At 62.0% G+C, this 113916-nt stretch carries 106 protein-coding genes, 1 tRNA gene and 3 rRNA genes (2 of these 110 running past the window's edge); 47 read left to right on the top strand and 63 right to left on the bottom strand.

Annotation, left to right across the window (positions count from 1 at the left end; genetic code table 11):
- The 3 genes in view from rplD to rpsJ are tightly spaced (at most 22 nt apart) and all read right to left on the bottom strand, a layout consistent with a single transcriptional unit that may run on beyond the window.
- Positions 1 to 77, bottom strand: partial view of a 50S ribosomal protein L4 gene (gene rplD, locus I6L32_RS08500; RefSeq protein WP_005340616.1) — the beginning only. Its footprint begins 529 nt before the window's first position; only the first 77 of its 606 coding nucleotides appear in the window; the start codon lies at positions 75 to 77; its stop codon lies off the left edge, out of view.
- 17 nt (positions 78 to 94) lie between these two features.
- A complete protein-coding gene (gene rplC, locus I6L32_RS08495; protein ID WP_010672559.1) occupies positions 95 to 727 on the bottom strand; it encodes a 50S ribosomal protein L3 in 633 nt (210 codons plus the stop codon).
- Between the two features lie 22 nt (positions 728 to 749).
- Positions 750 to 1061, bottom strand: coding sequence for a 30S ribosomal protein S10 (rpsJ, locus tag I6L32_RS08490; RefSeq protein ID WP_005307944.1), 312 nt, complete (start codon positions 1059 to 1061; stop codon positions 750 to 752).
- 354 nt (positions 1062 to 1415) lie between these two features.
- On the opposite strand from rpsJ, the gene I6L32_RS08485 reads away from it, so the two are divergent.
- Positions 1416 to 2330, top strand: a complete 915-nt coding sequence (locus tag I6L32_RS08485; RefSeq protein WP_216944945.1) for a DMT family transporter — start codon at positions 1416 to 1418, stop codon at positions 2328 to 2330.
- Between the two features lie 36 nt (positions 2331 to 2366).
- Here I6L32_RS08485 and envZ read toward each other — a convergent pair whose 3' ends face one another.
- Both envZ and ompR read right to left on the bottom strand, forming a co-directional pair.
- Positions 2367 to 3677, bottom strand: coding sequence for a two-component system sensor histidine kinase EnvZ (envZ, locus tag I6L32_RS08480; protein ID WP_010672557.1), 1311 nt, complete (start codon positions 3675 to 3677; stop codon positions 2367 to 2369).
- Positions 3674 to 4393: a two-component system response regulator OmpR gene (gene ompR / locus I6L32_RS08475; protein WP_010672556.1), complete on the bottom strand. Its 720-nt coding sequence runs from the start codon at positions 4391 to 4393 to the stop codon at positions 3674 to 3676. Before ompR ends, envZ begins: the two co-directional genes overlap by 4 nt.
- Before the next feature lie 202 nt (positions 4394 to 4595).
- On the opposite strand from ompR, the gene greB reads away from it, so the two are divergent.
- Together greB and I6L32_RS08465 are read left to right on the top strand one after the other, a co-directional pair.
- Positions 4596 to 5069, top strand: coding sequence for a transcription elongation factor GreB (gene greB / locus I6L32_RS08470; protein WP_104455104.1), 474 nt, complete (start codon positions 4596 to 4598; stop codon positions 5067 to 5069).
- A gap of 267 nt (positions 5070 to 5336) precedes the next feature.
- Positions 5337 to 7643: a Tex family protein gene (locus tag I6L32_RS08465; protein WP_216944944.1), complete on the top strand. Its 2307-nt coding sequence runs from the start codon at positions 5337 to 5339 to the stop codon at positions 7641 to 7643.
- 58 nt (positions 7644 to 7701) lie between these two features.
- Here I6L32_RS08465 and I6L32_RS08460 read toward each other — a convergent pair whose 3' ends face one another.
- The 3 genes from I6L32_RS08460 to bioH form a co-directional block, all read right to left on the bottom strand.
- On the bottom strand, positions 7702 to 8463 hold the full coding sequence (locus I6L32_RS08460; protein WP_043153510.1) for a putative metalloprotease CJM1_0395 family protein: 762 nt from the start codon (positions 8461 to 8463) through the stop codon (positions 7702 to 7704).
- 1 nt (position 8464) lies between these two features.
- Entirely contained in the window at positions 8465 to 8698 is a 234-nt protein-coding gene (locus I6L32_RS08455) for a hypothetical protein (RefSeq protein WP_010672552.1), read from the bottom strand.
- A gap of 72 nt (positions 8699 to 8770) precedes the next feature.
- The gene (gene bioH, locus I6L32_RS08450; RefSeq protein ID WP_216944943.1) at positions 8771 to 9535 is read right to left on the bottom strand and encodes a pimeloyl-ACP methyl ester esterase BioH; all 765 of its coding nucleotides are present in this window, start codon (positions 9533 to 9535) and stop codon (positions 8771 to 8773) included.
- A gap of 38 nt (positions 9536 to 9573) precedes the next feature.
- Here bioH and I6L32_RS08445 point away from each other — a divergent pair, with 38 nt between their 5' ends.
- Together I6L32_RS08445 and nfuA are read left to right on the top strand one after the other, a co-directional pair.
- The gene (locus tag I6L32_RS08445; RefSeq protein ID WP_216944942.1) at positions 9574 to 10302 is read left to right on the top strand and encodes a ComF family protein; all 729 of its coding nucleotides are present in this window, start codon (positions 9574 to 9576) and stop codon (positions 10300 to 10302) included.
- Positions 10303 to 10450: 148 nt separating this feature from the next.
- Positions 10451 to 11029 carry a Fe-S biogenesis protein NfuA gene (gene nfuA / locus I6L32_RS08440; RefSeq protein WP_010672549.1) on the top strand — a complete coding sequence of 193 codons (579 nt, stop codon included), beginning with the start codon at positions 10451 to 10453 and terminating at the stop codon, positions 11027 to 11029.
- Between the two features lie 69 nt (positions 11030 to 11098).
- On the opposite strand, the gene gpsA is transcribed toward nfuA, so the two are convergent.
- Genes gpsA through I6L32_RS08425 form a run of 3 tightly spaced genes read right to left on the bottom strand, consistent with a single transcriptional unit; the run spans position 11099 to position 13055 of the window.
- Positions 11099 to 12103 (bottom strand): NAD(P)H-dependent glycerol-3-phosphate dehydrogenase, encoded by a 1005-nt coding sequence (gpsA, locus tag I6L32_RS08435; protein ID WP_010672548.1) that lies wholly within the window; start codon positions 12101 to 12103, stop codon positions 11099 to 11101.
- A gap of 2 nt (positions 12104 to 12105) precedes the next feature.
- Positions 12106 to 12576 (bottom strand): protein-export chaperone SecB, encoded by a 471-nt coding sequence (gene secB, locus I6L32_RS08430; protein WP_010672547.1) that lies wholly within the window; start codon positions 12574 to 12576, stop codon positions 12106 to 12108.
- 47 nt (positions 12577 to 12623) lie between these two features.
- The gene (locus tag I6L32_RS08425; protein WP_010672546.1) at positions 12624 to 13055 is read right to left on the bottom strand and encodes a rhodanese-like domain-containing protein; all 432 of its coding nucleotides are present in this window, start codon (positions 13053 to 13055) and stop codon (positions 12624 to 12626) included.
- Positions 13056 to 13403: 348 nt separating this feature from the next.
- Here I6L32_RS08425 and gpmM point away from each other — a divergent pair, with 348 nt between their 5' ends.
- Positions 13404 to 14933: a 2,3-bisphosphoglycerate-independent phosphoglycerate mutase gene (gpmM, locus tag I6L32_RS08420; RefSeq protein ID WP_052816405.1), complete on the top strand. Its 1530-nt coding sequence runs from the start codon at positions 13404 to 13406 to the stop codon at positions 14931 to 14933.
- A gap of 9 nt (positions 14934 to 14942) precedes the next feature.
- Positions 14943 to 16346, top strand: a complete 1404-nt coding sequence (locus I6L32_RS08415; RefSeq protein WP_039039497.1) for a peptidoglycan DD-metalloendopeptidase family protein — start codon at positions 14943 to 14945, stop codon at positions 16344 to 16346.
- 206 nt (positions 16347 to 16552) lie between these two features.
- Here I6L32_RS08415 and I6L32_RS08410 read toward each other — a convergent pair whose 3' ends face one another.
- Positions 16553 to 17203, bottom strand: a complete 651-nt coding sequence (locus I6L32_RS08410; protein WP_216944941.1) for a Qnr family pentapeptide repeat protein — start codon at positions 17201 to 17203, stop codon at positions 16553 to 16555.
- Positions 17204 to 17291: 88 nt separating this feature from the next.
- Between I6L32_RS08410 and I6L32_RS08405 the strand changes: the two genes are divergently transcribed.
- The gene (locus tag I6L32_RS08405) at positions 17292 to 18299 is read left to right on the top strand and encodes a substrate-binding domain-containing protein (protein WP_039039499.1); all 1008 of its coding nucleotides are present in this window, start codon (positions 17292 to 17294) and stop codon (positions 18297 to 18299) included.
- 110 nt (positions 18300 to 18409) lie between these two features.
- A complete protein-coding gene (locus tag I6L32_RS08400) occupies positions 18410 to 18799 on the top strand; it encodes a nuclear transport factor 2 family protein (protein ID WP_041214080.1) in 390 nt (129 codons plus the stop codon).
- A 55-nt stretch (positions 18800 to 18854) separates the two neighbouring features.
- Here the strand turns inward: I6L32_RS08400 and I6L32_RS08395 are convergent, their stop codons facing one another.
- The 4 genes from I6L32_RS08395 to I6L32_RS08380 all read right to left on the bottom strand — a co-directional run bounded on the left by I6L32_RS08395 (position 18855) and on the right by I6L32_RS08380 (position 22703).
- A complete protein-coding gene (locus I6L32_RS08395) occupies positions 18855 to 19547 on the bottom strand; it encodes an AraC family transcriptional regulator (protein ID WP_151027772.1) in 693 nt (230 codons plus the stop codon).
- A 138-nt stretch (positions 19548 to 19685) separates the two neighbouring features.
- Complete coding sequence (locus I6L32_RS08390) at positions 19686 to 20327, bottom strand: bifunctional 4-hydroxy-2-oxoglutarate aldolase/2-dehydro-3-deoxy-phosphogluconate aldolase (RefSeq protein ID WP_039039502.1); 642 nt, start codon at positions 20325 to 20327, stop codon at positions 19686 to 19688.
- A 9-nt stretch (positions 20328 to 20336) separates the two neighbouring features.
- Complete coding sequence (gene edd, locus I6L32_RS08385; protein ID WP_039039503.1) at positions 20337 to 22133, bottom strand: phosphogluconate dehydratase; 1797 nt, start codon at positions 22131 to 22133, stop codon at positions 20337 to 20339.
- Between the two features lie 60 nt (positions 22134 to 22193).
- Complete coding sequence (locus tag I6L32_RS08380; RefSeq protein WP_039039504.1) at positions 22194 to 22703, bottom strand: gluconokinase; 510 nt, start codon at positions 22701 to 22703, stop codon at positions 22194 to 22196.
- A 165-nt stretch (positions 22704 to 22868) separates the two neighbouring features.
- Between I6L32_RS08380 and I6L32_RS08375 the strand changes: the two genes are divergently transcribed.
- From I6L32_RS08375 to I6L32_RS08360, 4 genes are all read left to right on the top strand, one after another.
- On the top strand, positions 22869 to 24230 hold the full coding sequence (locus tag I6L32_RS08375; RefSeq protein WP_223931884.1) for a GntP family permease: 1362 nt from the start codon (positions 22869 to 22871) through the stop codon (positions 24228 to 24230).
- Between the two features lie 152 nt (positions 24231 to 24382).
- On the top strand, positions 24383 to 25732 hold the full coding sequence (gene pssA / locus I6L32_RS08370; RefSeq protein ID WP_216944940.1) for a CDP-diacylglycerol--serine O-phosphatidyltransferase: 1350 nt from the start codon (positions 24383 to 24385) through the stop codon (positions 25730 to 25732).
- 176 nt (positions 25733 to 25908) lie between these two features.
- Positions 25909 to 27978, top strand: a complete 2070-nt coding sequence (gene recG / locus I6L32_RS08365; RefSeq protein ID WP_216944939.1) for an ATP-dependent DNA helicase RecG — start codon at positions 25909 to 25911, stop codon at positions 27976 to 27978.
- A 254-nt stretch (positions 27979 to 28232) separates the two neighbouring features.
- Positions 28233 to 30293: an AsmA-like C-terminal region-containing protein gene (locus I6L32_RS08360; protein WP_216944938.1), complete on the top strand. Its 2061-nt coding sequence runs from the start codon at positions 28233 to 28235 to the stop codon at positions 30291 to 30293.
- Positions 30294 to 30339: 46 nt separating this feature from the next.
- Here the strand turns inward: I6L32_RS08360 and I6L32_RS08355 are convergent, their stop codons facing one another.
- Positions 30340 to 31248: a bifunctional GNAT family N-acetyltransferase/hotdog fold thioesterase gene (locus I6L32_RS08355; protein WP_010672532.1), complete on the bottom strand. Its 909-nt coding sequence runs from the start codon at positions 31246 to 31248 to the stop codon at positions 30340 to 30342.
- A gap of 173 nt (positions 31249 to 31421) precedes the next feature.
- On the opposite strand from I6L32_RS08355, the gene I6L32_RS08350 reads away from it, so the two are divergent.
- Entirely contained in the window at positions 31422 to 32102 is a 681-nt protein-coding gene (locus I6L32_RS08350) for a methyltransferase domain-containing protein (RefSeq protein WP_042865392.1), read from the top strand.
- Between the two features lie 65 nt (positions 32103 to 32167).
- On the opposite strand, the gene dtd is transcribed toward I6L32_RS08350, so the two are convergent.
- The 3 genes from dtd to typA form a co-directional block, all read right to left on the bottom strand.
- Complete coding sequence (gene dtd, locus I6L32_RS08345; RefSeq protein WP_010672529.1) at positions 32168 to 32605, bottom strand: D-aminoacyl-tRNA deacylase; 438 nt, start codon at positions 32603 to 32605, stop codon at positions 32168 to 32170.
- 126 nt (positions 32606 to 32731) lie between these two features.
- The gene (locus tag I6L32_RS08340) at positions 32732 to 33604 is read right to left on the bottom strand and encodes a virulence factor BrkB family protein (RefSeq protein ID WP_039039511.1); all 873 of its coding nucleotides are present in this window, start codon (positions 33602 to 33604) and stop codon (positions 32732 to 32734) included.
- Between the two features lie 164 nt (positions 33605 to 33768).
- Complete coding sequence (gene typA / locus I6L32_RS08335; RefSeq protein ID WP_039039512.1) at positions 33769 to 35580, bottom strand: translational GTPase TypA; 1812 nt, start codon at positions 35578 to 35580, stop codon at positions 33769 to 33771.
- A gap of 350 nt (positions 35581 to 35930) precedes the next feature.
- Between typA and glnA the strand changes: the two genes are divergently transcribed.
- The 5 genes from glnA (at position 35931) to add (ending at position 41814) form a co-directional block, all read left to right on the top strand.
- Entirely contained in the window at positions 35931 to 37340 is a 1410-nt protein-coding gene (gene glnA / locus I6L32_RS08330; RefSeq protein ID WP_010672526.1) for a glutamate--ammonia ligase, read from the top strand.
- 191 nt (positions 37341 to 37531) lie between these two features.
- On the top strand, positions 37532 to 38101 hold the full coding sequence (locus I6L32_RS08325; protein ID WP_216944937.1) for a DUF4124 domain-containing protein: 570 nt from the start codon (positions 37532 to 37534) through the stop codon (positions 38099 to 38101).
- 86 nt (positions 38102 to 38187) lie between these two features.
- Positions 38188 to 39243 carry a nitrogen regulation protein NR(II) gene (glnL, locus tag I6L32_RS08320; protein ID WP_010672524.1) on the top strand — a complete coding sequence of 352 codons (1056 nt, stop codon included), beginning with the start codon at positions 38188 to 38190 and terminating at the stop codon, positions 39241 to 39243.
- A gap of 9 nt (positions 39244 to 39252) precedes the next feature.
- Positions 39253 to 40671 carry a nitrogen regulation protein NR(I) gene (gene glnG / locus I6L32_RS08315; RefSeq protein ID WP_010672523.1) on the top strand — a complete coding sequence of 473 codons (1419 nt, stop codon included), beginning with the start codon at positions 39253 to 39255 and terminating at the stop codon, positions 40669 to 40671.
- A 141-nt stretch (positions 40672 to 40812) separates the two neighbouring features.
- Complete coding sequence (add, locus tag I6L32_RS08310; RefSeq protein WP_216944936.1) at positions 40813 to 41814, top strand: adenosine deaminase; 1002 nt, start codon at positions 40813 to 40815, stop codon at positions 41812 to 41814.
- Between the two features lie 67 nt (positions 41815 to 41881).
- Here the strand turns inward: add and hemN are convergent, their stop codons facing one another.
- The 4 genes from hemN to I6L32_RS08290 form a co-directional block, all read right to left on the bottom strand.
- On the bottom strand, positions 41882 to 43255 hold the full coding sequence (hemN, locus tag I6L32_RS08305) for an oxygen-independent coproporphyrinogen III oxidase (protein WP_216945137.1): 1374 nt from the start codon (positions 43253 to 43255) through the stop codon (positions 41882 to 41884).
- Positions 43256 to 43283: 28 nt separating this feature from the next.
- Positions 43284 to 43724, bottom strand: a complete 441-nt coding sequence (locus tag I6L32_RS08300; RefSeq protein WP_039039514.1) for a DUF2489 domain-containing protein — start codon at positions 43722 to 43724, stop codon at positions 43284 to 43286.
- An 11-nt stretch (positions 43725 to 43735) separates the two neighbouring features.
- Positions 43736 to 44317 carry a Der GTPase-activating protein YihI gene (gene yihI, locus I6L32_RS08295; protein WP_216944935.1) on the bottom strand — a complete coding sequence of 194 codons (582 nt, stop codon included), beginning with the start codon at positions 44315 to 44317 and terminating at the stop codon, positions 43736 to 43738.
- An 800-nt stretch (positions 44318 to 45117) separates the two neighbouring features.
- Entirely contained in the window at positions 45118 to 45735 is a 618-nt protein-coding gene (locus I6L32_RS08290) for a cytochrome c (protein ID WP_010672518.1), read from the bottom strand.
- A 143-nt stretch (positions 45736 to 45878) separates the two neighbouring features.
- Here I6L32_RS08290 and yihA point away from each other — a divergent pair, with 143 nt between their 5' ends.
- Positions 45879 to 46532 (top strand): ribosome biogenesis GTP-binding protein YihA/YsxC, encoded by a 654-nt coding sequence (gene yihA, locus I6L32_RS08285; protein ID WP_216944934.1) that lies wholly within the window; start codon positions 45879 to 45881, stop codon positions 46530 to 46532.
- A gap of 982 nt (positions 46533 to 47514) precedes the next feature.
- On the opposite strand, the gene aroE is transcribed toward yihA, so the two are convergent.
- From aroE to I6L32_RS08250, 7 genes are all read right to left on the bottom strand, one after another.
- Positions 47515 to 48336, bottom strand: a complete 822-nt coding sequence (gene aroE, locus I6L32_RS08280) for a shikimate dehydrogenase (RefSeq protein ID WP_216944933.1) — start codon at positions 48334 to 48336, stop codon at positions 47515 to 47517.
- Positions 48337 to 48439: 103 nt separating this feature from the next.
- Positions 48440 to 49348 (bottom strand): oxygen-dependent coproporphyrinogen oxidase, encoded by a 909-nt coding sequence (hemF, locus tag I6L32_RS08275; protein WP_049636715.1) that lies wholly within the window; start codon positions 49346 to 49348, stop codon positions 48440 to 48442.
- 100 nt (positions 49349 to 49448) lie between these two features.
- Positions 49449 to 50009 (bottom strand): Sua5/YciO/YrdC/YwlC family protein, encoded by a 561-nt coding sequence (locus I6L32_RS08270; protein WP_049636716.1) that lies wholly within the window; start codon positions 50007 to 50009, stop codon positions 49449 to 49451.
- Between the two features lie 278 nt (positions 50010 to 50287).
- Positions 50288 to 50845 (bottom strand): type I DNA topoisomerase, encoded by a 558-nt coding sequence (locus I6L32_RS08265; protein WP_049636717.1) that lies wholly within the window; start codon positions 50843 to 50845, stop codon positions 50288 to 50290.
- A gap of 55 nt (positions 50846 to 50900) precedes the next feature.
- Complete coding sequence (locus I6L32_RS08260; RefSeq protein ID WP_216944932.1) at positions 50901 to 51374, bottom strand: DUF494 family protein; 474 nt, start codon at positions 51372 to 51374, stop codon at positions 50901 to 50903.
- Positions 51367 to 52482: a DNA-processing protein DprA gene (dprA, locus tag I6L32_RS08255; RefSeq protein WP_043153552.1), complete on the bottom strand. Its 1116-nt coding sequence runs from the start codon at positions 52480 to 52482 to the stop codon at positions 51367 to 51369. Before dprA ends, I6L32_RS08260 begins: the two co-directional genes overlap by 8 nt.
- 1 nt (position 52483) lies before the next feature.
- Entirely contained in the window at positions 52484 to 53572 is a 1089-nt protein-coding gene (locus I6L32_RS08250; protein ID WP_216944931.1) for a LysM peptidoglycan-binding domain-containing protein, read from the bottom strand.
- A 108-nt stretch (positions 53573 to 53680) separates the two neighbouring features.
- On the opposite strand from I6L32_RS08250, the gene def reads away from it, so the two are divergent.
- The 5 genes from def (at position 53681) to I6L32_RS08225 (ending at position 59490) form a co-directional block, all read left to right on the top strand.
- Positions 53681 to 54193, top strand: coding sequence for a peptide deformylase (def, locus tag I6L32_RS08245; protein WP_010672507.1), 513 nt, complete (start codon positions 53681 to 53683; stop codon positions 54191 to 54193).
- A gap of 12 nt (positions 54194 to 54205) precedes the next feature.
- On the top strand, positions 54206 to 55150 hold the full coding sequence (fmt, locus tag I6L32_RS08240) for a methionyl-tRNA formyltransferase (protein WP_042015233.1): 945 nt from the start codon (positions 54206 to 54208) through the stop codon (positions 55148 to 55150).
- Positions 55151 to 55210: 60 nt separating this feature from the next.
- Positions 55211 to 56503, top strand: coding sequence for a 16S rRNA (cytosine(967)-C(5))-methyltransferase RsmB (gene rsmB, locus I6L32_RS08235; protein WP_216944930.1), 1293 nt, complete (start codon positions 55211 to 55213; stop codon positions 56501 to 56503).
- A gap of 74 nt (positions 56504 to 56577) precedes the next feature.
- Positions 56578 to 57954, top strand: coding sequence for a Trk system potassium transporter TrkA (gene trkA / locus I6L32_RS08230; protein ID WP_010672504.1), 1377 nt, complete (start codon positions 56578 to 56580; stop codon positions 57952 to 57954).
- 93 nt (positions 57955 to 58047) lie between these two features.
- Positions 58048 to 59490 carry a TrkH family potassium uptake protein gene (locus I6L32_RS08225; RefSeq protein WP_010672503.1) on the top strand — a complete coding sequence of 481 codons (1443 nt, stop codon included), beginning with the start codon at positions 58048 to 58050 and terminating at the stop codon, positions 59488 to 59490.
- 82 nt (positions 59491 to 59572) lie between these two features.
- Here I6L32_RS08225 and rmuC read toward each other — a convergent pair whose 3' ends face one another.
- A complete protein-coding gene (gene rmuC / locus I6L32_RS08220) occupies positions 59573 to 60904 on the bottom strand; it encodes a DNA recombination protein RmuC (protein WP_049636719.1) in 1332 nt (443 codons plus the stop codon).
- Positions 60901 to 61116 carry a hypothetical protein gene (locus tag I6L32_RS08215; RefSeq protein WP_010672501.1) on the bottom strand — a complete coding sequence of 72 codons (216 nt, stop codon included), beginning with the start codon at positions 61114 to 61116 and terminating at the stop codon, positions 60901 to 60903. Before I6L32_RS08215 ends, rmuC begins: the two co-directional genes overlap by 4 nt.
- Positions 61117 to 61253: 137 nt before the next feature.
- Here I6L32_RS08215 and I6L32_RS08210 point away from each other — a divergent pair, with 137 nt between their 5' ends.
- Positions 61254 to 61766 (top strand): ferredoxin-type protein NapF, encoded by a 513-nt coding sequence (locus I6L32_RS08210; RefSeq protein ID WP_010672500.1) that lies wholly within the window; start codon positions 61254 to 61256, stop codon positions 61764 to 61766.
- A gap of 52 nt (positions 61767 to 61818) precedes the next feature.
- Here I6L32_RS08210 and I6L32_RS08205 read toward each other — a convergent pair whose 3' ends face one another.
- From I6L32_RS08205 to I6L32_RS08180, 6 genes are all read right to left on the bottom strand, one after another.
- Positions 61819 to 62271, bottom strand: a complete 453-nt coding sequence (locus I6L32_RS08205; protein WP_010672499.1) for an Rrf2 family transcriptional regulator — start codon at positions 62269 to 62271, stop codon at positions 61819 to 61821.
- 275 nt (positions 62272 to 62546) lie between these two features.
- Positions 62547 to 63386: a PfkB family carbohydrate kinase gene (locus tag I6L32_RS08200; protein ID WP_010672498.1), complete on the bottom strand. Its 840-nt coding sequence runs from the start codon at positions 63384 to 63386 to the stop codon at positions 62547 to 62549.
- Positions 63387 to 63446: 60 nt separating this feature from the next.
- Entirely contained in the window at positions 63447 to 64418 is a 972-nt protein-coding gene (locus I6L32_RS08195) for a LysR substrate-binding domain-containing protein (RefSeq protein ID WP_041212153.1), read from the bottom strand.
- 153 nt (positions 64419 to 64571) lie between these two features.
- The gene (locus I6L32_RS08190; RefSeq protein WP_010672496.1) at positions 64572 to 65300 is read right to left on the bottom strand and encodes a glutamine amidotransferase; all 729 of its coding nucleotides are present in this window, start codon (positions 65298 to 65300) and stop codon (positions 64572 to 64574) included.
- An 83-nt stretch (positions 65301 to 65383) separates the two neighbouring features.
- Positions 65384 to 66880 carry a CoA-acylating methylmalonate-semialdehyde dehydrogenase gene (locus tag I6L32_RS08185; RefSeq protein WP_041212151.1) on the bottom strand — a complete coding sequence of 499 codons (1497 nt, stop codon included), beginning with the start codon at positions 66878 to 66880 and terminating at the stop codon, positions 65384 to 65386.
- Positions 66881 to 66977: 97 nt separating this feature from the next.
- Positions 66978 to 68306 (bottom strand): aspartate aminotransferase family protein, encoded by a 1329-nt coding sequence (locus I6L32_RS08180; RefSeq protein ID WP_039039525.1) that lies wholly within the window; start codon positions 68304 to 68306, stop codon positions 66978 to 66980.
- Between the two features lie 171 nt (positions 68307 to 68477).
- Between I6L32_RS08180 and I6L32_RS08175 the strand changes: the two genes are divergently transcribed.
- From I6L32_RS08175 to I6L32_RS08150, 6 genes are all read left to right on the top strand, one after another.
- On the top strand, positions 68478 to 69020 hold the full coding sequence (locus I6L32_RS08175; protein ID WP_010672493.1) for a cupin domain-containing protein: 543 nt from the start codon (positions 68478 to 68480) through the stop codon (positions 69018 to 69020).
- Between the two features lie 250 nt (positions 69021 to 69270).
- On the top strand, positions 69271 to 70767 hold the full coding sequence (locus tag I6L32_RS08170) for an aldehyde dehydrogenase (protein ID WP_182935651.1): 1497 nt from the start codon (positions 69271 to 69273) through the stop codon (positions 70765 to 70767).
- A gap of 124 nt (positions 70768 to 70891) precedes the next feature.
- The gene (locus tag I6L32_RS08165; RefSeq protein WP_010672491.1) at positions 70892 to 71065 is read left to right on the top strand and encodes a hypothetical protein; all 174 of its coding nucleotides are present in this window, start codon (positions 70892 to 70894) and stop codon (positions 71063 to 71065) included.
- A 122-nt stretch (positions 71066 to 71187) separates the two neighbouring features.
- The gene (gene rarD, locus I6L32_RS08160) at positions 71188 to 72084 is read left to right on the top strand and encodes an EamA family transporter RarD (protein WP_041214098.1); all 897 of its coding nucleotides are present in this window, start codon (positions 71188 to 71190) and stop codon (positions 72082 to 72084) included.
- Positions 72085 to 72140: 56 nt separating this feature from the next.
- Entirely contained in the window at positions 72141 to 72944 is an 804-nt protein-coding gene (locus I6L32_RS08155; RefSeq protein ID WP_201872912.1) for an AraC family transcriptional regulator, read from the top strand.
- A gap of 85 nt (positions 72945 to 73029) precedes the next feature.
- On the top strand, positions 73030 to 73668 hold the full coding sequence (locus I6L32_RS08150) for a LysE family translocator (RefSeq protein ID WP_216944929.1): 639 nt from the start codon (positions 73030 to 73032) through the stop codon (positions 73666 to 73668).
- Positions 73669 to 73721: 53 nt separating this feature from the next.
- On the opposite strand, the gene I6L32_RS08145 is transcribed toward I6L32_RS08150, so the two are convergent.
- Together I6L32_RS08145 and eamB are read right to left on the bottom strand one after the other, a co-directional pair.
- On the bottom strand, positions 73722 to 74387 hold the full coding sequence (locus I6L32_RS08145; RefSeq protein ID WP_216944928.1) for a chromophore lyase CpcT/CpeT: 666 nt from the start codon (positions 74385 to 74387) through the stop codon (positions 73722 to 73724).
- A 143-nt stretch (positions 74388 to 74530) separates the two neighbouring features.
- On the bottom strand, positions 74531 to 75118 hold the full coding sequence (gene eamB, locus I6L32_RS08140) for a cysteine/O-acetylserine transporter (protein WP_216944927.1): 588 nt from the start codon (positions 75116 to 75118) through the stop codon (positions 74531 to 74533).
- Positions 75119 to 75222: 104 nt separating this feature from the next.
- Between eamB and I6L32_RS08135 the strand changes: the two genes are divergently transcribed.
- The 3 genes from I6L32_RS08135 (at position 75223) to I6L32_RS08125 (ending at position 77496) form a co-directional block, all read left to right on the top strand.
- A complete protein-coding gene (locus tag I6L32_RS08135; RefSeq protein WP_201895202.1) occupies positions 75223 to 76170 on the top strand; it encodes a LysR family transcriptional regulator in 948 nt (315 codons plus the stop codon).
- 92 nt (positions 76171 to 76262) lie between these two features.
- Positions 76263 to 76712 (top strand): SRPBCC family protein, encoded by a 450-nt coding sequence (locus tag I6L32_RS08130; protein WP_216944926.1) that lies wholly within the window; start codon positions 76263 to 76265, stop codon positions 76710 to 76712.
- A 127-nt stretch (positions 76713 to 76839) separates the two neighbouring features.
- Positions 76840 to 77496, top strand: a complete 657-nt coding sequence (locus tag I6L32_RS08125; RefSeq protein WP_216944925.1) for a DUF3313 domain-containing protein — start codon at positions 76840 to 76842, stop codon at positions 77494 to 77496.
- 60 nt (positions 77497 to 77556) lie between these two features.
- Here I6L32_RS08125 and I6L32_RS08120 read toward each other — a convergent pair whose 3' ends face one another.
- Positions 77557 to 78057: a DUF1993 domain-containing protein gene (locus tag I6L32_RS08120; RefSeq protein ID WP_041212145.1), complete on the bottom strand. Its 501-nt coding sequence runs from the start codon at positions 78055 to 78057 to the stop codon at positions 77557 to 77559.
- Between the two features lie 290 nt (positions 78058 to 78347).
- On the opposite strand from I6L32_RS08120, the gene ydfZ reads away from it, so the two are divergent.
- Positions 78348 to 78545, top strand: a complete 198-nt coding sequence (gene ydfZ / locus I6L32_RS08115; RefSeq protein WP_039039534.1) for a putative selenium delivery protein YdfZ — start codon at positions 78348 to 78350, stop codon at positions 78543 to 78545.
- Between the two features lie 385 nt (positions 78546 to 78930).
- Here ydfZ and I6L32_RS08110 read toward each other — a convergent pair whose 3' ends face one another.
- Entirely contained in the window at positions 78931 to 79713 is a 783-nt protein-coding gene (locus I6L32_RS08110) for an SDR family oxidoreductase (RefSeq protein WP_216944924.1), read from the bottom strand.
- Entirely contained in the window at positions 79710 to 80036 is a 327-nt protein-coding gene (locus I6L32_RS08105) for a nuclear transport factor 2 family protein (protein WP_216944923.1), read from the bottom strand. The genes I6L32_RS08110 and I6L32_RS08105 overlap by 4 nt, the downstream gene beginning before the upstream one ends.
- A gap of 93 nt (positions 80037 to 80129) precedes the next feature.
- Between I6L32_RS08105 and I6L32_RS08100 the strand changes: the two genes are divergently transcribed.
- Complete coding sequence (locus I6L32_RS08100) at positions 80130 to 80495, top strand: helix-turn-helix domain-containing protein (protein ID WP_103244058.1); 366 nt, start codon at positions 80130 to 80132, stop codon at positions 80493 to 80495.
- 128 nt (positions 80496 to 80623) lie between these two features.
- Here the strand turns inward: I6L32_RS08100 and I6L32_RS08095 are convergent, their stop codons facing one another.
- Entirely contained in the window at positions 80624 to 80965 is a 342-nt protein-coding gene (locus I6L32_RS08095; RefSeq protein ID WP_216944922.1) for an SH3 domain-containing protein, read from the bottom strand.
- A 237-nt stretch (positions 80966 to 81202) separates the two neighbouring features.
- Here I6L32_RS08095 and I6L32_RS08090 point away from each other — a divergent pair, with 237 nt between their 5' ends.
- Positions 81203 to 81991: a hypothetical protein gene (locus I6L32_RS08090; RefSeq protein ID WP_216944921.1), complete on the top strand. Its 789-nt coding sequence runs from the start codon at positions 81203 to 81205 to the stop codon at positions 81989 to 81991.
- A 278-nt stretch (positions 81992 to 82269) separates the two neighbouring features.
- A complete protein-coding gene (locus I6L32_RS08085; RefSeq protein ID WP_216944920.1) occupies positions 82270 to 83163 on the top strand; it encodes a LysR family transcriptional regulator in 894 nt (297 codons plus the stop codon).
- Positions 83164 to 83333: 170 nt separating this feature from the next.
- Here the strand turns inward: I6L32_RS08085 and I6L32_RS08080 are convergent, their stop codons facing one another.
- From I6L32_RS08080 to I6L32_RS08060, 5 genes are all read right to left on the bottom strand, one after another.
- Positions 83334 to 84149, bottom strand: coding sequence for a DUF3226 domain-containing protein (locus I6L32_RS08080; RefSeq protein WP_216944919.1), 816 nt, complete (start codon positions 84147 to 84149; stop codon positions 83334 to 83336).
- Positions 84146 to 85219 (bottom strand): AAA family ATPase, encoded by a 1074-nt coding sequence (locus tag I6L32_RS08075; RefSeq protein ID WP_216944918.1) that lies wholly within the window; start codon positions 85217 to 85219, stop codon positions 84146 to 84148. The genes I6L32_RS08080 and I6L32_RS08075 overlap by 4 nt, the downstream gene beginning before the upstream one ends.
- Before the next feature lie 152 nt (positions 85220 to 85371).
- Positions 85372 to 87543, bottom strand: a complete 2172-nt coding sequence (gene uvrD, locus I6L32_RS08070; protein ID WP_216944917.1) for a DNA helicase II — start codon at positions 87541 to 87543, stop codon at positions 85372 to 85374.
- A gap of 68 nt (positions 87544 to 87611) precedes the next feature.
- A complete protein-coding gene (locus I6L32_RS08065; RefSeq protein WP_124244684.1) occupies positions 87612 to 88073 on the bottom strand; it encodes a hypothetical protein in 462 nt (153 codons plus the stop codon).
- Positions 88074 to 88077: 4 nt separating this feature from the next.
- On the bottom strand, positions 88078 to 89985 hold the full coding sequence (locus I6L32_RS08060) for a hypothetical protein (RefSeq protein WP_128297287.1): 1908 nt from the start codon (positions 89983 to 89985) through the stop codon (positions 88078 to 88080).
- Between the two features lie 588 nt (positions 89986 to 90573).
- Here I6L32_RS08060 and I6L32_RS08055 point away from each other — a divergent pair.
- The 4 genes from I6L32_RS08055 to I6L32_RS08040 all read left to right on the top strand — a co-directional run bounded on the left by I6L32_RS08055 (position 90574) and on the right by I6L32_RS08040 (position 95529).
- A complete protein-coding gene (locus I6L32_RS08055) occupies positions 90574 to 91572 on the top strand; it encodes a BMP family protein (protein WP_041212138.1) in 999 nt (332 codons plus the stop codon).
- Between the two features lie 101 nt (positions 91573 to 91673).
- A complete protein-coding gene (locus I6L32_RS08050; protein WP_216944916.1) occupies positions 91674 to 93251 on the top strand; it encodes an ABC transporter ATP-binding protein in 1578 nt (525 codons plus the stop codon).
- A gap of 79 nt (positions 93252 to 93330) precedes the next feature.
- Entirely contained in the window at positions 93331 to 94449 is a 1119-nt protein-coding gene (locus I6L32_RS08045) for an ABC transporter permease (RefSeq protein WP_010672473.1), read from the top strand.
- Between the two features lie 114 nt (positions 94450 to 94563).
- Positions 94564 to 95529, top strand: coding sequence for an ABC transporter permease (locus tag I6L32_RS08040; RefSeq protein ID WP_010672471.1), 966 nt, complete (start codon positions 94564 to 94566; stop codon positions 95527 to 95529).
- A 63-nt stretch (positions 95530 to 95592) separates the two neighbouring features.
- Here the strand turns inward: I6L32_RS08040 and I6L32_RS08035 are convergent, their stop codons facing one another.
- On the bottom strand, positions 95593 to 96498 hold the full coding sequence (locus I6L32_RS08035) for a LysR substrate-binding domain-containing protein (protein ID WP_039039541.1): 906 nt from the start codon (positions 96496 to 96498) through the stop codon (positions 95593 to 95595).
- A gap of 118 nt (positions 96499 to 96616) precedes the next feature.
- Between I6L32_RS08035 and I6L32_RS08030 the strand changes: the two genes are divergently transcribed.
- From I6L32_RS08030 to I6L32_RS08020, 3 genes are all read left to right on the top strand, one after another.
- Positions 96617 to 97744, top strand: a complete 1128-nt coding sequence (locus I6L32_RS08030; RefSeq protein ID WP_010672469.1) for an S-(hydroxymethyl)glutathione dehydrogenase/class III alcohol dehydrogenase — start codon at positions 96617 to 96619, stop codon at positions 97742 to 97744.
- A gap of 48 nt (positions 97745 to 97792) precedes the next feature.
- Positions 97793 to 98641 carry an S-formylglutathione hydrolase gene (gene fghA, locus I6L32_RS08025; RefSeq protein ID WP_039039543.1) on the top strand — a complete coding sequence of 283 codons (849 nt, stop codon included), beginning with the start codon at positions 97793 to 97795 and terminating at the stop codon, positions 98639 to 98641.
- Between the two features lie 63 nt (positions 98642 to 98704).
- Positions 98705 to 99211 carry a DinB family protein gene (locus tag I6L32_RS08020; protein WP_216944915.1) on the top strand — a complete coding sequence of 169 codons (507 nt, stop codon included), beginning with the start codon at positions 98705 to 98707 and terminating at the stop codon, positions 99209 to 99211.
- A gap of 72 nt (positions 99212 to 99283) precedes the next feature.
- Here the strand turns inward: I6L32_RS08020 and I6L32_RS08015 are convergent, their stop codons facing one another.
- Positions 99284 to 100006: a DUF2807 domain-containing protein gene (locus I6L32_RS08015; protein ID WP_045522461.1), complete on the bottom strand. Its 723-nt coding sequence runs from the start codon at positions 100004 to 100006 to the stop codon at positions 99284 to 99286.
- A 298-nt stretch (positions 100007 to 100304) separates the two neighbouring features.
- Between I6L32_RS08015 and ovoA the strand changes: the two genes are divergently transcribed.
- Positions 100305 to 102452 carry a 5-histidylcysteine sulfoxide synthase gene (gene ovoA / locus I6L32_RS08010; RefSeq protein WP_216944914.1) on the top strand — a complete coding sequence of 716 codons (2148 nt, stop codon included), beginning with the start codon at positions 100305 to 100307 and terminating at the stop codon, positions 102450 to 102452.
- Between the two features lie 58 nt (positions 102453 to 102510).
- Here ovoA and I6L32_RS08005 read toward each other — a convergent pair whose 3' ends face one another.
- The 11 genes from I6L32_RS08005 to I6L32_RS07955 form a co-directional block, all read right to left on the bottom strand.
- Complete coding sequence (locus I6L32_RS08005) at positions 102511 to 103482, bottom strand: bile acid:sodium symporter family protein (RefSeq protein WP_216944913.1); 972 nt, start codon at positions 103480 to 103482, stop codon at positions 102511 to 102513.
- Positions 103483 to 103755: 273 nt separating this feature from the next.
- Positions 103756 to 105201 (bottom strand): amino acid permease, encoded by a 1446-nt coding sequence (locus I6L32_RS08000; protein ID WP_216944912.1) that lies wholly within the window; start codon positions 105199 to 105201, stop codon positions 103756 to 103758.
- A gap of 166 nt (positions 105202 to 105367) precedes the next feature.
- Positions 105368 to 105706, bottom strand: a complete 339-nt coding sequence (locus tag I6L32_RS07995) for a tRNA-binding protein (protein WP_026080427.1) — start codon at positions 105704 to 105706, stop codon at positions 105368 to 105370.
- Positions 105707 to 105768: 62 nt separating this feature from the next.
- Positions 105769 to 107214, bottom strand: coding sequence for an amino acid permease (locus tag I6L32_RS07990; RefSeq protein ID WP_216944911.1), 1446 nt, complete (start codon positions 107212 to 107214; stop codon positions 105769 to 105771).
- 101 nt (positions 107215 to 107315) lie between these two features.
- Entirely contained in the window at positions 107316 to 107771 is a 456-nt protein-coding gene (locus I6L32_RS07985) for a beta-galactosidase subunit beta (RefSeq protein ID WP_216944910.1), read from the bottom strand.
- Complete coding sequence (gene ebgA / locus I6L32_RS07980; protein WP_216944909.1) at positions 107768 to 110854, bottom strand: beta-galactosidase subunit alpha; 3087 nt, start codon at positions 110852 to 110854, stop codon at positions 107768 to 107770. The genes I6L32_RS07985 and ebgA overlap by 4 nt, the downstream gene beginning before the upstream one ends.
- A 321-nt stretch (positions 110855 to 111175) precedes the next feature.
- Positions 111176 to 112141: a transcriptional regulator EbgR gene (ebgR, locus tag I6L32_RS07975; protein ID WP_049637047.1), complete on the bottom strand. Its 966-nt coding sequence runs from the start codon at positions 112139 to 112141 to the stop codon at positions 111176 to 111178.
- Positions 112142 to 112305: 164 nt separating this feature from the next.
- Positions 112306 to 112420: ribosomal RNA gene (gene rrf / locus I6L32_RS07970) — 5S ribosomal RNA — on the bottom strand.
- Between the two features lie 22 nt (positions 112421 to 112442).
- Positions 112443 to 112518 (bottom strand) — tRNA-Thr (locus I6L32_RS07965).
- Positions 112519 to 112565: 47 nt separating this feature from the next.
- Positions 112566 to 112680 (bottom strand): 5S ribosomal RNA (rrf, locus tag I6L32_RS07960).
- Positions 112681 to 112802: 122 nt separating this feature from the next.
- Positions 112803 to 113916, bottom strand: a 23S ribosomal RNA gene (locus I6L32_RS07955); it runs 1775 nt beyond the window's last position.

Genomic DNA, 113916 nt, shown 5'->3' with positions numbered 1-113916 from the left:
GCTTCGTTGAATTCGCGCCCGAAGGTAGTCTCGGAAACTTCAAGAGCGCTCTTGGCGTCTTTCATTACCAATTCCATTACTATCTCCTCAGACGTTACGCTTTGACGGCAGGTTTGACGATCACGTTGCCGTTGGTTGCACCCGGTACTGCGCCTTTGATGAGCAGCAGGTTGCGTTCAGCGTCAACACGAACCAGTTCCAGGTTCTGAGTCGTTACACGCTCAGCACCCATGTGACCAGCCATCTTCTTGCCCTTGAATACACGGCCCGGGGTCTGGTTTTGACCGATGGAGCCAGGTACACGGTGGGACAGGGAGTTACCGTGGGTCATATCCTGGGTACGGAAGTTCCAGCGCTTAACAGTACCGGCAAAACCTTTACCCTTGGATGTGCCGGTAACGTCTACCAGCTTAACGTCAGCGAGAAGATCTACTTTCAGCTCGCTACCAACAGTGAAAGTTTCACCGTTGTTCAGGCGGAATTCCCACAGACCGCGACCGGCTTCTACACCAGCTTTGGCGAAGTGGCCAGCTTCCGGCTTGGTTACGCGGCTGGCTTTCTTGGCGCCAGTGGTAACCTGAATAGCGTTGTAGCCGTCGGTTTCTACAGATTTGACCTGAGTTACACGGTTAGCTTCAACTTCGATAACAGTCACCGGGATAGAAACGCCATCTTCAGTGAAGATGCGAGTCATACCCACTTTGCGACCTACAAGACCGATTGTCATTGTTATCAACCTCTTTCCGTAATTAACCCAGGCTGATCTGGACGTCTACACCAGCTGCCAGATCCAGACGCATCAGAGCGTCAACGGTCTTGTCAGTCGGTTCAACGATGTCTACCAGACGCTTGTGAGTGCGGATCTCGTACTGATCACGCGCGTCTTTGTTGACGTGCGGTGAGATCAGAACGGTGAAACGCTCTTTGCGAGTCGGCAGCGGGATAGGACCGCGAACCTGCGCGCCAGTGCGCTTAGCAGTTTCAACGATTTCCGCAGTGGATTGATCGATCAGGCGATGATCAAAAGCCTTCAGGCGGATACGGATTCTTTGGTTCTGCATTGACAGAGCTCCAATAGATAAAAGAACATAAATCAACACCGCCCGACCGGGATTACTCCCGCCAGAGGTGTGATTTTTCACGTTTCCTCCCATATCGGGAGGACTGTATGGCTGGCAACTCGTAAACGGGAAGCTCAGCAAGCAGACATATCGTCTGGCTGCCTCATGGGCAAGCGGAGGGGATTATACGGATTTTTTCCACTCACGCAAGTGAAGGCGGACAGATTGTGCGCAATTTTGTGTGGCGGATGGCTCTCCCTGCGATCGGCCCATCGCCCTCGGCAAGATGGTAACGACAATGTTGCAAACAGGCTGATAGACTGCGCCCTCGCCCCAGTTTGCGGAACGCATCCCATGCTCAAGAATCAGAAGAAAGCCTACCAGTACGGGCTCTGTGCCGTCGCCCTCTGGTCCACGGTGGCCAGCGCCTTCAAGATCTCCCTCGCCTACTTTGAACCGGTACAGCTGCTGCTGGTCGCGGCCTGCACCTCGACCCTGACCCTGGGGGTGATCGTGGCCTGTCAGGGCAAACTGCCGCTACTGCTCGACTACATCAAGAGTCGCCCCCTCTACTACCTCGCTCTCGGGGTCCTGAACCCCTTCCTCTATTACCTGCTGCTGTTCAAGGCATATGATCTGCTGCCCGCCCAGCAGGCACAGACTCTCAACTACACCTGGGCCATCACCCTCAGCCTGCTGGCCGTTCCCTTCCTCGGTCAAAAGCTGCGCCGCCGCGATGGCGTCGCCATCGTGCTCGGCTATTTCGGCGCCCTGGTGATCGCCACCAGGGGGGACGTGTTCGGTCTACAGTTCGACAGCCCCCTCGGCGTCACGCTGGCGCTGGTGTCGACCCTGATCTGGGCCGGTTACTGGATCCTCAACACCCGCAATCAGGGGGATCCCGTCGTCAGCCTGCTGCTCGGCTTCCTCATCAGCCTGCCCTTCATCATCGTGGCGACCTGGTTGCTCTCGGACTTTGCCATGACCGCCTGGCAGGGATGGGCCGGCGCCATCTATGTGGGGCTGTTCGAGATGGGCTTCGGTTTCGTGCTCTGGCTGATGGCCCTGCGCCACGCCACCAACACAGCCCCCATCAGCAACCTCATCTTCATCTCGCCGTTTGCCTCTCTGGTGCTGCTCAACCTGTTGATCGGCGAAACCATTCACCCGGCAACCCCCATCGGGTTGGCTCTCATCGTCGCCGCCCTGCTTATCCAGCAACTCAAATATGGCAAGCGCTACCGCAAGGTGAGCGACCTCCACCCCTGACAGACAAAAGGGCGCATCTCTCGATACGCCCTGCTTTCAATCCATCCACTCCAGCGGCTGGTTCTTGGGTAGCCGGATCTCCACCTGCAAGCCCCCCAGTTCGGAGCGCCCCAACCTGATGGTGCCGTGATGCTGGGAGACTATCTTGGCAACGATGGCCAGCCCCAGCCCACTGCCGCCACCGGTGCGCGCCACATTGCCCTGGGTGAAGGGCTTGAGCACCCGGGAGTAGTCCTCTTCTGCGATCCCCGGGCCATTGTCGGAGAGTCGCAGCCGCACCCAGTGGCCATCATCCCTGAGCTCGGCCTGCAACCGGGTCGCGCCATAGCGCAGGGAGTTGCCCGACAGATTGTTGAGGATACGGCGAATGCTGATGGGATGGCAGGCCACACGCACCGCCTCCTCCGGCAGGAGCAGCTCCACTTCCAGTCCCTGATCGGTCTGCATCAGCAACGCATCGTGAATGAGCTGGGTCAGGTCGACGGGCCGGGCATCGAGCCCCTCGTTCGGGCGAATGTAGTCGATGAACTGATCGATGATACCGTTCGACTCATCGATGTCCGCATTGATGCTCTCCTTGAGGTACTCATCCCCCGAGGACATCATCTCGGTCGCGAGACGAATGCGGGTAAGAGGGGTGCGCAAATCGTGGGATACCCCGGCCATCATCAGGTTGCGCTCCTCGATCAGCCCCTTGATGGAGCTCGACATGTGGTTGAAGGTGCGGGTCAGGCGGCGCACCTCCCGCGAGCCCTGCTCCCCCAGGGCATCGGGAAAGTTGCCGCGCGCCACCGCCACGGCCCCCGCTTCCAGATCCTCCAGCGGCCGCACCAGCTGACGGGCAAAACGCCAGGCCGCAAACAGGGTCACCACCAGCAAGACGCTCATATAGAGGATGAGCGGTTCGATGTCGTCATCTTCAATTTCCGTCAGGGGAATGCGCACCCACATCTGGCTGGCCTGGGGAGGCTGGATCCAGATGATGTAGTGATCCTGGATTTCAACCCTGACCCTGGTATCCCCTTTCAATTCGCGGCTGATGCTCTGCTCCAGATAGGGGTAGGGCTTGGAATCATTCAGCCCGTGCTGCTCCGCCTCGCTCTGGGTATAGATGTCGCTGCCAGTGGTCACATAGACCAGCGCCTCGGCATCTTCACTGAGCGCCAGCTGGTTGTTGTCCACCGGGAAGATGAGTTTGACCTGGTTTGCCAGCAGGTGGCTGATCTGCTTGACAGTCGGCGCCAGCAGGTAGTTGTAGAAGGTAACGTAGGAGACGACTTGATAGACCACCAGCACGGCAGCCAGAAACCAGAGCATGCGGGAGAACATGCTGCCCACTTTCTTCATGCGTTCTCACCGTCCGGTACGAACACATACCCCAGACCCCAGACGGTCTGCAGATAGCGAGGCTGGGCCGGGTCCTGTTCCAGCAGGCGGCGCAGGCGGGAGACCTGCACGTCGATGCTGCGCTCGGTGGCCGTGTACTCGCGACCACGGGCCAGGTTCATCAGCTTGTCACGGGAGAGCGGTTCGCGAGGATGACTCACCAGCACCTTGAGCACGGCGAACTCCCCGCTGGTCAGGGCAACCGGTTCGCCATCACGGCTCAGTTCACGGGTCGCCAGATTGAGCTGGTAGGCCCCGAAACTCACCATCTTCTCCGCCGCGGAAGGGGCGCCGGGCAGCTCCACGGTATGGCGGCGCAGCACGGCGCGGATCCGGGCCAGCAGCTCACGGGGGTTGAACGGTTTGGGCAGATAATCGTCGGCCCCCATCTCCAGACCGACGATGCGATCAACCTCGTCTCCCTTGGCGGTGAGCATCAAGACGGGGATCTGGTTGCCGGCCTCGCGCAGGCGGCGGCAGATGGAGAGGCCGTCTTCCCCCGGCAGCATCAGATCAAGCACCATCAGGCTGAAGTTTTCACGCGTCAGCAGGCGATCGGCCTGCTCCCCGTTGGCGACACCCCGCACTACAAACCCCTGCTCGGTGAGGTAGCGCTCCAGCAAGGAACGCAGTTTCAGATCGTCGTCCACCACCAGGACCTTGTATTGCTGACTCATTGCCACCTCTCTTTTCTGTCTCCCCTCATACTAGAGCCGCCCCCTGCAACCACAAAGCATAAATATGTTACCGGTTATTGCCCTCATTCGGCCCCGGAGCCGGGAAGGATGGATGGCCAGCTCTGCTTTTTGCTCGACAGGGCGGCGACAATGACTAAGATCCCGAGCAACCGGATGCAATTGGCGAGGGAGTGATAACCCCATGAAAACCAAACTCATTACCCGTGAAGGCTACACCAGGCTCCGGCAGGAGCACGACATGCTCTGGCGGGAGGAGAGGCCCGATGTCACCAAAAAAGTGGCCTGGGCGGCGAGCCTGGGTGATCGCAGCGAGAATGCCGATTACCAGTACAACAAGAAACGCCTGCGGGAGATCGACCGCCGGGTGCGCTACCTGCGCAAGTGCCTGGAAGAGCTGACCATAGTCGACTACTCCCCCTCCCAGGAGGGCAAGGTCTTCTTCGGTGCCTGGGTCGAGGTGGAAAACGACGAGGGTGAGACCAAGCGCTTTCGCATCGTCGGCTATGACGAGATCTTCGGCCGCAAGGATTACATCTCCATCGACTCCCCCATGGCCCGCGCCCTGCTCAAGAAAGAGGTGGGCGATGAAGCCATGGTGCGAACGCCAGTGGGTGACGCCTGCTGGTACGTCAATGAGATCAGCTATTCCCAATGAGCCAGCCACCGTCATACCGGCGGTCACCGCCCAGGGCGGGCAGGAGAGCCAACCCGGCGAGCTGAAGACCCCCTCCCCGCCTTGTCGGCCAGGGTGGCATCCCGCTGCCCGACCCCATATAGTGCTCACACCCGGCGCCTTGCGGCGCCAACCGGCCCGCGCGGCAGTGGCCTGGCAGGTATCTAAAGTATCGCCAGGACAGACCCCCTGTTCGGCGACATTGCCCCACGCTGACCAGTTAGACAGGACCCGACCAAGAGACCCTCCATGCAAAGCCACGTAATAGAACATCAGATCGCCGGTGAGCTGAATGCCCGCCCGGAACAGGTGCAGGCAGCCGTTCGCCTGCTGGACGAAGGCGCGACCGTTCCCTTCATCGCCCGTTACCGCAAAGAGGTGACCGGCGGTCTGGACGACAGCCAGCTGCGTACCCTGGAGAGCCGCCTCGGCTACCTGCGTGAACTGGCGGATCGCCGCCAGGTGATCCTGCGCTCCATCGAAGAGCAGGGCAAACTGACCCCCGAGCTGGCCCGCGAGCTGAACGAGGCCGACAGCAAGACCCGGCTGGAAGACCTCTACCTACCCTACAAGCCCAAGCGCCGCACCAAGGGGCAGATGGCCATCGAGGCGGGGCTGGAGCCACTGGCGGATTTGCTGCTGGGTGACCCCATGAGGGATCCCGAACAGGAGGCTGCCCGCTTCCTCAATGCCGAGCAGGGGATCACCGACGGCAAGGCCGCCCTCGACGGTGCCCGCTACATCCTGATGGAGCGTTTCGCCGAGCAGGCCGATCTCCTTGAGAAGTTGCGGGACTACCTGTGGCAGAACGCCACCCTGCGTGCCCGCGTGGTGGCCGGCAAGGAGCAGGAAGGGGCCAAGTTCAAGGACTACTTCGAACACGACGAACCCCTGCACAAGGCCCCCTCCCACCGGGTGCTGGCCATGTTGCGCGGCCGCAACGAGGGGATCCTCAACCTGGCGCTGGTCACCGGCGAGGATGAGGGTACCAGCCCCTGCGAAGGGATCATCGCCCATCACCTTAGACTCAACCTGCAACACCGCCCGGCCGACAAGTGGCTGCAGGGGGTGGTGAGCTGGACCTGGAAGATCAAGCTCTCCCTGCAGATGGAAACCGAGCTGATCGGCCGCATCCGCGAGTCAGCAGAGGAGGAGGCGATCAAGGTGTTCGCCATGAACCTCAAGGATCTGCTGATGGCGGCACCGGCCGGCATGCGCTGCACCATGGGGCTGGATCCCGGCATCCGCACCGGGGTCAAGGTGGCGGTGGTGGATGCCACCGGCAAGCTGGTCGATCACGCGACCATCTATCCGTTCGAACCCAAGCGCCAGGTTGACCAGAGTCTCAAGACTCTGAGCGAGCTGTGCCAGAAGCACAAGGTCGAGCTCATCAGCATCGGCAACGGCACAGCATCCCGGGAAACCGACCGCCTGGTGAGCGATCTGTTCGAGCGCTACCCGGCCGCCAAGGCGCAGAAAATCGTGGTCAGTGAAGCGGGGGCATCGGTCTACTCCGCCTCCGAGCTCGCCTCCCAGGAATTCCCGGATCTCGACGTCTCCATTCGCGGCGCCGTCTCCATCGCCCGCCGGTTGCAGGATCCCCTGGCCGAGCTGGTCAAGATCGACCCCAAGAGCATAGGTGTGGGCCAGTACCAGCACGACGTCGGCCAGAGCCAGCTGGCCCGCCGCCTCGACGCGGTGGTCGAGGATTGCGTGAACGCGGTGGGGGTGGATGTGAATACCGCCTCGGTCGCCCTGCTCAACCGGGTTTCCGGCCTCTCCCAGACCCTGGCCCAGAACATCGTCGCCTACCGCGACGAGAACGGCGCCTTCAAGAGTCGTCAGCAGTTGCTGAAAGTTGGCCGACTCGGGCCCAAGGCATTCGAGCAATGCGCCGGCTTCCTGCGCATTCGGGGCGGCAGCAACCCGCTGGACGGCTCGGCGGTGCACCCGGAATCCTACCCGGTGGTGGAGCGGATCCTCGCCAAGCTGGAGCAGACCGTGGACAGCCTGCTCGGCAACAGCAGCCTGCTGCGCACCCTCAAGCCCACCGACTACACCGACGATCAGTTCGGGGTGCCTACCGTCACCGACATCATTGGCGAGCTGGACAAGCCCGGCCGCGACCCGCGTCCCGAGTTCAAGACCGCCACCTTCAAGGAAGGGGTGGAGAAAATCAGCGATCTGGTGCCCGAGATGGTGCTGGAGGGTGTGGTCACCAACGTCACCAACTTCGGCGCCTTCGTCGACATCGGCGTCCATCAGGACGGGTTGGTGCACATTTCTTCCCTCACCGATCGCTTCGTCAAGGATCCCCGCGAGGTGGTCAAGGCCGGTGACATCGTCCGGGTCAAGGTGCTGGAAGTCGACGTACCGCGCAAACGCATCAGTCTGACCATGCGTCTGGATGAAAAAGCCGGCCAGCCTGCACGCAAAACGGCCGAGCCGCGTCACACTGGCAACGCCCGACCGAAACAGGCGCCCCGTCAGAGCGCTCCGACCGAGGGTGCCATGGGCAACGCCTTCGCGGCTGCCCTGTCGAAACTGAAGAAATAAGCCCCCAGAATGCAAAAAAGCCCCGAAAGGGGCTTTTTCATGCCTGTACTGAGCGGGATCAAACGTCCTGACTCAGGCTATGCGGGGAGGCTGGCCTCACCGCTTGCTGATAGTGCCTGGCAATCACCTGGTTTCGATTGTCCATATAAGCACCGAGCGGGCCTGTGGTTTCCTGCCTGAGGGTCATCAGATCCTTGCGGGCCTGTGCCTCCTTGCCAGAGGCGGCACGGGCCACACTCATGTCTTGTGATGATGGTTCATCGGGAGCCAGTGCGGCGGCACGCACCTGCTGCATCTTGGCGATGGTCGCGGCGGGATCCCCGGGAATGGTCCCCATGTCGATGACCACCTCCCCCCCGGTGGCATAACGCTTGCCATCCGGCCCACGGGAAAACTGGTAGGTAGGGCTCCCCGCATGCTCGCCGCCGGCTGCCTGGTGCGCCTGCTCGTGCTTGCGGACTTCGAGATCCCGCTCGACCAGCGCAGCCACCTGACGCTGCTGCTTTTGCTGCTCCTGCTGTTCACCCTCCTGACGTTGTCGACGCTCCCCCTCCTCCCCCGTTGCCTCGACAAAACGGTGCGCCACCATCACGGGGCCGGTCTGGCCGTTCTCTTTCGTGGACGAGGATGGGGCGGCGGGATTGGCCTGGGCGGCCCGGGATCTCTCTTTCTGGGAACCGACGCCGGACTCGGCGTTGGACGCCTCACTCTGGCGGCTGGGGGGCACCAGTTCTGCGCGGCGGTTGTCAGTCTGTGCCGATTCCGTCTGCGGCTGCAGTTGATTCGGAATGATGGTCGGCAGACTGACGTTGATGTTCATGTCACACCCGGATATCGATCAGGGTGCCCAGCATGTCGCTGGCCGTCTGGATCACCTTGGCGGATGCCCCGGCATGCAGCTCGGCCACCTTGAGATTCACCAGTTCATCCGGTAACTGCACCTGATCACCCGCTGGCGTATTGAGACGGGCGATCTGGCTGGACGCCTGGCCCGCCAACTGCTCGGCCCGTTGGAACCCCTGCACGCCTGCCGTCATGGCTGATTCGATACGCATTGGCACACTCCTCTGTAGGGTTGGCTAATTATCCATCAACCTGACGAGTTATTGAAGCCTGCCGCTCAAATCTCAGTCAATGAAGTGCCGCAGGAGGGTGATGAACTGCTCTGGATGGGAGATGAAGGGGGCATGGGATGCCTTCTCCAGCACCAGACTGTGGCTGGCAGGGTAACGCGCATCCAGCAAGGGAATGGCGGCCTTCGGCACCAGGGTATCCAGCCTGCCGTAAAGACGCAGCCAGGGCAGATCCAGGCCGATCAGTTCATCCCGCAGATCGACCTCGGCCAGCAGGCCCAGACCCGCCTCCAGGGCCGCAAGCCGGGGAGCGGGTCGCTCCGCCAGCCAGTGACGCAACTGGCGAATGTCATTTCTGGCGTGCTCGCTGCCCATGGCCTGGATCGCGAGGAAGCGCTCTATGGTCTGCATGAAGTCGCCGGCCAGCATCTGGTTGAACCCCGCCAGCACCTTGGGGGCAATCCCGGGCCACTCGTCGCGGGCCATGAAGCAGGGAGAACTGGCTACGGTAATGAGAGAGTGAAGGCGTTCAGGCATGGTCAGCGCCAACTGACTCGCCACCAGACCACCGAGGGACCAGCCGAGCAGATGGCATTTTTCAGGCAATATGGCCGCCACCTGCTCTGCCAGCCAGGGCAGGGTGTAGTCTGTTCCTGCTTGCAGGGGGCTGTTGCCAAAGCCTGGCAGGTCCACCAGATGCAGCCGATAGTGGGCAGCCAGTTCTTGGGCAATACCGTGCCAGACGGCCCCGTTCATGCCCCAGCCATGCAACAACACCAGGTCCGGGCCCTGGCCAAACCGCTCAACCGATACGCTCATCTAGACTCAAGATCCCTGTTTATCTGCTTGGAGCCTGCATGTTAAAGCGGCTGCTCGCCAAAGCAAGTCCGATCCTTGGCACCCAGTCCGACTGGCTCGGTCTGTGCCTGCTCTGTCGCCAACCCTGTGACGAGACGCCCTTGTTGTGCTCCTGGTGCCGCCACGCCCAGCGCCAGCACGACAGACGATGCCTGATGTGTGCAGCACCGCTGCCGGAGCAACATCGCGAGAGCGAACTGCTGTGCGGACGCTGCCAGCGCAGACCCGCCCCCTGGGAGCGTTTGCAGGTGATCGGCGATTATCAGGCACCTTATCCCCAACTCATCCCCCGGCTGAAGTATTCCGGTCAGATCCTGCTCGCGCCGCTGCTTGCCCGCCTGCTGGCAGACCATCTGGACCTCGCCAACCCACCGCAGGTCATCATTCCGGTTCCCCTGCACTGGTGGCGCCAGTGGTGGCGCGGCTTCAATCAGGCAGAAGAAATCGGCCATGCCCTGAGCGCACTCACCGGCATTCCTTGCGACACCCGCGTACTGCGCCGGACAAGGTCGACCCCGCAACAGACCCGGCTCAGTGCCGGCCAGCGGCGACGCAATCTGCGTGGCGCCTTCGAAATAGAACCTCACCACTACCGGCATGTGGCACTGCTTGATGATGTGGTCACCACGGGCGCCACCGTAGGTCAGCTCACCCGGTTGCTCCATGAGCACGGCGTCACCACGGTAGAGGTGTGGGCCATCTGCCGTACCCTCCGACACCTGAAATAACCGGGCAGGGATCCGGCCCAGGAGGCCGCTGGCGGCATGATTCCGATACGCCCGGGCTCACAGGCTCGCCATCGGCACGCTACCCAAGCCCCGCCAAGCGAGTTATCATGAATACCCTAGTCGTACACTCAGGTTTATGAGGATAGTGATGATCAGCATTTCCGACACCGCCCAGGCCCACTTCCGCAAGTTGCTGGAGAAGCAGCCTGATGGCACCAACATCCGGGTGTTTGTGGTCAATCCGGGAACCCAGAATGCCGAGTGCGGCGTATCCTATTGCCCACCCGACGCGGTCGATCCGGAAGATCAGCACCTGCCCTTCAGCGGCTTCGACTGCCTGGTCGATCCCCTGAGCGCCCCCTTCCTGGTGGATGCCACCATCGACTTCGTCACCGATCAGATGGGCTCTCAGCTCACCCTGAAGGCACCCAACGCCAAGATGCGCAAGGTGGCCGATGACGCCCCGCTGATCGATCGCATCGAGTACGTGCTGATGTCCGAGGTGAACCCCATGCTGGCCGGTCACGGCGGCAAGGTCACCCTGGTCGAGCTAACCGACGACAAACTGGCCATCCTGCAGTTCGGCGGCGGTTGCAACGGTTGCTCCATGGTCGACTACACCCTGAAAGAGGGGATCGAGAAGCAGTTGCTGGAGAAATTCCCGGGCGAACTCAACGGCGTGAAAGATGCCACCGAGCACCAGCGCGGCGACCACTCCTACTACTGATTTGCCCCCTTGCGGCAAAGAAAAGGCCCCGCCAGCTGGCGGGGCCTTTTGCATTCTGCGGCTGGCAGATCACTCGTCCTTCTTGTCTCGCGACAGCAGGGCGATGGCCGCCTCTTTCGGGTTCTTGCCCTCGTAGAGCACCTTGAAGATCTGTTCGCAGATGGGCATCTCGACGCCACAGCGGGCCGCCAGCAGATGCACTTCCTTGGTGTTGCGATAGCCTTCCACCACCTGGCCTATCTCGGCCATGGCGGTGTCAACCGACTTGCCCGCTCCCAGCGCCAGACCGAAACGGCGGTTGCGCGACTGGTTGTCGGTACAGGTCAGCACCAGATCCCCGAGCCCCGCCATCCCCATGAAGGTCTTGGCGTCGGCCCCGAGGGCGGCGCCCAGACGCTGCATCTCCACCAGACCCCGAGTGATGAGCGCGGTTCTGGCGTTGGCCCCAAAGCCGAGTCCGTCAGAGAGACCGGCACCGATGGCGATGACGTTCTTGACCGCCCCGCCCAGCTGCAGACCGATGAAGTCCGGATTGGTATAGACCCGGAACGAGCGGCCGCAGTGCAGCAGGTGGGAGAGATCGTCGGCAAAGTCGTCGTGGGTCGAGGCCACCGAGATGGCGGTCGGCAGACCGGCAGCCAGCTCGCGGGCGAAGGTCGGGCCCGAGATGACCGCCAGTGGAATGGCATCCCCCAGCACCTCCCGCGCCACCTCTTGCAGCAGACGGCCGCTGTCCGGCTCCAGCCCCTTGGTGGCCCAGGCGATCCGGGTATCCGGGCGCAGGAAGGGTTTGACCCGGGCCAGTACCTGGCCGAACACATGGCTCGGCACCACCAGCAGCAGCACGGGAGCGGCTTGCACCGCCGCCTGCAGATCCGACGTCAGTTGCAGATCGGCCGGGAAGGGGACATCCGGCAAGAATGCCTTGTTGCAGCGATCCTGTTCCAGCTCGGCGACATGGGCAGGGTCGTGACCCCACAGCAGGGTCGGATGACCATTGCGCGCCAGAGAAATGGCAAGGGCGGAGCCATAAGACCCCGCCCCCAGGACCGAGATTGCGATCTGGTCGGCCATTATCAGGCTTCCGCAGTCGCCTGCTGGGCCTGTACCTGCGCCATGTGCTGGGCGAACAGGGCGTCGAAGTTGACCGGTGCCAGGTTCAGCTGCGGGAAGGAACCCTTGCTCACCAGGTTGGACACCGCTTCGCGGGCATACGGGAACAGGATGTTCGGGCAGAAGGCCGCCAGGCAGTGGGCCAGTTGCGGCTCAGGCAGGTTGCCGATGGTGAAGATGCCGGCTTGCTGCACTTCGCACAGGAAGGCGGTCTCGGTTTCCAGCTTGCAGGTGACAGTCAGGGTCAGCACCACTTCATAGACGCTGTCGGCCAGGACATTGGTCTTGGTGTCCATGTCCAGCTTGACGTCCGGCTGCCACTCTTTCTGGAAGATGTGCGGGGTATTCGGGGCTTCGAAGGAAACATCCTTGGTGTAGACACGCTGGATGTGGAATTCCGGTTGCACTTCCTGGTTGTTGATTTCGTCAGCCATTTCGTTTGATTCCTTTTTAAGATAATGAGTGGGCGCAGGCCCTTAAATCAGCGTTTTTTGGTCACCGGCAGATTGTCTGCACGCCATTGGGCCATGCCACCGCTGAGCACATACACCTGCTTGAAACCGGCCTTGCTCAGTTGGCGACCCGCGCCACCAGCGGTCATCCCCGACTCGCACACCACTATGATGGGGGCATCCTTGTGCTTTTCAACCGGACCCAGATTATTCGCCTGGATCTGGGCGAGCGGCAGGTGATGGGCCCCGGCCAGATGGCCCTTGGCAAATTCATCCTGACTGCGAATGTCCACGACGGTGGCATTTTCACGGTTGATAAGCAGGGTAGCGGCGTGGTTGTTGACCGCCTTCACCGGAGAAAAACGAGCACGCACAGTGGTATACACCAGAGTGCCTGCCAGGCCCAACCAGGCTGCGGTCAGCAGCGGATTGCGGGCCGCGAAATCCAAATACTCTTGCATCTTCTACTATCCAGGGACCAAGACAAGGGCCCGAGTATACATGGGGCCCTGCATAAGATCAGCCATCTTGGCGGCAAAGCGAGAGCAAGCTCCCATCAGGGATGGCTGCCGATTCTTCCTCCTCCAACCGGGCCGAACGAGAGGATGCGCCATGCCGAAAAGAGGGGGGAAACAGCGGAAAACCCGCCGCGGCAGACAAGCCGGCAACATGCCTAAAACAGCGGGATAACAGTTAAAAAGCGAGGCTGGAGAGGGACTTGGCTATCAGGTGACTATTTCGGCAGATGTAGTAATATTACGCTAGTTTCACTTCCCGCAATTCATTCCTATCCGAGAGGACATAGCCTTATGTCAACAGCTAAGAAACCGCTGGTTCTGGTCATCATGGACGGTTGGGGCTACAGCACCAAGCAAGAGTACAACGCCGTTGCTGCCGCCAAGACCCCCAATCTGGATCGCCTGGCCCGTGACTACACCAGCACCCTGATCTCCGGCTCCGGCCTGGACGTGGGTCTGCCGGACGGCCAGATGGGCAACTCCGAAGTGGGCCACACCAATATCGGTGCCGGTCGCGTCGTCTATCAGGAGCTGACCCGCATCTCCAAGGACATCCAGGACGGCGACTTCTTCCAGAACGTCGAGCTGGCCAAGGCTGTCGACGCTGCCGTGACCAAGGGCAAGGCCGTGCACATCATGGGTCTGATGTCCCCGGGTGGCGTACACAGCCACGAAGAGCACATCATGGGCATGATCGAGATGGCCGCCAAGCGTGGCGCCGAGCAGATCTACTTCCACGCCTTCCTGGATGGCCGCGACGTCCCGCCGCGCAGTGCCCAGTCCTCCATCGAGCTGTTCGACGCCCTGTTTGCCCGCCTGGGCAAGGGTCGTTTCGCCTCCATGATCGGTCGTTACTACGCCATGGACCGCGACAACCGCTGGGATCGCGTACAGCAGGCCTATGACCTGATGACCCAGGGCAAGGGCGAATTCACCGCCGACAACGCCACCGACGCGCTGGCCGCCGCCTATGCCCGCGACGAGAACGACGAGTTCGTCAAGGCCACCCGCATCGGCGACGCTGTACCGATGATCGACGGCGATGCGCTGATCTTCATGAACTTCCGTGCCGACCGCGCCCGCGAAATCACCCGCGCCTTCGTCGATACCGACTTCACCGGCTTCGCTCGCACCGCCACCCCGGCCCTGCACTTCGTGATGCTGACCGAATACGCGGCCGACATCAAAACCGCCTGCGCCTATCCGCCCACCGCCCTGGTCAACACCCTGGGCGAGTGGCTGGCCAAGCAGGGCAAGACCCAGCTGCGCATCTCCGAGACCGAGAAGTACGCCCACGTCACCTTCTTCTTCAACGGTGGCGAAGAGGCCTGCTTCACTGGCGAAGATCGCGAAATCGTGGCGAGCCCGAAAGTGGCTACCTATGACCTGCAGCCGGAGATGAGCTCCGAAGAGCTGACCGACAAGCTGGTTGCGGCCATCAAGAGCGGCAAGTACGACGTCATCATCTGCAACTACCCGAACGGCGACATGGTCGGCCACACCGGCGTGTTCGATGCGGCCGTCAAAGCCTGTGAAGCGGTCGACCACTGCATCGGTCGCGTCACCGACGCCCTGGCGGAAGTGGGCGGCGAGTGCCTCATCACCGCCGACCATGGCAACGCCGAGAAGATGATGGACGAAGAGACTGGTCAGGCCCACACCGCCCACACCAATCTGCCGGTTCCCCTCATCTACTTCGGTCGTAAAGCCGAGGTTGCCGAAGGCGGCAAACTGTCCGATCTGGCCCCCACCATGCTGACCCTGATGGGTCTGCCGGTGCCGCCGGAAATGACTGGCAAGCCCCTGATGATTCTGAAATAATCCTGCCCCATGCGGGGATGCGAAATTATTTCACAGAAAACCAGTCGCGTCGGCCTGTTGGCCGGCGCGCTGTTTTTTTGCCTGATCGGTGGTACCGGCACAGCCCAGGCTGCGAACCAGCAGTTGGGGGCCATGCAGTCCCAGATCAAGGAACAGCAACAGACCCTCAAGCTCAGCAAGCAGGAGCTTGCCAAGCTCAACACCCAGCTCAAGGCTGACGAGCAGGCCATTTCGGCTGCCGCCGCCAAACTCGAGCAGACCAGACAGCAACTCCGGCAGAACCAGCAGAAGCTGGCGTCCCTGCAGCAGGACAAGCTGGCACTGGAGCAACAAGCCAAACACCAGAAGCAGTTGCTGGCCAAGCAGGCGGAAAGCGCCTTCCAGGCGGGCAACCACGATTACCTCAAACTGCTGCTCAACCAGCAGGATCCGGCCAAACTGAGCCGCGCCCTCGACTATTTCGACTACCTCAACAAGGCCCGTATCGAGGCCATTGAAGCCCTGCGCGCCACCCGTGACAAGCTGGCCAAGAACCAGCAGGCCACCAGAGAGACCGAGAACCGCCTCCAGACCCTGCTCGGCGAGCAGCAGGAGCATCACCAGAGCCTGCTGGCCAGCCAGCAGAGCCGTGCCAAGGTGCGCAACCAGTTGCAGCAATCGGTGCAGGCCGACGAGCAGAAGCTCGACAAGCTGGTCAAGGCGGAAAAGGCGCTCAAGGCGCGGCTGGAAGAGCTGCGTCGTCAGCAGGAAGAGAAGGAACGCCGCGAACGGGCCGAGCGGGAGCGCCTCGCCAAGATCAAGGCTGAGCAGGAGCGCCAGCGTCGTCTGGAGGCCCAGCGCCTGGCAGCCGAGCAGAAGCGCATCGAGGAGCAGCAGCGGATCGCGGCCCAGCAGCGCCAGGTCGGCGAACAGCAGCGGCTGGCGGCCCAGCAGCAACGCGTCGCCGAACAGCAGGCCAAGGTGGCGCAGCAGCAAGCAGCCGCCCGCAACAGCGCCAAGGCAAGCAGCAACGGCTACGGCGGTCTGAGCACGGGTGGCAACCTGCGCTGGCCGGTGCAGGGCCCCATCCTCATCTCCTACGGCTCGCCACGTACCGCCGAGCTGAAGTGGAAGGGCACCCTGATCGGCGCCAGCGAAGGGACCCAGGTCAAGGCGGTGGCACCGGGCCAGGTGGTCTACGCCGACTGGCTCGACGGCTTCGGCATGCTGCTGGTCATCGACCACGGCAAGGGCTACATGAGCCTCTACGGCCACAACCAGTCGCTGCTGCGCCAGGTGGGACAAAAGGTGGAGCAGGGTGAGCCCGTGGCCCTGGTCGGCGACAGCGGCGGACAGGAGCGCTCCGGCCTCTACTTCGAGATCCGCTATCAGGGCGAGGCCATCAACCCGACCAAGTGGCTGGCCAGACGCTAGGCCCGCCTTGTCGGTGCCCGAGTGGAGTCCGCTACCTCATCCCCAGCCCTTCTCCCGCGAGGGGAAAAGGGAGCAAAAGACAGCAACACCGCGTCGTTTACCACTTCACCTGACAAAAAGTCTGCATCGCGCAGGCTTTTTGCTTGGCAGGGGAGGCACCACACCGCCCGCCCCGATGATGAAAACTTACCTCTTTTCCACCCCGCTCAGGGGAAGACCACCAGCCCGATCTGCTCCAGCAGCCCCTGCTGCTGATCTTCATTGATCTGCACCCCGGCGAGGTTGACCCGGCGCAGATCCAGACCGGGCAGATCGCACTGGCGCAGATCGCAGCCTTGCAGGTTGAAGCTGGTCCAGTCGATTTGCCCGAACTCGGAGCCGCTGAGATCCGAGCCCGCCAGGGAGGCGCCCAGCAGGTTGGCCCCCTGCCAGCGGTTGCCGGCAAGCTCGCACCGCTCCAGCAGGCAGCTTTCGAAGTTGGCGTAGCTGAAGTTGTTGCCGGTGAGGTGGGCTTCGCAGAAGTAGCTTTTGGCGGTGATCCGGTTGGCGAAGCTGGCATGGGCGAAGTTGATCCCCATGGCCTGGCAGTCGCGCATCTCCAGCCCAAGACACTGGCTGCGGCCGAAGTCCGCCAGGGTGAGATCGCAGCGCAGGAAGCTCGCCTCCCTCAGATCGCAGCCCTGAAACAGGCATCCCAGCTCCCGTTCCCTGTCATAGAAGCTGCAGTCGACGAAGCGGCTCTCCCCGAGATCCAGCCAGGAGAAGTGACAGCCGATGAAGCGGCACCCCTGGAACTGCTCCCCCTCCACCTCCTGCTGCTCGATGTGGACCCCCTCGAAACACCTGCCCTTGATCATCCCCTGCCCCCTGTTGATGGCGTCATATGCTGACATTGCCGTGCAAAAACGGTAATGTTACGTGTAACATTTTTTGCCGGATCCCCAGATGAACGACACCCGCAAGCGCCGCCCTACCCTGCAGGACATTGCCGACCTGACCGGTGTCACCAAGATGACCGTCAGCCGCTACCTGCGCGACCCGTCCGCCGTGGCCGAAGGGACCCGCGAGCGCATCGCCGCCGCGGTGGAGGAGCTCGGCTACATCCCGAACCGGGCGCCGGACATGCTGTCGAACGCCACCAGCAAGGCGATCGGCATCCTGATCCCCTCCCTCTCCAACCAGGTCTTCTCGGCGGTGATCCACGGCATCGAGGCGGTGACCCGGCCCGCCGGCTACCAGACCCTGCTCGCCCACTACGGCTACAGCCCGGAGCGGGAGGAGGAGCAGGTCGCCTCCCTCCTCTCCTACAACGTGGACGGGCTCATCCTCTCGGACACCCAGCACACCGAGCGCACCCGCAAGATGATCGCCACCGCCGGCATCCCGGTGGTGGAAACCATGGATCTGCCCCTCTCCCCCATCGACATGGTGGTGGGCATGGATCACCGGGCCGCCGCCCGGGCCATGGTAACAGAGATGCTGCGCCGGGGACGGCGCAAGGTGATCTACCTCGGCGCCCGGCTCGACGTGCGCACCCAGCTGCGAATGGAAGGCTACTACCAGGCGATGGCCGATTTCGGTCTGACCGGCCAGCACCTGCTGACGGAGCAATCCTCCAGCTTCACCCTGGGGGGAGAGCTGCTGGCCCAGGCCATGGCGCGCTTCCCCGATCTCGACGGCCTGTTCTGCACCAACGACGACCTGGCAGTGGGAGCCCTGCTGCAATGCCAGGCCAGGTGGATCCCGGTGCCCCAGCAGGTGGCCATCGCCGGCAGCAACGCCCTCGACATCGGCCACGCCATGACCCCCAAGCTCGCCAGCATCGTCACCCCCCGCGAGACCATAGGTCGCGAAGCCGCCATCATGCTGCTGGCCCGCCTCGGCGGCCAGCCGCTGGCGACCAGGTGCAAGGACATCGGCTTCTCCCTCTATGAGGGGGAAAGCCTCGGCTGATCCCCGGCCATCATGGCGCGTTCGACCGCCATGATGGCGCCTTCTCCCCTCTCCCCTCGCCGCCCCCTGGCCTATGCTGGCTCCTCCATCCAACCTGTCAGGAGCAGACCATGCACCACACCGAACGATTGAAAGCCTGCCTGCAGCGCGTCATCTGCGATCCCGCCTTCCCCCTGGCGGAGCTCGACGCCTGGTTCACCCCCGACTACTGCCAGGAGGTGAACGGCGAGCGGCTCGACTACCCGGCGTTTCACCAGCACATCGCCACACTGCGCCGCCATCTGGCCGGGGCGAGCATCGAGTTTGTCGCCACCCTGGCGCAGGGGGAGCGGGTGCACTCGACCCATGTGGTACGGGCCACCCGCCAGGACGGCGGCACCCTGGTCTGCAAGGTGAGCGGCCTCTTCACCTTTCGCGGCGATCGGATCTGCCACACCGACGAGGTGACCTGTCTGCTGGCAGGCAGCAAGGAGGATGCGGATATCGGCTCGCGGCGCTGACTGCCGGCAACCCGCAGACACCGCCATGGCGGGCAGGAAGGCAGACGACGGGCCCTCAGGCCGCCGGTTCGCGTCGGGCAAGGCGCTGGAGGGCGCGGGACAAGGCGCCGGGATCCTCGTAGCCGAGCCGATCGGCGATCTGGGCCAGCGTGAGCCCCCGGTGCTGCAACTGGCGCGCCCGTCCCAGCACCACCTGCTCCCGCCACTGGCGAAAGCTGCACCCCAGCTGCTGGAGGAAGAGCCGGTTGAGGGTACGCACCGAGGCGCCGCAATCTGCCGCCAGCGCCGTCAGCGTCAGATGGATGGCGGGTGCCTGGCACACCCTGTCCAGCACCCGCAGCAGGCGCGGGTCCAGCGCCCCGGCGAGGGGAATGCGCGCCGCGAGCGGGTCGGCGCGCTCCAGCTCCTGGCCAAGCACCGTCAGATAGGCCCCTTTCACCTCCTCCTCGGCCAGCTCGGACAGGCGGGCGAAGAGGCCCGCCAGCAGTGGGCTGGCCTGCAAGGGGCCGAAGGCGGTACGGGCCGACGTCGGCACATAGAGGAGGGAGAGTCGGGAGCGGCGCAGCACGCGAAACTCGTGCTCCCACCCCGCCGGAATAAAGCAGATCTGGCCCGCCACCAGCAGTTCTCCCTCCCCTCGCCCCGTGATGATGCCGCCCCCGTCGTGCAGATAGCAGTATTGGGCATGGGGGTGGCAGTGCAGCGCGGTGAAGTGCCCTTGCGGGTAGGATGGATGCAGACAGGACATGAAGGCTCCAGGGGAGAGGGGCGGCCCCCGACCTTAAGCCAGGGCGAGGCCGGAAGCAAACGGCCCACCCCCTCCGGGGGCGGAAAAACAGCAGGCCACCCGGGGGTGGCCTGTTTAATTTTTCTAAACGATATTTGCTTAGCGTTTAACCAATTCAACCGCTTCCCGGGAGAGGCGGGTCACCTCCTCCCAGTTGCCGCTCTTGACGGCGTCTGCCGGCAGCATCCAGGAGCCGCCGACGGTGGCCACACATTTCAGCGCCAGGTAGTCGGCCACGTTTTTCGGGCCGATGCCGCCGGTGGGGCAGAATTTCACCTGGGGCAGGGGCGCCGCGATGGCGGAGAGTGCCTTGGTGCCGCCGTTCGCCTCGGCCGGGAAGAATTTGAGGTGGTCGTAGCCCGCTTCCAGCGCCTGCATCACCTCGGACGGGGTGGCCACCCCCGGGATCAGCGGCGCCGTGCTCTTGGCCGCGTGGGCCAGCAGGGCCGGGGTCATGCCCGGGGAGATGACGAAGCGGGCACCGGCAGCGACGGCGGCATCAAACTGCGCGCAGTTGAGCACGGTACCGGCACCGACCATGGCATCCGGCATCGCCTTGGCGATGAGGGCGATGGCGTCCAGCGCCACCGGGGTGCGCAGGGTGATCTCGAACACCGAGATGCCGCCATCCAGCAGGGCCTTGGCCATCGGCAGGGCCTGCTCCAGGTCGTTGATGACCATCACGGGTACCAGGGGGGAGGCGGCAAACACCTCGGCAGGGGTCACTTTCCAGTTCTGCATAGCTCTTCCTCAGTCAAAGATGGTGGCGCCGCACTCGGCGCTCGATACCGCGCGACGCATCACGCTGAACAGTTCACGGCCCCACCCCTCTTGTTCCAGGGTGAGGTCGATCTCGGCCTGGGTACGGCCGCTCAAATCGGTCAGGCAGTCGAGGCGGCCGGACTCGGCATCCACCCGCAGCAGGTCGCCATCGGCGAGCAGGCCGATGGCCCCGCCGTGCAGCGCTTCCGGGGTGACGTGGATGGCGGCCGGGATCTTGCCGGAGGCGCCGGAGAGGCGGCCGTCGGTGACCAGAGCCACCTTGTGACCCGCCTTCTGCAGGTTTCCAAGCACCGGCATCAGCTTGTGCAGCTCCGGCATGCCGTTGGCGGCCGGGCCGTTGTGGCGCACCACGATGACGGCGTCCTGGTTCAACTCACCGGCTTTGTAGGCCGCCTCCACCGCATGCTGGGAGGAGAAGACCCGGGCCGGGGCCTCGATGACCCGATACTCGGGCGCGACGGCGGAGACCTTGACCACGGCGCGGCCCAGGTTGCCCGCCAGCAGCTTGGTGCCGCCGGTGGCCTGGAACTCGCTGCCAGAGGGAGAGAGCACGCTCGGATCCGCGCTCTCGCCCACCGGTTGCCACACCAGCTTGCCATCCACCAGTGCCGGACGGCTGAGGTAGTCCTGCATCTCGCCGAAGACCGGGGTGGCATCCATGTGGATCAGCCCCTCTTCGGCCAGACGACGCATCAGGCCGGGCACGCCCCCCGCCTGCTCGAAAGCGTTGACGTCCGCCGGGCCGTTCGGGTACATGCGCACCAGGAGCGGCACCACGTCGGAGAGATCGCTCAGGTCGTCCCAGGTCAGCTCCAGCCCGGCGGCACGGGCCAGCGCCACCATGTGGATGCTGTGGTTGGTGCTGCCGCCGGAGGCGAGCAGGGCCACCAGGCCGTTGACCAGGGCGCGCTCGTCGATCACCGCACTCAGGGGGCGATAGGCGGGGGAGCCCGGGATCATGGCGCTGATGCGGCGGGCCGCTTCCTCGGTGAGGGCGTGGCGCAGCTCGCTGTGCGGATGCACGAAGGCGGAACCCGGCAGCATCAGGCCCATGGCTTCGAACACCAGCTGGTTGGTGTTGGCGGTGCCGTAGAAGGTGCAGGTGCCCGCCGCGTGGTAGGCGCCGCACTCCATCTTGAGCAGGGCGTCGCGGCCCACTTCACCGGCAGCGTACTGCTGGCGCACCTTCACCTTCTCGTCGTTGCTGATGCCGCTCGCCATGGGACCGGCAGGCACGAAGGCGGTGGGCAGGTGGGCGTGGGAAAGCGCCCCCATGATCTGGCCCGGGGCAATCTTGTCGCAGATGCCGAGCAGCAGGGTGGCGTCGAAGGTGTTGTGGGAGAGGGAGACCGCGGTGGCCTGGGCGATGAGGTCCCGGGAGAAGAGGGACATGTCCATCCCCGGCTGGCCCTGGGTCACGCCGTCGCACATGGCGGGTACGCCGCCGGCAACCTGGGCACTGTGGCCGAGCTCCGCCAGGGCGCCCTTGATGATGTCCGGGTAGCCCTGATAGGGCTGATGGGCGCTCAGCATGTCGTTGTAGGCGGTGACGATGGCCACGTTGGCGCGGGTCATGTCGAGGATGCGCCCCTTCTCGTCACAGCTCGAGGCGGCCACGGCGTGGGCCAGGTTGCCACATGAGAGGGAGGCGCGGGTCTTGCCCTGATCAGCCTGGCGCTGGATGCGGGCCAGGAAGCGGGCACGGCGGGCGGTGCTGCGCTCGCGGATGCGGTTGGTCACCTGGGTGATCACGGGATGGGTCATAGCTTTCTCTCCAACTCTATATACGGGCGCGGTCGGCCGCAGCCGGGCGCGCGACATGGCTCATTGCGCCTGCGTCAGCGCGGTGACGGCACGGTCGACCACCTGTTCGAAGGTCCCGTCGATATCGATGCGAAACACGCCGGGCTCGCCATCCGGTCGCTCCAGGGTATCAAACTGGCTTTGTACCATGGCTTCGCGCATGAAGTGGCCCTGCCGTGCCCGCATCCGTTCGAGAATGAGGGACTGGCTGCCATCCAGAAACAGGAAACTCACCGAGTCGTTGCCCTCGCGGATCTGGTCGCGGTACTGCTTCTTGAGGGCCGAGCAGACGATGACGCCGAGCTCGTTCTTGCGCTCCAGGCTGTAGGCCGCATCGCGGATCCGCTCCAGCCAGGGGGCCCTGTCTTCGTCGTTGAGCGGGTTGCCCGCCGCCATCTTCTGGATGTTCGCGCGAGGATGCAGATCATCGCCGTCGATGAACTTGGCCCCCAGGGCATTGGCCACCTTGAGGCCGATGCTGGACTTGCCGCTGCCACACACACCCATCACGATAATGCACTTGCCCGCCATTATTTGACCTCTCTCTCACTTTTCAAAAAACGTTCGCCTGATGGGTTCTAAGCTATCACGTTACCGGTAACATGTTACCGGTAACGTTTCGCAATGTGAAGTGCAGCACAGAAATGTGCAGAACAACAACTAGAACCATTTGAGGACAATTTTATGGACGGAGCAATGAACACACCCGATGTCGCCTATCTGCTCTCGGTAGCGGGCGGAGCCATTGTCATGTTGCTGGTGCTGATCATGCGATTCAAGGTACATGCCTTCGTGGCATTGACCCTGGTCAGCATGCTGACGGCCCTGGCCACCGGGGTCACCTATGACCAGGTGATCCCCACCATGCTGACCGGTTTCGGCGGCACCCTGGCCTCGGTCGCGCTGCTGGTCGGCCTCGGCGCCATGATAGGCCGGATCCTGGAGATGACGGGGGGCGCCAAGGTACTGGCCGATACCCTGATCAACCGCTTCGGCTCCCACCGCGCCCCCTTCGCGCTGGGTGTGGCCTCCCTGCTGTTCGGCTTCCCGATCTTCTTCGACGCCGGTCTCATCGTCATGCTGCCCATCATCTTCAGCGTGGCGAAGCAGTTCGGCGGCTCCGTCCTCAAGTATGCCCTGCCCTCCGCCGGCGCCTTTGCGGTGATGCACGCCTTCCTGCCCCCCCACCCGGGCCCGGTGGCCGCCAGCGAGCTGCTGGGTGCCAACATCGGTCTGCTCACCATCGTGGGCCTGCTGGTCGCGCTGCCCACCTGGTATCTGGGTGCCTACCTGTTCGGGCTCTGGTCCGGCAAGAAGTTTGAGCTGCCCCTGCCCCCGAGCTTCACCGCCAGTGCCGAGCAGCTCTCCGACAAGGCGCCGAGCTTCGGCCAGGTGATCTCCATCCTGCTGCTGCCGCTGGTGCTCATCTTCATGGATACCGGCCTCAATACCCTGGGCGTCATGGGCGTCATCGACAAGGGTGCGGACTGGGTCAACGTGCTGCGCATGGTCGGCAAGACCCCGGTCGCCCTGCTCATCACTGTGCTGTACGCCCTCTGGATGTTCCGCCAGAGCCAGGGCAAGGTGCAGCTCGAGAAGTTCTGCAACGACGCCCTGGCCCCGGTCTGCGCCGTCATCCTGGTCACCGGTGCCGGCGGCATGTTCGGCGGCGTATTGCGGGCGAGCGGCATCGGCACCGCGCTGGCCGACGTGCTCTCCGATACCGGCATGCCGGTGATCCTCGCGGCCTTCCTGGTATCCGCCGCGCTGCGGGTGGCCCAGGGTTCCGCCACCGTGGCCCTGACCACCACCGCCGCCCTGATGGCGCCGACCGTGGCCGCCACCACCGGCCTGAGCGAGCTGGACCTGACCTTCATCGTCATCGCCATCGCCGGGGGCGCCACCGTGCTCTCCCACTTCAATGACTCCGGCTTCTGGCTGGTCAGCCGCTTCCTCAACATGGACGAGAAGACCACCCTCAAGACCTGGACCGTGATGGAGACCCTGCTCGGCACCATCGCCTTCCTCATCGTGGCCACGGCCAGCGCCATCCTCTGACGGAAACACATCGGGGCCGCATCCGTCGGCCCCGATGTGATATTGCACCGACTTTTTACGGATTCTTGCTTGGGCCCATCGCCACAGATTGCTAGAATTGCCTATTCTTCGCCCCGAGTGGAACGCTTCATCCCGTGATTTCAGGCTTCTCTATGCATTCATCGGCACATTATCGACAGTTGCTGACCCGCTTACCCCAGATCGCGGTCGCCGCGGATCAGTTCCAGATACTCAGCAGCGCCAAAGACTTCAAGAGCCGGATCCTGTCGCTCATCGCCCATGCGACCCAGCGCATCTATCTGATCGCGCTCTATCTGCAGGATGACGAGGCGGGACGGGAGATCCTCTCCGCCCTCTATGCCGCCAAGCAGCGCAATCCCTCTCTCGACATCAAGGTGTTCGTCGACTTCCACCGCGCCCAGCGCGGCCTGATCGGCAAGGGCAAGCAGGGGGGCAACCACCTGATGTACCAGGCCATGGCCGCCAGCCACCAACACCAGATCGAGATCTACGGCGTGCCGGTCAAGGGCCGCGAGCTGCTCGGGGTGCTGCACCTCAAGGGCTTCATCTTCGACGACACCCTGCTTTACTCCGGCGCCAGCCTCAACGACATCTACCTGCACCAGCAGGAGCGCTACCGCTTCGATCGCTATCACCAGATCCACAGCCCGGCACTGACCCGCAGCATGGTCAACTACGTGGATGACGTCTTCCTCGGCAGCGAGGCCGTCCAGCGACTGGATCGCACCGGCATCCCCGGCGCCAAGCAGCTCAAGGGACCGATCCGCCGCTTCAAGCAGCGCCTGCGCCTCTGCCAGTACCGCTTCGAGAGCATCCAGCCCAACGATCGGGAGATCGTCGTGACCCCCATGGTGGGCCTGGGCAAGCGGGGCAACCAGCTCAACCGGATGATCCGCAACCTGGTGCGGGCCACCGAGCGGGAGATCTTCATCTGCACCCCCTACTTCAACCCCCCCAAGGAGTTGAACAAGGACGTGGAGGCGCTGCTCAAACGCGGCTGCAAGGTGACCATCGTCGTGGGCGACAAGACCGCCAACGACTTCTTCATCCCCCCGGAGGAGAAGTTCTCCACCATCGGCGGTCTGCCCTATCTCTACGAGACCAACCTGCGCAAGTTTGCCGAGCGCAACCAGCACCACATCGACAACGGCCGGCTCAACCTCATGCTCTGGTGCTGCGAGAAGAACTCCTATCACCTCAAGGGGATCTTCGTGGATGAGGAGTGGGCCCTGCTCACCGGCAACAACCTCAATCCCCGAGCCTGGGCGCTGGATCTGGAGAACGGCCTGCTGGTACACGACCAGCACCATCACCTGCGCGAGCAGTTCAGTGCGGAGCGGGAGAACATCCTGGCCCACACCCGCCGCATCAGTCACTTCGACCAGATAGAGCAGATCAAGGATTACCCGGATCAGGTGCGCAAGCTGCTGGCCCGGATCCACAGGGTCAAGGCTCACCTCCTGCTCAAGCGCATCATCTGACCGCCAGGGCGCCCCGTCAGTGAAAAGGCCTGCCGTTTCCGGCAGGCCTTTTTCATGGATGATCCTCCCCCCGCTCCCTTGCCCACCAGCCCGGAACGGCACAACGCGGCTTGCATCGAGGCCGCAACAACCCCTATCATCTGGACATATTTACAGTGTTTTCGGGCATCTAATTGATGAAATTGGATAAAATCTCCCTCGACAGCCTCAAGGGTGTCGGCAGCAAGATGCTGGAGAAACTCGAGCGGCTGGGGCTGGCCACGGTACAGGACCTGCTGTTCCACCTCCCCCTGCGCTACGAGGACCGCACCCAGGTGTGGCCCATCGGCGATCTGCCGCCCGGCCTGCACGGTGCCGTCGAGGGCGAGATCCAGGACACCCAGCTGGTGATGGGGCGCCGCCGCATGCTGGTGTGCCGTATCAGCGACGGCACCGGCAGCCTGACCCTGCGCTTCTTCAATTTCACCGCTGCCCAGAAAAACAGCCTGGCCCAGGGCCGCCTTATCCGCTGCTTCGGCGAGACCCGTCCCGGCAAGTACGGCCTGGAGATGGCCCACCCCGAGTACAAGCTGCTCGGCGAGGAGCAGGCCGGCCAGACCGAAGAGGCCCTCACCCCCGTCTACCCCACCACAGAGGGGCTGCGCCAGCTCACCCTGCGCAGCCTCACGGATCAGGCCCTGGCCCAGCTCGACCTCTACGGGGTCGAGGAGCTGCTGCCTGCCGGCCTCTATCCCCAGCAGATCGATCTTGCCGCCGCCCTGAAGCTGCTGCACCGCCCGCCCCCCTCGGTGGCGCTGGCCCTGCTCGAGAGCGGCCAGCACCCGGCACAGCATCGGCTGGTACTGGAAGAGCTGCTGGCCCACAACCTCTCGGTCTTGAAGGTGCGCGCCCAGGCACAGACCCAGCTGGCCCGTGCCCTCAAACCCGCTCCCGAGCTGGTCCGGCAGCTGCTCGGCGCCCTGCCGTTCACCCCCACCGGCGCCCAGAGCCGGGTGGTGGCGGAGATCGGCCGGGATCTGCAGCAGAGCCACCCCATGATGCGGCTGGTGCAGGGGGACGTGGGCTCAGGTAAAACGCTGGTCGCGGCACTGGCCGCCCTGCAGGCCATCGGCAACGGCTGCCAGGTGGGGCTGATGGCCCCGACCGAGCTGCTGGCCGAACAGCACGCCATCAACTTCGCCAGGTGGCTGGAGCCGCTCGGCATCAAGGTGGGCTGGCTGGCGGGCAAGCAGAAGGGCAAGGCGCGGGAAGAGGCGCTAGCCGCGATCAAAGATGGCAGCGTCAAGATGGTGGTGGGCACCCACGCCATCTTCCAGGAGCAGGTGGTGTTCCAGCGCCTCGCCCTGGTCATCATCGACGAACAGCACAGGTTCGGCGTGCATCAGCGCCTCGCCCTGCGAGAAAAAGGGGAGCGGGAAGGGGTGCATCCCCACCAGCTCATCATGACCGCCACCCCCATCCCCCGCACCCTGGCGATGACCGCCTATGCGGACCTCGACACCTCCATCATCGACGAGCTGCCGCCGGGCCGCACTCCCATTACCACGGTCGCCCTGCCGGACAGTCGCCGCCAGGACGTGATCGAGCGGGTGAGGCTCGCCTGCGAGGAGGGCAAGCAGGCCTACTGGGTCTGCACCCTGATCGAGGAGTCGGAGGTGCTGGAGTGCCAGGCCGCCGAAGACACCGCCGCCGAGCTGCAAACCCTGCTGCCCGGCCTGCACATCGGGCTGGTACACGGCCGGATGCGCCCCGTCGAGAAACAGCGGGTGATGGAGGAGTTCAAGGCGGGCATACTGCAACTGCTGGTCGCCACCACCGTCATCGAGGTGGGGGTGGATGTGCCCAATGCCAGCCTGATGATCATAGAGAACCCGGAGCGGCTGGGGCTGGCCCAGTTGCACCAGCTCCGCGGCCGGGTCGGGCGGGGGTCGGTGGCCTCTCACTGCGTGCTGCTCTATCATGCCCCCTTGTCCAAGACCGCCCAGAGCCGCCTCGGGGTACTGCGGGAGACCAATGACGGCTTTCTCATCGCCCAGCGGGATCTGGAACTGCGCGGCCCAGGCGAGCTGCTCGGTACCCGCCAGACCGGCCTGGCCGATCTCAAGATCGCCGATCTGGTGCGCGACCAGCCGCTCATCCCTCAGGTGCAGAAGATGGCGCGCTTCCTGATGGACAAACACCCGGCTCATGTCGAGCCCCTGATCCGCCGCTGGCTGGGCCTGCGAGACCACTACTCCAATGCTTGACCAAGGCAGATGCAGAAGAGGGTCACCTTGCCTGATGGACAAACACCCGGCTCATGTCGAGCCCCTGATCCGCCGCTGGCTGGGCCTGCGGGACCACTAGTCCAATGCTTGACCAAGGCAGATGCAGAAGAGGGTCACCTTGCCTGATGGATAAACACCCGAGCCATGTCGAACCCTTGATACGATGCTGGCTCGGTCTACGGGATCACTACTCGAATGCCTGACCAAGCAACAGAAACAGGAGGAAAGCACTGATGAATTCCTGGCTGCGCGGCCTGCTCTACACCCTCGCCTTCCTGCTGCTCTTTGTCTGGGTCGGTCTCGGCCTGTTCGATGCCGAGCGCGCCAAAGGCCCCATCGCCAACTGGCTCAGCCAGCAGACCGGGGTGCCCGTCACCATAGGCCGGCTGGTGTTCAATCCGCTGCACCCCTACACCCTGCTGGCGGAACAGGTGCGCTATGGGGATGCGGTACAGCTGGAAAAACTCTATCTGGAGATCGAGCACATCGACTGGTTGAACCGGGATGTGCGCATCGCCCACCTGGACCTCATCCGTCCCGTCATCAAGCTGCCGCTCCCCAACCAGTTGCCAAGCCTGCCGGTTCACTCCCTCACCATCAGCGACAGCACCATCGACAACCTGAACCTGCAGAGCGAGGCCCTGACCCTGCGCGGCCTCAGTGCGTCCCTGAGTGACTGGGAACTGATCGACCCGAGACGCCAGCCCCAGGCCAACCTCACCCTGGGCATCAACCAGCTGGCGACCCCCATGTTCACCCTGGCCCGTCTCAGCCTAAAGGGGCGGCTGGAGGGGCAGGTGCTCAGCACCGACAAACTGACCACCAACCTGTTCGACGGCCTGCTCGAGACCGGCATGGTGCTGAACTGGCCAGAGCGCAGCCTGCAACTGCACGCTCTCAAGGCCCGCGCCATGCGCCTCGAGCTTGGTGACATCCCCCCTGGCGAGTTCCCCCTGCGCCGCATCACCCTGGACAGGGGTCAGCTTGCCCAGGTGAGCATCAATGCCATCGATCAGGAGCTCTCCCTCAACAACTTCAACGGCCAGCTCACCGCCTTCGACTGGCAGACGGGCAGCCAGCCCAGCGGCTATCTGGCGGGCACCCTGGGCGACATGGGCCGCGGCCTGTTCCAGCTTGAGGCCGTCGAGGGCAAGCTCGCCTTCTCCCCCCGCCAGCTGGATGCCGAGCTGCGAGGCAAGGCATACGAAGGGGAGTTCAACGTCGAGCTGGCCCTCGACACCCAGCAGCAGAAGCTCACCCTGAAGGATCTGGCCCTGAGCGGCATGGACATCAGTTTGCCCCAGGGGTGGTGGCAGGATTGGCAGGGCTGGCGCCCGCAACAGATCGACATCCGCAAACTGGCCTTCGACAAGCTCAAGGTGCTCTCTTTCGACGACACCCTGCCCCTCTCCCTGACCGGCTGGCAACTCTACCTGAACGATCTCGCCCTGCGGGGCAACCAGCCAGGCCCCCTGCTGGGGCGCGCCCGCATCGAGAGCAAGTGGTTCGAGCTGGTGTGGGACGGTCTCAGTGCCCGCAACGGCACCCTGGATGGCGAGCTGACCCCCAGCTCCTGGCAGCTCAACACCCTCACCACCTCCCTGCCCGACGAGGGCTCCCTCAACCTGAGCGGCCAGTGGGGCAGGACGCCCGGGCAGGAGAGCCGCCTGCAGTTGCAGGGCAAGCAGCTGGATCTGGAGCAGTGGGGCAAGTTGCTGCACTCCCCCGTCTCCTTCGCGGGCAAGGTGGATCTGGCGGCAGATCTGCAGGCCGACCTCAACGGGCAGCCCGGCGAGCAGACGGCCAACTGGCGCCGGACCCTTCAGGGCAGCTTGAGCCTGGAGAGCAAGGATCCCTTCTGGGACAAGGTCGGCATCGACCCCTTGCTGGATGACTGGTTCAGGGAGCAGACCCCCCCCGATCTGACACCGCAGACGCTGTGGCAGGCGATGCAACGCGGAGACACCCCCTTCTATCAGATCAGGCTGGATGCCAGGGCGGAGCAGGGCAAGGTGCGGATCGAGCAAGGTGGTGCCTCCACCATCACCCACCTGCTGGCACTGCAAGGGGGTGTCGACCTGGCCGCAGACCAGTGGCAGCTCGACCTCGGGGTCCTGAACAAGGGGCGCTGCGCCGAGCTGCTCGCCCGCTGGCGCGGCCCCCTCAATGCGCCCGACCTGGGCTGGAGTTTCCCCACGGGACAGGACGCCTGTGGCTGGGAGGCGGGTGTGCGCTACCCCGCCCAGGGACGAAGCGGCCCGCTCTGGCGCCCACGGCCACCGGCCGCCCAATAACGAACAAGGCCTCGCGAAGAGGCCTTGTTGCTGTGAACATCAGGGATCAGCGTGCGCCGCGCTTGATGGGCAGTACCACGTACTGACCGACAAACTCCACCGCCAGCTTGCGGCCGCTGAACAGCTGCACCCGCAGGCTGAATTTGGCGGATTCTCCGCCCCTCAGCGGCTCGAGCACGGCGGGCATGCCCTCCCGGGCCACCCGCGCCTCCGGTTCTTCGCTCACCGGCCGGTAATACTTGATGTTGCCCTCGGCCAGCACGGTATCCCCTCCCAGCCCTGCCTCCTTGAGCTGCAACCAGATGAGACCCCAGCCCGCCAGCACGCACTGGCTGTAGATGCTGCCGGCGAACATGGTGTCGTGGACGTTGAGATTGGCCGCCAGGTTGGCCTTGAGGTGGAAGGTCTGGCCATCGTAGTGGGTGATGTGCACCCCCATCTTCTCGCTGATGGGAATGCCCCGCGACCAGCGGGTGGTGAGATCCTGGCACCACTCCGGACGGTACTGGATGGTCTGCATGGGACTCAGGGACTTGATCATCTGGCGGTGAGGGATGCGGCCGAAGGAGACGGGGCCTTCCCCTACCTCGAGGAAGCCGCAGCGGCGATAGAACTCCACCGCCTCCTGGCGGGCGTTCATCACCAGCCGTTTTACCTTCTCGTCGCGGGCAAGCTGCTCGAGATCTTCCACCATGCGGGCGCCCAGCCCCTGGCCGCGAAATTCGGGTCGCAGCGCCATAAAGCGGATCTGGGCTTCATCGCCGCCCACAAAGAGGCGACCCACGGCGATGGGCGTTCCGTCGGGTGAGAGCATCAGCCGGTGAATGGCGACGGTATCGTACTCGTCACGCTCGGAGCCAAGGGGCAGATTGAAGGGTTTGCGCAGTAGTTCCCAGCGCAACTGATAGTAAGCATCCAGCTCCGCTGGTGTTTCTGGGGTGACTACCCGGTACATAAAGCGATCCTTGAGTGTGCGCCGACTGGCAGATGGAAGGACTGACGCAACCATTTCTCCCGGCGCAGCCTGTAGTAGGTATCCAGCTCGGCTGCCGTTTGGGGGGTGACCACCCGGTACATAACAACATCCTTGAGTTACACTGGTCGAAAGCCATCTTGCCGTGCAAATTCATGGACTTCAATCTGCAAGCGTACCAAGCCGATCACTTATTGCACCTCAGTGCCAAACCCGAACGCCGCGTTTCGGTGCTTGAAAATGCCCGTCATCGCTGGCTGGAAATGGACGGCGTGGTGCAATCCGCCATGAGCCTCCACCAGCCGGCCCGCCTCTGTCTGCCTCATCAACGGAGCATCGCGGAGCAGTTGCCAAAGCAGGCAAGCCGGATCCTGGAGCTGGGGCTGGGCGGAGGGGATCTCACCCGTCACCTGGCGGCACGCTGGCCCGATGCCCACCACGACTGCGTGGATCTGGATGCCGAGATCCTCACCCTGTTCCAGCAGTTCTTCCTCCCCTCGTCAGGGGGCTCGCCTCGGCTGCATCACGCCGATGCGCTGCACTTCCTGCACCAGAGCCAGGAGAGCTACGATCTGGTGCTGCTGGATTTGTTCAGCCAGGACGGCAACCCCCTGCTGCTGTTCCAGGCCCCGCTCTATCAGGCGCTGGCCAGCCGCCTGAGCGGCACCCTCATCATCAATCTGCTGCCCCGCACCCGGCTCGAACAGGCACAGGCTCTGCGATTGGCAGAGGAGTGGATAGGCCCGACCCGCGTCCACGACGTGCCCGGCTACCGCAACGTCATCCTGCACGCGACCCGTCAGCATGGCCAGGGCGGGCGAGCACCGGCAGGGTGAAGAACCTGCGAAGTGTGCAGGCATCGCGTCCTGCCCTCCGGTGAGGCCCGCTCTGCCTGCCACCCTTATACCTGCAGCCAGAAGGTAACTGGGCCATCGTTGAGCAGCCTGACCTTCATGTCGGCGGCGAAGCGGCCGGTTTCGGTCGGCACACCGCTCTCCCTGGCGCGAGCCACGAAGTACTCATAGAGTCGCTCTGCATCTGCGGGATGGGCGCCACCGGAGAAGCTGGGTCTCATCCCCTTGCCGGTATCCGCCGCCAGGGTGAACTGGGAGACCACCAGCAGGCTGCCGCTCACCTGGCTCACGTTGAGGTTCATCTTGCCGTTCTCGTCCGAGAAGATGCGATAACCGCTCACCTTGTGCAGCAGTTTGTCCGCCTTGGCCTCGTCATCCCCCTGCTCCACCCCGAGCAGCACCAGCAACCCCTGGCCGATGGCCCCGGTCACCTCTCCCTCTACCGTTACGCTGGCCTCGCTGACCCGCTGAATCAGTGCAATCACATCCCTCTCCTCTCAAAACAGCACGACCGCCCATCCTGCGGGATGAGCGGTCGTCGATGCTACCAATAAATGCCCTGCCCGGGCCAACGCCTTTGTGTCGGGATCCGGTGTGATGGCCGGCCGGCGTCAGGCCAGTTCCTCTGCACCGGGCTTCTCGTACTCCCCGAGGCAGGCGGTGGTCTCGGCCCCCAGCAACACCACCAGCCAGCTCAGATACACCCAGACGAACAGGATGGGAATGGTCGCCAGGGCGCCATAGATGGCCTGGTAGGAGGGGAAGTTGGTGATGTAGATGGCAAAGCCGCGCTTGGCCAGCTCGAACAGGGTGGCCGCCACCAGGGCACCGATGAAGGCGTGGGTCAGCCGCACGCGGCAGTTGGGCACCACGGTATAGATCAGCAGGAAGGTGAGCACGGAGAAGAGGAACGGCAGGCTGCGCAGCAGCAGATAGCCGATACCGAACAGGCTGTCAGCCGCGAACAACCTGAGCGAGAGAATGTAGGAGGAGATGGCGATGCTGGCCCCGATGAGCACGGGGCCCAGGGTCAGGATCATCCAGTACATGGCGAATGCCTGGGCCAAGGGCCGGCTTCGGGTGGATCGCCAGATGTAGTTGAGGTTCTTGTCGATGGCCGAGATGAGCATCAGGGCCACCACGATCAGGGCACCGATACCGACGGCCGTGGTGTTGGTGGCGTTGGCCACGAAGCCGTCGATGTACTCCTTGAGCATCTCGCCGGCGGTGGGGACGAAGTTGTGATAGACGAACTGCTCCATCGCCTGCTTCAGGCTCTGGAAAACCGGAAAGGCCGACATCATGCCGAACACCACGGCGATCATGGGCACCAGGGAGAGCAGGGTGACATAGGCCAGGTAACCGGCGGTCACCGTCAATCTGTCCTGCTGGAAACGGCCCCAGACAAACTGGGCGAAGTGGGCACCATCGTGGCGCAAGAAGGAGAGTGCATGGGCCAGACGGCCGCGGATCTGCTGCTGCATCTTGTTTCTCGTAAGCGTGATCATGCAGACATTGTGTCAGATAGGGTGGTCATTTGGCCACCCGCAGACCGGCCTGATGCGCCTCCATCCAGCTCAGGCCCCATGAGCCCATAAAAAAAGAGGCCTTAAGGCCTCTCTTTGGTCTGTCGATGAACAGCTATCGATCAAGCACGACCGGCGCGCTTGCGATCCAGTTCGGTCAGCAGCTTTTTACGGATACGGATGGCTTTCGGGGTGATCTCCACCAGCTCGTCGTTGTCGATGAACTCCAGAGCCTGCTCCAGGGTCATGCGGATCGGCGGAGTCAGCACCTGGGCTTCGTCGGTACCGGAGGCACGCATGTTGGTCAGCTGCTTGCCTTTCAGGCAGTTGACGGTCAGGTCGTTGGAGCGGGAGTGGATCCCGATCACCTGGCCTTCGTACACTTCGGTCGCGTGACCGATGAACAGACGACCACGATCTTGCAGACCGAACAGGGCGAAGGTCAGGGCCTTGCCGGTGGCGTTGGAGATCAGCACGCCGTTCTGACGCTCACCGATGCTGCCACCCTTGTGCGGACCGTAGTGGTCGAAGGTGTGGTACAGCAGACCGGTACCAGAGGTCATGGTCAGGAACTCGGTCTGGAAGCCGATCAGGCCACGGCTCGGGATGATGAAGTCCAGACGGACGCGACCCTTGCCATCCGGGGTCATGTTGGTCATCTCGCCTTTACGCAGGCCGAGCTGCTCCATCACGGAACCCTGATGCGCTTCTTCCACGTCCACAGTGACGGTTTCGAACGGTTCTTGCAGTTCGCCATCCACGGTACGCAGGATAACTTCCGGACGGGACACCGCCAGTTCGTAACCTTCGCGACGCATGTTTTCGATCAGGATGGAGAGGTGCAGTTCACCACGGCCGGAGACGCGGAACTTGTCCGGATCTTCGGTCTCTTCCACGCGCAGGGCCACGTTGTGGACCAGTTCCTGGTTCAGACGCTCCAGAATGTTGCGGGAGGTGACGAACTTGCCTTCTTTACCGGCGAACGGCGAGGTGTTGACCTGGAAGGTCATGTTCACGGTCGGCTCGTCAACGGAGAGCGGCGGCAGGGCTTCGACGGCACTGTTGTCACAGATGGTGTCGGAGATCTTCAGCTCGCCCAGACCGGTGATGGCGATGATGTCGCCCGCTTGCGCGTCGGTCACTTCGGTACGGGACAGGCCCAGGTAGCCCAGCACCTGACCGACCTTGCCGGTACGCGGTTTGCCGTTGGCACCGACGATGGTGACCTGCTGGTTGGTCTTGACGCGACCACGAGTGATGCGGCCGATACCGATGACGCCCACGTAGGAGTTGTAGTCCAGCTGGGAGATTTGCATCTGGAAGGCACCGTCAACGTCGCCCTTCGGGGCTTCCACGTTGTCGACGATGGCCTGGAACAGGGGTTCCATGTTCTCGGACGGGACGTCCTGATCCAGGGTGGCCCAACCGTTCAGTGCAGAGGCGTAAACAACCTTGAAGTCCAGTTGCTCATCGGTGGCACCCAGGTTGTCGAACAGATCGAAGACCTGATCCATTACCCAGTCAGGACGAGCACCCGGACGGTCGATCTTGTTGATGACCACGATGGGCTTCAGACCCTGGGCGAACGCCTTCTGGGTCACGAAACGGGTCTGCGGCATCGGGCCGTCAACGGCGTCGACCAGCAGCAGCACGGAGTCAACCATGGAGAGCACGCGCTCAACTTCACCACCGAAGTCGGCGTGACCCGGGGTATCCACGATGTTGATGCGGTAGTCGTTCCAGCGGATCGCAGTGTTCTTGGCGAGAATGGTGATGCCACGTTCCCGTTCCAGATCATTGGAGTCCATGATCCGTTCCTGACCTTCGCTGGTGCGATCCAGAGTGCCGGATTGCTGCAGCAGCTTATCAACCAGAGTCGTTTTGCCGTGGTCAACGTGCGCAATAATCGCAATATTGCGTAAATTCTCTAACATTCTCGCCTCAAATCACCGGGTAAAATTGGGCGCTAATTGTACTCTCGCCTTTGTGATCTGCCTAGCAGAATTGCAACACATTCACACACAACAAAGGATCAGGATCATGGACCCCGCAGCAAAAGGCTGCTTAGATGGCCTGGATACGCTGGCGCACCATCTCGGTGCACCAAAACGATCCAAGGTTGCACCACTTTAATGCAGCAACCGGCATGAGAACGGGTTTCTCGACAGCCTGAAACGGTGCAAGTGCCCTGAAATCAAGCTGTCACAAACTTGGCACGATACTGGCTTATGTGAATGTGACGACGCATTCACCCAAAGAGTTTTAACACCGGAGGTTACTTAGCATGTCAGCCCAGAACGTTTTGGCCCTGATCCAGGAACACGAAGTCAAGTTTGTTGATCTGCGTTTTACCGACACCAAGGGTAAAGAGCAGCACGTATCCATCCCTTCCCACCAGGTTGACGAAGACTTCTTCGAAGACGGCAAGATGTTCGATGGTTCCTCCATCGGCGGCTGGAAGGGCATCAACGAGTCTGACATGGTGCTGATGCCGGACCCGGCTTCCGCCAAACTGGACCCGTTCACCGAAGAAACCACTCTGAACATCGTCTGTGACGTGCTGGAACCCGCCACCATGCAAGGCTATGACCGCGATCCGCGCTCCATCGCCAAGCGTGCCGAAGATTTCCTGAAGTCCAGCGGCATCGCTGACACCGTGCTGTTCGGGCCGGAGCCGGAATTCTTCATGTTCGACAACATCACCTTCTCCAACACCATGGGCCACAGCTTCGTGAAGATCGAATCCGAAGAAGCTGCCTGGAACTCCGGTACCGACTACGAGCACGGCAACAAGGGTCACCGTCCGTTCGTCAAGGGTGGTTACTTCCCGGTTGCCCCGGTTGACTCCTCCCAGGACATCCGTGCCGCCATGTGCCTGGTACTGGAAGAGATGGGCCAGGTCGTCGAAGCTCACCACCACGAAGTGGCGACCGCCGGTCAGAACGAGATCGCAACCCGCTTCAACACCCTCACCCTGAAGGCTGACGAAGTGCAGGTCCTGAAGTACGTGATCCACAACGTGGCCCACGCCTACAACAAGACCGTCACCTTCATGCCGAAACCCATGTTTGGCGACAACGGCTCCGGCATGCACTGCCACCAGTCCCTGGCCAAAGACGGCGTCAACCTGTTCGCAGGCGACCTGTATGGCGGTCTGTCCGAGATGGCACTGCACTACATCGGCGGCATCATCAAGCACGCCAAGGCCATCAACGCCTTCGCCAACCCGACCACCAACTCCTACAAGCGTCTGGTGCCGGGCTATGAAGCACCGGTCATGCTGGCCTACTCCGCCCGCAACCGTTCTGCCTCCATCCGTATCCCGGTCGTGCCGAGCCCGAAAGCCCGCCGCATCGAAGTACGCTTCCCGGATCCGGCTGCCAACCCGTACCTGGCCTTCGCTGCTCAGCTGATGGCCGGTCTGGACGGTATCATCAACAAGATCCATCCGGGCGATGCCATGGACAAGAACCTGTACGATCTGCCGCCGGAAGAAGCCGCCGAAGTCCCGACCGTTGCCGGTTCCCTGGACGAAGCGCTGTCCGCACTGGATGCAGACCGTGAGTTCCTGACCCGTGGTGGCGTGTTCAGCGATGACTTCATCAACTCCTACCTGGAACTGAAACAGCAGGATGTTGACCGCGTGCGCATGACCCCGCACCCGCTGGAGTTCGAGCTGTACTACTCCGTCTAATCCGCTTTCCCATGACAAACCCGCCATCTGGCGGGTTTTTTTCATTCTGGCAACGGAAATACCGCCGAACGGCCACGATCGTGCAGAAAGATGATCCCGTTCACGGAGCCGTACCTCCCTCGGCTGTTCACACCCCGACCCCGTGGTTTTTCTCTGATAGGATTAAGGTGAACCCCGTCAAGGAGAGATGGATGAACACTGCACCCTGGCTGCTGAGCCTCCTGCTGATGGCCTCCTGTTCCGCACAGGCCGCCCGCGTCTACTCCTGGGTCGATCCCCAGGGGGTGACCCACTACACCGATGCCCCCCCTCCCGGTAAAAGCGCAAAAGAGGTGGACCTGCGGGTCTCGCCGCTCATCGGCACAGCCCCCCACTCGGTCCAGGTGGACAACTTCAACAGCCTGACCGGTGTCGATGCCAGGAAAGCCCTGGAAGCGGCTCCCCTGGAGATCGATCTCATCTCTCCGGAACCGGGCAGCACATTGCGCGACAATACCGGCAACATCGTCTTCCAGGGCGAGATCTCTCCCCAGGTCCCGGTGCAATACGATGTTCGCCTGATCCTGAACGGCAAGGCGGTGCCCCTGGTTCACAACAGCCTGGCCATACGGGTGGAAAACCTCGATAGGGGCGCCTATGAGGCACGGCTCGAGTTGCTCGCCAAAGACGGTACGATCCTTGCTAAATCTAAGCCAACCACCTTTTACCTGCACAGGGCGTCGGTGAATCAGGCTCCCAGAGCCGCCCCCAAGGCCAATTAGGGGTGATGTGACGCACCGATGCGGGTAAACTTGATGCACTATATTGGTGCATTCTAGGTGTACAGCACCGTTTTAGGGAGAAACCTGTGCCAACCCGCTCGGACAACGCCAAGACACTCTTGGACAACCTGCTGACCGCCGTCATTCTCATGGATGAGCGTCTCTGCATTCAATTCGTCAACCCGGCGGCAGAGCAGCTGCTTTCCCTCAGCGAACGACGACTGATCGGCATCGAACTGCCCCACCTGCTGGAACACATCTCTCTCGATCTGCAGCGTTTCAAACAGTGCCTCATTTCGGGGCAGGGCTTCACCGACAGCGAAGTCACCCTGGTGGTGGAGGGGGAGCCCAGGCTGGTAGAGATCAGCGTCAGCCCCATGGCCGATCATGAACAGCGACTGATGGTGGTAGAACTGCGCAAGATCGATCAGCAGAAGAAGATCAGCCAGGAGCTGCAGCAACACGCCCAGCAGCAGGCCGCCAAGGAGCTGGTGCGCGGCCTGGCGCACGAGATCAAGAACCCCCTGGGGGGATTGCGCGGCGCGGCCCAACTGCTGCAAAAGGAGTTGCCCGACCCGGCCTTGCGTGAATACACCGGCATCATCATCGAGCAGGCCGATCGCCTGCGGGTGCTGGTCGACAGGTTGCTCGGTCCCCAGCGTCCCGGCCGTCACCAGATGCACAACGTTCACTCCGTGCTGGAACAGGTGCGCCGTCTGGTGGACCTGGAGCTGCCGCCGCAGATCCGCATCGAGCGGGACTACGACCCCAGCATCCCCGAATTCGAGATGGAATCGGATCAGCTGCAACAGGCGTTCCTGAACATAGTGCGCAACGCCGCCGAGGCCCTTGGGGATCAGGACGGCCTCATCCGCATCAAGACGCGCACCGCCTTCCAGATCACCATCCATGGCCAGCGCTATCGCCTGGCGGCCGAAATCAAGATCATCGACAACGGCCCCGGCATTCCCGACGCCATTCGCGACACCCTCTTCTACCCCATGATCACCGGCAAGGAAGGGGGAACGGGCCTGGGCCTCTCCATAGCCCAGAACCTGATCGATCAGCACAAGGGGCGCATCGACTGCATCAGCTGGCCGGGCCACACCGAATTCACCATTTATTTACCACTTCGCAAGTAAGGGAACCTCATGACAGCAAAAGTGTGGATCGTCGATGACGACAGCTCCATCCGGTGGGTTCTGGAGCGCACCCTTGGCAGCGAAGGCTTCGAATGCGAAAGTTTCGCCGACGGCGAAGCCCTGCTGAGTTCACTGGAGATGCGCTCACCGGACGTGATCCTCTCGGATATTCGCATGCCGGGCATCGACGGCCTGAGCCTGCTGGAGCAGATCCATCGCCGCCAGGCCGATCTGCCCATCATCATCATGACGGCCCACTCGGACCTCGACTCCGCAGTCAACGCCTACCAGCGAGGTGCCTTCGAATACCTGCCCAAGCCGTTCGACATCGACGAGGCGGTCACCCTGGTACGCCGGGCCGAGAACCACCTCAAGGAGCAACGTACCAAGCGCAAGGCTCGCCAGCAGGAAGCCACCACCACCCCGGAGATCATCGGCGAAGCCCCTGCCATGCAGGAGGTGTTCCGCGCCATCGGCCGGCTGTCGCGCTCCAGCATCTCGGTGCTCATCAACGGTCAAAGCGGTACCGGCAAGGAGCTGGTTGCCCATGCCCTGCACAAGCACAGCCCCCGGGCCCACAAGAACTTCATCGCCCTCAACATGGCGGCCATCCCGAAAGATCTCATCGAATCCGAGCTGTTCGGTCATGAGAAGGGAGCCTTCACCGGCGCCAACAACATTCGTCACGGCCGCTTCGAACAGGCCGATGGCGGCACCTTGTTTCTCGACGAAATAGGCGACATGCCGCTGGACGTGCAGACCCGGTTGCTGCGGGTACTGGCGGACGGGCAGTTCTACCGGGTTGGCGGCCACCAACCGGTGCAGGTGGATGTGCGGATCATTGCCGCCACCCACCAGAATCTGGAGAAGCGGGTCGCCGACGGCGAGTTTCGGGAAGACCTGTTCCACCGCCTCAACGTCATCCGCATCCATATTCCGGCCCTCAAGGAGCGCCGGGAGGACATCCCCCAGCTGGCCCAGCACTTCCTGCTGCGAGCCGCCAAGGAGCTGAACGTGGAGGCCAAGAGCCTGCACCCGGATACCCAGACCTACATCAGCCGCCTCCCCTGGCCGGGCAACGTGCGCCAGCTGGAGAACGTCTGCCGCTGGCTGACGGTGATGGCCTCGGGCCAGGAGGTGCTGGTAGGCGATCTGCCCACCGAGCTGCTGACTCCCATCACCAGCACCGCCGAGCCGGGCCAGCCCGCCCTGACCGGTGGCTGGCAGCAACAGTTGCAGGACTGGGTGGCCGCCAAGCTGGCGCTGGGGGAGACCGATATCCTGGCGGATGCCATGCCCCAGTTCGAACGGATCATGCTGGAGACGGCACTGGATCACACCCACGGTCACAAGCAGGAGGCAGCCCGCCTGCTCGGCTGGGGCCGCAATACCCTGACCCGCAAGCTCAAGGAGCTCGACATTCCCTGAGCCCGCGGGAAAAACGATTCCCATCACGCCTTGAGGGAAAGCCTGACCAATCACACCCCGTTTGCTTGCAAACGGGGTATCTTTTTCAGGCGCCCCGCCTAGAATGGCAGGCTTTCCAACCCGACTCGCAGAAGGTGCCCCATGATTGACAGATCCCTCCCCCTGACCGACCTGCATCGCCATCTGGATGGCAACATCCGCCCGCAGACCATTCTCGAGCTGGGACGTCAGCACAACATCCGACTGCCGGCCGATGAACTGGAGGCCCTGCGCCCGCACGTGCAGATCGTCGAGAACGAGCCGAGTCTGGTGGCCTTCCTTAAGAAACTGGACTGGGGCGTGGCCGTGCTGGCCGACTACGATGCCTGCCGCCGGGTCGCCTACGAAAACGTGGAAGATCTGCTGCGTGCCGGGATCGACTATGCCGAGCTGCGTTTCAGCCCGGCCTACATGGCGATGACCCACAAACTGCACCCGCAGGGCGTGGTCGAAGCCATCATCGACGGCGTGGCCGCAGGCAGCCGTGACTTCGGCATCAAGACCAATCTCATCGGCATCATGAGCCGTACCTTCGGCACCGAGCAGTGCAAGCAGGAGCTGGATGCCTGTCTGGCTCATCGCGATCGCCTGGTCGCCATCGATCTGGCCGGCGACGAACTGGGCTTCCCGGGCGATCTCTTCACCGACCACTTCCGCCGGGTGCGGGATGCAGGCATGCGGGTCACCGTGCACGCCGGTGAAGCCGCCGGCCCCGAGAGCATGTGGCAGGCCATTCGCGAGCTGGGAGCCGAGCGCATCGGCCACGGCGTCAAGGCCATCCAGGATCCGGCCCTGATGGCCTATCTGGCCGAACACCGCATCGGCATCGAGTCCTGCCTCACCTCCAACCTCCAGACCACCACGGTGGCGAGTCTGGCCGATCACCCGATCCGCCAGTTCCTGGCCGCCGGCGTGCCGGCCTGCCTCAATACCGACGATCCGGCGGTGGAGGGGATCGACCTGCCCCATGAATACGAGGTGGCAGCCCCGGCTGCTGGCATGACGGTCAGCGAGATCCGCACCGCCCAGCAGAACGGCCTGACCCTGGCCTTCCTGAGCGAAGCCGAGAAGGCCGAGCTGAGTGCCCGCGCGGCTCAACGCTGAGCAGGGGTAAAACCCAATAAAAAACCGCCGAAAGGCGGTTTTTTATTGTCCAACGACATTGCCCGGCCTAGATCACCCGGGAGAACTGCTGCTGGCGCGCCTTGTTGCGCAGGTAGACATCGAAGCACATGCAGATGTTGCGGATCAGCAGCTGACCGGTGGAGACCACCTCCAGCCCCTCTTCGGTCATGCGCACCAGACCGTCGTCGATGAAGGTCTGCAACAGCTTGAGATCCTCGGCAAAATACTCCTTGAACACCAGGCCGTGGGCCTGCTCCACAGCGGCGAAGTTCAGGGAAAAATCGCAGATGAGGCGCTTGATCACCTCACGACGGATCAGATCGTCCCGATTGAGGGAGCACCCCTTCCACTGGGCATGGCCCAGTGACTCGACCTGGGCGTAGTAGGTTTTGAGATCCTTCTGGTTCTGGGAATAGGCATCCCCCATCATGCTGATGGAAGAGACCCCCAGCCCCAGCAGATCGCAATCCCCCTGGGTGGTATAGCCCTGGAAGTTGCGATGCAGCTTGCCCTCGCGCTGGGCGACGGCCAGCTCGTCATCGGGCTTGGCAAAGTGGTCCATGCCGATGAACTGATAACCCTGGCCGGTCAGGAAGGCAATGGTGTCCTGGAGCATGGCCAGCTTCTCCTGCGGCGCCGGCATGTCCGCTTCTTTCAGCTTGTGCTGGGCGGCAAAACGGCTCGGCAGGTGGGCATAATTGAAGATGGAGAGGCGAGCCGGGTCGGTCTTGAGCACCTCTTCCAGGGTGTGATGGAAGCTCTCCCGGTTCTGGTGCGGCAGACCGTAGATGAGATCCAGGTTGGTGGAGCGGAACCCCAACTCGCGGGCACGGACCAGCATGGCGCGGATGAAGTCGTTGTCCTGCTCCCGATTGACCGCGACCTGGACCGCCTTGTTGAAGTCCTGAACGCCAAGGCTGATGCGGTTGAAACCGAGCTCCCGCAGCACATCCAGCATGGACAATTCGATCTCGCGGGGATCCACCTCGATGCTGATCTCCCCCTCCTCGGCGAAGTGGAAGTACTCCCGCAACATGGCCATCAGGCGACGAGTCTGGGGTTCGCTCAGATAGGTGGGTGTGCCGCCACCCCAGTGCAGCTGGGTGACCAGTCTCTCCTTGAACAGGGGGGCCTGGGCCTTGATCTCCTGTTCGAGGTAGTCGAGGTATTGATCTGCCTTGTGCTGGTGCCGGGTAATGACCTTGTTGCAGCCGCAGTAGTAGCAGAGCTTGTGACAGAAGGGGATGTGCACGTAGAGCGACAGATTGCGTGCAGGATACTGGCCCGCTGCCTGGACAAAGTCCGGATAGCCGAACCCCTCGTTGAACTCCAGCGCAGTGGGATAGGAGGTATAACGCGGACCACTGTAGTTGTATTTTTCGATCAGGGCCTGATCCCACACAATCTGTTCTGCTTGCACGCTTGCTTCCTCTGTCTTTGTCATGGGCTCACCGGCTTAACTGAAAATCCTTCAGTCTGGCGACATCCTCAAGGATCTGCGCCTCCAGCTCGGCCTCGTAGCCGCTGCGTTCGAGATCCATCTTCATCACTTCATTGCGCTTGAGTGCCCGCCTCGCCTCATGGGTCGGCATCTCCTTCACCTTCTCATAGAGGCCGTAGAGCCCCGGGAACTCGGTGGCAAAGGCGCGGCCCCCCTTTATTTGCAAGGCATCCAGCAGATTGGTCAGCCGGATGGCACCTTCCGAGTAGTCGCACTGACCATCTCGTACCGCGTGGGCGATCACCCTGACACTCTCCAGGATCCGCTCGTTGCGGGCCGCAATGGCGTGCTGCTGCATCTCTTGCTGGCGTTTGAGGCGCGCCATCAGGGTGCCGGCATAGACGGCCAGCCCCAGCAAAATCAGGCCACCCAACAGGGCGGCCAGCATCCATCCACTCATCACTTTTTCTTCGGCTCGGGTTTGGCTTCAGGCTGGTAGTCCGCCTGAGAGAAACGCTCCCACAGCTCCTCTTCGGAGGCAGGCTGACTCGGCTCGTCAAAATCGGCATCATCAAAATCCATGTCGCCATCTTCGTCATCGTCGTTGTCGATGATGCCGAGCTCGTCCATCAGCTCCTGATAACGGTCAACCCGCTGATCGACCCATGCCTGCTCTGCGGCCTCCAGGGTTTCACCGGCATCCAGACGATCCAGCAAGGCATTGAGGCGATCATCATTCTCGATGGACGCCAGCTCCTGCTCGGGGGTCATCACCACCCGCTTCTCTTTCGCAGGCTTGGTCGCCACCGGCTTGCTGCCCTTCTCGTCGGCAATCAGCACGATGGGCTTGCGAGAGCCGATGCGTGGATCCTTGGCCTGCTTGGAACCGCTCTTTTTGCCCGCCTGCTCGACCTGTTGACGGGAGCCCGCCTTCAGGCCCTTGCGCTTGGCGGCGCGCTTGCGCTCACGACCTTCCTGGGCACTGGCATCTGATTCTTTGCGCTTGCCGGTAGGCTTGCGGTTGGGTTGTTTGGCCGACATGAATGACTCCGACAAATAACTGAATGGAAACCCCCGGAGCGTGTCGTCCGGGGAGGATGCTGAAGCGGGGAACAGTAAATATGGAACAAGAGTGGGATCCCGCACCAATTCGACCACTTTGGGTCGCTGAACACCGCAGGATCGGCATCCTCTGGGCATGTTGCTGGTATTTTGACACAGAATGTCTTGGCGGGTTAATGACCCAATAGAAAAAAGGCAGCCGAAGCTGCCTTTTTTCATCATGCGAGTTCCATTCCCTGGTAGCCAATCGCCTTATCCCTGGGCGAACCACGGCGCATCATTTCGTTGGATCATCCTGATCCTTATTGACCAGTCCTGAGTGTGCGTGTGTTTGTTTGTCTAACCCAAACCGGCGACATCCTGCCTCCCATCGGGGTGGTTGCCTCCCGCAGCCCCGCTCATCCCTGGCGGTCACCATCCTGGCTTTTTGCATCTATTGCTCATCGCATGCTCCGAGCCGACATCCTGCCAAACCGAAGACGAGTCTTGCACCCTCTCTCCGGCCAATCCTGATTGCCTACTGTAACTTCTTCGCTGGATGACTCAATCAACCAAAGCACATTTCGAACTGGTACAAAGTGATGTTATATTTCTTAATTCATTGAAAAACAAAACATAAAAAAATATACGTGAGCAATCTTTCAGACACGACCAGCCCCGTATATAGAAGATCTCTTACAGCAATGCAGGCTGTTTACGGGCGATCGCTACAACCTCAAAAAAGAACAGGGAACAAAATGGTTCCCTGTTCTTTTCAACAAGATAACTAACAGGCTATATCAGTGAAGCCCCGCCACATACTTGGAGAGCGCCTCGATGTCCTGATCCGTCAGCTTCTTGGCCACATCCCGCATCATGCCATTGGGATCGTTGTCGCGGGTCGCCGAACGAAAAGCGGTGAGCTGGGCCTTGATATAGGCGGGATGCTGCCCTGACAGGCTGGGATACTTCGCTTGCTCGACGCCGGAACCCCGTGGGCCATGACAGGCGGTACAGGCGGCCAGGCCTCGCTCCATGTCTCCCCCCATATAAAGCGCCTTGCCTGCGGCAACCACCTCATCGGGCACGGCAACCGGCGTCACCTTCTGGCTGGAGAAATAGGCGGCAAGATCGTCCATATCCTGCTCGGACAACGGCAACGCCATGGGTCCCATGACGGGCGCAACCCGACCAGTTTGGCCAGAAGCTGCAGCCTTCAGTTCAACTAATTGTTTTTTGATATATGATGCGTGCTGACCAGCAATCTTGGGATACATGTCGACTGGGCTGTTGCCGTCCGGTCCATGACAGGCCGCACAGACGGCAGCCTTGGTTTGTCCCGCAGCGGCATCGCCCTTGGCTTGTGCCATCCCAGTTACGCCAACCATCAGAGCAAGTGTAATGACTAGGTTCTTCATGGCGTTCCAACTTTCTCGTTATTAGGCTTCCAGATCCCATGCCGCTGAAGGCATGTTAAAATAAACGCGTTCAAGCGACGCCATTTTACACTATTTCACAAAAAAGTAACTCTATAACCCTCTATCTCTATGGGGAATTTACGTTGGATACACAAACTCTGAATTTCAATAAGGTGCATTTTGTGACCAGCGCACCCGACATCCGCCACCTGCCAAATGATGGGGGTGTCGAGATTGCGTTTGCCGGTCGTTCCAACGCTGGCAAATCGTCTGCATTGAATACCTTGACCAAACACAAGAACCTGGCGCGAACCAGTAAGACCCCTGGCCGTACTCAGCTGATCAACCTGTTTGAGCTGGAACCGGGCAAACGCCTGGTTGACTTGCCTGGCTATGGATATGCCCAGGTTCCGCTGGAAATGAAGCTCAAGTGGCAAAAGTCACTGGCTGAATACCTGCAGCGACGGGAGTCCCTGAAAGGTCTGGTGATCCTGATGGATATCCGCCATCCGCTCAAGGAAACCGACATGAACATGCTGGAATGGAGTTCACACCGTGAACTGCCGGTGATGCTGTTGCTGACCAAGGCGGACAAGTTAAGCCCGGGGCCCCGCAACAACCAGGTGATCAAGGTTCGTCAGGCGCTGGCAGAACTGGGCCCGCAGATCCAGGTTGAAGCATTCTCTTCTCTGACCAATATCGGCGTCGAGAAGCTGGCCCAGACCCTGAGCGGCTGGTATCTGTCCGAAGCAGACAACGCCCAGGCAGACGACGAAGATCATCAGAACGAGGAGTAAACGACTCCTCTCCCTGGCTGCAATTGGCGGAGTTGGACCTCCGCTGATTGAAAGGCTTTCATGATCCCCCCATCTCCGAGCCCTTCCTCCCCGCCTTCGCCACCTCTGAAGAAAAACCTCAAAAAATATATTTAAATCATACTGATAGCATGTTTCGACGCGAAAAGAATTAACTAATCATCAACCTGATACCGTTTTCATGAATATCGAGTAGAAAATCAGAATTGAAGGCTGTAACAAACGAAACTGAAATTTAATTACACAATGAGGCAATATAGGGATAAAAATGAGGCCAGTCTTGTCATTGCAAACCGGCCTGAAGAAATGAGTTCAAAAATTTGGGAAAAAGCGAGTTCTCGAGAACAAAGACGATTGGTTTTCCTCAAGAAACGCCTTCATTCTAACAAAGAACGGCAACAATTAAAGCATTTACTCTAAATGTTACTCATAAAAAAACGCCCCGACGATGACTCATCGGGGCTGCTATTCAGCCACATTCAATTACGTGAAATAAAAGGTCTGAAAGATAGAACATCTTACCTCTGTACCCTACGCCGACAACTGTACAGCAAAGCAGCAGAAAGTGAAAGTAATTTATGTAATTTAGTTTCAATGGTAGGAAAAAGAAAAAATATTCATAATTTTCATGCAGATAAAAAAATCCCCAGTACGAATACCGGGGAGTTATAAAGGTGACTAGCTAGCACTTCCTCAACTATCCAGTTAGTCAGCAGTCCGTTACAGAAGTTCCGCTGCTTTGAGAAAAAACTCAAAAAAATTCTGCGAGTGATGGCAAAGTAAAAGTAACTTATTGTTACGCAATGGTTTTATAAAAATGGCACCTGTTCTGCCACACACCCACCGCAGAACGACCGTTTCACGTCACACGTGTCGTGCCGCATCCTGATGGATGCCCCCTATCCAGCGATGCAGAATCTCTACATCAGATCTGCCGACAGCCCAATAGAGTGCACAAACTGGTTCACACGACGCCCAGATTGCGCTGCAACTCTCTCAATACCTGCTTGGTGCCGGGCCGGATCCCTCGCCATACGGTAAAAGCCTCCGCAGCCTGTTCGACCAGCATGCCCAATCCATCCATGGTATGGCGCGCGCCATGTTGTTTGGCCCAGCCGATGAAGGCTGTGTCCGTTGCGCCATACATCATGTCGTAGATCGCGATGTCCGGGTGGATGAGGGTTGGAGCCAAAGGTGGCAACTCACCTTGCAGACTGGCTGAGGTGGAATTGATGATGAGATCGAACGGCCCCACCAGCGGTTCATAGGATTGAGCCGTGATGCTGCCCAGATCCCTGAACTCCACAGCCAACTGTTCCGCCTTGGCGTGGGTACGGTTGACCACAACGATCTCGCCCGGTGCTTCCGCCAGCAGGGGGGCCAGGGCGCCACGAGCTGCGCCACCAGCTCCCAGAAGCAGGATCCTGCTACCGGCAAGGTTCACTCCGTGAGCCTTGAGATCGGCGACCAGCCCGGCGCCGTCGGTATTGTCACCCAGCAGCACACCATCATCAGTCAGTTTGATGGTGTTGACCGCTCCCGCCCGCTTGGCCCTGGGGCTCAGCCGCTCCACCAGCCCGAAGGCTTGCTCCTTGAAAGGTACGGTCACGTTGCACCCCTTCCCTCCTTCGGCGAAGAAGTGGTTCAGAGCGCTGGCAAACTCATCGACAGCAGGTTCTGCCAGACCATACTCCAGCGCTTGCTGGGTCTGCCTGGCAAACAGGGTATGAATGAAGGGAGATTTGCTGTGGCGTACGGGGTGGCCAAAAACCAGATAACGATCCATCAAGGCGTTCCTTTTGAGAGCAATATCCCGATTTAACGGGTTTTCTCATGAAGGAACAAGCCGAATATCGGCCAATAAGAAGAGGCCATCATGGCCCCTCTGGTCACAACCACTCGCGCGGTTTGAGGTAGTCGCTGTAGAGCAATGCCTCCGGGCTGCCAGCCTCCGGCTGCCAGTCGTACTCCCAGCGCGCCAGCGGCGGCATCGACATCAGGATGGATTCGGTACGCCCCCCCGTCTGCAGTCCGAACAGGGTCCCGCGGTCGTAGACCAGATTGAACTCCACGTAGCGGCCACGGCGATAAAGCTGGAACGCCCGTTCCCGCTCCCCATAAGCAAGCTCCTTGCGTCGCTCGACAATCGGCAAGTAGGCCGCGAGGTAACCCTCACCCACTGCACGCATGAAGGCAAAGCAGTCGGCAAAGGGCCAGCGGTTCAGGTCATCGAAGAAAAGACCGCCCACCCCGCGCGTCTCGCCCCGATGCTTGAGGAAGAAGTAACGATCGCACCAGGATTTGAACTCGGGATAAATGTCGGTGCCGAACGGCTGACAGAGCTCACGGGAGACCTGGTGCCAATGCCTCACGTCCTCTTCGAACGGATAGAAGGGCGTCAGGTCGAAGCCGCCACCAAACCACCAGATCGGCTCCTCCCCCTCTTTCTCGGCGATGAAGAACCGCACATTCGCATGGCTGGTCGGTACATAGGGATTATGCGGGTGGATCACCAGCGATACCCCCATGGCCTCAAACCTGCGGCCAGCCAGTTCGGGACGATGTGCGGTCGCGGATGCCGGCATGGCATCGCCATAGACATGGGAGAAGTTGACCCCACCTTGCTCGATCACCGCCCCCTGACGCAGCACCCGTGTTCTACCGCCACCACCACCTTCGCGACTCCAGGCATCTTCCACAAAGCGCCCGCATCCATCGGCCTGCTCCAGGCCACGGCAGATATCATCCTGCAATTGCAGCAGGAAGGCTTTTACCTGGGCCACATCCGGTTTGCTCATTTTATCTCCTGTCAGACAGGCATCATGCATGCACTGCCTGCACTTCTCGTATTGTCATGACCTCATCGCACAACCTGCATGAAACAGGGCCGTGCCCAACTCAGGATGGGCGAATAATGGCCCCGGTGAGGGCGTCCTTGATTTCGGACGGGTTGGCTTGCCCCCCGACTTCGCCGGGCAGAATGTAAGCCAGCTGGCTTGCCAGCAGATCGCCAATATCAGCCACCCGACGAGCGGGTTCATCACCGGTTAGATTGGCACTGGTGGACACCAGCGGTTTGCCAAATGCCCGGCAAAGCCCTTGCACCTGGGGATGGCCTGTGACCCGCACCGCCAGGGTCTCGAACTGACCGGTCAACCAGGACGGCGTCGTCGCGCGAGCGGGCATGATCCAGGTGAAGGGACCAGGCCAGCTCGCCTGCACGCGAGCAAGCTGCTCATCGCTGAGCTGGCTCAGGTCGATGTAGTCCTGCAATTGCGCCAGATCTGCCGCGATCAGGATCAATCCCTTCTCCACCGGCCGCTGCTTGATGGCCAGCAGCCGCTGCACGGCGGCTTCGGAATCAGGATCACACCCCAGACCAAACACGGCTTCGGTGGCATAGGCGATAACCCCTTCTCCTTGAAGGGCGGCAACCGCTTGTTCAAATTCATTTGGCATAAGCACATGCGACAGCCACGCTGCCGCCTCTCATCACTGGATTGTATGTTGAACCGACATGACGGCATCGGGGCCATCACTGCTGCGATATGGGCTATATCCCTGCTCCTCTTCAGTCATGCATTTCGGTTCAGACGCTTGAGTGCATCAGTGAACCGAGCAACCGCAGGGAGCTTGAGATGGCGACCAGGTCAGGATCAGGGCAAGTTGGGCGATGTGCATCGGCTCACAACCTCACGCTGACCAGCAATCCGCCTGCCTGATCATGGGCGGCGAGATTATACCCGCTCAATCTGGTGGGAGCATTTCTTTTGCGGGCAGACCCAGCGCAGGTTTCCCCGCACCTTCTTCTCGATCATGATGCCCCAGCCACACTCGGGACAGGGCATGGGAACCGGCTTGTCATTCACCACATACTTGCAGTTAGGATAGGCGTCACACGAGTAGAACTGTTTGCCATAACGGGACGTGCGGCTCACCAGATGACCTTTGCCACACTCCGGGCAGAGGATTTGGGTATCGTCACTCTCCTGAAGGGATTCGATATGCTGACAGGCCGGGTACTGGGTACATCCCACAAACAGACCGTAACGACCCTTCTTGATGGCCAGTGGATGGCCACAATCCGGACAGGACGACCCCTCGAGCACTTTCTCTATATCGCGGCCAGAGGGGGTGAGGGAGCGAATGTAATCGCAAGCGGGATAGGCTGAACAACCAAGGAAGGGACCGTGCTTGCCCTGGCGGATCACCAGTTCAGCACCACACTGCGGGCACGGCTCGCGCTCGAAGGCATGTTCGTGGGCAGAGAAGAGGTGGTGATCGATCTTTGACATGGGCCGCGCCTTGAAATCCAGATGGCCTGAATTCTACCAGCGCGGCACCGGGCTGTCAGTGGATGACGCCGTCCGACTCGTCAAACACCAGCTCTTCCATCTGCTGGTAGGCGTTTTCACTGCCTGGCACATTGAACAGCACCATCATGACGACCCACTTCAGATCGTCCAGCTCGATGTCCGGCTTGTCCAGCTCGAGCAACCGTTCGATGCAGATTTCACGGGTTTCGGCATTCAGCACTTGCGCCTGCTCTAGGAACAGCAGGAAACCGCGACATTCAGTACTGAGGCGAACCAGCTCCTGCGGCGCATAGATCCGCATAGAGCCCTGCTGGCTTGCGGTGACATAGACTTCCCGCTCGCTGTCGTGCAGGTTGGCCAGTTGCTCCAGCCAGTTGAGCGCTTTCTCGATCTCGTCCTTGTCGAAACCGGCCCGGCTCAGTTCGTCGGTGAGTTCATCCTGCTCGACCATCACATCTGCATCGCTGTGGATGTAGGTCTCGAAAAGGTACATCAATACATCAAACATGATTCGCCCTCCTCGCTCTGACGTATCCACCGGCTACCGCCATCACTGCACCAACCAGCTCCAGCTCTACCAACCTGCCCAGTACGACATCGACAGGAAGCCGGGCCCGTTCGGCAACGGTATCCACGCTCGTGGTCTCATAATCTACGTTATCCAACAAATCGGCATAAGGCAATTCGCTATTATGCTGCGCCTCGGAAGAACCGTTGGCAGGTCCAGGGGACAAGACCAGCCTTGGAAACTCTTCCAGGATATCGGCGGCATTCAAGACCAGCTTGGCACCCTGTTGAAGCAGACGGTTGCACCCTGCTGCCTGTGCATTTTGCGGAGCGCCGGGAACGGCAAAGACCTCGCGGCCCTGCTCCAGCGCATAACGGGCCGTGATGAGCGAACCACTCTGTTCTGCCGCTTCCACCACAAGTGTCCCCAGCGACAGGCCACTGATGATACGGTTGCGGCGAGGGAAGTGTTCAGCCAGGGGGCCTTGCTGGGGCGCCAACTCGGAAACAAGCAGGCCTTCCTGCTCGAGGATTTGCATCGCCAACCCCTGATGACGCTTGGGGTAGAGACAATCCAGACCGGATCCCAGCACCGCCAGGGTGATTCCGCCCGATGCCAGCGCCTGCTGATGGCAGACGCCATCGATGCCCAACGCGAGGCCGGAGGTGATCGCCAGACCACAGCCCACCAACTCGGCACACAAGCGTGTCGCATTGTCTTTGCCGGCATAGGTGGGGTGGCGGGTACCCACCATCGCCAACTGTGGCAGGGAGAGGGATGAGACGTTCCCGCGGCAGTAGAGCAAGAGCGGGGCGCCGGGGATCTCTTTGAGCAGGGCAGGATATGCGGGGTCATCGGGACAGAGGAGGTGATTGCCGGGCTCGGCGGCCCAGCTCAATCCCTGCTCCACGACAGGAAGAGGCCATCTCATCTGCTGAATCTGGGCACTCTGCAGACCAAGAACTCGCAGGGCGCCATCATCTGAGTCAAACAGAGTTGTGATGTCACCACCCACATGAGCCAGCAGGCGAGCGGCGGTGACCGGGCCTATGCCTGTAACGGCATCCAGCGTCAGCCATAGCGACAACCGCTCCAGTGGCAAGGACACGTCAGAAATTACTGACCTGATAGCCAGAGCCGACCAGATCCTGACTCTGCAGGATAAGACCGTAACTCAATTTGTCGTAGACCTTGAACAGCATGACTCTGGCAACGGCCTCGGCAGGCAGCGATGACTTGCCGGCAGAATAGAACGCCTTGTCATAAACGGATGAATATTCCCGGTATGACACCTTGCCATTCTTGTCCACCATCTCGGCTCCCGGGCGCAGGATCTCGAGCACATCGCCCGGGGCCACCTGATCACGCCCCCCCTTGTTGATGAGTACCACATCAAATTTGCCCCCACCATGTACCTTACTCGGCAGCTCGATCACATAGCCGGGGGAAATGGAGGGTGCCGCCTTTGGCATGAACACGGCAGTGATGCTCTCCTGCGACGGCAGCGGCATCACCTTGTCGCCCTGATACACCTCACGCCGGTTATGGGTCAGCGTCACTTTGGTGGTGTCGTGGGCAAGGTACTCCTCTGCCCGCACCGTGCCGACAAAAATCGCCTCCTGACCGAGCGACTCGCCAGTATGCTTGTCCTTGTATGCCACCCCCGGGCGATAGAGGCCATAACTCTGGCCCGGGTTCAAGGCTCCTTTCACATAGAGAATGTCGCCCTCCAGCATCCCGACATGCTTGTCATTGTTGCCGAGCACATAGGGCAGATCCTTGCTCTGCTGGCTGTTGGCCAGAATGTGGTCGGTCTGCAGGAAGGGCGCTATCTCGCTCAGAGGCAGGGTCGGTATGGGATTGGCCTTGTTTTCATAGCGGTTCTTGGGCGAGAGACGGATGACCTGTTTGCCCCCCTGACTGGCTTTGCCGAGCCGAGGCTCACCATTGACCCAGCTCAGGTGCAGCACGTCACCGGGATAGATCCAGTGGGGATTGGCGATCTGCGGATTGATGTTCCAGAGGCGTGGCCAGAGCCAGGGTTCGGCCAGATACTGGCCCGAGATATCCCAGAGGGTGTCCCCTTTTTGCACCACATAAGTCTCGGGGTAACCGGATTTGAGCGTCAACTGCTGTGCCATGGCGCCACCGGCCAGGGCTGTCGCCAGGCAGGCGACGATGATTTGCTTCAGATACATAACACTCCCTGTTACTTCTGCACGCAAAGTGTTGCTGTTTTTTGTCGGCGTAAATGACTAGAATTACGTCAATATTGACTGCGTTTATATGAAACTAAAGAAAAAATTATGGCCATTCTAGATGTATTGCGTTTCCCCGATGAGCGTCTGCGCACAGTCGCGGCCCCTGTCGAAGCCTTTACACCCGAGTTACAACACATTGTAGATGATATGTTTGAAACCATGTACGCGGAGGAAGGCATCGGCCTGGCCGCGACCCAGGTCGACATTCATCAGCGCATCATCGTCATCGATGTCTCCGAGAACCGCGAAGAACAGCTGGTGTTGATCAACCCGGAGATCCTGGAACAGTCCGGCAGCACCGGCATCGAAGAGGGCTGCCTCTCCGTGCCCGGCAACCGTGCTCTGGTTCCGCGCGCCGAGTGGGTCAAGGTCAGGGCGCAAGATCGCCACGGCAACACCTTCGAGCTGGAAGCGGACGATCTGCTCGCCATCTGCATACAACATGAGATGGATCATCTGGTCGGCAAGCTGTTTGTGGATTACTTGTCCCCGCTCAAGCGCCAGCGCATTCGTCAGAAGCTGGAAAAGATGGCCCGTGAAGATCGCAAAGTCCTCTGAGGATACGCTCCATTGAACAAGCTGAAACTGATTTTTGCCGGTACCCCCGACTTCGCCGCCCGTCATCTGGCGGCGTTGTTGTCTTCCGGCCACGAGGTCGTCGCCGTTTATACCCAGCCGGACAAGCCCGCCGGTCGCGGCCAGAAGCTCACTGCCAGCCCGGTCAAGGAGCTGGCGCTGGCCCACGATCTGCCGGTCTATCAACCTGCCTCCCTGCGCAATGAAGCGGCGCAGGCCGAACTGGCCGCTCTGGGTGCCGATCTGATGGTCGTCGTGGCTTATGGCCTCATCCTCCCCAAGGCGGTGCTCGATACGCCGCGTCTGGGTTGCATCAACGTGCACGGATCCCTGCTGCCGCGCTGGCGCGGTGCCGCCCCGATTCAACGCTCCATCTGGGCGGGGGATGCCGAAACCGGCGTCACCATCATGCAGATGGACGTGGGGCTGGACACCGGCGCCATGATCCGCAAGGTAACCTGCCCCATCGCCAGTGATGAGACCTCTGCCAGCCTCTATGACAAGCTGGCCGGTCTGGGCCCGCAGGCACTGGTCGATACCCTGGACGCCATGGCTGCCGGCGACACCGCCGCCGAGCCCCAGGACGATGCGCTGGCCAACTACGCCGAGAAGCTCTCCAAGGAAGAGGCCCGCATCGACTGGTCGATGGACGCCGTTGCCATCGAACGTTGCATCCGTGCCTTCAACCCCTGGCCCATCAGCTGGTTCGACGTTGCCGGACAGACCGTCAAGGTGTGGCAGGCCGAGGTCGTCGCACAGGATCACGGCCAGGCAGCCGGCACCCTGCTCAAGGCCGACAAGCAGGGGATCGAGGTTGCCACCGGTCAGGGCGTGCTGCGCCTGCTGACCCTGCAACCTCCCGGCAAGAAGGCCATGTCCGTTTCGGATCTGCTCAACTCTCGCCGCGACTGGTTTGAACCTGGCACGCAACTGATTTGATCTGGATTGAATTGACACAAGCGGGGCCCTGGCCCCGACTTGTGCATCTAAGGTAACGCTATGAAAACACGCGCACAGGCTGCTCTCGTCATTCAACAGGTGCTGGATCAGGGTCAATCTCTCTCCGCCGTTCTGCCTGCTGCCCAGGAGAAGATCGCCCCTCGCGATCGCGCCCTCCTGCAAGAACTCTGCTACGGCACCCTGCGCTGGCTGCCCCGCCTCGATGCGGCGGTCAGCGAGATGATGGACAAGCCGCTCAAGAACAAGAGCCGCATCTTCCACTACCTCATCCTGGTCGGCCTCTACCAGCTCATCTATACCCGCATTCCGGCTCACGCCGCCGTGGCCGAGACCGTCAACGCCGTCAAGCTGCTCAAGGGCTCTTCCCTGCGCGGCCTCATCAACGGCGTAATGCGCAACTTCCAGCGCAGCGCCGAAGTGATCCTGCTGCGCATCGACCGCGTTCCCAGCGTCCGCCTCGGCCACCCCGAATGGCTCACCAAGCGCCTGCGTCAGGCCTATCCCGATGACTGGGAGTTCATCATGGAGGCCAACAACCAGCGCCCGCCCATGTGGATCCGCAACAACAGCCAGCGCCAGAGCCGCGAGGCCATGCTGGCCCGCATGAGCGAGGCGGGCATCCCGGCCATGGCCGGTGTGGAAGGGGAAGATTGCATCCTGCTGGAGCGCCCCTGCGACGTGACCAAGCTGCCCGGCTTCGAGCAGGGTGACTGCTCGGTGCAGGACGGTGCCGCCCAGCAGGCCGCCGCCCTGCTCGATCCCCAGCCGGGCGAGTGGGTGCTGGACGCCTGCGCCGCCCCCGGCGGCAAAACCGCCCATTTGCTGGAACGCCAGCCGGCCCTTGCCGGCGTGGTTGCCGTCGACGCCGACGACAACCGCCTCAAGCGGGTGCAGGAGAACCTGGATCGCATCGGCCTTCAGGCCCAAGTGATCCACGGTGATGCCAGCACGCCGGAGCTGTGGTGGCCACAGGGGCAGTTCGACCGCATCCTGCTGGATGCCCCCTGCTCCGCCACCGGCGTCATCCGCCGTCACCCCGACATCAAGTGGTTGCGCCGGGATCAGGACATCCGCGAACTGGCCGAGCTGCAACGCCGCATTCTCGACGCCCTCTGGGGCAAGCTGAAGCAGGGCGGCACCCTGCTCTACGCCACCTGTTCCGTGTTGCCGGAAGAGAACCGGGAGCAGATCTGCGCCTTCCTGGCCGATACCCCGGATGCCCGCCTGGTGCCGTTGCATGCAGAAGACACCCCGGCCTGTCCGGGTCGCCAGTTCCTGCCCGGCGAGGCGGAGATGGACGGCTTCTACTATGCCAAGCTCATCAAGCTGTAGGCCGAACCGGCGGATGGCAGGCCCGGTGACGGGCCGCCTCATTACGAAGCAACAACCTTGAGTAAGATGGCCTTATGAAAATCATCATTCTGGGCGCAGGTCAGGTGGGTGGCACTCTGGCCGAGAACCTCGCCGGCGAGAACAACGACATCACCATCGTCGACACCGACAGCGAGCGCCTGCGCGAACTGCAGGACAAATTCGACCTGCGGGTGGTGAACGGCCACGGCGCCCATCCCAGGGTGCTGCGCGAAGCCGGCGCCCAGGATGCCGACATGCTGGTCGCCGTCACCAACAGCGACGAGACCAACATGGTCGCCTGCCAGGTCGCCTACTCCCTGTTCAACACCCCGAACAAGGTGGCGCGCATTCGCTCCCCCGCCTATCTGGTGGAGCGGGATCGCCTGTTCCTGCCCGAATCCGTCCCCGTGGACCACCTGATCGCCCCGGAGCAGCTGGTGACCGACTACGTGCGTCGCCTGATCGAGTATCCGGGGGCGTTGCAGGTGGTGGATTTTGCCGACGGCAAGGTGGGCCTGGTGGCAGTCAAGGCCTATTACGGCGGCCCCCTGGTGGGCAATGCGCTCTCCACCCTGCGGGAACACATGCCCAACATCGAAACCCGGGTCGCCGCCATCTTCCGCCAGGGGCGCTCCATCCGCCCCCAGGGCACCACCATCATCGAAGCCGATGACGAGGTGTTCTTTGTGGCCGCAGCGGGCCATATCCGCGCCGTGATGTCGGAACTGCAACGCCTCGAGAGCCCCTACCGGCGCATCATGATCGTCGGCGGCGGCAACATAGGCGCCGGCCTCGCCCGCCAGCTAGAGAAGCGCTACAGCGTCAAGCTCATCGAGCGCAACCAGAAGCGGGCGGAGCAGCTCTCCGAACACCTGGAACACACCATCGTCTTCTGCGGCGATGCGGCGGATCAGGAGCTGCTGGCGGAGGAGCACATCGACCAGATCGACGTCTTCATCGCGGTGACCAACGAGGATGAGGCCAACATCATGTCGGCCCTGCTCGCCAAGAAGATGGGGGCCAAGAAGACCATGGTGCTGATCCAGCGCGGCGCCTACGTGGACCTGGTACAGGGCGGCTCCATCGACATCGCCATCTCCCCCCAGCAGGCCACCATCTCGGCCCTGCTGACCCATGTGCGCCGCGCCGACATCGCCAACGTCTACAGCCTGCGCCGCGGGGCGGCCGAAGCCATCGAGGCGATCGCCCACGGGGACGAGAACACCTCCAAGGTGGTGGGCAAGACGGTGGGCGAGCTCAAGCTGCCCCCGGGCACCACCATAGGCGCAGTGGTGCGCGGTGATGAGGTGCTGATCGCCCACGATCGTACCCAGATACAGCAGGATGACCACGTGGTGATGTTTCTGGTGGACAAGAAGTACATCCCGGAAGTGGAGCGTCTGTTCCAGCCCAGTCCCTTCTTCCTGTAAGCCGGCCATGTCTCTGGCAACGGTATCCGGACCCGGCCCCTTTTCTCAGGAAAGGTCCGGGTCTTTTTTCAATCAACGACCAGGTTATCTTGCATGATCAAGCTGCATCCCATCGTCTTCACGCTCGGGCTGGTACTCTCCAAGCTGGCGCTCTTCATGTGGCTGCCCACCCTGCTGGCCCTGCTGACCGGTTCGGAAGGTTTCGTCGAATTTCTCAAGTCGGTCTTGATCACCCATGGTGCCGCCCTGCTCTGCCTCCATTACGGTCGCAAGGCAGAGTTTCACCTCGGCGTGCGGGAGATGTTCCTGCTCACCACCTCGGTCTGGGTGGTCGCCTGCGTCTTCGGGGCCCTGCCCTTCGTCTTCATCACCCATATCGACTTTGCCGACGCCTACTTCGAGACCATGTCGGGGGTCACCACCACGGGATCCACCGTGCTGTCGGGGCTCGACGGCATGGCCCACAGCATCCTGCTGTGGCGATCCATCCTGCAGTGGCTGGGCGGAGTCGGCTTCATCGTGATGGCGGTGGCGGTACTGCCCTACCTCAACGTCGGTGGCATGAAGCTGTTCCAGACCGAGAGCTCCGATTGGTCCGACAAGAGCGCCCCCCGCGCCAAAACGGTGGCCAACAACATAGTGCTGGTCTATCTGGTACTCTCCATGCTCTGCTTCCTCGCCTACTGGGTGAGTGGCATGAACCTGTTCGAAGCGGTCAACCACGCCATGACGACCCTCAGTACCGGCGGCTACTCCACCTCCGATCAATCCATGTCCCACTTCTCCCACGCGGCGCACTGGATAGGCACCCTCTTCATGTTCCTCGGCGGCCTGCCCTTCCTGCTCTATGTGCAGGCTCTCTCCCGCCGTGACAACAGCCTGTTCAAGGATGCCCAGGTGCAGGGCTTCTTCTGGCTGATCGTCTGGGTGACCCTGGTCGTCACCTTCTATCTCTGGGTGAGAGACATCTACGGCTTCATGGATGCCTTGCGCATCAGCAGCTTCAATATCGTCTCCGTGCTTACCACCACGGGTTTCGGACTCGGCGACTTCGGCACCTGGGGCCCGCTCACCACCATTATCTTCATCATCCTGCTGGCACTCGGCGCCTGCTCCGGCTCCACCTCGGGCGGGCTCAAGATCTTCCGGGTCCAGGTGGCCTTCGCCCTGTTCAAGAAACAGATGCGCCAGCTGATGCACCCCTCCGCCGTGTTTCCCCAGAAGTACAACGGCCGTCCGGTCAACGACGCCATCATCCGCTCCCTGATCTCCTTCGTGCTGGTCTACTTCGCCATCATCCTGCTCATCGCCGCCCTGCTCGCCGCCATCGGGCTGGACCCCCTGACCGCCATCTCGGGCTCCATCACCGCCGTGGCCAACGTGGGCCCGGGCATGGGGCCTGTCATCGGTCCCAGCACCAACTTCGCCAGTCTGCCGGATGCGGCCAAGTGGATACTGTCGTTCGGCATGCTGCTGGGACGCCTCGAGATCCTGACGGTGGCGGTGCTCTTCTTCCCCTCCTTCTGGAAGCAATAAGCAGCCGTCCAGGCTGTTGCATGAAACGAAAAGGGCAGCCAATGGCTGCCCTTTTCGTTGTCCCGGCGAATGACGACTCCCCTCAGTCCGCCGACTCCTCCCGCTCCAGCGCCCTGTCCACCAGCGCGTCCGGCAAGGGCTTGGTCACCTCGACCCCCAGCTCGCGAAAGCGCTCGGCCTGGGCGATCAGGTTGCCACGACCGTTGACCAGCCGGCCCATCGCCTTGTCGTAGCTCTCCTGCGCCTTGTGCAAGCTGCCCCCCATCTGCTGCATCTCCTCCACGAACAGCCGCAACTTCTCGTAGAGGCGACCGGCCCGCTCCGCTATCTGGCGCGAGTTCTGGTTCTGCCGCTCGTAGCGCCACAGGTTCTCTATGGTGCGCAGCGCCACCATCAGGTTGGTAGGGCTCACCAGCAGGATGTTGTGTTCCAGCCCGTAGCGCACCAGGGAAGGGTCCGCTTCCAGGGCAGCGAGGAAGGCAGGCTCCACCGCCACGAACATCAGCACATAGTCCAGGGTGCGCACCCCGGGCAACTGCTGGTAATCCTTGCGGCCCAGCTCGCGGATATGGTTGCGCACCGAGGCGACGTGCTCCTTGAGCGCCACCGCCTTCTCCAGATCGTCAGCGGCGTTGTACCAGCGCTCATAGGCGGTCAGCGACACCTTGGCGTCGATGATGATGTCCTTCTCCTGGGGCAGGTGGACGATGACGTCGGGTTGGTAGCGCTTGCCCTTGTCCACCTCGATGTTGACCTGGGTGTGGTACTCATGCCCCTCGCGCAGGCCGCACTCGGAGAGGATCCGCGCCAGCACCACCTCCCCCCAGTTGCCCTGCTGCTTGCTGTCGCCCTTGAGGGCCCGGGTCAGCGCCGCCGCCTCTTCGGTCATGCGGGCGTTGAGCTCGGCAAGGCGCTCCAGCTCGAACTTGAGGTTGTGGCGCTGGGCCGTCTCCTGGGCGTGGGTCTCTCCCACCTGGCGGCGAAAGCCCTCCAACTGCTCCTTGAGTGGAGTCAGCAGGAGATCCATGCTGTTCTGATTCAGTTCGCGGAAGTTGCCGGCATTTTGTTCAAAGATACGATTGGCGAGGTTCTCGAACTGCTGACTGAGGCGCTGCTCAGCCTCTTGTTGCAGTTGCAGCTTCTCGGCGCTGGCGATGCGCTCGCTGCGCAGGGTCGCCTCGGCCTCCTTGAGACGGGCGGTGAGCTTGAGCAGCAGGGTCTGCTGCTGATCCAGCTTCTGCTGAGCCAGCATCTTCTCGTCCTGCAGCGCGTCCCAGCGGTCCTGCAACCCCTGATGACGCTCCTCCAGCAGCAGCGCCTCTTCACGGCCGCTGCGCCGCCCCCACCACCAGCCGAACAGCAGCGCCAGCCCGCCAGCCAGCATGGCAGGCCACCAGGTCAGCAGCGGGGTCATCGGCGCCCCCGCTGACGCAGGAAGAGTTCGAGATAGCGGTTGAGCAGCAACCAGATCAGCACATAGAGCAGGTAGGCCGCCAGCACCACCCACTTGTGGCTGTTGACCCCGGTATCCAGTTCACTGAACTCGATACCCTTGAGATGGCAGTAAGCCCACATCAGCAGGGGGAAGACATAGAGCAGAGAAGCACGCCACAGAAATAGCCACATGAGTTCATTCAATCCCGCAAAAAGACCCGCCTAGCTTACACAAGGGCAACCCGGCTTGCGATCCTGCCCGCCGCTATTCTCTGGCTTGCCGGCCTAAAACTGGATAAAATTAACCCCTAATAGGTATAGAGGTGGGCATGACGCATTTTTTCTGTCGCTGGCTGGCACACGCATGGGGGAGTCCCCGCAGACCCGAGGTGGTCTGCCATGAGGCACGCCCGCCCTGGGCCATCGACGAGTCCCAGTTCCTCACCCTCTGCACCCGTTGTGGCGACTGCTTCAAGGCATGTCCCAACGGCCTCATCAAGCCCGCCGATCGCCCCGAATATGACGGCAGCCCCATCGCCGGTACCCCAGTGCTGGATCTCGCCTGTGGCCAGTGCAGCTATTGCGGCAGCTGCGCCAGAGCCTGCCCCACGGGCGCACTGGATCTCTGCCTCGGCCGCCAGGTGCAGACCCGGGTCAGGATAGAGGCGAGCTGCCAGGCCCGTCAGGGCTACTACTGTCTGCTGTGCGAAGATGCCTGCCCCCAGCAGGCGATCAAGGTCGGCAGCGAGGGAGTAACCGTCAACATGGCCGCCTGCGATGGCTGCGGCGCCTGCGGCCTCGCCTGTCTGCACGGAGCCATCACCCTTGTGCCCCAGCTCTGACCGCCGGCAATGACAGAGGGGCCCGCAGGCCCCTCTGTCATTCACCGTGGCATCATGCCATGGTCAGAATATTATCCTGCTCTATACCGAGAAGGTGGCACAGACGAGTGGGATCCCGCACCGCATCCGCCAAAGTGTACTCCCCCAGCACCTCCAGGAAGGCGTGCATGGCGCGGCGTAGAATGCCCTGGATGCGGCAGCCCCCGGAGAGACGGCAGTTTTCGCGCTTGCAGTCCACCGGGCAGAGCACGTGCTCCATGTCCATCACCACATCGCGCAGGTTGATGGAGACGGCGGCACGGCCGAGGCGGATGCCCCCATGCTTGCCACGCACCGTCTCGATGTAACCCTTGATGCCGAGCTGATGCACTATCTTGACCACGTGATTGCGGGAGATGGCGAAGGTGTCGGCCACTTCCGTGATGGTCGACAGGCGATCACCGGGCTGGATGGCCAGGAAGGTCAGGGTACGCAGGGCGTAGTCGGTAAATCGTGTCAGTTGCATGGTCGCACTTGCCTCTTACTACAAGCCAGAAATCAGGACGACAGCCGGTGGCCAAAGAGGGGGTCTGCACATGCGTGTGCACGGGATGGGCTTCTTCGACCGAGTCGTGAAGTCACAAGGGTAAGAGCAGCCCGGGCGGGTGTCGACGAAGATGTACATAAATCGACACTTTCTTTGATTGATCGCAAACTTGCCGCCTCAGCGAGGGGTTTTGGCGGTTTCCGTCGACAAAACCCCACCTCCTCTGCCATCGCCGGAGCCGTTGTCCGGCGAGTTCAGTGGGGCTGTTTCAGCCAGTTGCGCAGCGCCTGGGAGGGGATGGAGCTCTCGGAGGCCACCGCGAAGGCGCCCCAGTCCACGGCGCACTGCAACGCATCGGCCATGGCCATGCCCCGCGCAAGACCGTGGATGAGGCCGCCCGCGAAGGCATCCCCCGCCCCCGTGGTATCCACCACGGAGACCGGTCGCGCCGCCACCCTGACCTGCTCCTCCCCGTGAATGGCCACAGCGCCCGCCTTGCCCTCGGTCAGCACCAGCCATTCGAGCTGATCCCCCGCGAGCTGGCGGGCATGCTGCCAGGGGTCGCTCACCTCGCCGAGATCGGAGCGGGAGGCCACCAGTACGTGGCAGGGGCGGCGGGCCTGCCCCCCCTTGGGATACTGGGCCACCACGAAACTCTTGGCGAGCATCTGGCGCATGTAGCCCACGATGGCGGTGCCCGGATAGTTCACATAGAGGCAGTCCACCCCTTCGGTCGGCAGATCCCCCGGCAGATCCGGACGACGTGGGCGCCTGAGGATGGTGCGCTCACCGGTGGCGTCCACCAGCACCAGCAGCTCGCCGGTCTCGCCGCCAAAGCGTTCCACATGGCTGCAATCCAGGCCGTATGAGGCCGCCTGCTCCAGCAGCCAGTCACCGGTGTCGTCCAGCCCGACCCGGGAGGCGATGATCACCTCGTGCCCCGCCCACACCAGTCCGATGCCGGTATTGGCGGCGCCGCCGCCGAGTCTGCGCCCCTGATCCACGTATTGCAGCCGCGCCCCCGCCACCAGGGGTTCGGCCAGGGAGAGCACATGATCACAGTTGAGATTGGCGAGCAGCAGGATGCGGGACATGGAAACCTCGGCGGGAGGAGGCCGGCACCCCGGGGTGCCGGCACAGAAACGGAAGCGGGATCAGTAGACGGGCAGCTCCACCCCTGACAACAGCTCGTCGATGCGTGCCTGGGTCGGCTGCTGCATCACGTTCTGGATCATCTCCTTGGTGAGATGGGGGGAGAAGGAGCTGATGAAGTCATACATGTAGTTCTGCAAGAGGATGCTCTTGCTGAAGCAGATCTGGGCCGGGCAAGGCTCGAACAGGTGCTCCAGATTGATGGCCACGAGGCCGGGGGCATCGCTATCGTTGGCAACCAGGGAGGAGATGATGCCGATACCAAAGCCCAGTTCCACGTAGCGCTTGATGACGCCGGCATCCATCACCGTCATGTAGTAGTTGGGGGTGAGGCCGGCAGCCTGGAACACCCTGTCCTGCACCTGACGCCCGGTGGCGCCGCTCTCGTAGCTCAGGATGGGATACTGGCAGAGCTGCTCCAGGGTCGGCTTCTTCACCTTGGCCAGGGGGTGCTCCTGGGGCACCACCAGGGAGAGGGTCCAGAGGTAGGCGGGCAGCGCGATCAGCTCCTTGTCGAAGCCTATCTCGTGGGCCACGATGGAAAAATCCGAGTATCCCTTGCTGATCTGCTCCTTGGTGGCGGACATCACAGGATGCAGGTGGAACGAGATCTTGGGGTACTTTTTGGTGAAGTAGGTGACGCTTTTCGGCAGCAGGTAGCGGGCGATGGTGTGGGTGGTGTGGATGTTGAGGGTGCCCACGGTCGGATCCAGGTACTCCCGGGAGATGGCCTTGATCTTGCTCTCGATATTGAGCATGGCCTCGGCACACTTGATGATCTCCTCCCCCACCGGGGTGATCCGGTGCAGGTGCTTGCCGCGGCGCTCGAAGATGCGCACCCCCAGCTCGCTCTCCAGCAAGCCGATCTGCTTGCTCACCCCAGGCTGGCTGGTATAGAGCGCATCGGAGGCAACGGAGACGTTGAGATTGTGGTCCCGCACCGCGATCAGATACTTCAACTGCTGTAGTTTCAAGGTTGCCCCCTCACAGACTGACGCGGCGCTCGTCGATGGACTAGGCCGCCAAAAATGGCGGCCAGTGTATCATCCGGACTGGGCATATCGCCGCTTGATCCTTCATTTTGCTACAAAATCTAGCATCAGCGCGGTGGATATGACAAACAGGGTTCAGCGCGCGTCGGCCCCGATCGGCAGGATGCCGAGGAACTGCAGCAGCCACTGCATCATGGTGGCGGAATCCACCTCCCCTTCCAGGGAAGAGAGACTGCTCTGGTAATGTGCATCGGGCAGCCTGTCCCGTCGCCGCTCGATCAGGGCCCGGTTGTACGCCACCGAGAATTCCGGGTGCCCCTGGATGGCGACGATGTGATCCCCCTGCAGGAACATGAAGTTGGGGCAGAAGTCGTTGCCCGCGAGCAGGGTCGCCCCCGGCGGAAGCTGCTCCACCTGATCCTGGTGGCTTGCCAGGATGCGGATGGTGTCCAGCCCCGGCGCCATCCAGGGTTTTGTCGTCTGCATGGCATGGACAGACACCCCCAGCCCCCACCCCTTGGTGGACTTCATTACCTCCCCTCCCAGCGCCTGGGCGATCACCTGATGGCCGAAGCAGACCCCGGCCAGCTTGACGTTGGCATCGTGGGCCCGGCGGATCCAGTCGCGCAGCGCCAGGATCCAGGGGATGTCACTGTAGGCATCGTGACGCGAGCCGGTGATGAGCCAGGCATCGCATTCGGTCAGATCAGGGGGCAGATCGCCATCGAGGGCGGACCAGACCCGAAATTCCAGCTCGGGGGCCAACGCCCGGAAACCCTTGATAAACATCTCGGAGTAAACGGGACCAAAATCCCCCACCAAATCGGGGTCCAGCCGGTCACAATCGAGAATACCCAGTCGCATCTGTTACTCCTTGACAGAAGCGCCCCCGCAGACCGGCGGCCTGCGGGGGCAAGAGATTAAAGCCACGGCAGCGAGCCGGTGGCTCACTTCATGGTCGGCATGGAGAACTCGGCGCCGGCGCGCAGGCTCTGGGGCCAGCGGGCGGTCACCGTCTTCATCCGGGTGTAGAAGCGCACCCCATCCGGCCCGTGCATGTTGAGCGGCCCGAAGATGGACCGTTTCCAGCCACCGAAGCTGTGAAACGCCATGGGCACCGGAATGGGAACGTTCACCCCTACCATACCGACCTGAACCCGCGTGGTGAAGTCCCTTGCGGTATCTCCGTCACCGGTGAAGATGGCGGTGCCATTGCCGTACTCGTGTTCGTTGATGAGGCGCAGGGCCGTCTCGTAGTCCGGGGACCGCACGATGGCGAGCACGGGGCCGAAGATCTCCTCCCGGTAGATGCGCATCTCGGGGCCGACCCGATCGAACAGGCTGCCCCCGATGAAGTAGCCCTCGCCATGGCTCAGGCCCCGGCCATCCACCACCAGCTCGGCCCCCTCGGCCACTCCCTGATCCACGTAGCCGCGCACCTTGGCCAGGTGTTCCCGGCTGATGAGGGGCCCCATCTCGTTCTCCGGACTCTGACCGAGGCCGGGGCCGACCCGCAGGGCCGCCACCAGGGGAGAGAGCTTCGCCACCAGGGCATCGGCGGTCTCGTCACCCACCACCACGGCCACCGAGATCGCCATGCAACGCTCGCCCGCCGCGCCATAGGCGGCCCCCATCAGGGCGGAAACCGCCTGATCCAGATTGGCATCCGGCATGACCACCATGTGGTTCTTGGCGCCGCCCAGGGCCTGCACCCGCTTGCCGTGGGCCGAGGCGGTGGCATAGATGTACTGGGCGATGGGGGTGGAGCCGACAAACGACACGGCACCGACCCTCGGGTCGGTCAGCAGCACGTCCACCACCTCCTTGTCGCCGTTGACCACGTTGAGCACCCCGTCCGGCAGGCCCGCCTGCTTGAGCAGTTCGGCCATGCGCAGAGAGAGGGACGGATCCTTCTCCGAGGGCTTGAGGATGAAGGTGTTGCCGCAGGCCAGGGCCACCGGGAACATCCAGAGCGGCACCATGGCCGGGAAGTTGAACGGGGTGATGCCGGCGCATACCCCCACCGGCTGCATCATGGAGTGGCTGTCCACCCCGCGGCCCACGTTGAGGGAGTGCTCCCCCTTGAGCAGATGGGGAATGCCGCAGGCAAACTCCACCACCTCCAGCCCCCGGGTCAGCTCCCCCTGGGCGTCGGAGAAGACCTTGCCGTGCTCGCGGCTGATGAGCTGGGCCAGCTCATCCCTGTGCTGCTCCATCAGCTCCTTGAAGCGAAACAGCACCCGGGCCCGCACCAGCGGCGGGGTCTGGGACCACTCCCCAAAGGCGCGCTCGGCGCAGGCAATCGCCTCGGCACACTCATCGGCCGTGCTGAGAACGACGGAGCCTTGCTGCTGGCCGGTGGCCGGATTGAAGATGGCACCGAAACGCTCGCTGCGACTCTCGGTCGTCTCGCCGTCGATGAAGTTGTCGATCCTGTAACTCATAAATCCTCCGTGATGGGTCATCCGTCCTCCCCTCGCCGCGCCGGGGCAGCACAGGGGGATGACGCCCGGGACGAGCGCCATCCTGTGTGATGTGGGGTCAGTCCTGGGCCTGCAGGGCGTCCTGCAGCAGGGTGAAGAGATCGTCGATCTGGCTGCGCTCGATGATGAGGGGCGGCGACAGGGCGATGATGTCGCCCGTCACCCGGATCAGCGCCCCCTTCTCGAAGCAGCGCACGAACACCTCGTAGGCGCGCTTGCCCGGCGCATCGGGCATGGGTTCGAGCTCGATGCCCGCCACCAGGCCGTAGTTGCGCACATCCTTCACGTGCTTGCAGCCCTTGAGGGAATGGGCAGCCTCCTCCCAGTAGCCCGCCAGCTCGGCCGCCCGGGTCAGCAGATTTTCGTTGCGATAGATCTCGAGGGTCGCCAAACCCGCCGCCGCCGCCACCGGGTGGCCCGAGTAGGTGTAGCCGTGGAACAGCTCGATGGCCCCCTTGCCCGCCGCCATCATGTCGTCATAGATGTGGTTCTGTACCAGCACGGCCCCCATGGGGATGGCGCCGTTGGTGAGCCCCTTGGCGCAGGTGATCATGTCGGGGATGACGTCGAACTCCTGGGCGGCGAAGGGGGAGCCGAGGCGGCCGAAACCGGTGATCACCTCGTCAAAAATCAGCAGGATGCCGTGTTTGGTACAGATCTCCCGCAGCCGCTTGAGATAGCCCTTGGGGGGCATGATGACCCCGGTGCTGCCGGCGATGGGCTCGACGATGACCGCCGCGATGTTGCTGGCGTCGTGCAGGAAGACAATCTTCTCCAGTTCATCGGCCAGGGTGAGGTCTTCTGCTGGCAATCCCTTGGTGAACGCATTTTTCCCTATGTTGAGGGTGTGAGGCAGATGATCCACCCCGGTCAGCAGGGAGCCGAACCACTTGCGGTTGCCGGGAATGCCCCCCACCGAGATGCCGCCAAAACCCACCCCGTGGTAGCCGCGCTCGCGGCCGATGAGCCGGGTACGGGTCCCCTGGCCGCGAGCCCGCTGCCAGGCCAGCGCAATCTTGAGCGCGGTGTCCACGGACTCCGATCCGGAGTTGGTATAGAAGACGTGACCGAATCCCTTGGGGGCGATCTCCACCAGCCGGTTGGCCAGCTCGAACGGCAGGGGGTGGCCCATCTGGAAGGTGGGGGCAAAATCGAGGTGGGAGATCTGCTGGGAGACCGCCTCGGCGATCTCGCGCCGACCATGGCCTGCGTTGCAACACCAGAGTCCGGCAGTGCCATCCAGTATCTTGCGGCCATCCTCTGAGTGATAATACATCCCCTCTGCCGACTTCAGGATGCGCGGCGCCGCCTTGAATTGCTGGTTGGCGGTGAACGGCATCCAGAATGCGGACATGTCGGGGGTATTGATGTCGCTGACAGGTTTCATGGTCACCTCATCCTTAAGGCGTTTAGTAACACCCGGCTCATGCCTATTAAATTAAACACCTGAATCCATAAAAAAGGGCTTTTATCGCCCGGCTTGGTGTCACCCCTCAGGGGTGGTATAAGATATTTAACACAATTTTAATAATAGTAAACAGTCAAGGAGTGTCTATCGATGGATATCGGTCACCGCCTCAAGGCGGTTCGCACCAAGGCGGCCCTCTCCCAGCGCGAGCTGGCAAAACGCTCCGGTGTGACCAACGGCTTTATCTCCCAGATCGAGAAAAATCAGGTGAGCCCCTCGGTGGCCTCCCTGCGCAAGGTGCTGGAAGGCATCCCCATGTCATTGGCCAGCTTCTTCACCGACGAGACGGAGATGGATTCCGAGGTGATCTTCCGTGCGGACGACATGCCGGATCTCGGCACCCACCCCATCAGCTACCGTCTGGTGGGTCACAGCCGTGCCAACCGCGCCATCGGCATGATGCAGGAGATACTGCCCCCGGGCGCCGACACCGGTGACGACATGCTGAGTCACGAAGGGGAAGAGTGCGGCATCGTCATCCGGGGTCAGGTAGAAGTCACGGTAGGCGAGCAGGTTCACCTGCTGGCACCGGGGGATGGCTACTACTTCGACAGCCGCACCCCCCACCGTTTTCGCAACGTGGGGGATCAGGAGTGCGTGCTGATCTCGGCCAACACGCCCGCCAGCTTCTGACGGGCCTTCTCCCGGAACAGCCCGCCGGGATCCCCCCTGCCCAGCCCAGGGATCAGGCCCGCGACACGGGCTCCAGCCCCGCCGCGCGGCCCCAGACACCCCAGGCCAGGGCGCCCGGTTTGCCCCGCCGTTGGCCCGGGTTGTTCGGGGTCAGTGTTTAATGAATTGTTACAAGATGGATTTACAAGCGGCAGGATGTTTAGCATATTGATACGCGGAGACTGACTTTCTGCCGGTTCAAGGAGTGAACATGAGTGACCTGACCCTGGCCCAGTGGCAACACAAGGCCGCCCATCTGACCCTGCCCTCGCAAGCCTTTATCGACGGCACCTACCGGGATGCCGTCAACGGCGCCACCTTCGATTGCATCAATCCGGCCAACGGCCAACTGCTGACCAGGGTCGCCTCCTGCGACGCCGCCGATGCCGAGCTGGCGGTCAAGGCGGCCCGTGCCGCCTTCGACGACAAGCGCTGGTGCGGCCTCTCTCCCAAGCAGCGCAAGCTTATCATGCAGCGCTTCGCCGAGCTGATGCGCCTGAACCTGGTGGAGCTGGCACTGCTGGAGTCGCTGGATATGGGCAAGCCCATCGGCGACGCCATGGGGTATGACGCCCCCGCCGCCGCGAACTGCATCGCCTGGAACGCCGAGGCGATAGACAAGATCTACGATCAGGTCGCCCCGGTGGAAGAGTCCGCCCTAGCCCTGGTGACCCGCGAGCCCCTCGGTGTCGTGGCCGCCATCGTGCCCTGGAACTTCCCCCTGGTGATGGCCTGCTGGAAGCTGGGCCCGGCGCTCGCCACCGGCAACTCGGTGATCCTCAAACCCTCCGAGAAATCCCCCCTCACCGCCCTGCGCATCGCGGGTCTGGCGAAGGAGGCGGGCATCCCCGACGGCGTCTTCAACGTGCTGCCGGGCTTTGGTCACACCGTGGGCGAGGCGCTGGCCATGCACATGGACGTCGACTGCATCACCTTCACCGGCTCCACCAAGATCGGCAAGCATCTGGTGCAGTGCTCCGGGAAATCCAATCTGAAACGCGCCTTTATGGAGTGCGGCGGCAAGAGCCCCAACATCGTGCTGGCGGATGCACCGGATCTGGATGCCGCCGCCAGAAGCGCCGTCGGCGCCATCTTCTACAACCAGGGGGAAGTGTGCACCGCCGCCTCCCGCCTGCTGGTGCAAAACAGCATCAAGCCCCAGTTCATGGAGCGGCTGCTGGCCCACGCCCGCGAATGGATCTCGGCCAACCCGCTCGACCCCACCACCCGCATCGGCGCCATGGTGGACCACATCCAGATGGAGCAGGTGCTCAACTACATCGCCATCGGCCAGCAGGAGGGCGCCAAGCTGCTGCTGGGGGGCAAACGCACCCAGCCCGAGGAGGGCGGCTACTACATCGAACCCACCATCTTTGACAACGTGACCCCGACGATGCGCATCTTCCGCGAGGAGATCTTCGGCCCCGTGCTGGCGGTGACCGGCTTCGACACCCTGGAAGAGGCCATCGCCCTTGGCAACGACACCGACTACGGCCTGGCGGCCGCTATCTGGACGGCGGATCTCAACCAGGCGGTGAAGGGGTCGCGCGCCCTGCGCGCTGGCACCGTCTTCGTCAACAACTGGGATGGCGGCGACATGACCATGCCGTTTGGCGGCTTCAAGCAGTCCGGCAACGGGCGCGACAAGTCCCTGCACGCCCTGGAGAAGTACACCGAGCTGAAAAGCACCTGGATCCAGCTCGAATAACGTCATAAATGACGCTTCTCAACAAAACAGGGGGAGAAATCCCCCTTTCTCATTTTTACTCTTTTATCCCCTCGCTCAATCGATATAATCGTCAAATAGCAAGCCATTAAATTTAAAGATAAAAATGCTGTTTTTTCTGGGAAGTGTACTGTTTCTGGTGGTGGGACTGCCGCTGTTGTTCTTCGTGCTGGGTCAGGGGGAAGCCTATGTCACCTGGGGCCCCTGGATCTCCGCCATCGCCCTCATGCTGTGGCTGCTGATGGACGTGGAGAAGATCCGCCGCGGGGGCGGTCGCTGAAGTCGCTCCTGCTGTTAAAATCCCGTCAGACCCATTTATTGTCTTCTTTCCCTGCAAAAGGATCGCTACACTGACTTTTTGCGATGTTTCCCGACATCCGCACTCCAGTGAAGGTTATCCGCATGCAACAACAGATCCAGCGCCAGGGCGTCCTCTATGCCCTCGGCGCCTACACCCTTTGGGGCCTGGCACCCATCTACTTCAAGTCCCTCTCCGCCGTGCCGGCCGCCGAGATCCTGACCCACCGCATGATCTGGTCCTGCGCCCTGCTGATGGTGCTGGTGCTGCTCGGACGCCAGTGGCACAAGGTGCAGACGGTGCTGCGCCAGCCCAAGGTGCTGCTCACCCTGGCCTTCACCTCCGTCACCGTCGGCGGCAACTGGCTGCTGTTCATCTGGGCCATCAACAACGGCCACATGCTGGATGCGAGCCTGGGCTACTACATCAACCCCCTGTTCAACGTGCTGCTCGGCATGGTGTTTCTGAGCGAGAAGCTGCGCCGCCTGCAGTGGTGGGCGGTGGGGCTCGCCTTTGTCGGTGTTGCCGTGCAGCTCATCGCCTTCGGCTCCCTGCCCTGGATAGCCCTGGTGCTGGCCTCGAGCTTCGCCATCTACGGCCTCATTCGCAAGAAGCTGGCCCTGGACGCCCTCACCGGCCTGCTCATCGAGACCCTGATCATGCTGCCGCCGGCCGCCTTCTATCTGTGGGGCATCGCCGACAGCCCCACCAGCCACCTCACCCAGAATGACTGGCACCTGAACCTGCTGCTCATCGCCGCGGGCGCCGTCACCACGGCCCCCCTGCTCTGCTTCACCGCAGCGGCCACCCGGCTCAAGCTCTCCACCCTGGGCTTCTTCCAGTACATAGGCCCCAGCCTGATGTTCATCCTGGCGGTGACCCTGTATGGCGAGGCGCTGGCGCTGGACAAGATGATCACCTTCGGCTGCATCTGGAGCGCCCTGGTGCTGTTCAGCCTGGATGGCCTGCGCAGCGGCAAGCGGCGCCAGGAGGCCGGCTGAGGCGCCGGCGCAATAATCTACAAGCCAAGGGGCCGCTTTCGGGGTATCAATAGGGGATGAACGCACCCCAATCCCGCATCCACTACTGGCAATCCCGGCTGCTGCCGGGGGTTGAACTCTCCCACTCCCACCACAGGGAGTTCAGCTATGGCCGTCACGTGCATCTGGACTACCACATCGGTCTGGTGCAGCGGGGCGGCCAGAAGTTCATCCACAAGGGGAACAGCCACCACCTGGTGCGCGGCGAACTCTCCACCGTCAACCCGGACGAAATGCACGACGGCCTCAGCCTGCTGCCGGAAGGGTACGAGGTGCGGGTCTTCTCCATCGCCCCCGAGCAGCTGGCCCGCTGGCTGCCGGAGCACCCCGAGCCCTTTTTCCACCAGGGATTGCAGAGCCGCCCCGACCTCTATCAGGGCTTTGCCCGCCTGCACATGCACCTGGACGGCCCTTCCCCCGACGGCCTGCTGGCGGAGAGCCAGTTGCTGGCCCTGCTGGGCGAACTGTTCCGGCTCGCCCCCGAGCGCCACGCCCTGGCGGATCCCCAGCTCAGGTTCCTGCGCGACCATCTGCTGGCCCGGCTGGACGAGCGCCACACCCTGGAGGACCTGGCCGCCCTGTTCGGGCTGGATCGCTTCGCCTTCCTGCGTCAGTTCAAGAAGAAGACCGGCATGACCCCCTATGCCTGGCTCAAGCGGCTGCGCCTCGAACAGGGCAAGCGCCTGCTCGGCAGCGGTCTGCCGGTGAGCGAAGTGGCACTGGCGGTGGGCTTCTTCGATCAGAGCCACTTCCACCACGGTTTTCGTCAGGCCTTCGGGCTCACCCCGGCGGAGTATCGCCAGCAGATGCTGCCCGCCTGAATCGTCGCCGCTGCAATCTTTTACAATCTCCCGTCCCCCGTCCTGCCCCATGCTGTCACCTCCATACCGCTGTCGGAGGTCTTTTATGTTCACCAGCCTGTTTCTGACCCTGGGTCTCGTCCACCTCGTCGCCCTGGCGAGCCCGGGCCCGGATTTCGCACTCATCCTGCGCACCAGCCTGCACAGGCCCACCGCCCTCGGAGCGGCCCTTGGCATCGCCCTCGCCATCCTGCTCCACGCCACCCTGAGCCTGACCGGCATCAGCCTGCTGATCGCAAGCCAGCCCTGGCTCTTTCTCGCCGTGAAACTGGTGGGTGCCATCTATCTGGGCTGGCTGGGCTGGGGGGCGCTGAAGGCGGCCTGGCAGGGAAGCGGGGATCTGGCGCTGCGCGCCGGAGGCGAGCGGCCGGGCTGGCGCAAGGGGGTGAAGAGCGGGCTGGCCACCAATCTGCTCAACCCCAAGGCGATGCTGTTCTTCATGGGACTGCTGGCCGCCATGGTGACGCCCCAGGTGGATGGCCTGACCCGGGGATTGCTGATCCTGGAGCTGTTCCTGCTCTCCCTCGTCTGGTTCAGCGCCCTGGCCTGGAGCCTCTCCACCCCCCGCGCCCAACACCTGCTCGGCCGCATCCAGCGCCCGCTCAACCTGATGACGGGCCTGCTGTTTGGCGCGGTCAGCCTCTCCATCCTGGTGGATCTGCAGGGGCACTGGCCAGCGGCCTGACCGGCACGTCCTTGTTGGCGGCAAGCAGGGAGGGGCCTTGACGGACGGCGCGTCTACTCCCCGCGCCGCATCCCCTTGCGCAGGTAGACGTAACCCTCCCCCGGGCTGCCCCAGCGCTGATGGGCGCCGTTGTCATAGGCCCTGTCCAGCAGCCGGACACTGTCCGGGCCGATCCAGAGGTACTGCACCAGGGTGGTGGCACCGCCAAAATCGGTGGCGCAATGCCCGACCCGGGTCTGTCCCTTGTACTCCCCGCTCGGCTGGCGGGTCAGCGAGATCTCGCACCCTTCGCGCAGGGAGAGTTGCTGCGGGGTGAGGGAGTCAAGCAGCTCGGGCCGACGCCAGGCGCCGGCAAAATCCGTGGCCCTCGGCATGGTCAGTTCGGCCATCAGGATGCGGCCATCGGGCAGGGAGGAGAAGCGGTAGATGCGCTGGCGAAACGGTCGCTGCGCCCGCTCGGTCAGAAACTGCTCCGCATAGACCCAGCGAAAGGGGCCCTCCCCGGGCCAGATCTCCACCAGCCGCAGCTCGGCGCTGGTGAAGCGGGCATCGAAGGTGGCCTGCTCCTGGCTGGAAAACTCCCCCGAGAACCAGGAGAGCAGGGGCTCCAGCCTCCCCTGCGTGGCATGGGGGCCGGGGGCCGTCACGAAGGGGACGGGCGCCGCCCAGATCAGGCTGGCGTAAAACAACCCCAGCAGGGCCGCCATCAGCTGTGTCATCGAATCCTTCCGAGTCGCTTGCATGGCGGCGATTATATGAGCGAACGGTGACAATAACCTCTATCTTGATCAACTCCTTGAAGAGAAAACGAAAAATCCTCTCTGCAGGCGAAAGGAGGCGACGCACCCCGGCCTGCGTTCCGTCAGATCAGCATCCGAAGCGCACAGTAAACCAACAAGCCCGCCAGCGTCAGGTTCAGAATGCGGCCGTGGCGCTGGAACAGGGGCTGCAGCAGATGACCCGCCAGGGCCCAGCAGAGGTTCCCCAGCGTGCCGATCAGCGCCAGCAGCAGGCTGACGCCCAGCACCCAGACGAATTCTGTGGTGTGGGGCAACACGAAGGTGGAGAGCGCCGTGATGCCGTATAGGATGACCTTCACGTTCACGAACTGCAGCCAGAAGCTGGTCCAGAAGCCGGGCAAGGCTCCATCTGTGCTCGACAGGTTGTAGCCGCTGGCCGCAATGCGCCAGGCCAGCCAGAGCACATAAGCCGCCCCGGCCCAGCTGAGCCAGCCAACCAGCGCGGGGGAGAGGCTGATGAGGGTGAAGGTGAACAGGGCACACAGCAGCATGATCAGCAGGAAGCCCGCACTCATGCCCGCCAGCACCCGGCTACTGCGGCGCAGACCATGCTGATTGGCGGCGCTCAGAGCCAGTATGTTGTTCGGTCCCGGCGTCATGGCCGTGATCAGGGTGTAAGTCAAAAATGCGCTGACAAGGGTCGTGGTCATGGTGTTTCTCCAAATGGGAGTGATACCTTAACGCGGCCACTGGCATCAAAAAATCGAATGTTTTAGCATTCTAAATTCAACCATTTCGATGAATTGGAGTCCCCATGGATTTGCGACGTCTCATTACCCTCAAGACGGTGATCGAGGAGGGCTCCTTCGTGAAGGCATCCCGCAAGCTCTGCTGCACCCAGTCGACGGTAACCTTCCATATCCAGCAGTTGGAGCAGGAACTTTCGCTACAACTGTTCGAAAAAATAGGGCGTCGCATGTGCCTGACCAAGGCCGGACAGAACATCATGCCGCATGTGCACGAGATGATCCGGGTGATGTCGGGTCTGCGCCAGGCGGCGCAGCAGGACGCCGAGCCGAGCGGCGAGCTCAGGGTCGCCATCGGCGAAACTCTGCTGGCCTACAAGATGCCGGCGGTGCTCGAGCGCTTCAAGCGGCTGGCTCCCGGGGTCCGACTGTCGCTCCGGTCCCTGAACTGCTACGTCATTCGCGATGCGCTGCTGGCGGACGAGGCCGATCTCGGTATCTTCTATCGGGTCGGCAACGATGCCGCCCTGCTGATGGAGAGCTTTGGCGAGCAACCCCTGGTGCTGGTAGCTTCCCCCGCCCTCAGCGGTGATATCGACTTCACCCGCCCGGATCAGCACCTGCCGGTCAGCTTCATCATCAACGAACCCCAGTGCATCTTCCGTCAGATTTTCGAGAGCACATTACGCCAGCGAGCCATCACTCTGGACGGCACCATAGAGCTGTGGAGCATAGAGAGCATCAAGCGCTGCGTGGCCAGCAACCTCGGCGTCTCCTTCCTGCCCCGCTTCGCCGTCGAGCGGGAGCTGAGTTCGGGGGAGCTGCAGGAGCTGCCCTTCTCCCCCACGCCCCTCGTCATCACGGCCCTGTGCGCCCACCACGCCAGCAAGTTTGTCAGCCCCGCCATGCGGGTGTTTATGGAGTGCGTGCAGACGTGCCTGACAGAGGAGGCGTCGCCAGCGGCAAATGCAGCCGCTCATGGCGACCAGGACGCGCGCCGCCTGATGACAACCTAGCCCTTCAATGGGAGCGCCACGACTCCTGACCCTCGGTTGTCCTTCCCCCGAGCGACTATCCTTGCTCGGATACAACCGAGAAGGAACCCAAGATGAGCACAGGAACAGTCACCCTGCATCGCGTACTCAAGGCCCCACCACAGCGGGTATACCAGGCCTTTATCGAGCCGGACGCCCTGGCCAAATGGCTGCCCCCCCATGGCTTCACCTGCAAGGTGGCGGTGCTGGATGCCAGGGTCGGCGGCCAGTTCAGGATGTCGTTCACCCACTTCGCCAGCGGCCACACCCACGCCTTCGGCGGCGAGTATCTCGTGCTGGAGCCGGGCAAGCGCATCCGCTACACCGACCGCTTCGACGACCCCAACCTGCCGGGGGAGATGCAGGTCACCATCACCCTCACCCAGGTGCTGTGCGGCACCGATCTCGCCATCGAACAGGCGGGTATTCCGGCGGTCATCCCGGTGGAGATGTGCTACCTCGGCTGGCAGGAGTCCCTGATGCAGCTCGCCACCCTGGTGGAGCCCGAGATCCCCGCCGAGTGACCCGACACGGGGGCTCCCCCGGTGGCCCCCGCACAGATACCCCTTGTGAGAGAGGGGCCTGATCAGGTATCTCTGTGGGCAGGGCGGGCTGCGTCCTTGCAGCGACCATCCACCGCCAGGAGCCCCCATGAAACGAGTCTTGATGATGACCATGGCTGCCGCCCTGCTGGGCGGGTGCGCCGTGAAGAACCAGGTCACCCACAGCCTGCAGGCGATCCCGCTCACGGCCTTCCAGCAAAGCGAGAGCAACCCCAACCAGCGCATCTACAAGGAGCCCGGCGTGGATCTGCGCCAGTACCATCAGGTGCTGCTCGACCCCTTGCAATTCATCCGCCAGGAGAACGGCCAGTGGTATCTGCTGACTGCCAACGAGCAGAACGAGATAGGCCGCTACTACCACGCCACCTTCCAGCGGGAGCTGATGAGCAAGGGCGTCAAGATGGCTACCGAACCCGGTCCCGGCGTGATGCGGGTGCAGGCGGCCATCACCAACTTCGACCTGACCCGCCCCGACCCCAAGCTGCGGGATCTGCTGCCCGCCAAGATCGCCATCAACGTCACCCGCGAGGTAATAGGCAAGGAGCCCTATCTGCTCAGGGTGGGCAGCATGGCCCAGTTGCTCGACGCCCAGAGCGGCAAGCTGCTGGTGCGGGTGATGGACGCTCGCGAGAGCCCGGACACCACCCACAAGGATTCCCCCATCACCGCCGAGGAGATGGAGAAGATGATCGATCAGTGGGCCGCAAGTCGCGCCAAACAACTGGCCGACAACCTGGGGCGCTGAGCCGGGCCGAAAACGACAAAGCCTGCCAGGGGGCAGGCTTTGTCGTCGCTGAAGCGCGGTTTATTGCAGGTTCAGACCACCCAGGTAATCCCGCTTGCCCAGATCCACCCCGGCCTGGCGCAGCAGGGCATAGGTCATGGTGAGGTGGAAGTAGAAGTTCGGGATGCCGTACTCGTGGACGCAGCTATGGCCGTCCATCCCCTTGCCACCGGCCCAGTAGGGGTAGTAGTGGCCGCTCGCATACTGGCTGAAATCGGCGTCCAGCTTGCCTTGCAGGTAGGCGATGGTCTTGGCCACGTGGGCGCGCAGATCCGCCATGGTCTTGGGATCATCCCCCAGCACCGGCGGCTCGCTCAGGCTGGCGGTGGCCACCACGGCGCGGGCGCTGTCACAACAGATCAGCACCTGCTTGCTCAGGGGCAGCATGTCGACGATGAGGCGCTCATTGAAGAAGTTGTCCACGTTGAATTTCTTCGCCTCGGCGTGGGCCTCGGCCTTGGCCAGACACTGGTCCAGGTTGGTCAGCATCTTGATGAACTGGGCTGCGATATCACGATTCATAATGCACTCTCGGTTGGTTGAAGGCAGTAAAACGAGCGGCTCCACTATAGCGCATCCCCCTTGCAGTTCGAGCCCGAGGGGATGAAAAGCGGGGGCGTCCTCCTTGCCCTGCGACAGGCAGTGGCGATCACCGGCGGGCTGCGAGGCCAGCGCGCCATACCCCGTCGCCGCACCGAGTCCCTCTTTCCCCTTTTTTTGATCTGTGACAGGCATCTCGTTTTTCGAGGGGCGTAGTCTGGAGCCCGTTGCCCCGGCACGGGCCGGGGCCCCCATCCCACAAGGAGAATGCCATGAAGATCTACGATCGAAACCGCAATGTGCTGACCCTGGGCCAACGAGTGATGATTGCCGCCACCGGCGCGGTCGACACCCTCAAGGAGGCGCACACCGACAACCTGACCCCCTATCAGGCCGAGCATGAGAAGTGCGTGCTGCTGACGAACAGCCAGGAGCGCTACGCCCCCATCGAGTTGATTAGACTAGGCTGATCCCGTTTTCCGTCACCCTACTCTTTACAATTCACCCGGCCGCACGTCCGTCGCTGGCCGGGTTTCTGGTCCCCTGTTTCTCCATCATCTCTCATTGCCCAGTCCCATTGATGCTCGATGGCAGCTAGCCATGTCTCCATCTGCCTCAGCGTCAAAGGGCCGCTCGGGGTATCGGTCACGGTCCGTGACATGGGGATACAGCACGCCATCGCCAATGGCTTCGGTTAGGGCGGCGTGAATGCCTGCATATGATTCCAGCGCGGGCAGTGGGCTTGTTCTTGCCATTGGCTGGAGGGGCGGCGAACGCCTTGTCCAGGTGTTCGCCAACACGTTTTGATAGCGACTGCCAACATCGCTGCGACTTGCTTGAAAAGATGGTGCTCGCCTACGCGGTGGGCACTGTGCCTCCGTCGATCACATATTCGGTACCGCTGATGGAGGCGGCCAGGGGAGATGCCAGAAAGGCGATGAGATTCGCAACCTCCTGCGGTTTGGCAGGGCGACCGAGGGGGATCCCTCCCAGGGAATCCATGATGATCTGCTTACCTCCCTCGTAGTCCGTGCCAGCCTGGATTGCCAGCCGCTCGGCCAGCGCAACGGATGCCTCCGTCTCTATCCAGCCAGGAGAGACCCGTACCACCCGCACCCCTTTTGGCGTCACCTCTTTCGACAGGCTCTTGCTGTAGGTTGACAATGCAGCCTTGGCGGCGGCATAGGCCGTGGTCGACTCCGGCAGGGGCAACTCACGCTGGATGGAGGTGACATGGATGATCACCCCCTCCCCCTGTACCAGCATGGCGGGCAGCAAGGCGCGATCCAGGCGCACCGCCGGCATCAGATTCATACTCAGCTCCCGCTGCCATTCCTCCTCCCCCAGCGCCGCGAAGCCGCCACCCGGCGCCGATGAGCCCCCCAGCACGTGGACAATGATGTCCACACCGCCCAGCCTGGCGTTGACGGCATCCACCACCGTATTGCAGCCTTCCACACTGGTCAGATCGGCGGCGACGAATTGTGCTTCCGGCACCTCCGCCGGGCGGCTGCGCGCCGTGGTCAGCACCCGGGCGCCATTGTCACGAAACAGGGTGAATACGGCCTTGCCCACCCCCTTGGTCCCCGCGGTGATCAATACCCGCCGGCCTTGCAGTGCCAAATCCATTGTCATCATCGTATCTCCAGAGAGTGAATGTCATCGCCCGACATCAGGAACAGGTGATCAAGCATCACAGGACTGCCGGGGAAGTTGCCCGCCACCTTGGCAACCACGGTCACCCACGCCCCGTCCTGCGTCACCTTCATGGGTGTCACGCAGTAGTCGAAGGCGGCCCGGGTACCCGCCATCCAGGACTGGATGGCGCTATGTCCCTGATGGGTATGGCGTTCGTCCCGCACAAGCGCATCTTCGGTGAAACATCCGGCCAGGCGGGCGGGATCCCCCCCGTTGCTGACCTCGAAATAGGTGGCAATGGATGGAAAGAGTAAGGTCGTCATCGTCATCCTCGCTAAAAGACAATTGCTGTACCGCCACTTTCCACATAGGCTTACGTTTAATCAAGTACGCACAGAAAAGTAAGTGACTCACCCATGAACAAGATCTATACCCCGTCCACGGCGGCCACCGGTGTCGAAGAGGTGCTCAAATTGCTGGAAGGGCGCTGGAAGCTGGTCATCCTGTTCCACCTGTTTGATGGCAAGGTGCAGCGTTATTCGGACTTTGAACGGCTGATCCCGGCCATTTCCCAGAAGATGCTTGCCCAGCAGTTGCGACAGCTGGAAGCAGACGGCATCGTCGTGCGCAAGGTCTACCCACAGGTGCCGCCCAAGGTGGAGTATCGCCTGACCGACTGGGGACAGGCCCTGTGCCCGGCGCTGGACGCCCTGCTGAAATGGGCGGAGCAGAAAGAGGCGCTACAGCCCGAAAACGCAGCCGAGCAGGAAACGTCCGACTAGCCATCCGTCAACCAGGAAGCCGCATACCGGCTCCGTCCCCCAGGTCTTTACAATTCACCCGGCCGCCGCGCCCCGTCGCTGGCCGGGTTTCTCTCTCCGCTCTACTCCTTCTCCGAGCCGCTGCCACCTTATGAGGGCGAGGCGATGCAGCTGGCCGGTATCCAGCCTGATTGCCCCGCTTCGTTGTGAACCCAGAGCCAGCCTGCCAGCTCCCGATCCACCCGTACCCCCTCCCCCACCGCCACATCCAGCTCCCGGGCGGTATAGTCCTGGCGCGCCTGCGCCTCCCCGGCGCTTATCGGGGTCAGCAGGGACAGGGGCGCCCACCCCTCGTTGCCGTCTGCGGTAAAGGTGCGCACCCAGCCCGGAAACTCGTCGTCCTCGTGGCCGATGCGCACCCGCTCTCCGGCCCGAAAGGCGATGGGATTGGGGTAGCAGGTGTGGTGCGCCGTGGTGATCAACGCCAGCATTGTCTCGTCCTCCGACAGGTTCTGATGAGTAACGTCCAGAGTCATACCACAAGCAAGGCACCGTTGCGCCCACCGGGCTCACACCCTCTGGCAGAGGGCGCTCTCCCCCGGGGCGGGCCGACGACCCTGACCCCCACGATTCATTACTGTCAGTGAATTTTCATATCATTCGAGTGTCATTTCAGTGAACACATCACCGCCCTAGACTGCTTCTCGAACCTTAACGAGGAGTCTTGTATGAAACTCACCCCTATCCCGTTGCTGGCCGGCACCCTCGCCTCGGCCTTCTCTTTCAACACCTTCGCCGGTGACATCGTCTCGGTGCAGTTCAGCGATGGCCGCCCCGCCGTGACCGGGGTCGAAGCGGTCAACAACGCGCTCAACCCCATCGGCGTCAACGTGGTCACTGTCGACATCCCCGACGCCGCCAGGCCGCTGCTCGCCGCCTCTCACCGCCGCGCGTTGACCAAAGCGGAGCACGGCGCCCTGATTGCGGCCTTCAACCTGAGTCAGGGGGAACTGCTGGAGCAGGCCAGGCTCGCAGGGCGCGAACCCGCGGTGCAGGGAGGCGGCGTCGCCACCGAGGAGACCGGCGTCGGCCCCTACCCCAAGGTCTATGACCTGATGGCACTGGACGAGCGCACCCGCAGCGCCGTGCTGGGCAAATATGGCCGCATGCACGTCAACTCCGCCGAGGACGGCACCGACATCGACGAGGTGATGACGGTGGTCAGCGGCGGGCCGTTCCGCTGGGGCTTTACCCTCAAAGACGGTAGCATCGCCCGCTTCCAGATAAACAAGGTGGGCCTTGCGGACAAGGCGGTGCGGATCAGCTATCACGGGCTCGGCATGCACGCCGGGTTGATGGACGCAAGACAAGGGCTGTTGGTGGCCTTCGCCCACGGGCCCAGAGCGTTCACCATGCGCTACCAGGCGGACGTGCCCCACGCCCAGCTGCTCGGCACCAACCCCTGGGCCGATGTCGGCATCACCCTGCCCCCCGCCCCCGGCAAGGTGCAGCAGTAAGCCGGTGCGTGCCATCTGGCGGCGGGGCCCGGGCCCTGCCGCCTGCTTTTATGCCTGCCGTCACGGGCCGGGGTGCCCGGGGCTCATCGCCTCTCTTTCGTCTGCGTCTCTGCCGGGCCCGCCACGCCCCGGAGGGCCATGATCCGGGCCGGTCTGCCACGGGCAACTCTCTGTCTGGCGGGGGATGGGGGGTGGACACCCCGGGGAACCGCACTATTGTGATAAAAGTGCGCAATGATGGCGCCATCATTTACCAGTAGTGAATTAACGGGGGCAGGATGAACAAGATCACGGCGCTGAACGTCTTTCGCCGGGTGGTGGAAATGGGCACCTTCAGGGCGGCGGCGGACGACCTGCGCCTCTCCCAGGCGGCGGTCAGCAAGAACATCAACGAGCTGGAAGCCTATCTCGGCATCGCCCTCATCAACCGCACCACAAGGCGGCTGAGCGTCACCGAATCCGGCATGGCCTATTACGGCCAGATATGCGCCGTGCTGGACAGCCTGGAGGCCGCCGACCAGTCCATCATGGCCGCCTCCTTCACCCCCAGGGGCAGGCTGAGGATCGGCATGCCCATGTCCTACGGGCTGATCCGCCTCAACCCCCTTGTCTGCGCCTTCCAGCGCCGCTATCCGGAGATCGGCATCGAGGTGATCCTGAGCGACGCCTACATGGATCTGGTGGATCAGGGGCTGGACGTGGTGATCCGGGGGGCTGGCACCCTGGAGGACTCCACCCTGCGCGCCAAACCCCTGTGCGAGGTGCAGCGGGTGCTCTGCGCCGCCCCCGACTACCTGAAGGAGGCGGGCCAGCCTGCCCACCCGGCGGATCTCAAGGGCCACAACTGCCTGCGCTACAGCCTCTCCTCCTCCCCAAACAAGTGGTTCTTCACCCGGGACGCGGAGAGCGTGGCGGTGGAGCTGCCCCCCACCCGTTTCTGCGCCAACAACGGCATCGCCCTGAAACAGGCGGCGGTGCAGGGGCTCGGGGTGATCCTGGTGCCGGATGAATTCGTGTCGAACGACCTGTCGGACGGCACCCTGGTCAGATTGCTCCCCGACTGGCAACCCGACCCCCACGCCCTGTTCGCCGTCTACCCCTTCCACAAGGAGCAGTCCCGCAACGTGCGGCTCTTTATCGAATTTCTCGTCAAGGCGTTTCAGTTGAGGTGAGTCAGACAGGCGGGAGTCTGGGGTTTGTGCCTCTCGGCCACGATACCGATAACCCATCTTATGCGGCGTGTAGGTTCGATTAGCGAAGCGATGGCCCTTTTTGATATCGACGACCAATCTCGCTACGACATGTGCAAAAAGATGGGTGTCCGAGATTTTTCTAGAATTCTTTAAATTCCCATACGACCCCATAAAGGCTCAAGGTCAGCAGGTAGCGGAAGGGTTCGCAGAAGATCTTTCATACGTACATCCTCCGACTTTTGCCCAAGCAATTGATTCAATGCTTGGTGCACAACCATCGGATAAAACTTTTTAGCATACAGATGCTTAGTGAAAAGTTCATGATGAACCAATGCCAAGTATTGCTGCTCCAGCTCATCAACCGTATTGGCAATTTGTATTGGATCAAGCCCATCAAGCCAAGCTTGCAAGATTTGCTCTAGCACTTGGCGATTTGGAACGTCTTGGGGATCATCAAGAATTGTTCCTCGGTGGTCTGGTCGACGCATCCGCTGGTATAGAGGGTTAACCACGTGCCATAGAGCAGCATGCCGAGTCCACGCCTCTAATGATCTATTGATCGCTGCATTCAGGTCAGCTTGCCTATTCGGCATCTTTAAGCGTTGCACTTCAGGTAATGCAGCCCAGATTTCGTCAGGCACGATCAAATAGCTTTCGATGCAAAATCGTGGCAATACGAATAAATTGACGTTTTGTTGTGATGCTTGTTGCACATCGGCATCAGTCCACTCATCTCGGTCAATTATCCCCAGCCAACTTGGTTCTTTGCCGAGTATTTCAATTACCTTAGATTTACCATGCGCAGCAATCACAACCCAATGTTGTTCCCAGTTAGTACTTTTTTTGGTAAGAAACGCACTGAACACATGTACATCATCCTCACCCTCAACAAGTAGTACTTGTTTTCCTGTTTGGGCGATCTGTTGTGTTTTGACATTGGCAATGAACTGGTCAATTTTGCTCATTCAGCCCCCAGCTCAATTCGCTTACCGTTTAGTTCATAGCGTTTCCAGATTTCAGGCTGATGAGATGTAATCAACAACTGACCCTGCTTGTCAGATACCAATTGTTCAAGGCAGGACAACATACTACTGACCAATGATGGATGTAGATACAGATCTGGCTCATCGATCATCACTACACAACCGTTCTCCCCCCAGCGCTCCAACACATATATCAGGATCAAGACCTGATGTTCCCCTGCACTCAAATCATCCATCGAATGCACCACTCCACGCAGACCTTTTACCTTTACCCGCAGGCGGTTTTCGCCCGGCTTAATATCGGGTTCAATTTCCTTACCTTGTAAGAATTCATTTAGACGACGGATTACTGCATGAAAAGTATGTAGCTGTGTTGTTTTCAAAGAAATCAGTGACGCTTCCAGTTGGCCTTTCCAGTCTTCGGTTGCCAAATAACGTGGGAGCCAGCGGCTAGCTGGATCATCTGCCACTACTCCACCCACCCCACGACGTGGGCTGACCCAACGACGTTCTTCTGCGTCCAGATAAATCAAATTTGGGAAGCTGGATTTCTCAAAACTTAACACCATTTTACGTCGTGCCAACGCCAAATTTTCTAACCACTGACCTGTTGGAATCAGTAAATCCCGCTTAGGTGCTCCTGGTTTACCAGTACGACTGACTGACTCACCGATCCACTGAACTTCTGGCAATTTAGCCTGCACCTGCCCCACCCAAGTCGTTTCGCCAAAAATGACTCCCAGCAAACCAGCTTGTCCTGTGTGAGGGTTAGGTACATCTGGAATATCAGACAACACCACCGCACAGCCTCCCCAGCGTTGTAGCCATTCTCTTGTGTGTGCATTTTTAGGAAGTGGCTTTCTCCCATCGAGCCAATCCCCCAACGCTAACCAAAGCATTGCTACAGCTCGCAGTACCGTTGACTTCCCACAACCATTTGGCCCAGTCAATAAAACATTGTGCTCAATATCATCTGACCAATCATTAATTAGACTGATTGGTTGATCAATCAGCGGGCCTACTTCAGAAAATAAAAGCTGCTGTATTTTCATTTCGTTATCCCTAGCCTGTAACTTCTACACACAGTAATCCCACAAAATACTGGGGAGAAGAAAATTAACCTATAATGGCTACCCCATGATGTGCAAGCTATCTTAACTGTCTTGTTGATTAGGTCTGCTCACCTTACAAATAAGCCCCCATCTTACAGCACCTCAAGGCGGGCATACGCCGTCACCAGCCACTTGGCGCCGACGTCGTCGAACTGGATCTGCACCCGGCTCTGCTGGCCGACCCCTTCGAAGTTGAGCACGATTCCTTCCCCGAATTTCGGATGGAGCACCCGCTGGCCGAGCTTGATGCCGCTGGCGTCAAAGCTCTGCTGCACCTCGTTCTGGCTAAAGCGGCCGTACTGGGTGGGGCGGCTGACTTGAGTGCGCAGCCGGATCTCTTCCAGACATTCGGCGGGCATCTCGCGGATAAAGCGGCTCGGCTTGTGGAACATCTCGCGGCCGTAGATACGGCGGCTCTCGGCATAACAGATGTAGAGCTTCTCCATGGCGCGGGTCATGCCGACGTAACAGAGGCGGCGCTCCTCTTCCAGCCGCCCCGACTCCTCGGTGGATTGCTGGCTGGGGAACATGCCCTCTTCCACACCGACCAGCAGCACCAGGGGATATTCCAGCCCCTTGGCGCTGTGCAATGTCATCAGTTGCACCGCATCGGCGTATTCGTCCGCCTGATTCTCGCCGGATTCCAGCGCCGCGTGGGCGAGGAAGGCGGAGAGATCGCTCATGTCTTCCAGCTCGTCCGGGCGCTGGTACTGACGGCAAGCGGTGACCAGTTCGTCCAGGTTCTCTACCCGCGCCTGGGATTTCTCGCCTTTTTCCGCCAGATACATCGCCTTTAGGCCGGAGTGCTGGATGGCGATATCTGCCTGCTGGTGCAGCGGTAGCAGGGAGACCTGCTCCTCCAGCGCGTCGATGAGATCCACAAAGCCGCGCACCGCGTTGCCGGCACGACCGGTCAGCACCTTGTCATTGAGCAGTGCCTTGGCCGATTGCCACAGGTTCTGGCCCTGATCCCGGGCGTTGTTGCGCAATATCTCGAGGGTGCGATCGCCGATGCCGCGGGTCGGGGTGTTGACCACCCGCTCGAAGCTGGCGTCGTCGCCACGGTTGTTGATAAGGCGCAGGTAGGCCATGGCGTCTTTGATTTCCTGGCGCTCGAAGAAGCGCAGGCCGCCGTAGATGCGATAGGGCATGGCGTCCTGCATCAGCGCCTCTTCCAGCACCCGTGACTGGGCGTTGGAGCGATAGAGGATGGCGCAGTCGGCCAAGAGGCCGCCTTTCTCTTTCCAATCCTTGAGGCGGCCAACCACAAAGCGGGCTTCGTCCACCTCGTTGAAGGCGGCGTAGAGCGAAATCGGCTCGCCCTCGGCCCCCTCGGTCCACAGCTCCTTGCCAAGGCGCTCGGCGTTGTTGGCGATGACGCTGTTGGCGGCTTTGAGGATGTTGGCGGTGGAGCGGTAGTTCTGCTCGAGGCGGATGGTTTCGGCGCCCTGATAGTCGGTCAGGAAGCGCTGGATGTTCTCAATCTTGGCGCCGCGCCAGCCGTAGATGGACTGATCATCGTCCCCGACGATCATCACCTTGCCGCTGTCGCCGGCCAGCATCCGCAGCCAGGCGTACTGGATGCCGTTGGTATCCTGAAACTCGTCCACCAGGATGTTCTGGAAGCGGTCACGGTAGTGCTCGAGGATGTGGGGTTTGTTCAGCCACAGCTCGTGGGCGCGCAGCAGCAGCTCGGCAAAGTCCACCAGACCGGAGCGATCGCAGGTCTCCTGATAGGTCTTGTAGATCTGCTGATAGGTGCGGGTGACGGGGTCGCCGTAGAGGTCGATGTCGCCGGGGCGCAGCCCCTCGTCCTTCTTGCCGTTGATGTAGCCCATTACGGCGCGCGGAGCCCAGTGCTTCTCGTCGAGGTTGAGCGCCTTGAGCACCCGCCGGATGAGGCGGTACTGGTCGTCGGAGTCGAGGATCTGGAAATCCTGCGGTAGCCCTGCATCCAGATGGTGGGCCCGCAGCAGGCGGTGGGCGATGCCGTGAAAGGTGCCGATCCACATGCCGCGCACGCCGTCGCCGATCACTTTTTCGACCCGGCCGCGCATCTCGGCCGCCGCCTTGTTGGTAAAGGTCACCGCGATGATGGAGAAGGGTGAACAGCGTTCCACCTGCATCAGCCAGGCGATACGGTGCACCAGCACCCGGGTCTTGCCCGAACCGGCACCGGCCAGCACCAGCAGGTTGCAACGGGGGGCAGCCACCGCGTCTCTTTGCTTGTCATTGAGCCCGTCGAGCAGGGTTGAAACGTCCATCACCACTCCTGTTTATTTATACAGGCGGGGATTATACGACCTGAGCCGCCAGAGACCAACCGGCAGGATCAACGAAGGGGGCGGTGATAGTCCCGGTACTGGCCCAGTACCTCACCGGAAAAGCTGAGCAACCGGGCGCGGGGGGCATCCAGCACCTGCTGGACGGGATCAAATCGCAGTGAAGCGGCCAGCATGCGGCCCTCAGGCAGGGTCACTTCCGTGTTCCCCATCACCAGCATGCCGTCCTGATAATGCCCATGCTCGAAGCGCACGATGACGTCATTCACCATCAAGGTGCCCTGCTTGAGCTGCAGTGATGCTCGTTGCATCTCTCGCAACGCAAACAGACTGGACAATGACGGACGCCCGCTGGGCATCCGCTGCAAGTATTCGTGGGTGGTCAATTGATATTGCAACTGACCCTGACGATCGAAGACACGCTCCCGATAATCGGTGTAGCGCGTCAGCATGCCGGCAGCCTGTGCCACCGGCATCCACAACAGGAGCGCCCCCGTCAGGAGCGCTCCCACTGGTTTACAGCTGATCGGCACAGCTGACCTTGTTGTCATCCAGGTCGGTACAGGAGACGAATACCTTGTCAAAGGTCGACCCGGCCACCGGCGTCATCTGGGTTGACCAGTCATAACCCACCCCCTTGGCATAGATGGCGGTGTGGCTCTCCTGATCTTCCTGCATCCAGCCGATGTACTTCAGTGCGCCGCGATCGCTCTGGGCAAGTGCCTTGAACTCGTCGCTCGTGATGAGACACATGGGCTCTCCCATGGCCTTGGACAGCTCGGCATCCCGCGCCCCCACGGCGCCATCACAGCCGCCGGTCACCTTGATGGTCATGTCACTGCGATCCAGCATCTCATCGAAGAACGGCAGCACATTGATGTTGTACTTCACCCCCACCTCTTGAGGCTGCCAGCCCATGCCGGTATTGACGTATCGGGTCTCGACGCTTTCCCACTGGATAGTGGGCACAGTGCCTGCAAAGTGGTTCGCCAGCTCCTTGAGAGTCGCGGCATTGGCCTCGATCTCATCCTGGGTCAACGACTCGTCCAGCTTGCTCTGATCGATGGTCAGAGCGAGGCTCACCGCATCCTTCAACTGCGACTTGGCCTTGGCCAACCGTGCTTTGGCATCGTCGGTCAAACGGAAGAAATCGGCGTGCGCCACCAGCGCATCCGGCTCGATTTCCTGCTGACTGAACTGGGTCTCGAAGGTGCTGCTGCTCTCTTCATAGGTGGTGGTCGGCTGCATGCCCCAGGTGTCCTTGATGTGCATACGCGGCAAGGTCACTTCTTCCTGCTGGGTGACATAGGCGCTGTCCGGACCGTACTGGTAGGAGGCGGCGATGTTGAGGGCCGATGCCATCGCCATCGCAGACGCCCGCAGTGCCTTGGCACCGTCGAGGTTGAGGGTGACGGTATCGTCATCGCCATAGGTGGCGCTGTAATCCGGATCCTGGATATCGGCCAGGGCAGCCGCGACGTTTTCCAGGCTGTCGGCATAGGCGCCCATCAGCTTGGCCACGTCACGGGTATATCCCTTGCCACCTTTGAGCGCCACGGAGGCGGTGCCGGGGGTGTGGATGATGACATCCATCACCTTGGCCAGGCTGGTGCTGTAACCACTGCCAATGGCGGACGAGGTGAAGCCCAGGCGTTCAGCCACCACGGGGTTGTTGGTCACCTCCAGCATGGTCAGCATGGCCAGCACGATCTGGCGATCGGCCTTGCCGCTCTCACCGGTCTCGGCCTGCAGGGTCTCCTTGTACTCCTTGAACTTGCTCTCGACGTCCAGGTTTTTCAGATCGGTCAGTCCCTGCAGATCGCTCAGCACCTTGTCGACCGCCACGGAGCGGCCATTGACGCCAGCCAGGGTGGCGGAGAGGTGGGCTTTCGCCGCAGCCAGAGAGACGACGGCCTTGGTGAGGCCCGCTGTTTTCAGCGCCTCGACCAGGGAGGTGTTGAAGGCGTCATCGCTACCCAGTTCGACGATCCCCAGTTGCGCGACCTGCGCCTTGTCGAGGGTGATGCCGTTCTCCGGATTGCTGTCGCTGTCGAGCGTCTGCAGCAATGCCGCAATGCGGATCGCTTTCTCCTTGTCGTCACCCGCCAGGGTGTAAGGGGTCACCAGCGAGTTGCCCGCCTTGAGGGTCACCGCCCCCAGGCGCTGGTTGCCCAATGCGAATTCGCAGGTGTCGCCATCATCAAACAGGAATTCACCCTTGGCATTGGTGACACCGGTGTAATCGTTGCACCGATAGTCGAGGCCACCCACGACGGAATCCAGGAAGACGGCAGTGTGAAGAGGCTTGCTGCCGGTGTCGGTGCCACCGCCATTGTTGCCACCATTGCTGCCACCACCGTTATCGTCACCACCGCCCCCGCAAGCGGTCAACATGACACCGGACAACACACAAGCCACTGCCATACTCAGCACGTTTTTTTTCATTTTTATCACCCGAACAAATGTCAAAAATACGGCCCCATCCCGGGGGCCAAGTTAATCCGGGTATAACCTAGCGTACCCATATGACAAACACCAATGCATTTCCATATGAGTGTGCTTGCCATCACGCAGGCCCCGAGCGAGCAGGAAAAACGGCCACAGACGACGGCCCTGGGAGGGGAAATAGCCATCCATCTTGGGCTGTCACACCTCGGGCGGACCTCCTGGCGCTCAGCCAACCCGCCCGCCAGCGTGGCGTCGATGAGGCCGCAGGGATGGTGCCGATAGAAGCCAGTTTTTTCATCAGGGGAGGAAAACGGTTGCGCCTAACGTCATGAATCCAAACACAAATGTCGATCGAGCCCTATTAATCCCGGAATTTAATTCTGCAAAAACACCATAAAACAAACACTTATAAGGCAATTTGCTTATATTTCAAACCGTTAACGCAAACGTTTTTCCTCTATGATCCCCTTGACCAACGGGCTGGCTCACTTACAGTTAGCCAGCGTGCTTTATGACCTGCCAAGACAGGTTGTGGACCCTCACATAACAATCAAGGATACGATCGTGACTAAAGTGCTCAAGCTGGCCACCGTGGCCGCCCTCACCCTCGCTGCCCTGTCCGCCCAGGCAGCCTCCGAGCCCGCCGTCATCTATGACACCGCAGGCAAATTCGACAAGTCCTTCAACGAAGCCGTGTTCCGCAACGGCGTCGAAGTCTACAACAAGGACAAAGGCGTCAAGGTCAAGGAGTTCGAACCCCAGAACGAAGCCCAGCGCGAGCAGGGCCTGCGTCGTCTGGCCAGCCGTGGCAACGGCCCCATCGTCGCCGTCGGCTTCAACATGGGTTCCGCGGTAGAGAAAGTGGCCACCGAGTTCCCGAACACCCAGTTCACCATCATCGACATGGTGGTCGACAAGCCGAACGTCCAGTCCCTCATCTTCAAGGAGCATGAAGGTTCCTTCCTGGTGGGTGCCCTGGCGGCCATCGCCTCCAAGACCGGCAAGGTCGGCTTCGTGGGCGGCATGGACATCCCGCTGATCCGCAAGTTCCAGTGCGGCTATGAGCAGGGCGCCAAGTACATCAATCCGAAGATCGACGTCTATCAGAACATGACCGGCTCCACCCCGGCAGCCTTCGCCGACCCCGCCAAGGGTGCAGAACTGGCCAAGTCCCAGTTCGCCAAGGGCGCCGACGTGGTCTATGCCGCCGCCGGTGGCACCGGTATCGGTGTCTATCAGGCTGCCAAGGACGAAGGCAAGCTGGCCATCGGTGTGGATTCCAACCAGAACCACCTGCAACCGGGCACCATGCTGACCTCCATGGTCAAGTCCGTGGGTCTGGCCGCGTACAAGAGCTGGGATGACGCCGCCAAGGGCAGCTGGAAGCCGGGCATCCAGTCCCTGGGTCTGGCCGAAGGCGGGGTTGACTGGGCGCTGGACGAGAACAACGCCAAGCTGATCACCCCGGAAATGAAAGCCAAGGTCGAGAGCATCAAGGCCGACATCATCGCCGGCAAGATCAAGGTGCACGACTACATGAGCGACAACTCCTGTAAGTACTGATCCTGCAAATACCGAGTCACTGCTACGACTCTCAACCAGTGATGACCGGCCCGCACGGGCCGGTTTTTAGTCTCTACTTCATGACCCGCAAGGACTGCATCATGGACCAGACAGATCGCTATGCCATCGAATTAAGGGGTATCGATAAGCGGTTCGGCGACGTGTACGCCAACAAGCAGATCGACCTTCAGGTTCGTAAAGGCAGCATTCACGGCATCGTCGGCGAAAATGGCGCCGGCAAGTCGACCCTGATGAGCATCATTTACGGTTTCTACCACGCCGACAGAGGCGAGATGCTGATCGACGGGAATCCGTTCAAACCCCATGGCTCCCAAGATGCGATTGCCGCCGGGGTGGGCATGGTGCACCAGCACTTCATGCTGGTGAACAACTTTACCGTATTGGAAAACGTCATCCTGGGGGCCGAGAACGGCTGGCGCCTGGGCAAGAGCCTGGCGGCCGCCGAGAAGCTGCTGGGCGAGCTGGCACGGGACTATGGTCTCGAGGTGCCGCTGCACGAGAAGGTCGAGGATCTGCCGGTGGGCCTGCAACAGCGGGTCGAGATCCTCAAGGCGCTCTATCGCGGTGCCCGCATCCTGATCCTCGACGAGCCCACCGGGGTGCTGACCCCGCAAGAGGCGGATCACCTGTTCGAGGTGCTGAAAAAGCTGCGGGATCAGGGGGCGACCGTCATCCTCATCACCCACAAGCTGCGGGAGATCCTGGCCATCACGGATCAGGTCTCCATCATGCGCCGGGGGGAGATGGTGGCCCATGTCGCCACCACAGACACCGACAAGGAGCAGCTCGCCGAGCTGATGGTGGGCCGCAAGGTGCGCCTCAAGGTCGACAAGGGCACCGCTCAGCCGGGCGAGGCCAAGCTCAAGGTCGAGGGCCTCTCTTACGTCGATGACGCCGGGGTGGAACGGGTCAAATCCGTCAGCTTCGAAGTGCGGGCGGGGGAAGTGGTCGGCATCGCCGGGGTCTCCGGCAACGGCCAGTCCGAGCTGCTCAGCATGCTCGGCGGCATCCTCAAGCCCAGCAAGGGCGGCTTCACCATCGCCGGGACGCAGCGCCACGAGGTGAGCCAGAGCCACCCGGCCGACCCGGAGCAGGTGCGCAACTTCGGCCTCGGCCACATCCCGGAAGACCGCCACAAGATGGGGCTGATCAATCGCTTCGAGGCGAAAGAGGCCTTCATCCTCGGCTATCACCGCCGTGCCCAGTACAACAAGGGCTGGCTGCAGGACAAGGAGGCGATCCGCCAGGATTGCCAGGCCAAGATGGAGAAGTGGGACGTGCGCCCGCCGAGCCCGGAGCACAAGACCGCGAACTTCTCCGGCGGCAACCAGCAGAAGCTGGTGATCGCCCGGGAAGTGGAGCAGGACCCGGATGTGCTGCTGGTCGGTCAGCCGACCCGGGGCGTCGACATCGGCGCCATCGAGTACATCCACCAGCAGATCATCGCCATGCGCGACAAGGGCAAGGCGGTGCTGCTGGTGTCGGTGGAGCTGGACGAGATCATGAGCCTCTCCGACCGCATTCTGGTCATCGCCGACGGCCGCATCGTCGGCGAGCTGGACGGCGCCAGGGCGGATGAACGCACCATAGGCCTGATGATGGCGAACATAGTTCCTGACGACGTGGCGGCAAGCCAATCACAAGGAGCCACATCATGAAGGTCACAACCACTTGTAACGGATTCGGCCTGATGATGGTCAACACACCAGTCCCCGACGATATCAAGGAGGCCCATTCATGAGCCAAGCACGTGTTCCTGCCTGGATATCCGTGGGCGTGCTGCCCGCAGTCAATATCCTGCTGGCCTTCCTGGTGTCGGCCATCCTGTTCTATTACCTCGACATCAGCCCCATCGAGGCAGCCGAAATCATGTGGTACGGCGCCTTCGGCACCGGCGAGGGGATAGGCTTCACCCTCTATTACGCCACCGGTTTCATCTTCACCGGTCTGGCGGTGGCGGTGGCCTTCCACGCCGGCCTGTTCAACATCGGCGGTGAAGGGCAGGCCTATATCGGCGGCCTCGGGGTCGGTCTGGTCTGTCTACTGCTCGGGGACGTGTTGCCGTTCGCCCTGCTGCTGCCGCTCGCCATCATCGCCGGCGGCCTGTTCGGCGCGGCCTGGGCCTTCATCCCGGCCTGGCTGCAAGCCAAGCGGGGCAGCCACATCGTCATCACCACCATCATGTTCAACTTCATCGCCGCCTCCCTGATGGCCTACCTCTTGGTCGACGTCTTCAAGCCGCCAGGATCCATGGCCACCGAGAGCAAGGTGTTCGCCGTGGCGAGCTGGCTGCCGAAGATGAGCGAGCTGGCGGCCGGTTTCGGCATCGCCATGCCCAACAGCCCCCTCAACATCAGCTTCTTCTGGGCGCTGATCTGTGCGGCCCTGGTGTGGGTCTTCATCTGGCATACCCGCTGGGGCTACGAGATCCGCTCCGTGGGCGCAAGCCAGAGTGCCTCCGCCTATGCGGGCATCTCCTACCCCAAGGTGGTGATCCTGGCCATGGTGATCTCCGGCATGCTGGCGGGCTTCTTCGCCCTCAACGTGCTGCAGGGTGAGCTGCACCAGATCAAGCTCAACTTCGTGGAAGGCTTCGGCTTCACCGGCATCGCGGTGGCCCTGATGGGCCGCAACCACCCGGTCGGCGTCATCATCGCCAGCCTGCTGTTCGGCTTCCTCTACCAGGGCGGCGCCGAGCTCAGCTTCGAGTTCGGGGTGGACCGCAACATCGTCGTGGTGCTGCAGGGTCTGGTGATCCTGTTCTGCGGCGCCCTGGAGCACATGCTGCGCCCACGCATCGAGCAGGCCTATCTGGCCTTTGCCAACCGCCCGGCCGCCCAAGTGAAAGGAGCCTGATCATGTTCGAAATGCTGATCCTGATGCTGGATGCCACCATCCGCACCGCACCGCCACTGATCCTGGCGGCCATGGATGACGGGGATGTTTTGCGAGCCGAAGGGAGTCCAAGCCATGTTTGAAATGCTGATCCTGATGCTGGACGCGACCATTCGTACCGCGCCTCCGCTCATCCTGGCGGCCATGGCCGGGATGTTTTGTGAACGCTCCGGGGTGGTCAACATCGCCCTGGAGGGCAAGCTGCTGGCCTCCGCCTTCGCCAGTGCGGCGGCCGCCGCCGTCACCGGTTCCGCCTGGATTGGGCTGGGGGTCGGGGTGGGGATCTCCATCCTGTTCGCACTGCTGCACGGCTTCGCCACCATCACCCACCGGGGTGATCAGGTGGTGAGCGGCATGGCCATCAACATCCTGGCGGCCGGTCTCACCGTGACCCTGGGGCGCTACTGGTTCGATCAGGGGGGCCAGACCCCGGCACTCTCCGGTGCGGCGCGCTTCGCCCCCATCGACCTGCCCTATGCCAAGGAGCTCTATGACGTGCCAGTCATCGGCCAGCTCTACAGCGAGCTCTTGAGCGGTCACTCCCTGCTGGAGTACGTGGCCTTCGCTGCCGTGCCCCTGGCCTGGTGGGTGCTGTTCCGCACCCGCTTCGGCCTGCGGCTGCGGGCGGTGGGCGAGGCACCGGCGGCGGTGGATACCGCCGGTATCTCCGTGGTGCGGATGCGCTACACCGCCCTCATCATCGGTGGCCTGCTGGCGGGGATCGGGGGCACCTATCTGGCGGTGGCCCAGACTGCCCAGTTCATCCCCAACATGAGCGCGGGCAAGGGCTTCATGGCGCTGGCGGCCCTGGTGTTCGGCAAGTGGCGCCCCTGGAACGCCATGGCGGCCTGTCTGCTGTTCGGCTTCCTCGACGCGGTCGCCATCCGGCTGCAAGGGGTCAGCATCGGCGATTTCCCGATCCCGGTGCAGGCCATCGAGGCGCTGCCCTACATCCTGACGGTCTTCCTGCTGGCCGGTTTCATCGGCAAGGCGGTGGCCCCCAAGGCCCTCGGCACCCCCTACGTCAAGGAGCGGGAATAGCCCCGCCCTTCATGCCATGCAAAAGGCCCGCACATGCGGGCCTTTTCTTTTTCGGGCGACGGCTCAGCCGATGGGCCGAACCAGGGCGGGTTGGTGGGGATCGCTGAGGCGCTCGGCCAGATAGTCCACCAGCAGCCGCACCTTGGGGGAGAGGTGGCGGTTGTGGGGATAGAGGGCCCAGATCCCCTCCTCGGGGGCCCGCAGCTCCGGCAGCAGCTCGATGAGCTCCCCCCGGGCGAGGTGGTCGCTCACGTAGTAGTCCGGCAGCTGGATGATGCCGATCCCCTTGATGGCCGCATCCAGCAGGGCGTGGCCGCTGTTGCACTGAAGCAGACCGCGTACCCGCACGCTGTGGGGTTTACCGTTCAGGGTGAAGTGCCACTCGTCCCCGTTGCCCACCAGGCAGGTGTGACGGGCCAGCTCCGAGAGACTGTTGGGCATGCCGTGGCGGGCGGTGTAGGCAGGGGAGGCGCACACATAGGGAACCCGCTGCGCCAGCTTGCGGGCCACCAGGGTCGAATCCTTGAGGTGGCCGAGGCGGATCGCCAGATCGAACCCCTCGTGCACCAGATCCAGCAACTGGTTGGTGAGGTTGAGGGTCACCTCCAGCTGGGGGAAGCGCACCATGAAGTCGTTCACCAGGGGGGCGATGCGGCTCTCGCCGTAGGAGACCGGGGCCGTGATGCGCAAGGAGCCCTGGGGCACCGCCTGATGGCGTCCCACCGCCAGCTCCGCCTCGTAGAGGTTGTCCAGCAACTGGCGGCAGTGACGAAAATAGATCTCCCCGAGTTCGGTGAGTCGCACCTGGCGGGTGGTGCGCAGCAGCAGCTTGGCCTGCAGCCTGTCTTCGAGCTGCGCCACCTGGCGGCTCACCTGGGCCACCGACACCCCGAGCTTGCGCGCGGCCGGGGTAAAGCCCCCCTGCTCCGCCACGCTGACAAATTCACAGACCCCTTCCCAGCCGAACATTATTACCTGTGTGTAAAAGTGATTTGATACTTAGCGTTATTATCACCAAATCGGCGGGAAACTACACTGGATCTCCGAACTCATTTCCGTTCATCCAACCACTACGAGGACGTCATTCATGGCACAGGTTCAGAGCATCAAGTGTAAAGCCGCCATCGCCTGGGGACCGGGTCAGCCCCTCTCCATCGAAGAGGTCGAGGTCATGCCGCCCCAGGCCGGCGAGGTGCGGGTGCGCATCGTCGCGACCGGCGTCTGCCACACCGATGCCTTCACCCTCTCCGGTGAAGATCCGGAAGGGGTCTTCCCCTGCATCCTGGGCCATGAAGGGGGCGGTATCGTCGAGTCCGTCGGCGAGGGCGTCACCAGCGTCAAGGTCGGCGATCACGTGATCCCGCTCTACACCCCCGAGTGCGGCGAGTGCAAGTTCTGCAAATCCGGCAAGACCAACCTGTGCCAGAAGATCCGCGCCACCCAGGGCAAGGGGCTGATGCCGGACGGCACCACCCGCTTCTCCAAGGACGGCCAGCCCATCTACCACTACATGGGCACCTCCACCTTCAGCGAATACACGGTGCTGCCCGAGATCTCCATCGCCAAGGTGGATCCGGCCGCCCCCCTGGAAGAGGTCTGCCTGCTGGGCTGCGGCGTCACCACCGGCATCGGCGCCGTGATGAACACCGCCAAGGTGAAAGAGGGTGAGAGCGTCGCCATCTTCGGGCTGGGGGGCATCGGCCTCTCCGCCATCATAGGCGCGCGCCTGGCCAAGGCCGGCCGCATCATCGCCATCGACATCAACGAGAGCAAATTCGAGCTGGCCCGCAAGCTGGGCGCCACCGACTGCATCAACCCGAACACGTTCGACAAGCCCATTCAGGAGGTGATCGTCGAGATGACCGACGGCGGCGTCGACTTCTCCTTCGAGTGCATCGGCAACGTCAAGGTGATGCGCGCGGCGCTGGAGTGCTGCCACAAGGGCTGGGGCGAATCCGTCATCATCGGCGTGGCCGGTGCGGGCCAGGAGATCAGCACCCGTCCGTTCCAGCTGGTCACCGGCCGGGTGTGGCGCGGCAGCGCCTTCGGCGGCGTGCGCGGTCGCAGCGAGCTGCCGAGCTATGTGCAGCGCTACATGCAGGGTGAGTTCAAGCTGGACGACTTCATCACCCACACCATGCCCCTCGAGCAGATCAACGAGGCGTTCGATCTGATGCACGAAGGCAAGAGCATCCGCACCGTCATCCACTACTGATCCCATGAGCGCCCCGCCCATCGCATGGGCGGGGCAAGGAGTCCTTACATGAATCTGGACATCATCAGCAGCAACAAGAGCTTCGGCGGCTGGCACAAGCAGTATCGCCACCGCTCCAATGTGCTGGGGTGCGAGATGCGCTTCGCCATCTACCTGCCGCCCCAGGCCCTCACCGGCCAGAAAGTGCCGGTGCTCTACTGGCTCTCCGGTCTCACCTGCACCGACGAGAACTTCATGCAAAAAGCCGGGGCCCAGCGCATCGCCGCCGAGCTCGGCATCGCTCTGGTAGCGCCGGACACCAGCCCCCGCGGTGAAGGGGTGGCGGACGATCCCGGCTATGACCTCGGCATGGGGGCGGGGTTCTACGTCAACGCCACCCAGACCCCCTGGCGGGATCACTACCAGATGTACGATTACGTCACCCGGGAGCTGCCCGAGCTCATCGAGACCCACTTCCCGGTCTCGACGAAGCGCGCCATCAGCGGCCACTCCATGGGGGGCCACGGCGCCCTCATCGCCGCCCTGCGCGAGCCGGGTCGCTACCGCTCGGTGTCGGCCTTCAGCCCCATCAGCCACCCGAGCCGCTGCCCCTGGGGCCAGAAGGCCCTCGGCGCCTACCTCGGCAACAACCCCCTGCTGTGGCAGGAGTGGGATGCCTGCCAGCTGCTGCGCCACCACGACAGCCCGCCCCTGCCGACCCTGGTGGACGTGGGGCTGGACGACCCCTTCCTGGCGGAGCAGCTCGGCATCGACACCCTGGCCGAAGTGGCCGCCACCCGGGCGTGGCCCCTGACGCTCAACCGCCATGCCGGCTACGACCACAGCTATTACTTCGTGGCGAGCTTCATCGAGGCGCACCTGCGCTTTCACGCCAACCACCTGGGCGAACCGGCCTGAGGCTGACCCGCTCGTGGCCGCCCCGTCAGCGGGCGGCCATTCACCCGGAAACAGGAGACAAGGATGCCTCTCTTCACCACATTGCTGGCCATGCCGGATCAGTTCGAGCGGCTGCTGGCACAGGTCCCCACCGACCACCTGGACTGGGAACCCGCCAACTGGGCCGGGATCCCCTCCGAGCGTTTCAGTGCCAGGGGGCACCTCTGCCACCTGCTGGACATCGAGGTGCTGGGCTATCAGGTGCGGTTTCGTCGCACCCTGGCAGAAAGCCTGCCGGAGCTCGCCTCCCTCGATGGCTATCAGCTGGCGCTGGACCATGATTACCCCCGACAGGATACCGCCGCGCAGCTCGACCGGTTTCGCACCGCCCGCCTGCAGACCGTCGAATGGCTGAAGACGGTGCCGTCCGACGCCTGGCAGCGCCGCGCCCGCTATGGCGGCTATGGGGAGGTGACCCTGGACGGTCTGGTGCGCCTGCTCGTCAGCCATGACCACCAGCACCTCGCCGGCATGCAGTGGCTGCTGATGCGCCTGAACGCCGATCTGGGCCTCGCACTCCCCCTCGAGTGAGGCGTCGTCCCACAGTGTCGCATCCTGCAAAAAAGGCCCCGAGGGGCCTTTTTCATTGTTGCGGTGATGGGATCAGCTCCCCAACCGGCTCACCTGACCCGAACCCGCGATCTCGCTGGTCAGCGCTGGGCTGCCCCAGTAGTTGACCGCACCGGCACCGGCGATCTCTATCTTGAGCCGCGACCGGGCCCGCACCTCGACCTCGCCACTGCCGGCGATGCTCACCTCGACCTCCTCGCTGGCGAGCCCGGCCCCCTTGACGCCACCGGCACCGGCGATGTTCAGCGCCATCACCCGGGCGGAGCCCTGCCCCAGATCCAGGTTGCCCAGCCCGGCGATGTTGCCCTCCAGCCGATCCAGCGTCAGCCCGCTGGCGACGATGTCCCCCGTGCCCGCCAGGGAGAGCACCAGATCATCCCCCTTGAAGTCGCGCAAGGCGCCGTTGCCAACCCCCGCCAGTGCCAACTCGTGCAGCGTCGGCAGGGTGATGGTGATCTCCAGCGGCTGGGTGGGGTCGAGCCGGTAGCCATCCTTGACCTCGATCTCCAGCTTCTCCCCCTGCTCGGTGAGCACCAGATAGGGCAGCAGATTGGCCTCCCCCTTGACCCTGAGGGTGTGGCTCTCTCCCGCCACCAGGTACAGGTTGGCGGGCACGCCCGCCAGCACCCGGGTCACCTCCCGCCCCAGGGGATGCTGCTGCTCCACCACGGCCCCCTCCCCGCGCACCTTGACGTCATCCTGCCAGCTGCATCCGGTCAGTCCCAGGGCCAGCACCACTCCCAGCATCCATTTCATCTCGCTACTCCTCGCTTCCTCTTTGCCACACGGCGCGGCAGGTGAGTGGCAATCAGCAAACCCTGTGCCATATGGCTAACATCATGATTTATTTATCCATTTCAATATTTCGAGGCTCGAAGGGTCCATAACAAAGAGTCATTCAGACCACAATCTGGTCAATCTGACCACACCCGAAGGGGGGTGTTGACCCATTTTTTTGGTTGCCGCCCCGGTTCGTTGAGCCAATAGTGATACCTGGTGCGTATAGAGCACTCCATCGCTGCTTCACCCGCCAGAATCAACAAGGAGTCAGAGCGTGACCCAAGCCAGCCACTCATTCGTCCATCCGGGCCTGCCTGCCCCCACCCGCACCCCGCTGCTGACCGGCGACGATCCCGACCACAAGCGCCGCGAGCTCCTCGCCTACTTCTGCCAGACCTTCGATCTCTACGACTCGCTGTTCGACTGCCTGGCCGACGAGCGGGCCTGGTTCAACAAGGCGATCCCCCTGCGCCACCCGCTCATCTTCTACTACGGCCATACCGCCGCCTTCTTCGTCAACAAGCTGCTGGCGGCCCGTCTCATCGAGAGTCGGCTCGACCCCCGCATCGAGGCCCTGGTCGCCATCGGGGTGGACGAGATGAGCTGGGACGATCTGGACGAAACCCACTACGACTGGCCCACTGTGGCCGAGCTGCGTGACTACCGCGGCCGGGTGCGGGATCTGGTGTGTCATTTCATCGAGCGGATGCCGATCGAGCTGCCCATCCATTGGCAGAGCCCGGCCTGGGTCATCCTGATGGGCATAGAGCACGAGCGCATCCACCTCGAGACCTCCAGCGTGCTGATCCGCCAGCTGCCCCTGGCCTGGGTGCGCAGCCAGCCCCAGTGGCCGGTCTGCCCCGAGGCGCGCCACGATCTCGCCGCCGTCCCCGTCAACACCCTGCTGCCGGTGGCCGGCGGCCAGGTGCGACTCGGCAAGCAGGATGCCACCTACGGCTGGGACAACGAATATGGCGAGCGCCACATCGAGCTGGCCCCCTTCCAGGCCAGCCGCATGCTGGTGAGCAACGCCGAATACCTGGCCTTCGTGCAGGCGGGCGGATATGAAGCGCCCGCCTGGTGGGACGACGAGGGCCGGGGCTGGCGCCAGTATGCCAACGCCCGCATGCCCACCTTCTGGGTCGGCGATCCCAATGAACCCGAGCAGTTGCAACTGCGGCTGATGACCGAGCAGGTCCCCATGCCCTGGGACTGGCCGGTGGAGGTGAACCAGCTGGAGGCCGCCGCCTTCTGCCGCTGGAAGGCGGATCAGACCGGCCTGCCCGTCCAGTTGCCAAGCGAGGGGGAGTGGATGCTGCTGCGGGAGCAACTGGCCGGCGATCAGCCGGACTGGATGGAGGCCCCCGGCAACATCAACCTGGCCCGCTTCGCCTCCTCCTGCCCGGTGGATGCCTGCCCCCAGGGCAGCTTCTTCGATCTGGTGGGCAACGTCTGGCAGTGGACCAGCACCGCCATCGACGGCTTCGAGGGGTTCAAGGTGCACCCCCTCTACGACGACTTCTCCACCCCCACCTTCGACGGCAAGCACACCCTCATCAAGGGCGGGAGCTGGATCAGCACCGGCAACGAGGCACTCAAATCCTCCCGCTACGCCTTCCGTCGCCACTTCTTCCAGCATGCGGGCTTCCGCTACCTGGTCTCACGCCATCAGGAGCCCATCATCGTGAACCCTTATGAAACCGACACCCTCGTCGCCCAGTATCTCGACTTCCAGTACGGTCCGAGCCACTTCGGGGTCGCCAACTACGCCGAGGCTCTGGCCGGTCTTGCCAGCGAGCTCTGCGGTCGCCATGAGCGGGCGCTGGATATCGGCTGCGCCACCGGCCGCGCCAGCTTCGAACTGGCGCGCCGCTTCGCCCACGTGGACGGGGTGGACTACTCGGCCCGCTTCATCGACGTGGCCCTGACCCTGGCAAGACAGGACAGCTTCCGCTATGCGGTGCCGGTGGAAGGGGATCTGGTGGAATATTGCGAGGCGCGCCTCTCCCGCCACGAGCTCGGTCGCGAGCAGAGCGAGCGGGTCCACTTCAGCCAGGGGGATGCCTGCAACCTCAAGCCCAAGTACGGCGACTACGATCTGGTGCTCGCCTCCAACCTCATCGACCGACTGCGGGAGCCCGCCCGCTTCCTGCGGGACATTGCGCCGCGCCTTCGCAGCGGCGGCCTGCTGGTGCTCACCAGCCCCTACACCTGGCTGACCGACTATACCCCCAAGGCCAACTGGCTCGGCGGCATCCGGGAAAACGGCGAGGCCCTCGGCACCTATCAGGCGCTGCAACGGCTGCTGGCGGAGGAGTTCGAGGAGCACATGCTCCCGAGGGACGTCCCCTTCGTCATCCGCGAGACCGCCCGCAAGTACCAGCACACGGTGGCTCAGCTCACCGTCTGGCGCAAACGCTGACGACGCGGCAAACGAAAGAGGGAGGCCCACTGGCCTCCCTCTTCTTTATCCGGACCGCTTACCCCTCCGGTACCTGGGGCAGGGCCTCCTGCTCGCGGTAGCGGCGGGCCAGCACGGCGCACACCATCAGCTGGATCTGGTGGAAGATCATCAGCGGCAGCACCATGACCCCGACGCTGGCGGCGGGGAACATGACGTTGGCCATGGGCACCCCGTTGGCCAGGCTCTTCTTGGAGCCGCAGAAGACGATGGTGATCTCGTCCGCCTTGTCGAAACCGAGGCGACGGCTGATCCAGACGTTCCACCCCAGCACCAGCGCCAGCAGCACGCAACTCAGCAGCACGATGCTGGCGAGATCGAACCAGCCGACCTGGTGCCAGATCCCCTGCACCACCGCCTCGCTGAAGGCCACATAGACCACCAGCAGAATGGAGCTCTGGTCCAGCTTGCCGATGAGCGGCCGGTGGCTGTCAACCCAGCGACCGATGAGCGGGCGCGACAGGTGGCCCACCACGAACGGCAACATCAGCTGCACCATGATGGCCTGAATGGAGTGCCAGGTATCGACCCCCTCCCCCTGCACATTGATCATCAGCCCTACCAACACCGGCGAGAGGAAGATGCCGAGGATGCTGGAGGCCGAGGCGCTGCACACCGCCGCCGACACATTGCCGCCCGCCATGGAGGTGAAGGCGATGGCCGACTGCACGGTGGCGGGCAGGGCGCACAGATACAAGAAGCCGAGATAGATGGCCGGGCTCAGCCACTGGGGCACCAGCGGCGTGAGCAAGAGCCCCAGCAGCGGGAAGAGCACGAAGGTGCTGGCCATCACCACCAGGTGCAGCCGCCAGTGGCCCAGGCCCGCCAGCAGGTTCTGGCGCGACAGCTTGGCACCATGCATGAAGAACAAGAGCGCCACCGCCAGCTTGGTCAACAGACCGAACCAGACGGCCACCTGCCCCTCGCAGGGGAAGAAGGAGGCCAGGGCCACCACGGCAATCAGCACAGAGGTAAAAGGATCCAGACGCACGGAGAGTCTCCAGAGAAAGCGCGTCCCGCACGGGATGGGGACGACAGGGCACGGGGAAGGCGTCATCAGACGGCGACCCCGGATACGAAGGGACAAGCTTACCCCGAACACCCTGTGGTGCAAAGTTGAGCGGCAGCCTCATTTGTTTCATTTTGTTAAACGATAACGCACATTCTCACAGCAAAACTAAACGAGTTTGCCCCTCCGGCCCCGGATCCGGCCAACAAAAAACGGGCGACCAAGGCCGCCCGTCTCCTGTTTGCCACATGCCGGTCAGCGCTGGCTGGCCAGGGGGCCGCTGCCCGCTTTCTTCTCATTGCCACCGAGCTTGCGGGCCTGCCGCTTCTCGAAGCGGGAGATCCACCAGTAGGCCAGCGCCGAGAAGACCGCGGTCATGAAGACGTTGATGAAGAAGGCGCGCACCAGATCCACCCCGGCCGGGAAGGCGGAGGCGCTCATGCTCACCACGAAGATGGCGATCAGCACCGACACCACCCCCATCCCGAAGGTGCGCGATCCCATGCGAAACTCGCGCGGGGTGTCGTCATGTTTCCAGCGGAACACGAAGTAGGCCACCATGATGAAGATCGGCGGCAACATGGCAGTCCCGGCGGTGAGATTGATGGCGGTGTTCATCATCTGCTGCACGGATTCCGAGCCGAAGCCGTTGACCACCAGCATCGCGAACACGAAGACAAACTGCCACCAGGCGGCGCGCACCGGCACCCCGTGCTCGTTGAGCTGGGTGGTCTTCTCGCCGTAAACCCCCTGCGGGATCTCGGAGAAGTGGATCTTCACCGGCGCCGAGGTCCACATCATCATGGAGCCGAACATGGCGATGAACAGCACCACGCCGACAAAGCGGCCCACCAGCGCCTCGGAGAGACCGAAGTACTGCGCCATGCCGGTGAAGATCTCCACCATGCCGCCGGCATAGGTGAGGCTCTCGCGCGGTACGAACACGTTCACCAACAGGGAACCGACCGCATACATGGCACCGATGACGATACCCGCACTGATGATCACCTTGATGAAGGACTTCTGGCCCCCCTTCACGTCATTGAGGTAGGCCGCCGCTGTCTCGGCACCGCCCGCCGCCTGGAAGATCCAGCACATGATGCCGAGGGTCGCCCAGTTGACGGTGGGAGTCATCGCCTCCAGCGTGATGGGCTGGGCCGGCACATGATCGCCACCGAGGGCCATCAGGGCACCCAGCACATAGATGGCGAACAGGGCAAACACCCCGTAGGCCACGATCTCCGCAATCTTGCCGAGCCAGCTCGCCCCCTTGGTGGAGATATGGGTCGCCGCCGCAAACAGCACGATGGAGATGACCGAGGTGACCATGGGCGAGAAGCTGTACTCATAGCCCAGCATGGCGTAGGAGGCGTAGGCGATGACGTTGGGCAGCAGGGAGACGAACCAGAACAGGTTCACGAACCAGTAGAGAAACGAGCCCAGATAGGCCATCCGGGTGCCGAGCGGTTTTTTCAGCCAGTCGTACATCCCCGACTCGGAGTTTTTGTTGGCCGAGACGAACTCGGCGATGATGAAGACAAACGGGATGAAGTAGACGATGGTCGCCAGCAGGAAGATGGGGGCGGAGCTGAGCCCCAGCTCGATGTTGTTGTTGACGATGTTGCGCACGTTGAACACGGCGGCAAAGGTCATCGACAACAGGGCAAACTTGCCTATGGTGCCGCGTACGGATTCAGACATGGTGTCCTCCAATGGACTCGCGCTCCCTGCGGGGAGCGCTGTGACTCAGTGATGTGTTCGGCAAGGGTCTGTCGGCCCCGCGCGTTACTCTCTTGTTATGATCGGCCCGCGTGGACGACCTCGTTGGTGAACCGGTGCCGTCTCCCGCACCGGCTCGCAATACCCGTCAGACGATGGGGGTGCCCGGCGCCATCGGCACCCGCGGTTGCAACAGCACGCTCTGGCTCTCGTCCGGGGTCTCGGCGCACAGCAACATGCACTCGGAACGCTCGCCGCGCATCCTGGTGGGTTTCAAGTTGGTCAGTACCACCACCTCGCTGCCCATCAGCTCCTCTTCGCTGTAGTAAGGCACCAGACTGGTGACGGTCTGCAGCGGCCGCTCGCCACCCACGTCGATCTGGACGATGTAGAGTTTGTCGGCCCCGGGGTGACGCACCACCTCCAGCACCTTGCCCACCTTCATCTCGACCCTTTTGAATTCGGCAAACTCGATCGTCTCGCTCATGCTCTTTTCCTTTTCTGGTTCAACGGTTTGCGGGTGGCCAACGGCCACCCGGTTTGATGGGGTCATGACGGCTGGATGACGACCTGCGCCGCTGGCTCGGCCTCTTTCGCGCGCGCTTCGGCGCTGAGGGAGGCCTCGTATCGGTTGTATTTCCACCAGGCGAAGCCGAGGAAGATCACGATCCCGCCGACGTTGTAGAAGACGATGGTCATGATGTCGGCGCCGGTCGGGAAGGTGGAGGCGAGGAAACCCACCGAGAAGAGGACGATCAGCACCGATACCACGGCGATGCCGGTGGAGCGCGAGCCCATCTTGAAATCCCTCGGCAGGTGGTCGAGCTTCAGGCGCAGATTGAGGTAGGCCAGCATGATGAACAGCGGCGGCAGCATGGAAGCGGCAGCGGTCATGTTGATGACGGTGTTCATCAGATCCTGAGCGGTGTTGGAGCCCAGAGTCGGGATCACCATCAGCGGCAGCACGATGAGGTACTGGATCCAGGCTGCGCGGGCGGGCACGCCGTTCTCGTTCAGCTCGACCGTCTTCTTGCCGAAGATGCCGGCCGGGATTTCGGAGAAGAAGATCTTCACCGGGGTCGCCGTCCACATCAGCAGGGAGCCGAACATGGCGGTGAAGGAGACCAGACCGACGAAGCGGTTCATCAGGATCTCTGGCAAGCCGAAGTAGGCAGCCAGCCCCTCGAACACCTGCACCGAGCCGCCAGTGTATTTCAGGGTGTCGCTGTGGACGAACACGTTGATCAGCAGCGAGGCGATGGAGTAGAGCACCCCGATAAAGATCCCGGCGACGATGATCACCTTCACGAAGGATTTGGAGCCCCCTTTCACGTCATTGACGTAGACAGCCACCGACTCGGCGCCACCGGCCGCCATAAAGATCCAGGTCGTAATACCCAGGAAGGCCCAGCTGAAATCGGGGATCATGGCCTCTACCGTGATGGGGTCAGCCGGTTGCACGCCGCCCACCAGTGCCGCACCCGCCAGCAGAATGTAGGAGAGGGTCAGCAGCAGCATCAGGGACGAGGTCACCGAGGTGATGGGGCCGAGCATCTTGGCGCCGTTGGTGGAGACGTAGGTGGCAAAGGCAAACAGCACCATGCTCAATGCCGTGGTCGCCACCGGAGTGAGAATGTACTCGTAGCCGAGAAAGGCATAGGAGGCGTAGGCGATGACCCGCGGCAGCAGCGAGGTAAAGAAGAAGAGGTTCACGAACCAGTAGGTGTAGGCGGAGATGAAGGCCCAGCGACCGCCGAGGGAGCTCTTCACCCAGGCATACACCCCCGCTTCGGAGTTTTTGTTCAGTGACACGAACTCCGCAATGATGAGGCAAAACGGAATGAAGTAGAAAATGGTGGCCAGAAAGAACATCGGGGCCGAGGCCAGACCGATCTCGATGTTGTTGTTGATGACGTTGTTGAAGCTGAATACCGCCGCGAAGGTGAGCGACAGCAGACCAAACTTGCCTATCGTATTGCGTTTGGAATCAGACATGGTGCATCTCCAGACCTGTAGTTATCTCGCGAAGGGGCGGGGCATGATGTGTAGGGTGAGCCCCGCCCTTCCGGCTTTGTCAGTGCAGAACCGGCGGCTTGTTATTTGTTTTTGAAGTAGCCGCCTTCGACGGTGACCTTGATGATCAGCTTGCGCACCGGTGCATCACCAACAAACCGGTAAGCCTCGTCGTTCTCGAAGATCACCACCTGCCCGTTGCCGACTTTCTGGCGCTCACGCACCTCACCGGCCAGCCACTCGCGGTCTGTGGTGTCGTCATAGCCCTGCTCGACCCGCAGATCCGACTTGGCAGCACACTCCACCGTCTCTGCCCCTTCCAGGTAGTAGTGAACGTCGAAGTAGCGGCGCTGCCCCTCGAACAGGGAGGTGGCCGGGCTGACCCCCTCCTGCAAGCGGTAGGTGAGGGAGTCACCGATGGAGTGGCAGATGCCTGGCTTGAGGTTGGCCAGGTTGTTGATGGCCTCCACGCAGCGGCCCCACTTCTTGCCCTCCCGGTAGATGTTTTTGAACAGGGTCAGGTTGTCCAGGGTGATCATGCGAGGTTCCTCCCGCCGTTGATGGTGAGATCGAGCCCGGCCAGCGCAGCCGGATTGAGGTTGCCACGGGCGATGGGCAGCAGGGTCAGGCCGAAGCTGAATGGCTCGAAGCGCACCCGCCAGGAGTCCAGCACCTCGGAGCCCCAGGAGTTGGAGCCGAGCCCCAGTACCTTGTGATCCAGGTTGAGAGTGAGATAGCCACTCGGTTCCAGCTCGTTGATGTGCTGCGCCGCGTGGATATGCTCCCAGCTGTAGGGCCAGATGCTCAGGTTGATGGGGGCATCGGGCCGCACGTAGAGACCGGCGCCGTGGCGGTTGGTCAGGGTCGCCCAGCGCACCTGCTGGCGGTTGCCGTTGTCCTGTGGGAAGGGGTAGTGCTCCCACATCTCGCCGACTGTGCTGTTGAAGCTGTCGATCCAGTTGCTCTGGCGGCTGTCCTGATAGTTTTCGCCCGGCCCCATGCCGTAGTAGTGCACCCGGTCGAGATCCTGACGAATACCCAGCTCGAAGCCGATCTTGGGGATGATGTCGTCATAACCGCCGTAGGGCTGACCGGACAGCGCTACATGCAGCTGACCGTTCGGGCTCAGGGTGTAGACGTAGCGGCAGCGCATGCCGAAGTCGAACACCGGCGGCGCGATCAGGCTCTCGACCGTCACCTCGACCGCCTCGCCCAGCTGGCGCCAGCTTAAGGTGCGGAAGTGCTCCTGCATGATCTGCAGGTGGTTCGGGTGCCACAGGCTCTCGTACTCCTGCTTGTGGTTGTCGATCATCGGCTTGAAGAAGGTGAGGCGTGGGGCTCGCTCGATGAGCTCGATACCATCCTGCTGCCAGCTCACCAGCTTGCCGTCGAGGCGTGAGAAGCGCAGGGCGAAGCCGCTGCCGCTCAAGGTCAGCGCGAGCCGCTCGTCGGCAATCTGCAATGCCGTAGCATTGGGATTGGCAAAGGGCTGCAACTGACGAGTCGACTCTTTCAGCTGGAACTGGTACTGACCCAGCTCATGCTCCGCCGCGCTGTAGCGGGTAGCGGTGGCCTTGATGACCCGCAGCTGGACGAAGGTTTCCCGCCCGTCGAGGGATGGCAGTTCGAGCTGCAACTCTGTGGTGGCACCGGGGGCCACCCCTTCCAGCCGGATTTGCTGGCTGGCCAGCAGCTCTCCTTCCGCCTTCACCTCGATCAACAGGCGGATATCGTCGAGAGTGGAGAACCAGTAGCGGTTTTCCACCGCCAGCTTGCCGCTCGCCAAATCCAGCGCGCGCACCTTGACCGGGCAGATCACCTGCTTGTATTCCCGCAGGCCCGGCCCCGGGGTCTGATCCGGATAGATGAGGCCATCCATGCAGAAGTTGTAGTTGTTGGGGTAGTCGCCGTAGTCGCCGCCGTATTTGTAAACGGGGCGGCCCTGCTCGTCCTGATCCAGAATGCCGTGATCGCACCACTCCCAGATGTAGTGGCCCTGAATGTGGGGATGACGGTCGAACACCTGCTGGTATTCGCTCAGGCCACCCGGGCCGTTGCCCATGGCATGGGCGTATTCGCAGAGGATGCGCGGCTTCGCCATCGGGAACTCGCCGAAGCAGTTCATCTGGGAGACGCGGGAATACATGGTACTCACCACATCTACCACCTCGGCATCGCGATCCTCTTCGTAGTGCACCAGCCGGGTCGGGTCGATCCCCTTGCAGCGCTGGTACATGGCTCTGATGTTGCAGCCGTAGCCGGACTCGTTGCCGAGCGACCAGATGATGATTGAGGGGTGGTTCTTCTGGGCGTGCACGTGGCGCTCGATGCGATCCACGAACACCGGCTCCCAGAAGGGATCGTCAGTGATGCGGCTGAGATCGCCGACGTTGGCAAAACCGTGGGTCTCCACGTCGGTCTCTGCCATCACGAACAGGCCGTACTGGTCGCACAGCTCGTAGAAACGCGGGTCGTTCGGGTAGTGAGCGGTGCGCACCGAGTTGAGGTTGTGCTGCTTCATCAGCACGATATCGCGCTCCACCCGATCCATGCCGACCGCACGGCTCTTGAGGTGGTCGTTGTCGTGGCGGTTCACCCCGTGCAGCTTGAGGTAGTGGCCGTTGACGTAGAAGAGGCCATCCTTGACGGTGATTTCACGCACCCCGACCCGCTGCGGGATCACTTCCAGCAGCTCGCCCTGACCGTTGTAGAGGGAGAGTTGCAGCTGGTAGAGGTAAGGGTCTTCGGCACTCCACAGATGGGGGTTGGCCAGATCCAGCGTGAAACGGCAATCACACTTGCCGTCGATGGCGAGATGGTCGAGCGAGCCGCTGGCGATCTCGCTGCCCTGATCCAGCAGCGACCAGACCAGACGGTGATCACGGGCTGGCGCACCAAGATTTTCCAGCTGGATATCGCAGCTCAGGGTGGCGCTCTGGCCGGCAATCTGATTGCCATCGGCCAGCGCGGTGCGGATAAAGAAGTCCTGCACATGGGCGGCCGGTTTGCCCACCAGGTAGACGTCGCGGAAAATCCCCGCCATCCACCACATGTCCTGATCTTCGATATAGGTGGAGTCGGCCCACTGCATCACCCGCACTGACAGCAGGTTTTCGCCAACCTTGGCGTAGGCGCTGATATCGAACTCGGCGGTGAGGCGGCTCCCCTTGCTGAAGCCGACATAGTGGCCGTTTACATAGACCTCGAAGTAGGTCTCCACCCCGTCAAACTTGATGATCACCTGCTCGCCGTCCCAGGCCGGGCTCAGCGTGAAGCTGCGCTGATAGGCGCCGGTGGGGTTGTTGGTCGGCACGAAGGGCACATCGATGGGGAAAGGAAAACCTTCGTCGGTGTACTGCAGATTGCCATGCCCTTCCATCTGCCACATGTTGGGCACGGTGATCTGGCCCCACTCGTTCATGGGGCTGTGATAGAAGGCCTCCGGCACCTGCAGAGGATGGTCGAAGTAGTGGAACTGCCACTGGCCGCTCAGGCTCAGAAAACGGCGGCTCAGCTCGCGCTGCATGGTGGCCGCCAGCCCGTGATCGGCATAAGAGAAGAAGTAGGCGCGCGGAGCCAGCCTGTTTTCACCAATGAATTGGACGTTTTCCCAGTTATTCACATGTCCTCCCGGAACAAGGCAACGTTAACTGGGTAAACTCTAGATAAATATTTACTAAATATCAGTTTTGAATAGGTAAAGTTTTAACCTGATCACAGTGAGCGGATGGTTTTGTGAGCGAGATCAGAAGCGGGAGACAAAGGAGGGCAAGGTATAGATGAGTGGCATGGATGTTGATGATAGCTGGCTGAATAGCAGTAAAATCAACTATAAAACAATGTGATGTGACGTCATTGGATGATATGGCAAAGCAGTGTACTTGGGAGGAGTGTCGCACCACCGCAAGATGGTGCGACTAAAATGCAGGGTATTTTACTAAAATCAGCGCGTGGTGCCACGCAGGGTCAACTTGCTCGGTACCAGCACCCGGAGTGGAATATCACGCTCGTCACGCAGCCGTTCGACCAGCAAATTGACCCCCTGGGAGCCCATCAACTCGGAGTGGATCCGCACCGTTGAGAGCGGCGGGAAGGTGAACTTGGCAGTCGGAATATCGTTGACGCTGATAAGCTCGATCTGCTGGGGAATCGCCAGTCCCTTCTCGTGGATGGCACGCAGCACACCGATGGCGATGGAGTCGGAGGCGACAAACAGCGCCCTGGGCCAGTCACCGGCCAGCATCTCCTTCGCCAGCTTGTAGCCGGAAGCGCTGGAGAAGTCTCCGCGATAGAGGTCGCTCTCCTGTACCACGCCAAGCCGCTGGCCATAATCCCGGAAAGCCAGTTCCCGCAGATCCGGGCCATCATCCTGGCCACCGATATAGCCGATGCGCTGATGGCCCTCGGCGATGAAGAAGTCCACTACCTGCTGGCTGATGAGTGCCAAATCAACGTCAATCGAGTCAAAATCCCCCTGAGAGCGGCAATCCACGAACACCAGCTGGGCAGACAGGCCGCGCAGCACGGCCAGCCGTTCTTCCGGCAGATGGCCGATGACCAGGATGCCATCGACGGCAGAGAGCTCACGCCCCTCGGCACCGTTGTAGCAGTGGGCCAGCTCGATGTTGAGGCGGGTGCACTGGGTCTCGATGCCGTAGCGGATGGCGAGGTAATAGGGATCGTTGACCTCGGTGCTCTGGGGATAGGCGTAGACAGCCAGGAGCTGCAGCTTGCTCTTGTGCACCCCTTTGCGGGCGCTGCTGGTCTTGTACTCCAGCCGCTCGGCAATCTCGAAGATCTTCTGCCTGGTCTCGTCCTTGACGCTCAGGTTGGGATCCTCGTTCAGCACACGGGATACGGTAGCAAGCGATACCCCCGCCTCCTGTGCAATTTCCTTCAACGTAGCCATCAATACCTCGCAGGCAGCATCACGTGTTCATCGGGCAACGGCTAAAGAGTAACGAGCAATCCCTTGATAGCCCAGCATTTTTACTGAAATAGAAGCAGGGAATTGCGGCGGGAGGACAGAAATGCAAAAAGGCCTCCCGCATGGGAGGCCTCTTCTGAATAGGTGCCTGACAGTGTCCTACTCTCGCATGGCGAATGCCACACTACCATCGGCGCTACCGCGTTTCACTTCTGAGTTCGGCATGGGATCAGGTGGTTCCACGGCGCTATTGCCGTCAGGCAAAAGCTGTACTGCTTGAAAATGGTGCTGATACCCAGAATCGAACTGGGGACCTCATCCTTACCAAGGATGCGCTCTACCGACTGAGCCATATCAGCACACTAACCGGTAAAGACCACGCTCAATGCGTAATCTAAAATTGGGTGCCTGGCAGTGTCCTACTCTCGCATGGCGAATGCCACACTACCATCGGCGCTACAGCGTTTCACTTCTGAGTTCGGCATGGGGTCAGGTGGTTCCACTGCGCTATTGCCGCCAGGCAAATTCTTCAATCTCGGAAAGCTGACGTGAATAACGACTTTGCTAGCTGCTTGTCATTATCACTGAATTTGAGTAGTTCGTTCTATTTGCTACAAGCCTTAGAACACTTCTTGGGTGTTGTATGGTTAAGCCTCACGGGTAATTAGTATGGGTTAGCTCAACGTATCGCTACGCTTACACACCCCACCTATCAACGTTGTGGTCTCCAACGGCCCTTTAGGACCCTCAAGGGGTCAGGGATGACTCATCTCAGGGCTCGCTTCCCGCTTAGATGCTTTCAGCGGTTATCGATTCCGAACTTAGCTACCGGGCAGTGCCACTGGCGTGACAACCCGAACACCAGAGGTTCGTTCACTCCGGTCCTCTCGTACTAGGAGCAACTCCCTTCAATCATCCAACGCCCACGGCAGATAGGGACCGAACTGTCTCACGACGTTCTGAACCCAGCTCGCGTACCACTTTAAATGGCGAACAGCCATACCCTTGGGACCGACTTCAGCCCCAGGATGTGATGAGCCGACATCGAGGTGCCAAACACCGCCGTCGATATGAACTCTTGGGCGGTATCAGCCTGTTATCCCCGGAGTACCTTTTATCCGTTGAGCGATGGCCCTTCCATTCAGAACCACCGGATCACTATGACCTACTTTCGTACCTGCTCGACCTGTCCGTCTCGCAGTTAAGCTGGCTTATGCCATTGCACTAACCTCCTGATGTCCGACCAGGATTAGCCAACCTTCGTGCTCCTCCGTTACTCTTTGGGAGGAGACCGCCCCAGTCAAACTACCCACCAGGCACTGTCCGCGAGCCCGATTCAGGGCCCTGCGTTAGAACATCAAACATACAAGGGTGGTATTTCAAGGACGGCTCCAGCGCAACTGGCGTCACGCCTTCAAAGCCTCCCACCTATCCTACACATGTAGGTTCAATGTTCAGTGCCAAGCTGTAGTAAAGGTTCACGGGGTCTTTCCGTCTAGCCGCGGGTACACCGCATCTTCACGGCGAATTCGATTTCACTGAGTCTCGGGTGGAGACAGCATGGCCATGGTTACACCATTCGTGCAGGTCGGAACTTACCCGACAAGGAATTTCGCTACCTTAGGACCGTTATAGTTACGGCCGCCGTTTACCGGGGCTTCGATCAAGAGCTTCGCTTGCGCTAACCCCATCAATTAACCTTCCGGCACCGGGCAGGTGTCACACCCTATACGTCCACTTTCGTGTTTGCAGAGTGC

Source organism: Aeromonas sp. FDAARGOS 1402, assembly GCF_019046925.1.
In the GTDB taxonomy this organism is placed as follows: domain Bacteria; phylum Pseudomonadota; class Gammaproteobacteria; order Enterobacterales; family Aeromonadaceae; genus Aeromonas; species Aeromonas caviae.
This window is presented reverse-complemented; position numbering and strand designations above follow the sequence as displayed.

Coding starts and splice junctions, on each gene's coding strand:
- rplC (WP_010672559.1), bottom strand. CDS start 727: ATGACAATCGGTCTTGTAGGTCGCAAAGTGGGTATGACTCGCATCTTC.
- rpsJ (WP_005307944.1), bottom strand. CDS start 1,061: ATGCAGAACCAAAGAATCCGTATCCGCCTGAAGGCTTTTGATCATCGC.
- I6L32_RS08485 (WP_216944945.1), top strand. CDS start 1,416: ATGCTCAAGAATCAGAAGAAAGCCTACCAGTACGGGCTCTGTGCCGTC.
- envZ (WP_010672557.1), bottom strand. CDS start 3,677: ATGAAGAAAGTGGGCAGCATGTTCTCCCGCATGCTCTGGTTTCTGGCT.
- ompR (WP_010672556.1), bottom strand. CDS start 4,393: ATGAGTCAGCAATACAAGGTCCTGGTGGTGGACGACGATCTGAAACTG.
- greB (WP_104455104.1), top strand. CDS start 4,596: ATGAAAACCAAACTCATTACCCGTGAAGGCTACACCAGGCTCCGGCAG.
- I6L32_RS08465 (WP_216944944.1), top strand. CDS start 5,337: ATGCAAAGCCACGTAATAGAACATCAGATCGCCGGTGAGCTGAATGCC.
- I6L32_RS08460 (WP_043153510.1), bottom strand. CDS start 8,463: ATGAACATCAACGTCAGTCTGCCGACCATCATTCCGAATCAACTGCAG.
- I6L32_RS08455 (WP_010672552.1), bottom strand. CDS start 8,698: ATGCGTATCGAATCAGCCATGACGGCAGGCGTGCAGGGGTTCCAACGG.
- bioH (WP_216944943.1), bottom strand. CDS start 9,535: ATGAGCGTATCGGTTGAGCGGTTTGGCCAGGGCCCGGACCTGGTGTTG.
- I6L32_RS08445 (WP_216944942.1), top strand. CDS start 9,574: ATGTTAAAGCGGCTGCTCGCCAAAGCAAGTCCGATCCTTGGCACCCAG.
- nfuA (WP_010672549.1), top strand. CDS start 10,451: ATGATCAGCATTTCCGACACCGCCCAGGCCCACTTCCGCAAGTTGCTG.
- gpsA (WP_010672548.1), bottom strand. CDS start 12,103: ATGGCCGACCAGATCGCAATCTCGGTCCTGGGGGCGGGGTCTTATGGC.
- secB (WP_010672547.1), bottom strand. CDS start 12,576: ATGGCTGACGAAATCAACAACCAGGAAGTGCAACCGGAATTCCACATC.
- I6L32_RS08425 (WP_010672546.1), bottom strand. CDS start 13,055: ATGCAAGAGTATTTGGATTTCGCGGCCCGCAATCCGCTGCTGACCGCA.
- gpmM (WP_052816405.1), top strand. CDS start 13,404: ATGTCAACAGCTAAGAAACCGCTGGTTCTGGTCATCATGGACGGTTGG.
- I6L32_RS08415 (WP_039039497.1), top strand. CDS start 14,943: ATGCGGGGATGCGAAATTATTTCACAGAAAACCAGTCGCGTCGGCCTG.
- I6L32_RS08410 (WP_216944941.1), bottom strand. CDS start 17,203: ATGATCAAGGGCAGGTGTTTCGAGGGGGTCCACATCGAGCAGCAGGAG.
- I6L32_RS08405 (WP_039039499.1), top strand. CDS start 17,292: ATGAACGACACCCGCAAGCGCCGCCCTACCCTGCAGGACATTGCCGAC.
- I6L32_RS08400 (WP_041214080.1), top strand. CDS start 18,410: ATGCACCACACCGAACGATTGAAAGCCTGCCTGCAGCGCGTCATCTGC.
- I6L32_RS08395 (WP_151027772.1), bottom strand. CDS start 19,547: ATGTCCTGTCTGCATCCATCCTACCCGCAAGGGCACTTCACCGCGCTG.
- I6L32_RS08390 (WP_039039502.1), bottom strand. CDS start 20,327: ATGCAGAACTGGAAAGTGACCCCTGCCGAGGTGTTTGCCGCCTCCCCC.
- edd (WP_039039503.1), bottom strand. CDS start 22,133: ATGACCCATCCCGTGATCACCCAGGTGACCAACCGCATCCGCGAGCGC.
- I6L32_RS08380 (WP_039039504.1), bottom strand. CDS start 22,703: ATGGCGGGCAAGTGCATTATCGTGATGGGTGTGTGTGGCAGCGGCAAG.
- I6L32_RS08375 (WP_223931884.1), top strand. CDS start 22,869: ATGAACACACCCGATGTCGCCTATCTGCTCTCGGTAGCGGGCGGAGCC.
- pssA (WP_216944940.1), top strand. CDS start 24,383: ATGCATTCATCGGCACATTATCGACAGTTGCTGACCCGCTTACCCCAG.
- recG (WP_216944939.1), top strand. CDS start 25,909: ATGAAATTGGATAAAATCTCCCTCGACAGCCTCAAGGGTGTCGGCAGC.
- I6L32_RS08360 (WP_216944938.1), top strand. CDS start 28,233: ATGAATTCCTGGCTGCGCGGCCTGCTCTACACCCTCGCCTTCCTGCTG.
- I6L32_RS08355 (WP_010672532.1), bottom strand. CDS start 31,248: ATGTACCGGGTAGTCACCCCAGAAACACCAGCGGAGCTGGATGCTTAC.
- I6L32_RS08350 (WP_042865392.1), top strand. CDS start 31,422: ATGGACTTCAATCTGCAAGCGTACCAAGCCGATCACTTATTGCACCTC.
- I6L32_RS08340 (WP_039039511.1), bottom strand. CDS start 33,604: ATGCAGCAGCAGATCCGCGGCCGTCTGGCCCATGCACTCTCCTTCTTG.
- typA (WP_039039512.1), bottom strand. CDS start 35,580: ATGTTAGAGAATTTACGCAATATTGCGATTATTGCGCACGTTGACCAC.
- glnA (WP_010672526.1), top strand. CDS start 35,931: ATGTCAGCCCAGAACGTTTTGGCCCTGATCCAGGAACACGAAGTCAAG.
- I6L32_RS08325 (WP_216944937.1), top strand. CDS start 37,532: ATGAACACTGCACCCTGGCTGCTGAGCCTCCTGCTGATGGCCTCCTGT.
- glnG (WP_010672523.1), top strand. CDS start 39,253: ATGACAGCAAAAGTGTGGATCGTCGATGACGACAGCTCCATCCGGTGG.
- add (WP_216944936.1), top strand. CDS start 40,813: ATGATTGACAGATCCCTCCCCCTGACCGACCTGCATCGCCATCTGGAT.
- I6L32_RS08300 (WP_039039514.1), bottom strand. CDS start 43,724: ATGCTGGCCGCCCTGTTGGGTGGCCTGATTTTGCTGGGGCTGGCCGTC.
- yihI (WP_216944935.1), bottom strand. CDS start 44,317: ATGTCGGCCAAACAACCCAACCGCAAGCCTACCGGCAAGCGCAAAGAA.
- I6L32_RS08290 (WP_010672518.1), bottom strand. CDS start 45,735: ATGAAGAACCTAGTCATTACACTTGCTCTGATGGTTGGCGTAACTGGG.
- aroE (WP_216944933.1), bottom strand. CDS start 48,336: ATGGATCGTTATCTGGTTTTTGGCCACCCCGTACGCCACAGCAAATCT.
- hemF (WP_049636715.1), bottom strand. CDS start 49,348: ATGAGCAAACCGGATGTGGCCCAGGTAAAAGCCTTCCTGCTGCAATTG.
- I6L32_RS08270 (WP_049636716.1), bottom strand. CDS start 50,009: ATGCCAAATGAATTTGAACAAGCGGTTGCCGCCCTTCAAGGAGAAGGG.
- I6L32_RS08265 (WP_049636717.1), bottom strand. CDS start 50,845: ATGTCAAAGATCGATCACCACCTCTTCTCTGCCCACGAACATGCCTTC.
- I6L32_RS08260 (WP_216944932.1), bottom strand. CDS start 51,374: ATGTTTGATGTATTGATGTACCTTTTCGAGACCTACATCCACAGCGAT.
- I6L32_RS08250 (WP_216944931.1), bottom strand. CDS start 53,572: ATGTATCTGAAGCAAATCATCGTCGCCTGCCTGGCGACAGCCCTGGCC.
- def (WP_010672507.1), top strand. CDS start 53,681: ATGGCCATTCTAGATGTATTGCGTTTCCCCGATGAGCGTCTGCGCACA.
- rsmB (WP_216944930.1), top strand. CDS start 55,211: ATGAAAACACGCGCACAGGCTGCTCTCGTCATTCAACAGGTGCTGGAT.
- trkA (WP_010672504.1), top strand. CDS start 56,578: ATGAAAATCATCATTCTGGGCGCAGGTCAGGTGGGTGGCACTCTGGCC.
- I6L32_RS08225 (WP_010672503.1), top strand. CDS start 58,048: ATGATCAAGCTGCATCCCATCGTCTTCACGCTCGGGCTGGTACTCTCC.
- rmuC (WP_049636719.1), bottom strand. CDS start 60,904: ATGACCCCGCTGCTGACCTGGTGGCCTGCCATGCTGGCTGGCGGGCTG.
- I6L32_RS08215 (WP_010672501.1), bottom strand. CDS start 61,116: ATGTGGCTATTTCTGTGGCGTGCTTCTCTGCTCTATGTCTTCCCCCTG.
- I6L32_RS08210 (WP_010672500.1), top strand. CDS start 61,254: ATGACGCATTTTTTCTGTCGCTGGCTGGCACACGCATGGGGGAGTCCC.
- I6L32_RS08205 (WP_010672499.1), bottom strand. CDS start 62,271: ATGCAACTGACACGATTTACCGACTACGCCCTGCGTACCCTGACCTTC.
- I6L32_RS08200 (WP_010672498.1), bottom strand. CDS start 63,386: ATGTCCCGCATCCTGCTGCTCGCCAATCTCAACTGTGATCATGTGCTC.
- I6L32_RS08190 (WP_010672496.1), bottom strand. CDS start 65,300: ATGCGACTGGGTATTCTCGATTGTGACCGGCTGGACCCCGATTTGGTG.
- I6L32_RS08185 (WP_041212151.1), bottom strand. CDS start 66,880: ATGAGTTACAGGATCGACAACTTCATCGACGGCGAGACGACCGAGAGT.
- I6L32_RS08180 (WP_039039525.1), bottom strand. CDS start 68,306: ATGAAACCTGTCAGCGACATCAATACCCCCGACATGTCCGCATTCTGG.
- I6L32_RS08175 (WP_010672493.1), top strand. CDS start 68,478: ATGGATATCGGTCACCGCCTCAAGGCGGTTCGCACCAAGGCGGCCCTC.
- I6L32_RS08170 (WP_182935651.1), top strand. CDS start 69,271: ATGAGTGACCTGACCCTGGCCCAGTGGCAACACAAGGCCGCCCATCTG.
- I6L32_RS08165 (WP_010672491.1), top strand. CDS start 70,892: ATGCTGTTTTTTCTGGGAAGTGTACTGTTTCTGGTGGTGGGACTGCCG.
- rarD (WP_041214098.1), top strand. CDS start 71,188: ATGCAACAACAGATCCAGCGCCAGGGCGTCCTCTATGCCCTCGGCGCC.
- I6L32_RS08155 (WP_201872912.1), top strand. CDS start 72,141: ATGAACGCACCCCAATCCCGCATCCACTACTGGCAATCCCGGCTGCTG.
- I6L32_RS08150 (WP_216944929.1), top strand. CDS start 73,030: ATGTTCACCAGCCTGTTTCTGACCCTGGGTCTCGTCCACCTCGTCGCC.
- I6L32_RS08145 (WP_216944928.1), bottom strand. CDS start 74,387: ATGACACAGCTGATGGCGGCCCTGCTGGGGTTGTTTTACGCCAGCCTG.
- eamB (WP_216944927.1), bottom strand. CDS start 75,118: ATGACCACGACCCTTGTCAGCGCATTTTTGACTTACACCCTGATCACG.
- I6L32_RS08135 (WP_201895202.1), top strand. CDS start 75,223: ATGGATTTGCGACGTCTCATTACCCTCAAGACGGTGATCGAGGAGGGC.
- I6L32_RS08130 (WP_216944926.1), top strand. CDS start 76,263: ATGAGCACAGGAACAGTCACCCTGCATCGCGTACTCAAGGCCCCACCA.
- I6L32_RS08125 (WP_216944925.1), top strand. CDS start 76,840: ATGAAACGAGTCTTGATGATGACCATGGCTGCCGCCCTGCTGGGCGGG.
- I6L32_RS08120 (WP_041212145.1), bottom strand. CDS start 78,057: ATGAATCGTGATATCGCAGCCCAGTTCATCAAGATGCTGACCAACCTG.
- ydfZ (WP_039039534.1), top strand. CDS start 78,348: ATGAAGATCTACGATCGAAACCGCAATGTGCTGACCCTGGGCCAACGA.
- I6L32_RS08110 (WP_216944924.1), bottom strand. CDS start 79,713: ATGATGACAATGGATTTGGCACTGCAAGGCCGGCGGGTATTGATCACC.
- I6L32_RS08105 (WP_216944923.1), bottom strand. CDS start 80,036: ATGACGACCTTACTCTTTCCATCCATTGCCACCTATTTCGAGGTCAGC.
- I6L32_RS08100 (WP_103244058.1), top strand. CDS start 80,130: ATGAACAAGATCTATACCCCGTCCACGGCGGCCACCGGTGTCGAAGAG.
- I6L32_RS08095 (WP_216944922.1), bottom strand. CDS start 80,965: ATGCTGGCGTTGATCACCACGGCGCACCACACCTGCTACCCCAATCCC.
- I6L32_RS08090 (WP_216944921.1), top strand. CDS start 81,203: ATGAAACTCACCCCTATCCCGTTGCTGGCCGGCACCCTCGCCTCGGCC.
- I6L32_RS08085 (WP_216944920.1), top strand. CDS start 82,270: ATGAACAAGATCACGGCGCTGAACGTCTTTCGCCGGGTGGTGGAAATG.
- I6L32_RS08080 (WP_216944919.1), bottom strand. CDS start 84,149: ATGAGCAAAATTGACCAGTTCATTGCCAATGTCAAAACACAACAGATC.
- I6L32_RS08075 (WP_216944918.1), bottom strand. CDS start 85,219: ATGAAAATACAGCAGCTTTTATTTTCTGAAGTAGGCCCGCTGATTGAT.
- uvrD (WP_216944917.1), bottom strand. CDS start 87,543: ATGGACGTTTCAACCCTGCTCGACGGGCTCAATGACAAGCAAAGAGAC.
- I6L32_RS08060 (WP_128297287.1), bottom strand. CDS start 89,985: ATGGCAGTGGCTTGTGTGTTGTCCGGTGTCATGTTGACCGCTTGCGGG.
- I6L32_RS08050 (WP_216944916.1), top strand. CDS start 91,674: ATGGACCAGACAGATCGCTATGCCATCGAATTAAGGGGTATCGATAAG.
- I6L32_RS08045 (WP_010672473.1), top strand. CDS start 93,331: ATGAGCCAAGCACGTGTTCCTGCCTGGATATCCGTGGGCGTGCTGCCC.
- I6L32_RS08040 (WP_010672471.1), top strand. CDS start 94,564: ATGTTTGAAATGCTGATCCTGATGCTGGACGCGACCATTCGTACCGCG.
- I6L32_RS08035 (WP_039039541.1), bottom strand. CDS start 96,498: ATGTTCGGCTGGGAAGGGGTCTGTGAATTTGTCAGCGTGGCGGAGCAG.
- I6L32_RS08030 (WP_010672469.1), top strand. CDS start 96,617: ATGGCACAGGTTCAGAGCATCAAGTGTAAAGCCGCCATCGCCTGGGGA.
- fghA (WP_039039543.1), top strand. CDS start 97,793: ATGAATCTGGACATCATCAGCAGCAACAAGAGCTTCGGCGGCTGGCAC.
- I6L32_RS08020 (WP_216944915.1), top strand. CDS start 98,705: ATGCCTCTCTTCACCACATTGCTGGCCATGCCGGATCAGTTCGAGCGG.
- I6L32_RS08015 (WP_045522461.1), bottom strand. CDS start 100,006: ATGAAATGGATGCTGGGAGTGGTGCTGGCCCTGGGACTGACCGGATGC.
- I6L32_RS08000 (WP_216944912.1), bottom strand. CDS start 105,201: ATGTCTGAATCCGTACGCGGCACCATAGGCAAGTTTGCCCTGTTGTCG.
- I6L32_RS07995 (WP_026080427.1), bottom strand. CDS start 105,706: ATGAGCGAGACGATCGAGTTTGCCGAATTCAAAAGGGTCGAGATGAAG.
- I6L32_RS07990 (WP_216944911.1), bottom strand. CDS start 107,214: ATGTCTGATTCCAAACGCAATACGATAGGCAAGTTTGGTCTGCTGTCG.
- I6L32_RS07985 (WP_216944910.1), bottom strand. CDS start 107,771: ATGATCACCCTGGACAACCTGACCCTGTTCAAAAACATCTACCGGGAG.
- ebgR (WP_049637047.1), bottom strand. CDS start 112,141: ATGGCTACGTTGAAGGAAATTGCACAGGAGGCGGGGGTATCGCTTGCT.